This window comes from Pseudomonas maioricensis, assembly GCF_022790535.1.
GTDB lineage: Bacteria > Pseudomonadota > Gammaproteobacteria > Pseudomonadales > Pseudomonadaceae > Aquipseudomonas > Aquipseudomonas maioricensis.
This window is the reverse complement of the sequence record NZ_LOHG01000001.1, coordinates 96913-212255: the sequence shown is the minus strand read 5'-3', so window position 1 is coordinate 212255 and position 115343 is coordinate 96913. Positions and strand designations below refer to the sequence as shown.

Below are 115343 nucleotides of genomic sequence, written 5' to 3'. Positions count from 1 at the left end.
GGTTAGGGCTTGGCCCGGTTCTAGGCTACCTAATAGCCGGCTGCCTTATCGGCCCATGGGGTTTGAAGCTTGTGACCGATGTCGAGTCCATCCTGCACTTTGCTGAAATCGGCGTGGTGTTGATGCTGTTCATCATTGGCCTCGAACTCGACCCCAAACGCCTTTGGGCCATGCGCCGCATGGTGTTCGGCGGTGGCGCTTTGCAGATGCTGGCATGCGGTGCGGCCATCGCAATATTTTGCGCTGCACTTGGCTTGAACTGGACGGCTGCGCTGCTGGTAGGGCTGACGTTAAGCCTGTCCTCGACTGCTATCGCGATGCAGGCCATGACCGAGCGAAACATGAACTCCACCGCAGTGGGTCGCAGCAGTTTTGCCGTGTTGCTTTTGCAGGACATCGCGGCGATTCCCCTAGTGGCCATGATCCCACTGCTGGCCGCAAATGGTGGTACGCCCTCAGGTGCAGAGTTGGCCCTGTCCATCGCAAAAATCGTCGGGGCGATTGTCGCAGTGGTTCTCCTGGGCCAATACGTATCTCGCCCTGCCCTTCGCTTTGTAGCGCGCTCCGGCTTGAGGGAAATCTTCAGTGCCGTCGCACTGTTCCTGGTGTTCGGGTTCGGTCTCTTGTTGGAAGAGGCCGGCTTATCCATGGCCATGGGCGCCTTCCTGGCCGGTGTTCTCTTGGCCAGCTCGGAATATCGCCACGCTCTGGAAAGCGATATTGAACCCTTCAAAGGACTATTGCTGGGTCTGTTCTTCATCAGCGTAGGCATGTCGATTGACTTCGGAACGCTGATCGATTCGCCGCTGAAAGTCATCACTCTGACCTTGGGCTTTATCCTGATCAAGCTGCTCGTGATCAAGCTCCTGGGGCGCTTCCTGAATGTCCCAAGTGATCAGCGCTCATGGCAGGCGGTGTTCCTTGGACAGGGAAGTGAGTTTGCCTTTGTAGTATTTGGCGCAGCGACCGTCGCCGGCATCTTGGTCGACCCTTGGGGTAAGAGTCTAACGCTAGCGGTGGCGTTGTCGATGTGTGTGACGCCTTTGTTGATCCTTTTGCTCAATCACCTGGAGTCGTCGAGCAAACAGGGCAGCAATGAAGCTGACACCATTGATCAGAGCAACCCTCGGGTCATCATTGCTGGCTTCGGTCGATTCGGGCAGATCGCTGGGCGACTGCTGATGTCTTGTGGTTTTGAAGTCGTGGTATTGGATCATGATCCCGACCACATCGAGACACTGCGAAAGTTCGGGGTGAAGGTGTTCTACGGGGATGCCACCCGCCTCGACTTACTGCACGCAGCGGGCGCTGCTCAAGCCGTGGTGCTGATCAACGCCATCGATAATCAGGACGATAACCTGGCACTGACCAAGTTGGCCCAGGAGCATTTTCCATCCCTAAAACTGGTGGTACGCGCTCGAGATATGGGGCACATCATTACCCTACGTCAGATGGGAGTGGAAGAAGTCGAGCGAGAGACATTTGAAAGCGCATTGTCCCTGGGGCGCAGGGCTTTGGAGCAACTCGGGATAGGACGCTACGAAGCTCGTGAGCGTGCGGATCAATTCCGTCGCCTGAACTTGGAAATGCTAGAAGAGATGGCCGCTCAGCCCGAGGACGATACCGAATTCAAGTACGACGCTTACAAACGAGCCAACGCTTTACTAACGGAAATATTCAATGAAGATCGCGCTCATCCAATTGACGTAGGCCCAGGAAAGGTGAGCCTTCCACGCAGCGAGCCAGATAGCTGACTGACTTACCGGTTGAGGAGGATGCTTGTTTAGCTAGCGTCCTCCAACTCAGTGACGATTGCTTTTTTCAAGGCTGAAACTGATTTAGACCCGGCGAAGACTTTCAACAATCGGCCTTCGTGGAACACTGCCAAGGACGGCACAGTGCGAATGCCATACATCTGCGCAATCGTCGGCGATACCGCAATATCAATTTTTCCAAACACTGCCAGAGCATGGAGCTTTGCTTCCAAGTCCACGAAGACTGGCTTCATCTCTTTACAAGGTTTGCACCAAGATGCTGAGAACAGTACGACACTGCTGCCTTTGGCAACAAAGCGGGCAAATTGGGGAGCGCTCAACTCAACGATACGGCTCATTTGGGTCTCACGTGTTGTGTTAAGGAAAAGGGGGGCACCTTGTGAGTGCCACGTTCCGTTGCCGATCAAACTTTGCAGCCATCGATGCCGCAGACTTGGCCCATCAATGGGCTATCGACGACTTTCGCGCTTTCTACCATTTGATTGAGCGCTTCAAGAAAAGCAGCTTCAGGTTGTGCACCGGAAACAGAGAATTCATTGTTGAAGACGAAGAGAGGCACGCCAGAACCCAACTGGGCGGCAAAATGCTCATCCGCTTCCATCTCTACGCGCAGTTCTACAGATGACCACGCCAATTGAATTGCCGCATCCGACACACCTGCATCTTTCGCAATCACCGCCAAGCTGGCGCGATCAAAAAGTGACTTACCGTGGCTGGTGCTTTGTTCGTACAGCGCTTCCACAAGGCGCTTTTTCACTGTCCCGTCTTCAACCGCTTTCACCAAGACATGAGCATCAGCAGTATCGCCGAACATCATAGTGTCGAAGCGGTAATCCAGCCCGTCGGCCTGGCCATATTTACTCACAGTGTTCATCATCGCTGCTGCGGAATCTGGGTTGCCGAGCTTACGTTTCAGTGCTGCGACCATCGGTTCAGGGGCGTGATTTGCAGCCAGTCGATAGGCCCGAACGTTGACCTGTACATCGTCTTTCTGCGGGAAGTTTTCGAGCGCTTTTTCAAAACGACGCTTGGCAATCCAGCACCAAGGACACACATAATCAGACCAGATATCGACAACGAATTTTTTCGAAGGGGTTTGCATAATTTATCCTGCACGAAGAAATGAAGACTGAATTGCCGCCATTTCAAGCAAATGGTTAAAACCTGCCAAAGGGTCGATTGATCGACCGAGCGTCCAATCAATGAGGCTTGCGCCCTCCAACATACTCAGCAGCATGAAGGCGAAGTTCTCAGCAGTTGTTCCCAGTGACCAGTTGTGCTGCCGGACTGCGTCACCAAGGGTGCTTTGGAGCCAGGCGAGTTGCGAATTAAAGAAGTCCCTGGTGAGCCCTTGAAGCGACAAAGGCAATGCAGCCATTTCCGCCGCCAAGGCGCCGCATAACGGCAGCAGCCCCTCATTCGCGCTGATCACGAAAAGTCGGGAAAAATCCTGTAAGCGCTGCAGTGGATCGCGATGCCTAATCTCGATTGACACCAACGTCTCGTTGAACCGAGCGATGTAGTCGTTGATCAGCTCCGCGCCCAAGCACTCCTTAGTAGGAAAGTGATGGTGAATGCTGGCTTTTCTAATGCCGACTTTCGCTGCGAGATCCGCGTAACTGAACGCTGAGTAACCCTTTGAACGCATCTGGGTTTCCGCGTAGCTCAGCAGCGCGGCTTTTGTCGTGATGGACATTTGAACTCCTGCAGCCAGCAGCCTTATAACCGGAGCAGCGTGCTGGGAAGCGCCCCAATGAGAGGCGCTACACGCAGCGCTTGCATCGGTGTTTAGGCACGTACCGCCATCACCCCTGCATCAACGTCCCAGATAGCACCGGTCACCCAGGAAGTTTTATCGGACAGCAAGAACAGGATGGTATTGGCGACGTCTTCGGGAACACCCACTCGACCCAGTGGGTGGAAATTGTTCAGTGACTTCATCGCTTCCGGGATCGCGTCCTTGTCCATGAAGCCTTCATAGATCGAGGTGTGAACGATGCCAGGCGAAACGGCATTGACTCGGATACCTGAGTGAGCCAATTCAATTGCAAGGTTACGGGTGACTGCGTGCAGACCCGCCTTAGCCATCGAATACGCAGTTGCTGGAGAGCCGGCCAGCGCGGCCTGTGCGCCAATCGAACCGACGTTGACAATGGAGCCTTCGCGCTTGGCAGCAAGCATATTTTTGACTACTGCCTGCGTGATAAAGAATGTGGCGCGGTTCAAATCCAGGTACATGTCGTAATCCGCCTCATCGTGCTCGATGAAAGGCTTCGGAATGAATATGCCTGCAGAGTTCACCATGAAGCCGATGTCACTGTGATTGGCATTGATTTCGTTGCGTACATGATTCATCCCTTCCTCGGTCATGAGGTCGGCAACGATCACTGATACGTTCCCCAGCGGACTCAGCTCGGCACGCACAGCATCGGCTTTATCCTGTTTGCTGCCGGTGAGAACCACGCTGCCACCCGCTTTCAAAAACTGACGCGCTGTTTCCAAGCCCATGCCGCTCGTGCCGCCGACGACCAACAGTTTTTTGCCTTTAAAAAAATCGTTCATTACAGACTCCGGTATCAGATAAGTGAGAGGTCGCCAGCGGCAAGGTGCCGTGCTGACCTGTAGCCAGGACGGCTAGCCTTCGATGACTTCGAGCTTAGGGAGCATGCGGATGGCTTTAGAGAAGTTTGCGTAGTTGACCGAAGTCTTGAGCACCACGTTGTGCAGCTCCTCTACACGCTCACGCGAAGCATCTGTGTGCAGGCGAATCACGACACTCACCTCGTCGTAGCCTGGGTTAACGCTTTCGTCGATCCCCAGGAAGCCACGCAGGTCGAGAGTGCCGTCGGTCTCAATTTCCAGGCTGTGAATCTTGATGCCCATCATTGCGGCATTGGCGGCATAGCCGACCGACATGCAGGCGTTTAGAGCAGCCATCAGCAACTCCTGAGGGTTGGGCGCGGTGTTCTCGCCCAGCAATTCATTCGGCTCATCGGCTGCAATTTCAAAATCGCGGGAATAGGTCTCACCGGCCAAGCTGTAACGGCTGACTTTGGCTACAGAACGGGTCTGACCCTTCCAAGCGGTTTTAACGTTGAAGCTTGCGTGGCGCTTGGTCGCATCACCAGCAACGCCTTCGGCGAAATTCTGGAGTGCGGCGACATCGATACCATTCAGGTTGCTGCTCATGTGGACGTTCCTCTTCAGATAAGCCGGACGATTAGACCGGAAGAGAAATAAGCCTACCAAGTAGTAGGTTTGCTTGCAATAGAGATGACGACACCAATAGTTTTGTAAATTTAGGCTGCATAGAGGAATTGGGAATATTGATGGCAACACAGTGAGTGTCGTGACCAACAGAGTCACTTCGAAAGCGACGCCATGAAACGATCTTCCACACCTCTATGCATCGGGTGAAATTTGTGTAATCGTACGAATTGATGGCATAAGGCCGTCACCACATAGATAAAAATCAGGGAGGTTTTATGGCTGTTTATGCACCAGGGCACGTGTTGGGGCGAGATGGAGGTTCGTTTCAAGAAGTCACTTTGAACGCAGCCAAGAGCGCGGTCGTCGCTAAGCATGGACGGTACTGTACAATTCGCGATCACGAAAAAGCGCCGCCTACAAGCCAACCTTCCCGTCATTGGATGCAAATCTACCGCACACCAGATAATACCGAGTGATCTATCCGGTGGATTTTAGTTTGCACTAATTGATACAAGCATAGATCGGCTCGCGGCCCTGAATCAAATGACTCAAGGCCGCCTGCTCTTGGCAGGCGACCAAATCGAGAAGCTATTGAAAGATGTACTAAAGATACAGCGATGAAAGATGCCCCCTGAAAAGGGAATGCAGCGGTGGAGTCGATAAATGTGCTTGCTAGAGTTTTCAGTGACGAAGGGTCGATAAAATCAAATCAAATCCCGAAGATTTCTCGTAATCATCGCTCATCGCCCAAGAAACAAAGCTCGCACCTTCCAAAGTATTCAATATGTACCTTGAAACTCTGATTACATCCAGGTCGGCTTTAAGCTCTCCTCGATCTTGACCCTGCTTAATATTTGCCTGAAGCCAAGTGAGATGGATCTCAAAGAAATCCTTCGTCATTTCTTTGAGACTTTCAGGCAGGGCCAGAAGCTCTGCGGCCAAGGCTCCACAGAGTGGAAGCATCCCGTTTAGACTGCTTTGTGCGAACATCAAGGCGAACGCATTCAGCCGGTCGACGACACTGACGTGTTTATCATTGATAGCCTCCAGCTGCTTTTTAAACCGGAACAGGTAGCTCTCGACGATGGCAATCGCCAAGCCTTCCTTGGTGGGGAAGTGATGGTGAATACTCGCCTTCTTGATGCCGATGTCGTCCGCAAGGTCGGCATAGCTGAAGGCCGCGTAGCCTTTAGTGCGCAGCAGAACTTCGGCGCTAGTCAAAAGGTCTGAACGTGTACTCATGATGCCGAATCCGAATTTGTCATCTGGGCATCATAAATTAGTCACTCATCATAAGACAGCGTTTGCCTTACTAGGCTTCACCCTTGAGTCGAGTTGGCCAGTGCGCCACAACCTCAACACATTGGGTCTGCGTCAGCAGGCACACGCGCAAAATCTTGGAGTGCTGGGTAAAACTCACTGAAATCTGCGCTCAGCAGCTCATAATTGCCTTCGAGATGTTCGAACAATCCATCAAGCACCTCTGGTCTGGAAAGGCGCATCGAGATTATGCCCAGGCCATATCCAATCATTTCAAAGTCTCTATAGGCGCACAGCCAATCCTCCGAGATCATCAAAGGCACGACCTGCGCCAGTGACGGAGGAAGGTTAGGCTCTGCCTCCAAAATCCCATAGATCTGCTGCGCGAAATCATCCAGCGGGACGTTAGAGTATTGCTCCCAATCACGCGCGAGGCAGTGGTCAAAGAACATGTCGAGAGCGATCCCAGCGTAGCGTCTTTTCTCGTTGGGAAATCGTGACAGCGCTCGCTTGACCAACCCGTGGGCATCAGTGAAGGCATCAATCGTGCGATGCAGCTGAATCGCAGTCTCAGTTTTAGGAGAAAAGCGCCCTGCGAGTGGGCCTTTAACAAAGTCCCCGTACAGGCTCCCCAGGAGCTCGTCAGACGATTGCCCCCCAAGGTGTAGATGAGCCAAATAATTCATCCCATGCACCCTCATGCAAGTAGCGGTCGACGGTCAAGATAGCAGAGTCGCAAATGTCCTATCTACTAGATGGGTTCGTTCCTGAGCCTTACCAACTTTGAACTTATTCTGAAGCTCATCCCCCTAAAGCTGTGCACATGGCCGCTAGCTCAGCTGAATCTGAGCTGCTCACTCACGAAGGTATTGAAATCATGAAAAGCGAACAGGTTGAGGGCGTTGTAGAGAAGGTTGCCGGCAAACCTCAAAGCGCAGTGGGAAAACTACTGGGTGATTCGAAGATTGAAGCCGAAGGTGCGGGACGCCAAGCTGCTGGCCGGATGACTCAAACCTATGGCGATGCACTGGACAGTGTGTCTACGTTCGTCAAAGAGAAGCCGGTTGCTGCACTTGCAATTGGTGCAGTAGCCCTGCTGGTACTAGACCGTCTCCTGCGCCGCTGAAGGTTGGAGGAAAAGCCTTGAGTTGCTTCTCCCTAAATCGTCTCTCGTACGTAACCGTCCGGGCAACACACCTTCCTGACACCGTCGCTTGAGGCGATGGTGTCCACCCAAATATAGGTGGACACCATTTTTAGCCTTTTTAAGCGGACGCCCATGCCACAAGAACGCCGTTCCTATTCCAAGTCCTTCAAGGCCCAGGTCATTGCTGAGTGCGCCCAACCTGACACTTCAATTGCCAATGTCGCCTTGACCCACAACCTCAATGCAAACCTCGTCCATAAATGGATTCGGGTGCATGCACAGAAAAACCTGACACTTCAAACCGCCTTCATCCCGGTCAAGACATCGCCGCCGGTGCCGATGCATCAGGCCCTTCCTGCCACGATCCGAATCGAAGTGCCGCATTCAAAAGGCGTAGTCGTGGTGAGTTGGCCGGCAGAAAATGCAGCGGCGTGTTCTGCTTTCCTGCGAGACCTGCTGCGATGATCCGCATCGACTCCATCTGGCTTGCCACCGAGCCCATGGACATGCGCGCAGGCACTGAAACTGCGCTGGCGCGGGTCGTGGCGGTGTTCGGTGCGGCGAAGCCGCACTGTGCTTATCTGTTTGCCAACCGTCGTGCCAATCGCATGAAAGTGCTGGTGCATGATGGCTTGGGGATTTGGCTTGCTGCCCGGCGCTTGAATCAAGGACGTTTTTTTTGGCCGGGCGTGCGGCACGGCTCTGAAGTCGAGTTGGATGCAGAGCAACTTCAAGCCTTGGTGCTCGGCTTGCCTTGGCAACGCGTCGGTTCCGGAGCAGCCATCACGGTGCTCTAATTCGCCTGCCATGGCCTGCTTGCCAGCGCAATTGGCCCATCAGTCTATCGCCGCCACTAGCCCTCTCTGGCAAAATCGGCGGCATGACTTCGCATCCGAATCTCGATCAATTAAACCCTGAAGAACTGCGTGCCTTGGCGGCGCAGTTGATCCAGCGCGTCGAGACGATGGACAAGCAAATCACTCATCACAAATCGGTCAACGAGAAGCTGGCCCACGAGATCGCGCTGCTCAAACGCTTCAAGTTTGCCAAGCGCAGCGAGCAGTTGAGCCCGGATCAAGCCAGCCTGCTCGACGACTTGATCGATACGGATATCGCCGCTATCGAAGCCGAGTTTGAGGCGCTGCAACCGGCACCTGTCGAAGCCAAAGTGCGCCAGCAACCCAAGCGCGCACCGCTGCCACCGCAGTTTCCTCGCACACTGATCCATCACGAACCGGACAACAGCCACTGCCAGTGCGGCTGCGCACTCAAGCGCATCGGCGAAGACGCCAGCGAAAAGCTCGACTACACGCCCGGCGTGTTCACAGTCGAACGCCACATCCGTGGAAAGTGGGCCTGCGAACAGTGCGAAACACTGATCCAGGCGCCGGTACCGGCGCACGTCATCGACAAAGGCGTCCCGACCGCAGGCCTGCTGGCCCACATCATGGTGGCCAAGTTTGCCGACCATCTGCCGCTGTATCGCCAAGAGAAAATCTTCGGCCGCGCCGGGCTGCCCATCGCCCGTTCGACCTTGGCGCAGTGGGTGGGCAACTGCGGCGTGCAATTACAGCCGCTGGTTGATGCGCTGCGCGAAGCCGTGCTGACGCACGACGTCGTTCACGCCGACGAGACGCCGGTACAAATGCTGACGCCTGGTGCGAAAAAAACTCATCGCGCTTACGTCTGGGCCTATGCCACCAGTCAGTTCTCCAACCTGGCGGCGGTCGTTTACGACTTCAGCCCGAGCCGCGCTGGCGAACATGCCCGAGCCTTCTTGGGCAGTTGGAACGGCAAGCTGGTCTGCGATGACTTTGCCGGCTACAAGGCAGGCTTTGAACTGGGCGTTACGGAGATCGGCTGCATGGCCCATGCCCGCCGGAAGTTCTTCGACTTGCACGTGACCAACAAGAGCCAGGTCGCCGAAAAAGCGCTGAACTACATCGCGGCCTTGTACGAAGCTGAACGAGAAGTCCGAGAGCTGGAGCCGGGTGATCGGCAGCGAATACGGCAGGAAAAAGCAGCGCCAATCGCCGACGCACTTCATACCTGGATGATCGCCCAAAGACAGCTTGTGCCTGAGGGTTCGGCCATCGCCAAGGCGCTGGATTACAGTCTCAAACGCTGGATAGCGCTGACGCGCTATCTCGATGACGGTGCCGTGCCCATCGATAATAACTGGTGCGAGAATCAAATCCGGCCGTGGGCTCTTGGGCGTTCGAACTGGCTGTTCGCGGGATCGTTACGCAGCGGTAAACGTGCAGCGGCGATCATGAGTTTGATCCAATCGGCGCGACTCAACGGCCATGATCCGTATGCTTATTTGAAGGACGTCCTCACGCGCCTGCCGACGCAGCGGGCAAGTGAGATTGCGGAGCTACTACCGCATAGGTGGCGACCGGTTTAGTTGCGCAAGACGGGATGCCCGGACGCACCTCCAACTGGTGCCATTACCGGTCTACTTAGCCTTTATGCTGGTTATCCATGCATTCCTCCCTACAGCTTCGCCCGGTTCAGCCGATAGTTTTCGTACCAAGAGAAGCGCGGCAATTCGATCCTGTAACAAAGGAGAGTAAGCGGCTTTTGAGGAAGATCTCTTGGAATGCTTTCATTACCTCATAACCATAAATGAGAGATGGGCACTTTTTAACGCCTAAGAAAGCACTCACAGACCTTGAGTGATCGAGAACCCGATGAATTTATTAGCGCCTGCCCTGTTCGTTACCAACCGTGTTCGATTCCCCATGAAATTCGCAATTTTGGGATTTATTGTCCTGATTCCTCTGCTCCTGCTAGGCACCCGGGCGATGCTTTCACTGAACACGAGCATCACGGGCATCAAGCATGAACAGGTGGGTCAACAATACTTGTTGGACGTCACCCCTATCCTGCGTCTAACCATGATTCAGAGGGCGCTGACACACGGCATGCTCAGCGGTGACACCAACGCAGTAGCCAATGCAGCACGCAATGCTGAAAAGCTTAACGATGCCTATGCGACTCTTGCTGCGCAGGACGCAAAATTTAGCACCCAACTGGCAACGACAGACCGAGTTCAGACGTTGCGTACCGCTAGTGTGCAGCTGGTTGAACGCGCCAAAGCAGGCGAAGCACCTTTGGTGATCTTTTCCGCGTGGAACGACCAGTTAACCGACCTAATGAATTTCGTTTACTACATTACGGCCACTTCCGGCATGATTTTGGACGAAGATGCAGGTTCGTTGTACCTCATCGATCTAAGCTCTATACGTCTGCCTCGGCAAATAAATCTGGTCGGACAGATTCGCGGTCTGGCCAGCGGTTTTAGCGCTGACCGTCCTCTGGACGACACCACTCGTATTTTTGCCCAGACTTTGTTGAAACAGGAGCTGCTAATGCGTCAAGAGTTGCAGCAGAGCCTTTCCCTGCTTCGCCGAGAAGAGCCGAAATTATCTGGTGTAGTTCAGCCGTCTGTAACAACAGCCATTACCGACCTGGAAAATCTGCGTAAAGACCTGGTGGACTACCTTGATCCGAGCAAGCGCTCAAACGTGAATGCCAACACCTTGGGCGAGCGTGGAAACGCCGTCGTTGCTCAGTTTTACAAAGCTCAGGATCAGATGCAGGAATCGCTGCGAATTCGAATTGATGAGCGTCTGAATACACTGAGTAATGAGCGTACTTTCGGCACTGAGCTATTTATCGCCATTGCGATACTGCTGCTCTATGCGTTCGTCGGCATCTACAAGGCTCTGCGGATTGGGGTTGATGAGCTCCTAGCTGTGACGGCACGTATTGCTCAAGGCGATCTGAGCGCGCGCGTCCGAATCAACAGCCACGATGAAATCGGTGATGTAGGCGAGGGACTTAACCGCATGGTAACTGCCTTCTCTGGCTCACTGAGCCAGGTGGAGCGTAGCTCGCATTCAGTCTCAGATGCGGCAAAGCGACTAGAGATCTCCATAGGCCAAGCCAAAGCCTCAATGAACTCACAACAGGCTGAAACCGAGCAGGTTGCTACTGCCATCAACGAAATGACCGCGAGCGTTGCCGACGTGGCCCAGAATACCGAGGGCGCAGCACGTGCCGCTGAATCTGCAAGCAGTGCGTCTAACGACGGCTTGAAAGTTATGATTGAAACAAGTGCCGCTATTGAGGCGTTGGCCAACGAAGTGGAGCTCAGTGCAAGCAAAGTCGAAGCGTTAGCGACACACAGCAAAGAAATCGGTGGTGTCATCGAGGTCATCAGTACCATCGCGGATCAGACTAACCTGCTGGCCCTCAACGCGGCCATCGAGGCGGCGCGAGCTGGCGAGCAAGGCCGTGGTTTCGCGGTCGTGGCTGACGAAGTGCGGACTCTGGCCTCGCGCACACAAAACTCCACAGAAGAAATTCGACGGATCATCCAACAGTTGCAAGGCGCTACTGATGCCGCTGTTCAACAGATGAAAGCTGGGCAAACCCGAGCTAGGGAATGCATTCAGGCAGCGAGCCAAGCGTCTGGCAGCCTGAACCAGATCAATGAAGCAGTAGACGGAATTGTGGGCATGAACACTCAGATTGCAAGTGCGGCGGTGCAGCAACATTCGGTCTCAGAGGATATCAATCGCAACGTCATCGGCATTCGAAACAGCAGCTTAATCGTCATGGAAGGCGTAGAGGACAACGCCGTAACGGCTGACGAGCTTTCATTGCTCGCTAATGAACTTCGCAGCGTAGTCGGCAAGTTTAAGTTATCCAGCAACGCTTGAAAGGAATCTCAAGCGTTTCAATTGTTGATAGCACGAGAAAGTGCTTTGATCGGGTCTGACTGGGGTGATGATGCCCGGCAGTCCCTGATCGACATTGAGGGCTGAGCTTCATCGTTGCGCAATCTCGTAAAACAATAGAGCCAGCTACGCTAGATGACTTGCCCGGACGGTTACCACAAACCTGCGTATAGCCTGGGAAGACTATCACCTGAAGCACGCACAGCTGAGGATCATCTCGAAGACCGGTAACCTCAAGCTGCCCAAGCCATCCATCCCTTGGGCGGAGGTATGTAGCCCTTGTGAGGGGCCGGTAGTGGAGGTGCGAGCAGTTCGAACTCAAGTTGCAGGGCGTTCTTAGACAGGGCTGTGCGTGACCGTTTGCTCAGCTCTTGAATAGGATCTCTCGTGCCTCGAAGTCAATGCGAAAGGCGAAAGGTGATTTCTCCAGTTTGTCGAACGCAGCACTGGTAGCGGGCTTGCCGTTAATTGTTAGTCTCCAGAAAAATGGGTCGAACCACTCCAGATTCTGTCCTTCGTCCTCAGACTCTCGGCGTCGAAGCACCTTCTCTCCAGAGTCGATGTCAACGAAGATGATAGAGAGAGCCGTTTCGGACTCACGAGTGACCTCTATTCGTATTGCTCCCTGGTCAGGGAGAACAATGGTTTCGCCTACCTTAAGCTTCTCTGCTGATTCTTCAATGTCGACAACGGGAGCGGTGGCACTCTCCCTAGGCTTCTCGGGGAGCAAGCCTCTGAAGAGCTCATGCAGTTCATCTCGAGCGCCCACCAAGAGGCTCATGGAAAAAGATAGGAAAAGGCACGTGTAGCTTTCTTCGGTTGGGCTAGGTAGGCCACGACCTCGTTCCTCAGCACCTTCACCTATGCGGTAGAACGACATTGGAAGGCCATGGACATGGCTGGACAGCAAAACGTAGAGCCAGCGGAATGTTTGCTTGTCGACACCCACTCGCTCTGCGATCTCCTCAAGAGGCATTAAGTATGCTGTTTGCCCATGGAGGAGATTCTTTTGACTCTTAGCTGGCAGGGACTGGAAGAAAGGATTGGCGCGAAGCCGATCACGCAATTCTTCCGCTTGAGCTGTGAAACCCTCGACCTGCTCAGCTCCACCCTCTGTCGCCTCGAACATCCGGCGACGAGAAGTGCAGTCATGTAGATTGAAAATGTTCCAGCGGCAATCCCATTCATCTTGGCTGCACGCTTCAGCACATAGGTAGTGGAACGCTAATCGGAGCTCCAGAATCGTTCTGGTAATTCCAGCGACCGAAGCGTAGTCCCAGTGCTCAATCAGCTTTGATGCCCAAGGGGTGTGAGGCACCAGGGTCAGGAGTGAAACAGCTCTTGTGCAAAGCGCCGTGAATAGGACTGACGCATAGAAATGCTTACCAGAGGGGGATTCGATCCCGGCATAGTCTTGGGAGATGTGCATGCACTCCCGCACAACGTTGTCTAAGCTCTTCACTCTCTCTTGATATGTTTCTGATGGTTCTGCGCCAAGTGAGCCTTGATCGACCAAGGCCTGACGATCTTCATTCTCGTCATCATGCTCCATGAAACACTCCTATAGCCGTGGCCGTCGTCCGATTTTGCATTGACTTGATGCCCTAAGGAAACCTAGCCAGCAACGCAGTCTTTAGGCGCACAACTTCTCCTGTTGGGCTTTGATTCTAAATGGTTACTGATTGTCAGCTGAGTCCTTTGGGCTTTGGATGTAGCTCAGTGTGACCGGTCAAACCGAAAGTAGGTGAGCAGACGGCTGAGTAGTCATGGCAAGCGGAGCGCGCAGGCGTGAGGGATGGAAGCCCGAAGGGCCGAGACGCAGACTCGGTTCACGACAGACCATCCCCTAAGGGGCACGCCCCAACGCTAGGCCGGATAAGCCAGAAGCCGAGACCATGCTACGAGGATTTTTCGATGGGATTAACGGATGATGACAACACCGTATATTGCGACGTTCAAATGCCTTTGGCTCAGGGCCGGGAACTGCTGCAACTGATAACAGCACTAAGGGAGTCCCAAGCACATCCAGCGCTCGACAGAGTCTTTGAACGCATGCAGGACGAGCTCAGCACATCCATCGATATCATGGAAAATCCTCCATCTTGGGGCCCTTGGTGCCAGTAAACCTGCACGACCTTCAGAGCTCTGCATCCCAAGCGTCCATCGCCTCGTTAATAGTCACGCACCAATGAAACTCACCACCTTGCAAGGCGCAAGCAACCTGCCCGCTGGTGTTGCCGTCGATCCACGTAGGGAGGCTCTCCGAGGCTCCTGAGATCATGCTGGCTGTCGCGACAGCGTACCTACCAGTGTGTGTGGACTGAAGGCAAACGTAGCGCATAGCAGCGCCACCAGAAAGCCGACGCCAAGCCACCACCTCAATACAGTCCTGCAGCTCCTCAGCAGACGGATCAGCCTCTTGGGCCACCTCTACCGCTGCAACTTCTTGGCAAGGCCCGCTATGCGTTCCTGGGTCGTGCACAAGGTGCTTCAACTGCTCGCGTGCGGAGACAATTTGTTCACGGAGCTCTTCTGGATCGATGGACATGCCACCCCGGTCAGTAACAGAGAGGGTCTTCAAGGAGTTCGCCGCCAGGATGAACTCGCGTTCCCGCGCTTTCTCCCACTCGGGGCGGCGGTCAGGGCTGATAAGGTTCCAGAGGCGTGAAAGCAGCAGCAAAACGTTCTCCTGACATAAAGCCTGGGGGCTGAATCCATTGGTAATGAATGATGGTATCTCAACACTGCTGTGTGAATGATAGACCCGTCTAAGGATTCACCGAATCATTCGTGACCAGGTAGAATTGGAGCGATTCCCTTCACCGTTTTCTCTCTCGCAAGCTCACGTGCAAAATCATCATCTCTCAAAGCCTCAAGTTTCTGCATCTCTACGTTATACTCTTGAATTGTAAGGGTAGAGCCGAGCTGGGCCCTGAGGTTACGAGAATATTTGTCGAACTGCTCCATGGCTCGCATTAGGAAAACATTGCTAACTGTAGTGCTATATCCCTCAATCTGCTTGAATGCTGCATGCACATAGCCCATGATGGTCGCAATTGATTTTTGACCGGTATACATCTTAACTTCATCAAGATAGCTCTCATCAGAAAGCAACCTGACTTCAAAATCTCCGGCACGCCTATATCTATCCCGTTGTACGAACTCCATGACTAAATTCGTTATAAACGAGTGACGAAACATGTGTGAGCAGGCCTGCTCCTCGATGCCAGCAAACCTGCGCACTGAACCAATCTCGTTACCAAGCGAGGTTTCTGAAAGCGGAGTTCCGGTTGATGACGACACAAAGACGAAACCATGATCCTTAAGACTGGAGAATTTATTTCTTACAATTTTATCCCTTTGAAACTCAATGTATGATACCAGCTCATTGAGAAACATCTTATTTACGGGTACTTCCCTCTCCTCATTGTCGTCACCCTTCAGCGTGATGAACCTTAGCATTGGATGTTTCATTTTATACGCCGCTAAGACATCTACGACTTTAAGACCCGCCACCTCCGATAGCCTAGCCCCAGAGTTTTCCAATGTAGAGATAAATGCGTGCCGCCGAATCTTGATGAAACGTGAGCCTCCCATTTCATCAACAGCTTTCCTGAGCTGGTCTATATGAACAGCCGGTATCGCATTCCGCTCATGCCTCCTACCGCCAGGTGGAAACGCGTGATGCCACACGCTGTGCACAGCATAATCACGACCACGCTTATCTTTCTTAACCGTAACGTTTTCAGTAATCTTTATTCGCCCTCCAACCGCGACAAAATTGGGTTGCTCATAAAGTCCTCCAATATACTTGAGGAGGTCTAAACATACAGTCCCAACATCTACCACTGTGAGTGTGGCTTTCTTTTTCTCACGAAGATTCTTGGGATCTACTTCCGTACCTAAATGATGAATAAAGCGCGTAAAATCGTTATCTGATAGATCTATGAAATCAATATTTGAAGCATAACAGAATCTCACTAACTGGCTGATTTTCTGCGCGTATTCGCCAATCGTCCCACCTTTTCTGCCCGCACGGGATAATCCCTTACGCTTCATCCTATTGGGGCGAACCGTAAGGGAAAGCATGTATAGATTCGCGCTAAAACAGGGCGACCCGTTTGGCCAATTGATGAATGTCAGGTTGCTCGCATCCCTAGTCACGAGCTTCCCTAGTGCGTTGTGGTCAAACAACTCAAGCTCAGGAACCACTGAATAAAGTTTACGCTCAGGGAAATCATTCACCCCGCACCACCCGCAAAGACTGGATATTCTCGTGATACGGAATCACGTCAAAAGGAGACTCATTTAGCGAGACTATTGCCAACAGTGCATTTACAGCCTCGCTAGCGCTTTTATTCCGAACATCCTCACTAGAACCATCCCTGGTTTCTTTGATTCCCGAGATAGCGGTGGAAAGCCCTTGGAGCAGTCTAAAATTAGAGCGGCGCAGTGCAACCACTGTGCGTTCCAACTCGCTATTAATCTGCTCCAGCCCGTGTTTGGTCTTCTTGGTGGGCTTGTTGTCGCTTCCGCCATAAGCAGCAATTGCATCCTTAGCCACGCCCCTAAGACGCTCTAGCCCTGCAAAACCGTGATGACCAAGCAATTCATCAGACTTCTTCTTGAGGGTGTTCAGACTTGTAGAGTCAATAGTGTAATGCTTTCCAGACAAGTCGAATTTGTAAGAAAGGGAAGCCAAAGCCCCCTGATTTTTTAGAGCAGCAGTGACAACCTCATTTGAGATGTATTTTTGTATATTGGCAAGTACGTCTTCTAACAGAACCTGCCGCGCCTTAATTGATTCATTATGAACTTGAATTTCTGATCTAGGCTTACCCATGACTATGCACCCTTTACGTGGACAAGAACCTGCATTTCTTTGCCATTAGTTCCGAGAACAAATACAGGCTCGAATTTGACAACACCTTTACTCATCAAGTAATCCAGATGTTCTGCAAAGGATTCTTGATCTACAAGGCGAAGATCATCCGTTCCAAAATGCTCCTTCATCAACGCACGTAATGATTTATAGTTATGCACATCACCAGTAAAGAATTTCTCAGCAATGATTTGAGCCTCCGCCCCACGGAGGGATGCGCCATCTGTAGCATCGGTGATGTACCTCCATGCGTGCTCAATATCGTTATGCCCGAGAATCCAACGCAGTGTATCTATGTGGCCTTTCCCATACGCGTGAAAAAACAATAAAGCCGCCACGCGGCGCAACTGGTGTTGCCTGATATAATACCGGAGACCAACCTCATTAACTTCACTCTCGAAGTAGTCACAAAGGAAGTCGAAGCAGGTATTCATGCTTGTTTTCGTGGCAGAATATAGTACCTTTCTTCCATGGAGAGAAGGAACAGAGAAAATAGTAGGAGCTTCAGCCGAGAAACCCGCATCAATCAACCCCTCTTGGAGCCGCACTAATTGCGCAAGCATCTGTACCGCAAGTGGATCTATAGGCCTAGCATCATACTTACGGAGACCATACGTATTTGTTGTGCTCTTTTCTCTCCTAAACATCAGCCAGGTGCTCGTGGAGTCGAATGCTTGTGCTGAGGGGATCTGCAAAAGCTCGTCGATTCGCCGCGCCATAAGCAATCCAGCAACGAACTGAATAACACCAATATAAACATAGACAAGTTCAAGCAAGCCTACATTGGATCTTAGCCGCTCAAAATAGTCCTCTTTCGCTCCTTTGCGATTTTCAAGACCACTACTATCAACATCACTTGTATTTCTGCAACCAAGCCCCAGCTTCGTTATGCCGTGACGCTCCAAATCACTGCCAACAATTGAAACAACCTGTTCATCTGTTAGGCTTGTAAGCGACTTGTCATGTTCATCACAGTATCGAGCTAACCTGCAAAATCCCTCAACTACGAGAGGGCCTAGGTCGTAATGAAACTCGACAGCACCTTTGAATAACTTAAAAATAGTGCCGGACGGCACTGTCACAAAACGACCAGGCTTGGCTAACTCGGGCGTGTAACCTTTGATTCGATCCAAGACTCGCTCACTAGGCCCCGGCATACCAAGTTCTCTAAGCAGCCCCATTCCGTATAAGAAATTGTAAAACAGCCTGTACTGGGATTCAGCCATAAGACTACCCGAACTAGAAGTAACCCTAACCCCCTCCATCTCACGTTTATAGGATTCTCCAAGCGGATAGAAACTGAGGATTTCATGCCTCGGTTTGGCCATGCTGCCACGGATCGTATTTTTGTAAATCTCGTTTGAGACACGTACGGAGTTTACCGTATAGCCAGACCCTCTATGTCCGTCGTAGTGGCCTTTATAGTATAAAGCGGCCCGAATACGCGGAATATTATCAACCGCAACATCAAGCTCGTTAGACTCGAGCTGAGTAGAACTTATCTCTGACATCGACGGATTCTCTTCCAATATGGAAGCTATCGTCGCACCTGGAATTTCATTCAACAGGGCTAGAGCATATTCACACAATTTCCCCGACCAATCATACAGCGCTTCGGCCACCGAGGATTCTGAAGATAGCTTATTAAGTATCCATTTCATATCGCCTTCAGACAAACCTGCTAACCCTGCACTTGAAAGTTTAAGCGCACGTGCGTGAATTAGCAGATAGTCAATAACACCTACGGCTGCGTGAAACTTCCTTCTTAATGTCTCAACACTTTGGGAATTAGCCATTTCAACCAGGCTATTTCGCGTGGCGCCGATTAGGGAGTATTTGAGGCCGTTAAGTAGATCTAGGTTTTCGTCATCAGTCAGGTATGAATTGTTGTCAAGGGCGACCTTCCAATTGAGCAGGAAGGGATCACCATTGAAATTCACGCTCCAGACGGGGGCATTAAAATCATTGGCTAGCCAGGAAGCTTTGCGGAAAGCTTCCGCCGGTGCCAAGCGAGGCTCGTTCAGGAACCCAAGTTTAGATGGAGCATTCATAAACGAACCTCTCCATTGATCCTGCGCTTGCTGTTAGTGATGCCTTGTGTAGATCGCTCCGATAAGTGACATCTCGATGCTTACTAATCTCTCCCTCAAGAAAGCCTGCGTAATTCGCCCAGTAGACTGCCTTCGCATTAATTTTTTGATTGGATGGCGCCTGTTCAACCGCCAGCTTTATCGAGAGCAGCACGCTTAAAATATCGGCAGACACTAACGCATATACAGTCCCGTCGTTCTCAAGCTTTTCATGACGGCCCTCTGGATCTTGAAGATATGCCGGGATATCTCCAAAAGCATGATTCACTAGAAAAGTATCTAATTCAGCCACGCTTGGAAAACTGCTGGCCCGAAATAAAAACGGGCTATCCTGTAGACTATGGCAAATTATGACTTTATTGAATACTCGCATCCGCCTCTCATGCAGGAAATCGATAATCACTTTGGGGAGGTAATGATCCATGAGATTAGGATCGTAGCTCTCATGGCCTAAAGCCTGAGAGGTAGTTTGAGCGCTGTGCGTCTCAATGAATATCTCGGTTACTCTGGATGCGCGTACTGAAGACGCACTCACCATCTCCAAAAACCTAACGAGGTCATCTTCAGGCATGTCAGTATGAGGGCGAAACTGAGCTACAAGGTTATCTCTCAAATATGTACCAGGTTTGAGTGATGACCTCGACCACGGGGTTAGGGTGCTTTTGGTGGGCGGGGAGAATGCGTTACCGCATGTAATAAACAGCTTTCTCCATGCAGGATCACCCTCTGACTTCAGATACTCGCGAAGGGGAGCAGTGATCTCAATAACTTGGTCGACCAAAGCTTTAGTTTCTGGGGTCAGCGTGATTTTTTGCTCAGACCTTCCTGCCCCCTTACGATCTTTGTACCCCACCAGCTTATATACCGTCCCATCCAATACATATCCAGACCTATGCCCCAGTTTATTCCATAAATCGAAATCACCCAAAAACTCTGATGTAACTATCGGATGCCTTAGAATAAGCAGGAGCTTAAATGGCATGAGACTCCCCGCCATCGGCATCCCAATATATCTTGCCAAATCAGAAGCGGGTGTCTGAGAATCTTTTGTATCCACTGATAAAGAGGCGTAATGACTGTAAGGCTCTCCGTAACCATAAGTCTCGAAAATACAGCAAATATTGGGGATTATTAGCAGATGTCCCTTCTTGCGCTTAGTTGTGTCTACCAGCTCTCCCTGCGCAGCAAGCTGTTTTCGACGGAGAACCCGACTATATAAATCTGCCACCTGCGCTTTGGCCCACCGCTCAATAATTTCCAGCCTCTTAGATATAGAAACAAATAAAATTTCAATAGCTTCAGATTCAGTCAAATGTAATGGTATTTCCATCACGAGCTTTACCTTCACCTCAGCACCATCATCATTCGTTCTAATGTTAGTCGACTGACCATCAATTCGCTTCGCAGGAGACAAAGGCAGCTTCCCGCCCAAAGGCTTAGCCCATAAGCCTGGAAGAATGAAGATCTTCTCGACGAACCCAATATATTTATTCCAGGTTTTCATTTGTGCGTCGATATCCAGCCCCAAGGCCTCGCCACTCATGAAAAAATTCTTTCTGAAATCCCAGAAGAAATTGTAAATCATTGTCGAATCGTTAAACGTGCACGCAGGCCAGGAATCGCTATTCTCACTCAGAAAGCCAGCCATCTTATTAGGCAAAGTTAACTGTGTTGTACCATACCCTGAAATATGGAGCCGCAGCTGCTCATACAGACCATGTGTGAAATCATAACCATGACTGTTATACATATTGGCAAAGTGACAATACAACGTGGTGCCTTTACGGTTTTCTACAGGCCAACCCATCCAGTATTTGACTTTACTCTGATCAACCCTAGGAAGGATTTTCTTCCACTTCGCATTATATTTTTTTCTTAGTCCGCTTCCACATTCTGTCGGCGGCATGGAAGGGACATAATTACGTGCTTCGAGCAGAATGTCTTGCAGATAAACGGAAACCTTCCCGCGCGTCACATCAGACGTACCAACCAAATCCTGTTCGAACAGCGCCCCTTGAAAACCCGCAACGATGTCGGTCAGCGCTGACGATGAAAGCTTCAGGAAAGATAAGGTCTGGTTGGTGATGTCACAAAAGCATTCGAGAAGCTTCAATGTCGTCGCCGACGGCACCTTCCTACGCTCCGCGCAACGCTGAAACAACTCCACCACATCAGGCGCCAGAGCTCGGAAGGGATAGTTTTCGATGGGCGACCCTTTTTTGACGATTGTCACTTACAAAATCCGTGCTCTGCTGGCTAAGATGCCCATTCTACAGGCAAAAGGTACAACTGACAAAAAAATGCGATTGGCAAAATTTGGGAATTGCTCGATGACATGCTCAACGCCCTGCTCTTCGCGCTGATCGGCATGGAGTTGCTGCTGTTGCCGTTTTCCTGGTCGCACATGCTCGCGGCGGGCTTGCTGGCGGTGGCGATCCTGCTGTCGCGTTTTGTGACCGTGGCACCGGCCATCCTGCTACTGCGCCGCTGGCGTACAGTGCCTCAAGGCACAATCCGCATTCTGACCTGGGGCGGTCTGCGTGGCGGTGTTTCGGTGGCACTGGCGCTGGCCTTGCCGTTGGGGCCGGAACGCGACTTGCTGCTGAGCATCACTTACATCGTGGTGCTGTCGTCGATCCTGTTGCAGGGGTTGAGCATTGGCAAGCTGGTGAAGGCGGTTACTCGCGATCAGCCGACCGGGCAAAATACCGGTCACTGAGTCGCGACTGCTGTCATGCGTGCCTCGATTGGCTAAGATGCCACGACCGCCAGCCCGTACTGGCGGTTTTACCGGGGCTCAGGAGCACGCATGTCCAGCAAAGAGGAGATCGCCGTCGTTGGCGGCACACCGATGATTCCCGATCAACGTCGGGAGTTAATGCTGCGTCAGTTGCGCAAGCATCAGGTGCTTAGCGTGCACCAGTTGGTGGAGATGTTCGATTGCTCGCACATGACCATCCGACGTGACATCGCCCTTTTGGAACAGGAAGGTCGCGCCTACTCGGTGACCGGTGGCGTACGCATCGCCAGTCAATTGCACAGCGAGCCCAGCCATCAATCCAAAGCCGTGGTCGAGCTGCCGCAGAAGCAAGGCATGGCGCGATTGGCTGCCGGTCTTCTGCACGACGACATGACCATCTACCTGGATGCAGGCACCAGCACCCTGGAAATAGTCCCGCACATTGCGGCGTTGTCAGGCATGACCGTGGTCACCAACGACTTCGGCATCGTCAACGCGCTGGCGGACGCCACGCATGTCGATGTGATCCATACCGGCGGTTTGCTCGACCACCCTAACCGTTCGTGTGTCGGCGGTCTTGCTGCCGCGACCTTGCGCCAACTCGCGACTGACATCGCTTTCATGTCCACCAGTTCCTGGGATTTGCAACGCGGCACGACCACGCCTTCCGCGTTGAAGGTCGAGGTCAAGCAAGCCGCCATGCAGTCGGCCTCGCAAACCGTGCTGGTAGCTACCAGTTCCAAGTACGGCACCTTCGGCATGTACAAGATTGCCGCGCTGGAACAGTTCGACATCATCATTAGCGATGCCGCCCTGGCTGAAGCCGCCGCCGATGGCATTCGCAAGCATCGGGTCGAGTTGCTGCTGGCGCCCGTAGCGGGCCAACGCTGACCATGGCAATTCGCGCACTGCTGGTCGCCCTGGCCCTGCTGAGCGCAAACGCCCACGCATCGATGCGCTGCAATAGCACGTTGATCAATGAAGGCGACCTGGCTGTTGAAGTGCTGCGCAAATGCGGCCCGCCCGCCGATCGCCAGATTATCCCGCCCGCAATGGCTGCCAATGGCCAGCTGAAACACGGCGCCGTCACCGTTGAAACCTGGGTCTATGGGCCAGAGAACGGCATGTACCGCACCCTGCGGTTCATTGATGGCCAGCTCGTTCAGATCAAAAGCAGTAAGTAAGAGCCCCACCTTATCCTGTAGGAGCTGCCGAAGGCTGCGAAGCGGTTTTCCATGTGAAATCGCTTTCGCAGCCTTCGGCAGCTCCTACAAGTCGTGAATGCTCAACCAATGTGAATCCATGTGAACAAGAAATAATACTTCACATTATCTGCTCACTGATTCACTATCGGATTCACAGATCAGAACAATTCCGACCGATTGCTGGCAGTGACGAGCATCGGCAACCATCCGAGGAAAACAGCATGACTAACAAGAATGTCGGCGTTATTGGCTTGGGTGCGATGGGTTTGGGCATTGCCCGCTCGTTGCTGCGCAGTGGTTTCAATGTGCATGCGTGTGATGTCCGCAGCGCCGTGACCGAGCAGTTCGCCACCGAAGGCGGCGTTGCTTGTGCATCCCCTGCTGCCATGGCAGCCGCCTGTGATGTGATCATCACTGTCGTGGTCAACGCTGAGCAGACCGAAACCGTATTGTTTGGTGAGAACGGCGCCATCGCAGCACTGCGCCCTGGCAGCCTGGTCATCGGCTGCGCCACCGTCGCGCCGACCTTTGCCGTCGAGCTGGGTCAACGTCTGGTCGATAAAGGCCTGCTGTACCTTGATGCACCGATCTCCGGCGGCGCCGCTAAAGCAGCCGCAGGTCAGATGACCATGATGACCTCCGGCCCGGCTGAATCCTACGCCAAGGCTCAGGCCATTCTCGACGGCATGGCGGGCAAGGTTTATCGCCTGGGCGACGTCCACGGCCTCGGTTCAAAAGTCAAAATCATCAACCAGTTACTGGCCGGTGTGCACATCGCCGCCAGTGCTGAAGCCATGGCCCTGGGCCTGCGTGAAGGCGTCGACGCCGACGCGCTTTACGAAGTGATCACCAACAGTGCCGGTAACTCGTGGATGTTCGAAAACCGTGTGCCGCACATCCTCAAAGCTGATTACACGCCGCTGTCGGCTGTGGATATCTTCGTCAAGGATCTGGGCCTGGTACTGGATACCGCTCGCACCAGCAAATTCCCGCTGCCGCTGTCGGCCACTGCACACCAGATGTTCATGCAGGCTTCCAGCGCCGGTTACGGTCGTGAGGATGACTCCGCCGTGATCAAGATTTTCCCGGGCATCGAATTGCCGAAAGCCAAGCCAGAACAAGCTTAAGGGGCGACCGATGAGTAATTCTCCTGTGCGCCCGTTGCTGGGCTGCATCGCCGACGATTTCACCGGCGCCACCGACCTGGCCAACATGCTGGTGCGTGGTGGCATGCGTACCGTGCAAAGCATCGGCATTCCGACCGCTGAAATGGCGGCCGATCTGGACGCTGACGCAATCGTCATTGCTTTGAAATCCCGCACCACGCCTGCCGCCGAAGCTGTCGAAGAATCCCTCGCTGCACTGGAATGGCTGCGCGAGCGTGGCTGCGAGCAGATCTTCTTCAAATACTGCTCGACGTTCGACTCCACGGCTGCGGGCAACATCGGCCAGGTCAGCGAAGCATTGCTGAAAAAGCTCGGCAGCGACTTCACGCTGGCGTGCCCGGCGTTCCCGGAAAACGGCCGCACAATCTTCCGTGGTCACCTGTTCGTTCAGGACCAGTTGCTCAGCGAATCCGGCATGCAGCATCACCCGCTGACGCCGATGACCGACGCCAATCTGGTACGTGTGCTGCAATCGCAAACGAAACAGAAAGTCGGCCTGCTGCGCTACGACAGCATCGCCAAAGGCGTTGAAGGGGTGCGCAGCAAGATTGCCGAATTGCGCGCCGAAGGTGTGAGCATGGCTATTGCCGATGCTCTGTCCGATGCCGATCTCTATACCTTGGGCGAGGCTTGTGCTGACCTGCCCCTGCTAACCGGTGGTTCGGGTCTGGCGTTGGGCTTGCCGGGCAACTTCCGCAAGGCTGGCAAATTGCGCGACATCGACGCCGCCAAACTTGACCCTGTTGCCGGTGGTGAAGTGGTGTTGGCAGGTAGCGCTTCGGTCGCCACCAATGGTCAGGTCGCGGCCTGGCTGGAAGCCAATCGCCCTGCCCTGCGTATCAACCCTCTGGAACTGGCGGCAGGCCGTCCGGTGGTTGAACAGGCGCTGGAGTTCGCTCGCAAAGCTGGTGAAACCGTATTGATCTACGCCACCAGCTCGCCAAACGAAGTCAAAGCCGTGCAGGAAAAACTGGGCGTTGAACGTGCGGGAGCTCTGGTTGAAGACGCACTGGGACAGATCGCCAAAGGCCTGCTTAATGCTGGCGTGCGCCGCTTTGTCGTAGCGGGCGGTGAAACGTCCGGTGCTGTTGTTCAGGCATTGGGCGTGCAACTGCTCAAAATCGGCGCGCAGATTGATCCGGGTGTCCCCGCAACCGTCAGCAGCGGCAACCAGTCCCTGGCCCTGGCGTTGAAATCCGGCAACTTCGGTGGTCGCGACTTCTTCAGCAAGGCCCTCAAGCAATTGGCGGGGGAGGCTGTATGAGTGCGGAAAACCAACGTACGGAAAACAGGCTTCGCGAAGAAATCTGCGACATCGGCAGGCTGTTATATGGCCGTGGCTACACCGTCGGCAGCGCCGGGAACATCAGCGCACGGCTGGATGACGGCTGGCTGATCACACCAACTGACGCGTGCCTGGGTCGCCTTGATCCGACCGAAATTGCCAAGGTCAATCTGGCCGGTGAATGGGTGTCGGGTAGCAAACCTTCGAAGACCCTCGCGCTGCATCGCGAAGTCTACGACCGCAATCCGGGTGTTGGCGGCGTGGTGCATACCCACTCCACGCATCTGGTTGCGTTGACCCTGGCGGGCGTCTGGCAGGAGGACAACATCCTGCCGCCACTGACGCCTTATCAGGTGATGAAAGTCGGGCAAATTCCGCTCATTGGTTATGAGCGTCCCGGCTCGCCGAAAGTCGCCCAGCGTGTCGCGCAACTGGCCAACAGTGTGCGCGGCGTGATGCTCGAACGGCTCGGTCCGGTTATCTGGGAAAGCTCGGTTGCCAAGGCCGCCTACGCCCTTGAAGAACTGGAAGAGACCGCTCGACTCTGGTTGATGAGCAACCCAAAACCCGCGCCACTCGACCAGGCTGCTCTGGACGAGTTGCGCGAGGTGTTTGGGGCCAAGTGGTAGTTCAAGGCATTTGATTGAGGGCCGTTCGAACGGCCTTCGACAAGACCCGGCCCCGCCGGAAAACAATAACAATGGGACTTTAAAGTATGACGCCACTAATGCTGATGTTGATCGCTGGCGCGGGCATCGCGCTGCTGCTGTTCCTGGTCCTCAAATACAAATTCCAGCCGTTCGTGGCGTTGATGCTGGTGAGCATCATTGTTGCGCTGGTCGCGGGTGTGAAGCCGGCTGATCTGGTTGCCACCATCGAAGGCGGCATGGGCAAAACCCTCGGTCACATTGCGATCATCATTGCCCTGGGCGCGATGATCGGGCGCATCATCGAGCTGTCCGGTGGTGCCGAGGCATTGGCCAAAACCCTGATCAAACGCTTCGGCAACCGGCGCACGCCGCTGGCACTGACCGTTGCCGGTTTCATCGTCGGTATTCCGGTGTTCTTCGAAGTGGGCGTGATCATTCTCATGCCGCTGGCCTACGGCGTCGCCCGTGCGGCACGTAAACCGCTGTTGCTGTTCGCCTTGCCAATGTGTGCGGCGTTGCTGGCGGTGCACGCCTTCCTGCCACCGCATCCGGGTGCTGTGGCCGCTGCCGGTCAATTGGGTGCCGACCTGGGTCGCGTACTGATGTTTGGTATCCCGATGGTCGCAGTCCTGAGCCTGATCGGTTACTTCATCGCTGGCCGCATGACCCGCAAGTTCTACCCGATGACGGATGATATTCGTGCCGAAGTCTACGGCCCGCATATGACCAACGCCGACCTGCAAGCCTGGCATAACGGCGACTACTCCAACACCAGCAGCGAAGCGACGCACTCGAACAAGCCAGGCATGGAAGAAAGCGCCAGCAGTCTTGCCGCATCGCTGCCGCCCGCTCCGGCGCCTGGCTTCGGCTTGATCATCGGCCTGATCCTGCTGCCGATCGTACTGATTCTGCTCGGTACGTTGGCCACCACCATGCTGCCTGTCGACTCGACGCTGCGCAGTGTGCTGACTGTATTGGGCGCGCCGCTGGTTGCGCTGCTGATCGACACTCTGCTGTGTGCCTGGTTGCTGGGTACTCGCCGTGGCTGGAGCCGCACTCAGGTGTCTGACGTGATCGGCTCGGCACTGCCGGGCGTGGCCATGGTTATCCTGATCGCCGGTGCCGGTGGCGTGTTCGGCAAAGTGCTGGTTGATACCGGTATCGGCGCTGTCGTCTCCGAAGCACTTCGCACTACCGGCCTGCCGGTTCTGGCGCTGGGCTTCCTGCTGACCCTGCTGTTGCGTGCCGTACAAGGTTCCACCACCGTGGCACTGGTGACCACTGCCGGTATTCTCAGCCCGCTGATCGCAACCCTGAACCTGACACCAAACCACCTGGCACTGCTGTGTCTGGCCATGGGCGGTGGCGGTCTGGCAATGTCGCACATCAACGATGCCGGTTACTGGATGTTCACCAAACTGGCTGGCCTTAATGTCGCCGACGGCCTGCGTACCTGGACCGTGCTGGTTACTATCCTTGGCACCCTGGGCTTCCTCGCGACCCTGGTGATCTGGCCATTCGTCTGATCTAACAAGACTGGAGTTCACATGCCTCGTTTCGCTGCCAATCTCAGCATGCTCTACCCGCAACATGACTTTCTCGAGCGCTTCAGTGCAGCGGCTGCCGATGGTTTCGGCGCCGTCGAGTACCTGTTTCCGTATGACTACAGCACTCAGGAACTCAAGCAGCGCCTGAGTGACAACGGACTGGTGCAAGCGCTGTTCAACGCACCGCCGGGTGACTGGGCAGCAGGCGAACGTGGCATTGCTTCGTTGCCAGGACGTGAAGAAGAGTTTCGTACCGGCATCGCCCGCGCACTGGAATACGCGAACGTGCTGGGCAACGACCGGATTCACGTCATGGCAGGTTTGCTGCCCAGCGAAGAGCTGCGGTCGCGCCATCAGGCGGTGTACCTGGAAAACCTCGCCTACGCCGCTGAACAAGCCGCCAAGGCGGGAATCACCGTGCTCATCGAGCCGATCAATACCCGTGACATGCCTGGGTTCTTCCTCAATCGTCAGGATCAGGCCCAGGCCATCTGCAAAGAAGTGGGCGCTGCCAACCTCAAGGTGCAGTTCGACTTCTATCATTGCCAGATCGTTGAAGGCGACGTGATCTCGAAGCTGCGTCGTGATTTCGCGGGCGTTGGCCATATCCAGATCGCTGGTGTGCCGGATCGTCACGAGCCGAATCTGGGCGAGCTGAACTACAACTGGCTGTTCGAAGAAATCGATCGTCTGGGTTACACCGGCTGGATTGGCTGCGAATATCGGCCCAAAGGCGACACCAGCACCGGCCTGCAATGGCTGCGCGATTGGCAGAGCCTCAAGCGCTGAGTACAGTCAGCCCTGGCAACAGCTACACCTCATAAAAACAAAAAGAGGAACTGAACATGCGAGGATTCAAAGGTGGCCTGTGCGCTGCGCTGCTGATCGTGGCGCAAACGGGAATAGCCTTCGCGGCAAGCGTTCCAGCATCAGTGGAAGGTGTATGGACAGCACCCAGCTTCACCTTCCACACCGGGGAAAAACTGGACAACCTGCGGATGAGTTACATCACCGTCGGCGATCCGAAGAACCCGGCCGTGCTGTACCTGCATGGCACCAACCGCCCTGCCAGCGACATGCTGGGCAAGGACTTCGGCGGTGAGCTGTTTGGTCCCGGGCAACCTCTGGACGCCAGCAAGTACTACATCATCGCGCCCGATGGCATCGGCGTCGGCAAGTCGAGCAAACCGTCTGACGGTTTGCGCATGAAATTCCCTGCCTATAACTACGACGATATGGTCGTGGCGCAACATCGTCTGTTGACTGAAGGGATGGGCATCAAGCATTTGCGGCTGGTCATGGGTAATTCCATGGGCGGCATGCAGACCTGGATGTGGGGTCAGAAATGGCCGGACATGATGGACGCTCTGGTACCGATGGCTTCGCAACCTACTGCGATGTCGGCCCGCAACTGGATCATGCGGCGAATGTTGATCGAATCCATCAAGCAGGACCCGGCCTGGAACGAGGGGAATTACACCAGCCAGCCACCTTCGTTGCGTCTGGCTAATGTGATGTTTGGCTTCGGTACCAGCGGTGGCACCCTTGCTTATCAGGCCTTGGCGCCTACACGGGCACAGGCAGACAAACTGGTTGATGAACGATTGGCGGCACCGCTGCCGGGCGACGCGAACGACTTCATTTACCAATGGCAGTCGTCGGCGGACTACGATGTGGCGCCGCATCTTTCAGCAATCAAAGCGCCGGTGCTGGCAATCAACAGTGCCGACGACGAGCGCAATCCACCTGAGACCGGGACTATGCAGAAATCACTCGCTCAGTTGAAAAACGCGCGGCTGGTGTTGATCCCTGCCAGCGCAGAAACCCGCGGGCACGGCACGACCAACATGGCGCGCTTCTATGCAGAACCGCTGGGTGAGTTCATGAAGGCGACTGCACGCCCTTAGCAAAACGGTCTTATGTAGGAGCCAACTTGTTGGCGAGGCGCAGGAACTGTGAAAACAGGAATATCGTCTCGCGAACAAGTTCGCTCCTACCGGTCTCGGGTCGCAGGAAGTCAGCCGTCTCTTCTTGGGTGAGTTCATGAAGGCTACAACGCGACCTTAGCAAAACGGTCTCAGGTAGGAGCCAACTTGTTGGCGAGGCATCGGCCCTGTGAAAACAGGAACATCGTCTCGCGAACAAGTTCGCCCCTACCGGATGTGGTTCGCAGGCAGTCAGCCGTCTACCGACTCTTCCTTGAACTGATCTTTCACATAGGTGATTTCGGTCTTGCCGTGCGGTGCGGGCAGGCCGTCTTCGCCGAGGTTGACGAACACCATCTTCTCGACCGTCAGGATGCTCTTGCGGGTGATCTTGTTGCGCACCTTGCATGTCAGGGTAATCGAGGTACGGCCGAACTCAGTGGCGGTGATACCCAGTTCGATGATGTCGCCCTGGCGTGAGGCGCTGACAAAGTTGATCTCGGAAATGTACTTGGTCACCACGCGCTGATTGCCTAACTGCACGATGGCGTAAATCGCCGCTTCCTCATCGATCCAGCGCAACAGGCTGCCACCGAACAAAGTGCCATTAGGATTGAGATCCTCAGGTTTCACCCACTTGCGAGTGTGGAAATTCATGCTTGCTCCTGACGTCTGCCGATTGATGCGGGTAATCATGGCAGACACAGCGGGTATCAGCACAGTCATCGCTTCCTATCGAATTCATAGAGTAGTGGCACCGTCCATCCGGTCCCCGGTATTTTTTCAGCCGCTGGACTGGAGTTGCCTCGGCAGCCGCCGATAGAAAACCTTGGGAAGATGAGCCAGCTTGGCTATAATCCCCACCGTTTCAAAACGGTCATCTTCACTTGATACCGTTCCCGCCACCTGTCCGAGGGGCGCTGCAGCAGGTTTTCCTGTCAGGCTCGGATGGGGCGTTGTTCGATCGGGTTGTCCCGTCGAACCTTAAACGCACAACGGCGCCCATTCGCACACTACGAATGGAGACTCTCTAATGAGTGCTGTACTTACGCCCGCAGATTTTTCCGACTACAAAGTAGCCGACATGTCCCTGGCTGCCTGGGGCCGTCGCGAAACCATCATCGCTGAATCCGAAATGCCTGCTCTGATGGGCCTGCGCCGCAAATACGCCGGCGAGCAACCGCTCAAGGGCGCGAAGATTCTCGGCTGCATCCACATGACCATTCAGACCGCCGTACTGATCGAAACCCTGGTTGCCCTGGGTGCCGAAGTTCGCTGGTCGTCCTGCAACATTTTCTCCACTCAAGACCAGGCCGCAGCTGCCATTGCTGCTGCCGGTATCCCTGTTTTCGCCTGGAAAGGCGAGACCGAAGAAGAATACGAGTGGTGCCTTGAGCAAACCATCCTGAAGGATGGCGCGCCTTGGGATGCCAACATGATCCTCGACGACGGCGGCGACCTGACCGAGCTGCTGCACAAGAAATACCCGGCCATCCTGGACCGCGTTCACGGCGTGACCGAAGAGACCACCACCGGCGTTCACCGCCTGCTGGACATGCTGGCCAAAGGCGAGCTGAAAATCCCGGCCATCAACGTCAACGACTCGGTGACCAAGAGCAAGAACGACAACAAGTACGGCTGCCGTCACAGCCTGAACGACGCCATCAAGCGTGGTACTGACCACCTGTTGTCGGGCAAGCAAGCGCTGGTTATCGGTTATGGCGACGTGGGCAAGGGTTCGGCTCAATCCCTGCGTCAGGAAGGCATGATCGTTAAAGTGACCGAAGTTGACCCGATCTGCGCCATGCAAGCCTGCATGGACGGTTTCGAGCTGGTTTCGCCGTTCATCGACGGTGAAAACGACGGCACCGAAGCCAGCATCGACAAAGCACTGCTGGGCAAGATCGACCTGATCGTGACCACCACTGGTAACGTCAACGTTTGCGACTCGAACATGCTCAAAGCGCTGAAAAAACGCGCTGTGGTCTGCAACATCGGTCACTTCGACAACGAAATCGACACCGCTTTCATGCGCAAGAACTGGGCATGGGAAGAAGTGAAGCCACAGGTACACAAGATTCACCGTACCGGCCCTGGCGCATTCGATGCCCAGAACGATGACTACCTGATCCTGCTGGCCGAAGGCCGTCTGGTTAACCTGGGCAACGCCACTGGTCACCCAAGCCGCATCATGGACGGTTCGTTCGCCAACCAGGTTCTGGCGCAGATCTTCCTGTTCGGCCAGAAGTACGCCGATCTGTCCCCGGCTCAAAAAGCCGAGCGTTTGACCGTTGAAGTACTGCCGAAGAAACTCGACGAAGAAGTAGCCCTGGAAATGGTTCGCGGCTTCGGTGGCGTTGTGACCAAACTGACCAAGACCCAGGCCGACTACATTGGCGTGGCTGTTGAAGGTCCGTTCAAGCCGCACGCTTACCGTTACTGATTGATCGAGTGGGCCTCGCTTCCTTGTGGGAGCGAGGCTTGCCCGCGAATGACCGCGAAGCGGTCACAGAATGCGAGCGCCCACTCACGTCGATACCACCGCGTCTCTGTAGGAGTGAGCTTGCTCGCGATAGCGTCAGATCAGTAGATACGTCCATCGACTGACCTGACGCTATCGCGAGCAAGCTCACTCCTACAGGGTGAAGTGTCAGGTTTTCGAATTCCCAAGGTTATTGACCATGTCCCAAGACCGCAGCTTCAGCTTCGAATTCTTCCCGACGAAGACCGAAGCTGGCCATGAAAAGCTTCTGAACGTTGCTCGTCAGATAGCTGGCTACAACCCCGCTTTCTTCTCCTGCACTTACGGTGCGGGCGGATCTACACGCGACGGTACGATCAATACCGTGCTGCAGTTACAAAATGAAATACAAGTGCCGTCAGCACCGCACCTGTCCTGCGTTGGCGACAGCAAGGACGACCTGCGCGGCCTGCTGAACCAATACAAAGAGGCCGGCATCAAGCGTATCGTCGCCCTGCGCGGCGACCTGCCATCAGGTATGGGTGTTGCCAGTGGTGAGCTGCGTTATGCCAGCGACCTGGTGTCCTTCATTCGTGAAGAGACCGGCGGGCACTTTCACATCGAAGTGGCTGCCTACCCTGAGATGCACCCTCAGGCGCGCAACTTTGACGATGACGTGAAGAACTTCGTGCACAAGGCCAAGGCCGGTGCCGACAGCGCAATCACCCAGTATTTCTTCAACGCCGACAGCTACTTCTACTTCCTGGAGCGCGTGCAGAAGAAGGGCGTAAGCCTGCCAATCGTGCCCGGTATCATGCCGATCACCAACTACAGCAAGCTCGCGCGCTTTTCCGATGCCTGCGGTGCGGAAATCCCGCGCTGGATTCGCAAGCAACTGGAAGCCTACGGCGACGATGTGCAGAGCATTCAGGCGTTTGGCGAACAGGTCATCACTGAAATGTGTGAGCGCCTGCTGGCAGGTGGAGCGCCAGGGCTGCACTTCTACACCCTGAATCAGGCAGAGCCGAGCCTGGCTATCTGGAACAACCTGAAGCTGCCGCGCTAAGATACGCATCCTTCTTACGGAGTAGGCCCTCACCTTCAGGGCCTACGATTAACTGGATGCATGTAGTTGACTTCTCCAGCCGACAAAGTCACTTCGACACCGCAGCTCATCTATCTGGTGTTCGGTGCTCGAACCTATCACCAGGAGGCGGTATTCAGTATCGCCAGTGCCTTGGCCTGCATGCGTCGGTCAGAACAAGCTCTTGATATCCAGGTCTTCACTGACGACCCGCTGCCCTATCAGGATTTGCCGGTACGCATTCGCGCGCTGGATCCAGAAACCCGCGAAGCCTGGAGCGCGCCGCACGGTTATCATTTCCGCACCAAACATGTGGTCCTGCGCCTGGTGCTGGAAGAGTCAGAACGTGCATTACTGATCGATACCGACACCATCTTCAATACCTCGCCACTCGCGCTCTTTGATCGGGTGAAGCCGGGCACGTTGCTGTGTAACGCGATCAACAAGCGCTATGGTACGAACCCGGATTCGAAACTGTATAAATCGCTTTCGTCGATTCTTCTGGCCAGAGGTCTGGCGGACGATGAAATGCCGATGCTCAATTCCGGCGTGATCGGCCTGATGAGAGAGGATGCGCATGTGCTCGACAGGTCCATCGCACTGATGGACGAACTGTTTCCACTGGCCCGAAACTCATACAGCCTGGAGGAATTCTGCCTGGCCATGGCTGCGTACAAGAGTATGCAGATCGCCCAGTGCCCGGATCTCATCCACCACTACTGGAGCCGCAAGCAACTGTTTCGGGCCAAGATCAACGCCTGGTTGCTAAAACATGCAGAAAACCCTGCCAGTGAAGACGCTCTGGACGATACGTCGCGCGTCAGCGCTGAGGTGCCGCGTCCACCCATCTGGCAGCGGCAGCTTTACAAGATGGCGACGCTGCTTGCCCCGGAACAGCAGCGCCAGTTCACCCGCGAAATTCTCTACGGCTGCTACGCCCACAGCAACGAGTTTGATCTGGCGTGCTGCACCGTATGGTGGGACAAGGCCCGGGAAAACGCCGAACAACGCCAAAACCAGCTATTTGATGCCCGTCAACTGGAAGAATGGTTGAATCATTGGGTACTTCGCGCCATGCTCGGGCAACGCCGAAAAGCCGTTCATGAGCATTTGATGCAACGTGAAACACGCTGATCTCGTGCGCACTCCAATCTGACATCAACTAATGACACCGTTGAGCAGCAGGAAAGGGGCGCTCGGCGTTTGCTCTGTTATACTCCGGCCTTCCCGCCAGGCTTACGCCCGGATGCTCGGTCTTGTTTCAGGCTCCTCGATCACGCCATTAGCGCATCTTTTTTATCGCGCAGCGTCACGAGATGCCCTGAAGGCCCAGCAGGACCGGACGGGACTGCGTTCTCCAGAGCTTGAACGAAAACACCGAGCCGCGATCACCCTGTTCATCGAACAGCATGGTCGACGCTCAGGCAGTTTCGACGAAGCCTGAACGCGATTCGCGCCAGGCAAGACTTCCCTTTGAGCATAAGCTCTAACTAAAAACAGGATTACTCATGTCCTTTGCTTCCCTCGGTCTCTCCGAGGCTCTAGTTCGCGCCATCGAGGCAGCGGGCTATACCCAGCCTACTCCGGTGCAACAGCGGGCCATTCCCGCCGTGTTGCAAGGTCGCGACCTGATGGTTGCCGCCCAGACAGGTACTGGTAAAACCGGTGGTTTCGCCCTTCCGATCCTGGAGCGGTTGTTTCCCAACGGTCATCCGGACAAATGCCAGCGTCATGGCCCGCGCCAACCGCGCGTATTGGTCCTGACCCCGACTCGTGAACTCGCCGCCCAGGTGCATGACAGCTTCAAGCTGTATGCCCGTGACCTGAAGTTCGTCAGCGCCTGCATCTTCGGCGGCGTTGGCATGAACCCACAGGTTCAAGCCATGGCCCGTGGCGTAGACGTTCTGGTTGCCTGCCCTGGTCGCCTGCTCGATCTGGCTGGTCAAGGCAGCGTCGATCTGTCCCACGTTGAAATCCTCGTGCTCGATGAAGCCGACCGGATGCTCGACATGGGCTTCGTGCATGACGTGAAGAAAGTCCTCGCACGTCTGCCAGCCAAACGTCAGAACCTGCTGTTCTCGGCCACGTTCTCCAACGACATCACGGCGTTGGCGGGCAAACTGCTGCACAACCCGGAACGCATCGAGGTCACCCCGCCGAACACCACGGTAGAGCGCATCGAACAGCGTGTATTCCGCCTGCCAGCCAACCACAAGCGTTCGTTGCTAGCGCACCTGATTACTCAGGGCGCATGGGAACAAGTGCTGGTATTCACTCGTACCAAACACGGTGCAAACCGCCTGGCAGAGTACCTGGACAAACACGGCCTTAGCGCTGTGGCGATCCACGGCAACAAGAGCCAGAACGCCCGCACCAAAGCACTGGCTGACTTCAAGGCTGGCGATGTGCGCATCATGGTTGCGACCGATATCGCCGCACGCGGCCTGGATATCGACCAACTGCCACATGTCGTCAACTTCGAGCTGCCAAACGTCGACGAAGACTATGTGCACCGCATCGGCCGTACCGGTCGTGCGGGCCGTACCGGCGAGGCTATTTCGCTGGTTGCGCCGGACGAAGAAAAGCTGCTGAAAAGTATCGAGCGCATGACCAAACAAAAGATCGCCGATGGCGACCTGATGGGCTTCGATATGTCTGCCGTTGAAGCTGAAAAGCCTGAAGTTCGCGAACGTCCGGATGTGCGTAACCCACGCAATCCGCGCGGTCCGCGTGGCGATGGCCCGAACGGCGGTGGCGGTGGTCGTAAAGACAAAGGCAAGGACAAGGGTAAAGAAAAACCGGCAGCTGCTGCTGGCGAACGCCCTGCCCGCAAGCCGCGCGAGCAGCAAAAGCCTCGTGACGGTTCGCCAGCCCGCGAACAGCGCTCTTCGACGCCACGTGCGGCAGCGGCCCCTCGCCCGGCCGCAGATCGTGCTCCGGATGAGTTTCTGGATGACGAAGTGGATAACTTCGGCAACCGCGCTGATTACGTCAGCCCGTACCAGAACAAGAATCAAGGCCGCGGTCGTCGTCCGGGCGCTCCGGCTACTGGCGCTGCACCTGGCGGCGCGGCACCTGCTGCACGCGGCCCTCGCCCAAGCGGCCCGCGCAGCGGCGGCGGTGCATCCACAGGCACACCGCCTGCCAAGCGTAATGGTCCACGTAACGGCGCTCCGCGCGATGGTCAGGCTCGCCGTGACGAGAACCCGCGCAATCGCCGCCCGGCACGCGATGATTCGGCCCGCCAGGAACCGGCAGTTCGCGGTCCTCGCGACAGTCAGAGCCAGCCACAACCGAAGATCATGCACAAAGAGTCGAAAAGCGATCGCTTCCCGTCCGCTGAACAACTCGATCAACTGCCAAGCCGCCCACGCGGTGAAAAACCTGCCTTGCTGACCCGCAACCGCGAAGGTTAAGAAAGGCTGGAACAAAAAAACGCCCCGACTGGTTCGGGGCGTTTTTTTTGCGCATGGTTTGCGCGACAAGTGCATATCCCTGTGGGAGCGGTGCTTGCCCGCGATAAGCGCTGGACGCGATCTAAAGTGAATCGCGTCCAGCATTATCGCGGGCAAGCACCGCTCCCACAGGATTGTGTGTTTGCCATTAAACAGCGCTGTGCCCTAAAGACGTTCACACACAAAAACGCCGACCCTGAGGTCGGCGTTTTTGATTAACCGGAACGCTTACTTGGCTTGAACGCCTTCGAAGCTGATTTCCAGGTTCAGAGTCTGCGAGGTAGGACCTGGGCCTTTGATGCCGAAGTCGTTCAGGTTAAGCGTCGAAGTACCGTTGAAGCCGGCACGGTAGCCGCCCCATGGATCCTTGCCTTCGCCGTTGAAAGTCGCCTTGATCACGATTGGCTTGGTCACGCCGTGCAGGGTCAGGTCGCCCGTCACGTCAGCAGTTTTCTCGCCAGTGGACTTAACAGCGGTGGAGACGAACTTGGCTTCCGGGAATTTGCCCGCGTCCAGGAAGTCTTTGCTCAGGATGTGCTTGTCGCGCTCAGCGTGGTTGGTGAACAGGCTGGCAGTTTTCAGCTCAACATCGATTTTGCTGGCTTCAGGCTTGGCAGCATCAAAACTGAACTTACCGCTCCAGTCTTTGAAAGTACCGTGAATGAAGCTGTAGCCCAAGTGGCTGATCTTGAAGTCAACGAAAGCGTGCTGACCTTCTTTGTCGATGACGTAATCAGCGGCCATCGCCTGACCGGCGGACAACAGTGCGGTACCAAGAGCCAGAGCGGCGAGAGTCTTCTTCAACATGCTTTTATTCCCGTTTTGGTTGAACAATTAAGCGCGACCCAGCATACGCTTGAGGGTCACATCGCGATCAATGAAATGGTGTTTCAGTGCAGCAAGACCGTGTAGCCCCGCGAAGACCACCAGCACCCAGGCCAGGTAGAGGTGAATCCAGCCTGCGGTTTCCGCCTGTTCAGGCAGGCCGCTGACCAACGCAGGTATTTCAAATAGACCAAATACCGGGATCCCCACGCCGTCGGCGGTGGAAATGAGGTAACCGGCGAACATCACAGCAAACAGACCGACATACAAAAACATGTGCCCGACGTGGGCGCCGATCCGTGTCCACTTGCCATAGCTGGCCAGAGACGGCGGCGGCGGGCTGAGCAATCGCCAGACGATGCGCAACAGCATGAAGGCGAACAGCGTGATGCCGATGCTCTTGTGCAGATCGGGTCCGGCTTTACGCCATGTGTCGTAATAATCCAGACCAACCATCCACAGCCCTAGCGCGAACAAACCAAACACTGCAACAGCGACGCCCCAGTGCAGCACCATGCTGACCAGACCATAGCGAGAGGATGAGTTGCGTAACTGCATTGCCATTACCCTGTAGGAATTGATGCCAGACTAGCTTTTTATCTATCGAATGAAAGCGCAAAATTTTGCTTTGAAGTATCGAAAAATACGATTGTTACGTTTTTCTCATATTCCATTTCGTCAGCGACAAGCGCTGCCAACTGCTCACGATAGTTTAAGAAACGCTATTTTCGAGTCTCTCCAACTCAGCATCCCCCAGAATCGCGCCGTAACAAAACCTTGTGATGACCATCGGCTGATCAGCCACGATGAGCGGCAATATGACCTTATCTCTCTGCGGTCTCACTCACGCCTTGCATGCGTCCCTTCGCGCTAAGCAATCGCATAAAAGCACAAAAAGTCAAAATAATGTCGTAATTTCTGTCAGAAAAAATGACACCCCTCAACGAAATATGAGCCAGTGACATTATTCCGACAGGTGGAGGCCCTAGGCCATTGTTAGAGCCTCAAATAAGCCTCAGCATCCTCCCAGGCCTACAAGGGATGAGCCTGTACTTCTCTTGCGCGAGCCCAATCAATCACTGCTACCAGTCTTCAGACAGTAACGAGCACCGGCGCAGGACGTTTAGGTCGTACTGATAAATGGAGCAACACCCGATGATGACTGTGTATTTTGTCGTGATGACGATGTGCAGTGGTATGGAAGGCTGTGTGGAGGAGCGAAGGCCGGGAGACGCCTACGCATCCAGAGAGGAATGCATGACGACGGTGAGCGCCATGACGCGGCGTAAAGGCGTGAAATACAAGTGCAAGAGCGAGCCGCAGTGGGTGCTCAAAGAAGACCGCCGTGTTGAAGGGAACAAGAGCTTCGTAACGAGCGGCGCCAAGTAAGCGGTTTCATTTTTTATAGACGTTGCCTCCTACCGCAAACGCCGCCCCGTAGGAGTGAACTTGTTCGCGAACGGCTGCGCAGCTGTCGTAAATCTGGCGACTCGATTCCAGCAAATGCACCGAGTCGCGGTCGTTGCTGCCGCTTCGCGCCAGATCGCGAACAAGTTCACTCCTACAAGGTATGTGTTTCAAGCCCATGATTGATGCGAGCTAATGCCCCGTTCTAACTGATCCGGGGCGTGAGGTTGCCAAATAAAAAAAGGGCGCGATCTCATCGATCAAGCCCTTTTCTTTGCTACTTCAGTCCGATCAGTTTTTAGCTTCAGCGGCTGCTTTGGCCTTCGCCTTGGCGGCAGCGGCTTTTTTGTCAGCCTCGATCTGGGCGGGTGTTTTGGCCGGTGCTTTTTTCGTAGCCTCTTTAACCGGTGCTTTCTTCGCAGGCTCGGTCTTCTTCACCGGCGCTTTTTTCGCAGGCTCGGCTTTGGCAGGTTCTGCCTTGACCGGCGCAACGACAGGCGCAACCACTGGAGCTACAGGCTCTGGTGCGGGTGCAGGCGCAGGCTCTGGAGCTTTCTCGACCGGCTTGGCGACAGGCTCTTCAGGGCAGCCAAACAAGCACGCGAAGAAACCTGGCTTCTCTTTAGCCTTGGTTTCGTCAGCTGCTTTGACTGGCTCCGGCTTCTTGGCTTCGGCCTTGTCGGACGAACCACCAAACAGGTTGCTGAAGAAACCGCCTTCGTCCTTCTTCGCCGCAGCAGGTGCTGGCGCAGGGGCGATTTTAACTGGCTCGAACGACTTGCCAGCAGCCAGATCCTGAACCTGGCTGGCAGCACGTTGACCGGTACGCAGAGCGCCTTCAACAGTGCCTGGGTAAAGTGCGTCAGTGTGCTCACCGGCAAAGGCTACACGCTGAATCGGCTTTTCCCACACACGCCAGAACTTGCTGATCTGACCTGGCCCAAAGGCCAGATAGGAACCGCCAGTGGACGGGTCAACACTGTAACGACGGATCTCGTAGCCGGTGTAAGCGCCGCGAGCCTGTGGATAGAACGTGTGCAGGCGAATCAGTACCTGATCCACCAACTGCTTGTCACCGAACGCTTGCATGATCCGCGCGTTATCGCCGGACAGGTTGATCACCACATTGGCGCCACCCTTGGTTGCAGGCTCGATCCACAGCATGCCCAGACCGGTATTACTGAAGATTTCACCAGACATGCGCGCCTTGCTTTCCCAAACAGGCGTCTTGAACTTGAGCATGATCTGGTCGCGCCAACCGTAGTTGGTGCTCTTGATGGCTGCCATGTGCTGGGCATCCAGCGCAGGCGTCATCTGGATCTTGCTCAATGCGCGGAGCGGCACGGCCAGCACCACGTAATCAGCGCTGTAACCGACTGCACCTGCCTTGACCGTTACGCCGTCCTTATCCTGAACGATGGCGGAAACCGGTGAGTTGGTCTTGATCGTTTTGATCTGTTTGGCAAACGCCTCTGCCAACACCGCGCTACCACCCGGCAGACGCGCAGCACGACGATCACGGTCGTCGACATTACGATAGACACGGGACTGTTGTGCGAAATACAGCAGCGACAAGCGCGAAGGCTCGTCGTAACGCGTACGAATTTCCTGATTGATCAACTGGCGAGCGGTGGCAGGCAGGGTCAGACGATCCAGCCAGTTAGCCACGTTGATCTGATCCAGCGCGAACAGCGTGCTGTTGGAGGCCGGGCTTTCCGGGTTATCGATGGAGCGTGCGAGGTTGTCGAGGGTTTCTTCGTAGCGCTTGATCGCCTCGGCGGTCGCCGGTTGCTTGAGCGCCAGATCAGCCTTGCTGAAATACACACCATCAATCAGGTAGCCAGGCGTGCGAACGAACTCCGGAGCGGGCACGGTAGCCAGCTTGAAGCGTTCCAGATACTGGTTCAGTGCTGGCTGAGCCTTGGTGTTGCCGATCCATTCGCTGGTGGCCAGGCCAGAACGGCCGCCCAGGCTTGGCTTGGCCTCCAGCAAGGTGACCTGCCAGCCTTTGGCTTGCAGCTCATAAGCAGCCGTTAGACCCGCAAGCCCACCGCCAACCACGATAGCGGTCTTTGGTTTTTCATTAGCGAGCGCCGAAACGCTGACCAGCCCAACTAAAACGAGCGCACAGGCGCGCAGCCAACCAGAAAGCATTCAGCAGACTCCGAAAAAAGCAGGGGAGGTTTCGGGATATGACGCTCGATACGTCACAGAGGCGCGAAGGATACGCCAGCCGCATCAGGGCTACCAGTAATGAAATGGTGCCCATTCTTGTAGGAGCGCACGAGCACCGCGAGGCCGCGATGGCGGTGCACCAGGCAGATCGCTATCGCGGCCTCGCGGTGCTCGTGCGCTCCTACAGGTGGCTCGGTTTATCACACTAAAGGTTGTCCCGTAGCCGGTCATTGCATAGGCTTGCGCGATTGCTCGTCCTCGCACCATGCGAGTCGTTACCCGGAGAAAACCAATGGGCCTGAATGATCAGTGGATGCAGCGTGACCTCAAGGTTTTGTGGCACCCCTGCACCCAAATGAAAGACCACGAAAGCCTGCCGCTGATCCCCATCAAGCGTGGCGAAGGTGTGTGGCTGGAAGACTTCGAAGGCAAACGCTATCTGGACGCCGTCAGCTCCTGGTGGGTCAATGTGTTTGGCCACGCCAACCCACGCATCAATCAACGCATCAAAGATCAGGTCGACCAACTGGAACATGTGATCCTTGCCGGTTTCAGCCACCAGCCAGTGATTGAGCTGTCCGAGCGACTGGTCAAACTCACGCCTGAAGGTCTGACCCGCTGTTTCTATGCCGACAATGGTTCGTCGTGCATCGAAGTCGCGCTGAAGATGAGCTTTCACTATTGGCTCAACCGCGGTCAGCCGGACAAGAAGCGCTTCGTCACCCTGACCAACAGCTATCACGGCGAAACCATGGCCGCGATGTCAGTGGGCGACGTGCCGTTGTTCACCGAAACCTATAAAGCGCTGCTGATGGATACCATCAAAGTGCCAAGCCCGGATTGCTACCACCGCCCCGAAGGAATGGGATGGGAAGAGCATTCGCGCAATATGTTCGCGGCTATGGAACAGACCCTGGCGGAAAACCACGCCACCGTGGCAGCCGTCATCGTCGAGCCGTTGATTCAGGGCGCAGGCGGCATGCGCATGTATCACCCGGTGTACCTCAAGCTGCTGCGCGAGGCTTGCGATCGCTACGGTGTGCATTTGATCCACGACGAAATTGCCGTAGGTTTCGGTCGTACCGGAACCATGTTTGCCTGCGAGCAGGCCGGTATTCGTCCGGACTTCCTGTGTCTGTCCAAAGCCCTGACCGGTGGATATCTGCCACTGGCGGCCGTGCTGACCACCGACGACGTGTACGACGCGTTTTACGACGACTATCCGACGCTGCGTGCCTTCCTGCATTCCCACAGCTACACCGGTAACCCGCTGGCGTGCGCGGCGGCATTGGCGACGCTGGATATTTTCGAGCAAGACAACGTCATCGAAAACAACAAGGCCCTGGCCCAGCGCATGGCGACCGCCACCGCGCATCTGGTCGATCACCCGCATGTGGCGGAAGTGCGTCAGACCGGCATGGCGCTGGCCATCGAGATGGTTCAGGACAAGGCCACCAAAACGGCCTACCCGTGGCAGGAGCGCCGTGGTTTGCAGGTGTTCCAGCATGCACTGGAGCGCGGAGCGCTATTGCGTCCGCTGGGCAGCGTGGTTTACTTCCTGCCGCCCTATGTGATCACGCCGGAGCAGATCGACTTCCTCGCCGAAGTCGCGACTGAAGGCATCGACATCGCCACGCGTAAAAGCATCAGCGTTGCCGTGAGAAAGAATTTCCACCCGGATTTTCGTGATCCGGGTTAGTAGCAAGCATTAGATGAAACGCGCGCCCTTGTGGGAGCGAGGCTTGCCCGCGATAAGGCTGGACGCAACGGACCTGATATCCGCGTCGCCCTTATCGCGGGCAAGCCTCGCTCCCACAAAGGGTCTGCGATTTACCAAAATTTCAGAGACCCACCATGAGATTGTCCCGCTTCTTCATCGACACCACCCTGAGCCTCGGTGAACATGAACTGCCTGAAGCCCAGGCGCATTACATCGGTCGCGTGCTGCGCATGGCCGAAGGCGATGCGTTGCAAGTGTTCGATGGCTCAGGCCAGGAGTATCGCGGCACCTTGCTGGAAGTCGGCAAGAAACGCGTACGCGTTCAGCTCGACGAAACCTTCCCCGGCCAGACCGAATCACCTCTGCGCATCCATCTCGGCCAAGGCCTGTCCCGTGGCGAGCGCATGGACTGGGCGATTCAGAAAGCTACCGAACTGGGCGTCACGGAGATCACCCCGATTGTCAGTGAGCGCTGTGAAGTGCGTCTCAAGGACGAACGCGCCGAGAAACGTCAGGCCCATTGGCAGCAGATCGCGATCAGCGCCTGCGAGCAATGCGGTCGCTCGGTGGTGCCGGTGATTCACCCGCCGATGCCTTTGGCTGAATGGCTAAAGCGCAGTGACGCAGACCTGAAGCTGGTATTGCACCCGGTTGCAGAGCCGCTGACCAGCCACAGCAAACCCACCACCCTCGCCTTCCTGATCGGTCCGGAAGGCGGTTTGAACGACGCCGAAGTCGATCAAGCCCAAGACGCTGGTTTCCACGCCGCCCGCCTCGGCCCACGAGTGCTGCGCACCGAAACCGCACCTGTCGTGGCACTCAGCGTGGCGCAGCAGTTGTGGGGGGATTTCTAACTTCCGAGACATGCTCTCCCTGTAGGGGGGACCGGGGTGGCGACCCACATTGCTCGCGATAGCGGTCTGTCAGTCGATGAATATATCGCCTGAGCTTACGCTATCGCGAGCAATGTGGATCGCCACCCCGGTCACTCCTACAGGTCCGTGTTGGCATCACGACGGCGTGGTGCCAAGGACAACGGGGCGATGCCTATAGCCGTCGATAAATCAAACCGGCAACTCGGTCTTCCTGCGCCGGGTCTTGGCCGGTTCCGGTCTTGCGCAAGGCAAGAACTGTCCGCGTCCCGGTTGACCCAATGCTGCGCCATCCCACACTACTTCGCCCCGTGAAAGAGTCAGCGCAGGCCAGGCCGTCAAGCGCATACCTGCGTACGGCGTGTAATCCACACGGTGGTGCAAGCGGTCGTTGTGCAACTCGAAATCCAGCCCTTCATCCCAGATCACCAGATCCGCATCAGCGCCAATCGCAATGCTGCCTTTGCGCGGATACAAGCCATACAGCCGTGCGGCATTGGTCGAAGTCAGCGCGACAAATTCCTGCGCAGTAATGCGCCCGGTGCAGACGCCTTCCGACCAAAGCAATGCCATGCGCGTTTCAATGCCAGGGATGCCATTGGCCACTTCCGAAAATGGCGCATGCTCGCCGTGAGCGCGTTTGCCGTCCGGACCTTCGTAACGAAACGGCGCATGGTCCGAGGAGAACACCTCAAACGAGCCGTTCTGCAGGCCATCCCAAATAACTTGCTGGTTTGCGGCGTCCCTTGGTGGTGGGCTGCAAATGCATTTGGCGCCTTGAAAACTGTCATCGCAGCCCAGCGAGTCAGCGGTCAAAAACAGATACTGCGGACAGGTTTCGCCATACACCTTCAAGCCATGATCCTGTGCCCAGCGAATCTGCTCGATGGCTTCTCGACCCGATACATGAACGATCAGGATTGGCACATCCACCAGTTCGGCCAGTGCTATAGCGCGGTGAGTCGCTTCGCGCTCTACCAGCATGGGCCGTGAGGTCGCGTGATAGCGCGGTGCGCTTAACCCCGCTGCCAAAAGACGCTCGGTCAGCCAGGCAATACAATCGCTGTTTTCAGCATGCAGCATGACCATCGCGCCTTCTGCCCGTGCGACAGACAATGTCTCCAGGATCTGCCGGTCGTCCAGCTTCAGCGCATCGTACGTCATGTAGATCTTGAACGAGGTGTAGCCTTCGGCGATCAGGTCGGGCAGCTCTCGGCGCAACACGTCCTCGGTGGGGTCCGTCACGATCAAGTGGAAAGCGTAATCGATCAGCGCCTTGCCATCCGCTCGCCGGTGATAATCATCGACAGCGGCACGCAGACTCTGCCCTTTCTGCTGGCAGGCAAACGGGATCACCGTCGTCGTACCGCCGCAGGCCGCGGAGCGCGTCCCGCTTTCGAAATCGTCCGCCATCACCGAGCCGTCACCGGTGGGCTGATCCAGATGCACATGACTGTCGATACCGCCGGGCGTCACCGAGCGACCGGCTGCATCGATCTCCCGGGCAGCACCTTCCAGGCCCAGACCCAGCGCGACGATCAGCCCGTCGCGAACGCCAATATCACTGACAAAACTGTCCGCCGCCGTGATGACTTTGGCGTTGCGAATGACTAAATCAAAAGCCTGCATGGCGCGGCGCTCCTCAAGGTGGGTTTAGCTACGGCTCATCCATGCCTTGGCAATCTGCTCGCGGGTCGCGAACCAGACGCCTTCGTGGGCCTGGGCATATTCGATGAAACGCTTGATCGCCCGCACGCGGCCCGGACGACCAACCATGCGCGGGTGCAAACCCACCGACATCATGCGCAAGCCATCGGCTGACTCTTCGTAAAGCACTTCGAAGCTTTCCTTCATGTACTCGAAAAAGTCCGACGCCTGAGACAGGCCGGGCGAGTTCCAGTAGCGGAAGTCATTAACGTCGCTGGTGTACGGCACCACCAGATGCTGTTTGCCTTCAACGTCGACGTAGTACGGCACGTCGTCGTTATAGGCATCGGAGTCGTAGAGAAAACCGCCCTCCTCGGCCACCAGACGCCGGGTCCGTACGCTTGCGCCATAGCGGCAATACCAGCCGACCGGACGCTTGCCGCAGGTGCGCTCGAACGATTCCACGGCAAGGCGAATGTGCTCGCGCTCCTCCTCTTCGGTCAGGCGGAAAACCTCTTCCCATCGATAGCCGTGACTGCAGACTTCATGACCCAACGCGACGGCCGCTTTAGCGACATCGGGGTTCTGTTCGAACGCAACGGCGCAGGCGTGAAAAGTCGACGGCACACCAGCTTTTTCGAGGATCTCCAGAATCCGCCATATACCGACCCGCGAGCCGTATTCATACATCGACTCCATGGCGAGGTTGCGCACGCCATCAGGGAATTGGTAGCTGCCCCATTCAGTCATGCTTTCCTGATCGGTATCGCCCATTGCCAGCGAACGCTCGGAGCCTTCTTCATAATTGATGACCAGACTGATTGCCAACCGCGCACCATTAGGCCAGGTGCCTTGAGGACGGTTTTGGCCGTAGCCGACCAGATCGCGAAGGGGTAAAGCCATATGAGCAATCTCCTGCACAGGCGCAGATGGTTGGGTTCGAACAGACCGCAAAGCCCGGGCTCAGCAGTCGATGTTTTTCAGCGCATCATGATCGGGGCCGCTGACGGACTGACCGTCGCGAAACGCCAGGCCCATCGCCAGGGTCTGGGCCACGCAGAACGCCGCCGTCAGAGAGCGAAAGCCCAGTAATTCCGCATCGTTGACTTCAATGATCACCGCCGCGTGCTGGCCGATCGGGCTGAGCAGGCTGTCGGTAATCGCCACAATGGGTGTACCTGTCGCGACTGCCTGCTGGCAGGCTTCGATGGTTTCCTGGGCATAAGGCGGGAAGCTCACGGCGACCAGAATGTCATCGCTGTGCAGCGCACCCACTTGCTCGCGCAACGAACCGCCGAGGCCACTGATGTGCACGGCGCGGCGACCGACGCGACTCAGCGCATAGCTCAGGTAACTGGCCATCGGGAACGACCGGCGCATGCCCACCACGAACGTGGTGCGCGCCCGTTGCAGCAGCGTAATCGCCTGCTCCAGCGCTTCGACCTGCTGCCCTTCGGCCAGGTGTTCAAGAGACACGATATTGGCCCGGCTAAACGCAGTCAGGATGGCACCGATATCGGTCGGATCTTCGAGTAGTTCTTCGCCCTGATAGTGACGAATCCGTTCGCTAAAGCTCGATGAACCCGCTTGCTGCAACGGTGCCTTGAACAATCGCTGCAAGTCGCTGAAGCCATTGAACCCCAGCGCCTTGGCCAGACGAATGAACGCCGATGAAGCAATCCCCGAGCGCTCCGCCAGCGCAGCGACTGTGTTGAGCGCCACGTCATGCGGATGCTCGGTGAGGTAACACGCCGCATCACGCATGCGCGCGGTCAAGCGATCCTGCTGCTCGACGATAGCCGCACGTAACTCGGCAAGGGTTTGAGGCACTGCTGACATGGAAGGTCGCTCGTAAAAATCAGGATGGACGCAAATCGTTGATCGCCTCGGCCAGATGCCGGACCAGACGCTGCATTTCGTCGACCGTGTTGTAGTGCGCAATCGAGACGCGTACCACACCGCCGAACCGGGCAAGGCCCAACTGTTCGATCAAGTGTCGCGCGTAGAAGTCACCGAAGCGAATCCCGATCCCGTGTTCATCAATGCGCCGCACGATGGCTTCCGATTGCACGCCCTCCACCACAAAACTGATGGTCGGCACCCGGTCGCCTGAGGTGACACGCGGTTTGCCGATAATACGCACGCCCTCGGTTTCACGGAGAAATGCCAACAGGGTTTCGGCCAGCAAGTCTTCCTGCACTTCGAAGGCGTCGAACGCTGCCTGCATGACCTCGCGCGGGCTACCGGTCGCTCCCAGACGCTGGCCGATGTCCAGCAGGTATTCGTTGATGCCCATGCAGCCGTACGACAGCTCGTAGTTGAGGTTGCCCGGTTGCAGCTTGTAAGGGATCACGTCCTGGCCGATGAAAAAGTGATTAAGGCTTGGCAGCTCAAGTAGCGCATCACGATGCCCCCAAAGCACCGCGAAGTGCGGGCCGAAAACCTTGTAAAAACTGAACACGTAATAATCGGCACCACTGGCCTGCACATCCACCAGACGATGGGGCGCATACGCCACGGCATCGACGCACAGCTTGCCGCCCACGGCGTGCACACGACGGGCGACTTCGGCCACCGGATTGACGCTACCCAGAATGTTCGACGCATGGGTCATGGCCACATAGCGGGTGCGCGAGCCAAGCAGTGCATCCAGATCGTCGAGCTCCAGTTCCAGGGTTTGCGGATCAACTGACCACACTCGCAACGTCGCACCACGCTCGTCGCACAGCCGCTGCCACGGGCCGATATTCGCCTCGTGATCGCTGTGGGTGACGATGATCTCATCGCCGCTGTTAATCGAGGGCGCAATGGCGCGGCAGAGGATTTGCAGCAAGTGCGTGGTCGAACCGCCCATCACGCATTCTTCGGGGTGATAGGCGTTGATCAGTTGCGCCACGGACTCCCGGGCTTGCAGCACCAGCGCCCCGGCTGAAGCCGATCCGTTGTAGGAAGCGCCCAATTGCACGCTGCTGTGAATCAGGTAGTCGCGGACTCGGTCAGCCACGCGCCCGAGCACCGCCGAACCACCGGCGTTGTCCAGATACGCAAAACCATCGGCCAGCATGGGGAACTGGCGGCGCACATAATCGATATCGAGGGCGTTCAATTGGGCAGTCTCCAAAAGGAATCAGTGGTGCAGGATGGCCTGCAGAAAGGCCTGAGTTCGCGGCTCTTGAGGCGCTGTGAAAAAAGCTTCGGGCTTGTTCTGTTCGATGATCCGGCCGCTCTCCATGAAAATCACACGGTCGGCGACTTTACGGGCGAAGCCCATTTCATGGGTGACCACGACCATGGTCACGCCTGAGCGCGCCAGGTTCTGCATGACGTCGAGCACCTCACCGACCATTTCCGGGTCCAGCGCCGAAGTCGGCTCATCAAACAGGATCACCCGTGGCTCCATGGCCATGGTTCGGGCAATGGCCACGCGTTGTTGTTGACCACCGGAAAGCTGGCCGGGGTATTTGTCGGCGTGTGCGCTCATGCCGACCTTTTCCAGCAATACCCGCGCTCGATCCTGCGCATCACGGCGCGATAAACCGCGCACCCGTACCGGTGCCAGCGCCACATTGGCCAGCACCGTCATGTGCGGGTAGAGATTGAAATTCTGGAAGACCATGCCGACTTCGCAGCGGATACCTGCCAGTTTCGGCCCGGTTTCGACCCGCTGATCAGCTACCCGGATCTCGCCTTCCTGGTACTCCTCCAGCAGATTGATGCAGCGGATCAGCGTGGACTTTCCTGAGCCTGACGGCCCGAGAATCACCACCACTTCGCCCTGCTCCACTGACAGGTTGATATCCGCCAGGGCCTGAAATCTGCCATAGAACTTGGCAACGCCTTCGATCTGGATGACTGCGCTCATCAGCTCTTCCTCCCCGCGCCGTTGCGCCGTTCGACCCAACTGACCAGTTGCACCAGAGGCAGTAACAACAACAAGTACATGATTGCAGCGCCCACCAGCGGTGTCGGGTTGGCTGCAAGGGCTTGTGCCTGCGTGGCTTGTTTGAGCAGATCAGGCATCGCAACGACAGAAGCCAGTGCAGTGTCCTTCATGACGTTGATGCAGTTACTGGTCATGGGCGGCAAAACAATGCGCATGGCCTGCGGCAGGATTACATCGCGCATCGTGTTGAAGAAGCTCATGCCCTGCGACGCCGCCGCTTCGAACTGACCACGCGGAATGGCTTCGATGCCGGAGCGAAATATCTCGGCCGAATATGCACAGGACACCAGCGATAACGCTGCCACCGCTGCGGCGAACGAAGAAAGACGAATCCCCACAAACGGCAGCGCGTAATAAATCAGCACCAGAAACACCAACAGCGGGATCGAGCGCATCACATCGATGTAAATCCGCGCCAGCAACCGAATCGGTGCATAGCCGTACAGACGTAGCATGGCCAGCAGCAAGCCGCCCACCAGACCAAGAATGATGCTGACTACGCCAAGCAACACCGTCACCCCGAGGCCCCGCAGCATCTGCGGCAGTGCGTCGACAAACACACCCCAGTTGAAGAAAGTCTGGACCAGCTCCATCAGGACTCCTTGGTGACAGCGCCGGGCGCCGGGTTTGAACAGTCAGTGGTTATTTGCCGCGCTTATTTGAGAACGTCGACAACCTTGACGGTGCTGGACTCTGGATCAGCGTCTGCACCAAACCACTTCTTGTGCAGATCGGCGATCACGCCTTCTTTTTTCATGGCGGTGATGATGTCGTTGACCTGAGTCGCCGACGCCCAGCCTTTAGCGTGCATCAACGAGTACTTCTCGCCGGTAGGGATGCGTGCGACCACCCGATATTGCGGCTTGTCTTTGATGTAATAGAGCACCGCCGGAATATCGCTGACGTAGCCGTCCATACGCCCGGAAGCCAGGTCGAGCATCGCCGGGGAAAGCCCTTCGTAACGGGACACATCGCCAAATTTGTACTCGGCCTGATGCGCCGTCACCCACATGTCGCCAGTCGAGCCGGTGTCTACGCCGACCACTTTGCCCTGCATGCCTTTGAGGCCATCAATGCCCGATTTGGTCAGCACCGACAGTGACTGATCGCTATCGTAGTACGGCTGAGCAAAACCTACTGACTCAAGACGTTTGGGGGTAATCGTGATCGACGAAATGGCGATGTCTGCACGCTTGGACTGCACGGCACTGAACAGGCCGTTGAAAGGAATATTCACAAACTCGACCGTCTTCCCGGCCCGCTTGGCGACTTCTTTGACCACATCGACTTCAAAGCCGACGATCTCGCCTTTGGCGTCCTGAAACTCCCAGGGCACGTTGCCCACGTTGGCACCCACCGTCCAGTCCGCCGCCCAGGTAGAGGCCGAAAACGCAGTGGCCACCGCCATACTCAAGAGTACTTTCACGTTCATCAATTGCTCCCGAACTCAGTCGTTTCAAGAAGTCGCCAGCAGGCGGGTCGAGGAACAGACTAGGAGCAAGAATCAAATAATTCAACATTTTTAAATAATGAATTAAATGCTTCAATGCAGTGCAAAAGCCTGCCGATTTGGTGCGGCCAGACGGTGCGGTGCGCTACGGGGAGGCTTGGGTGAAAATCAGCTGAAGGGTTGCGTGGTGTGCACTGATGCGGGGCAGGCCGATGATGTGATTACAGAAATATCCGATGCTTTTGTAGGAACGCTCTCGAACGCTCCGCGCCCCGAATTTACCCTGAGCTCTGGTAATACGTTTCGCCTCTTGCCATGAGGGGACAATAATGCAAATTCCGGAAGCGCCCGAAAACGTATCAATTCTTGAGAACATGCACGTAGCCCGCCGCAAAAGACACTCCTTACAGGACGGCTCGGCGTTTCTCTACTCCTGGTTTTATAAGCAGGTCCGCAATAGAGGTCCTTGGGATTACAAACAGCGATCTGCGCGCTATGAGGCACTTGGAAATTTCAACTACGGAGCCGCAGGCACGGCAGCCGGTATACCATCTTCGCGGCTGTTGCGGGCGGCAGGAATGGCACAGACTGCTTCGGGAACCTCTAGACCACAATTCGGTGTCTGGTGGCGAGATGCACCATACGGAGATGATCCCAATGACCAATTCTGGATCAAACAAGGAATAGCTTATGCTCGCTCCAGAGGCTTCTAGATTGATGATCCGATGTATCGCCTACATGACTCTTGCTGCTTGCCTGCTACATACAGGCTGGACTTGGCTCAATCAACCTGGCAACCCAGAATTGGATCAGGTTGTACTCAAATACTCACTGGCAAATGGCGGCTTCATCTATGGGGTCAGAGACAATCGCGGCGGTGCCACGGTGGGGTTTAGCTATCGCTTTTACGCGCATAACGCACTTGTCGACGATGAAGACATCAAACGGGTTCTCATAGAAGAGCACCCGTTTCTTGTCACTAAAGATCCAAACGTCAGCATCGTCGGGCAGGACAAGAAAATCTTGGTATCCGTGAAAGGTCAGGTCTATTCATTCTCGAGCAGAACATTCTTCAAAAACTCTGACGGCTCGGGCGTCACTCCCATTGATGTCGACCTGGTCGTCCAGACACCTGAATAGCGTCGGGTTACGGATCACCAGTTCAGGAGACTTCCGAAGGCGGACACAACTCTATGTAGGAGTGAGCTTGCTCGCGATTTCGATTTTTCTGTCGATAAGTCATCGCCTGACCTGACGCTATCGCGAGCAAGCTCACTCCTACAGGACCCTATGCTTGCCTCGATACAGCGCCGGCGCACCCGCTACTCACAACACATAAAAACAAATCGCCACGAAGTGCAGCAGGCTCCCGGCCATCACGAACAAATGCCAGATGCCGTGCCAGTGGCGAAAGCGGGTGTCGTAGGCGAAGAAGATGATGCCGATGGTGTAGAGCGCGCCACCCGCGGCCAGCCAGGTAAAGCCCGCAGTGCCCAGTGCGGCGATCAGAGGATTGACGGCCACCAGCACAATCCAGCCCATCACGGCGTAGATCACGATAGACATGATCCGCGCTTCGGAACGGGGTTTGATTTCCTGCAGGATGCCGATCACTGCCAGGCCCCAGACCACGCCGAATAACGTCCAGCCCCATGGGCCGCGCAAGGTCACCAGACAGAACGGCGTATAGCTGCCTGCAATCAACAAATAGATCGAGAAATGATCAACCTTCTGCATGATCACTTTCGCTCGCCCGCGTACGCTGTGGTACACGGTCGATGCGCTGTACAGCGCCACTAGCGTTACGCCGTAGATCGCGACGCTGACGATCTTCCAGATATCGCCCTGCAAACTGGCAATCGCCAGCAACCAGACCGCGCCGACCAAAGCCAGCACCGCACCGACCAGATGCGACCAGGCGTTAAATTTTTCTCCGTAATACATCCGCACACTACCTCATCATTCTGAACCGCAGCGCAAGGCTCTAGCTTAAGGACGTAAAGCGCAAGCAGTGCGTTAGCCAAACAGTTTTTTATTACAACCGCTGGCTGTCGAAATGTGCACAATCGGGGCACTCAAACAAGAAGCCTCACGACATGCAAATCGACGATGAGTTGACCCTCAAGAAGCTGGAAATATTCCTGGCCTTCATGCGCACCGGCAACCTGACCAAGGCGGCCGCTGACCTGAACACCAGTAACGTCAGCGTGCACCGCGCTATTCACTCGCTGGAAAGCGCATTGCGTTGCCCGCTGTTCAAGCATGAAGGGCGCAACCTGACTCCGCTTGAAAGTGCCTACGTGCTGGAGGAACGTGCTCAGAAGCTGATTCAGGACGTGCTTGCCACGGTTGAGCTGACACGTCAGGCCGCCGGGTTTTCAGCAGCACGCTTCAAGCTGGGCTCGCTGTATTCGCTGACAGTGAAGACCGTGCCGCAATTGATCATGGGGCTGAAAATTCGCCGCAGCGAACTCAATATCGACCTGATCATGGGCTCCAACATTGACCTGTTCTACAAGCTGAAGAACATGGAAGTGGACGCGATTCTGGTGTCACTGGATGAAAGCGTCAATGACCCGGACTGCGAGCATCTGCCGCTGTTTTCCGACGACATCTTTCTCGCCGCCCCCGCCGACTCGCCGTTTTCACAGCATAGCGAGGTAGACCTGAGCGACCTGCGCGAAGCGACGTTCATCACCCTGACCCAAGGTTTCGCCACGCATCGCGATGGCATACGTGTATTCCAGCAGGCAGGGTTCGAACCGAAAGTGGCGATGCAGGTGAACGACATCTTCACCTTGCTGAGCATGGTCAGCTCTGGCGTAGGGTATGCGCTGTTGCCGGGGCGTATTGCAGCGGTTTACGAGAACCGGGTGAAGCTGATCCCGCTGCAAGAGCGCTATCGCATGCAGCAGCACATCGGCATGGTGTTTCTGAAATCAAAGGAGCGCGATCCGAATCTGTTGGCGTTGATTGCCGAGGGTAGGATGTATGCCAATCGACTGACATCCGCATAGGACCCGCATGAATGCAATTTCCTGTGGGAGCAGAGCTTGCTCGCGATAAGGCTGGACGCGATCTACAGTGAACCGCGTCATCGTTCATCGCGAGCAAGCTCAGCTACCACAAGGGACAAAGTGGGAACGGTAATCAGCCAACAAGCCCGCGCATGATGAGGTACAGCAACGAAGGCCCGAGCAGGCAACCCAGCGCTGTGTAAAACGCCGCGGTCAGGCATCCGTAAGGCACCAGTTTCGGATCAGTCGCTGCCAACCCACCTGCAACGCCACTGGAAGTCCCCATCAAACCTCCGAAAATAACCGCGCTACGCGGATTGTTCAGGCCGATTAGAGGCGCCACAAACGGCGTCATGACCATCACCAGAATTGCCTTGATCAAGCCTGCAGCAATCGACAGCGCCATGACTTCCGAGCTTGCGCCGATGGCAGCACCAGTGACCGGTCCAACGATATAGGTCACCGCGCCAGCGCCGATGGTCGTCAGGCTGACCGCGTCGGTGTAACCGAAGGCCATCGCCACGCCGACACCCGCTATGAACGACGTCCCGACCCCGACGAATAGCGAAAACACCCCGACATATCCGGCACGCTTCAACTCCTCGACACTGACTCCGAAAGCGGTGGCAACGATGGCGAAATCTCGCAGCATCGCCCCGCCCAGCAAGCCAATGCCCGCCAACAGCGGAATATCGACAATGCCCTTGCTACCGCCGGTGAAGGCACCACCGACATAGGACAGCACCAGCCCCAGCAAAATGGCGATTGCCGAGCCGTGCAGGCGTCCTTTTGTGAAGGTATTGGAAATCCAGTAAGCAACCCACATGGTGATGCCGACAATGGCAAAACCGCTGACCAGACCGTAACCGGTGATGGTTTTTATCATCGCGTCGTACATGGCATTCACCCTGCAGTTTTGGTCGGAGTGACGGCCTGATTTTCCGGATCTTTATTGCCCATGCGGGTCAAGACCGGTACCAGTGCGAACGCGATCACCACTGCGAGGGTGCCGGCGATAATTGCCATTGGCCCGCCCTTGAGCGCGCCGTAGACGTTTTGCTGCGCGGCCATGGCGACCACGATAGGAATGTAAACCGCGCTCCAGAATTCGACGCCCTTGGCAGAAGTAGTGTCGAAAAGCCCACGTTTACTGAGATAGCTGCCCAGCCCGATCAGCAGCAGCATGGCAATGCCCACCCCGCCGACGTTGGCTGGCACGCCTATCAACTTGCCTAGCAGCTCACCGATAAACACACCGGTCAGAGTACAAAACGCCAGAAACGCTACACCGTAGATAATCATTATTGTTATTCCTCAGTTTGCCTTACGAAGTTGTTGTTTTTGTTCTTCGAAACGGTCCACTTGCGTGCGCTCTATAGGTGGCGGCTGCCCTCCTCACGCGACAGCGCGACCAGACTGTCCAGGCGAGCGCCTTGAAACGCGACTGCCGTTCCTTGTTCAAATACCTTGCGCGCCAGCCCGGTCAACACCGTGCCCGGCGGGAATTCAATCTGCAGACGTGCGCCGCGCTCGTAAGCGGTTTGCACCGTACTGCGCCAGTCGATGATGCGGCACATGTTGAAGGCCAGATCGTCACGCAGCTTGTCCGCAGTCAACATTGGTCGTGCCGTGCTACCGCTCAGATAGCGAACCACAGGAGCTTTGACCGTCACGTTGGCGAAAGCCTCAGCCAAGGCCTGCGCAGGTTGCTCAAGCAGCGCGCAATGAGACGGCACGCTTACCGCCAGACGCTTGACCGTAGCTGCTCCACTGGCTTTCGCCAAATGCGCAACGTCAGCCATCGCTTCGATACTTCCGGCGATGACAAACTGGTTATCAGCGTTGATGTTGGCCAGATACACCGGACTTTCAGGACCGTGAACATCAGCCACCAGCGCCTCAACTGCGGGCTGATCCAGGCCGATAATCGCCGTCATGCCATAGCCTTGGGGATAGGCGTTCTGCATCAGTTCACCGCGCAACGCCACCAGCCGCACGGCGTCAGCAAATGCCAACGAACCGGCAATGACTGCGGCCGGATAGGCACCGATGGACAGTCCCGCAACGGTGTCCGGCGCACAGCCTTGGTTGTGTAAAAGACGCGCACTGGCGACCCCGGCAATTAATAAACACAGCTGAACGGCGCGAGTGGATTGCAGCGCTTGCTCAGAATCCAGCAGCAATACGTCTTCGTCCAACGCGTCGCTGGCTTCGCTCAGGCAATCACGTATCAACAGCTCATCCGGCAACTGATGCAACATGCCCGGCTGCTGCGCGCCCTGGCCGGGGAACACCCAAAAGCTGCTCATGCGCAGGCCTCGCTCGGCTGCCAGGGTTGAGTGACCAACCAGGCACCGAGTTCGCTCTTGAGCAACACCTGACGCGAAGTCCCCGCCCACTCGCGTAATGCCAGCGCGCCAAAGGGTGTCTGCAATTGCACATCGATGCGGCACACGGAACGGTCCAGAACCTTCACCAACTCAGCGGCCCAGTCACGGCTGACAAAGCGAGGAGTGCGCACAATCAAATCCAGATCACTGTTCTGATGCAGTGCCGCCACGCCGCAGGCCAATTCAAAACCAGCGCTGCCGCTCACACCCCAAGGCAGCGCCAGCAAATCCATCAACGGGCCAATCTGATCCAGTGCTTGCAGCGCAGGCCAATCGTGCGCTCCTTGAACATGCGTCAACTGCTCAGGACGAACACAACGCTCAATAGCATCTCGTGGCATCAGTGCTGCAAACCGTTGTTCACGACGCGGACCACGAATACCCACCGCGACAAGCGCTCGCGGCGCCAATGAACGACGCACCACCACCGGATGCTCAAGGCGTACGGCCTCAAGCACCCAGCCCGGCGCATCGGCAGGCAAGGCAGACACAGGCATCCCCCACAAAAGATCATGGGGCAGCACTGCCAGATCAGCGTTCATTTACCACTGCGCCCGCAGCAGCTCGCGCACTTTCGACGAGGCTTGGCGATTGCTCGCGCCAAGTCGGCTGCTCAGGTCATTCCCAGAGGCCTTCACGTCTTTGATCGCACTGTTCAGCACATGCTGAACGTGGCTGATATCTGCGCCGGAGGGCTGTTCGATCTGGCTGACCGACAAGGTTTCCCAGAGCAAGCCAAGGCTGGCGTAGTTTTCGATGTCGTACGCCATGGGCGGGATGCTGGAAGCGAGTTTTTCCAGTTCGTCGACGCTGCGCAAGGTCACCCGCGCTGCTGACTCTTTGCCCATGGCATGCACCATGACGCCTGGATCACGCAGGGCAATCAATCGATTGGCCTGATAGCCGTGAGCCAGGAATGCACCAGACATGGCCTTGCCGACGAGCAACGCAATCACGGGGTGACCTGCCAGCCGCGCACGAGCATAACTGTCTACCGCACCGGCCAGGGCTTGATGAATTCCCAGCGCTTCTTCGCGCCGCCCATAGGCCTGACTCGGCACATCGACGATAGCGATTAGTGCTCGCTTATGTTCATTGTCGCGATCCAGTTCGATGGCAGAATCCACGGCCTTGGCCAGGCCCCAACCTTCCAATAAGCCGACCTCGCCACTGCGCGCACGGGGGAAACGGTTGTCAGCATCGGCGACCACCGCCAGAAAACGCACCGGCTGATCGCCCAATATTCCATCGGCAGCCTTGATTGAATGAGGCAAACCCACCACTTCGGCCGCGTTGGCGCTGAGCGCTTTGAACCAGTTCAAACCTCGTTGGGAAGCGCTCATGGCTTGGCTCCTTTAGATTGCGGCTCTGTATAGAGATCGCGCACGGTTTGCGGATCGATTTGCGAAGCGGTGTCGAGACGCGCCAGACGATGCAGAAAGGTTTCGTACTGGCTGCTGCGCTCCTGAGCCGGAACACCGAGGCTGATCCAGCCAGTCACTTGCTCACGAATCGCCTGCACGTCGTCAGCGGCAAAACCGTCCACCAGATGGCTGGCGTAACGCTGCTCGCCACCGGTCAGGCTCCAGATGAAAGGCCGATCACGGGAGTCATATTCTTCGATGCCCGCTTCTTGCTCGATCACTTGCGGGCCGTTCAATCCGAGTCGCGCCTCTTGGGTTACCAGCAGATAACTGCACAAGCCCGCTGCGATGGACATGCCGCCAAAGCATCCGACGCTGCCCGCCACCACGCCGATCACCGGCTGGTACTGACGCAGGTCGACAATTGCGGCATGAATCTCGGCAATCGCCGCCAGCCCAAGGTTGGCTTCCTGCAAGCGCACACCGCCGGTTTCCAACAGCAGAATCGCAGCAGTGGGAATGCCGTTGCGGTTGTCTTCAGCGGCCAGTTCCAGTGCACCAGCCATTTTTGCGCCGCCCACTTCGCCCATGCTGCCGCCCTGAAACGCACCTTCGATGGCGGCGATAACCACGGGTAAACCACCGACCGTACCTTTGGCGACAATAACCCCATCGTCCGCCTGAGCGACGATGCCTTGCTTGATCAGCCAAGGCGACATGACGCGGTCAAACGGGTCGATCAACTCACGAAAACTGCCTTCGTCGAGCAGCGCTTTTGCCCGTTGCCGAGCACCTAATTCGACGAAGCTGTGTTGCTGGAGCAAACGGGCGGTATCAGTCATGGCCGATCTCCTCGAAGCCTTGCTCCAGACGCAAACGGACTACGCCTGGTGTAGCGCCGAAGTCGTGAATATCGATGGCCAGTGCAGGTGGCATCTGGCCGTCGAACATGCGCTCGAACAAATGCTGCCAGCGGGCAGACGCACCGTTCACCGAAGTGACCACGTTGATCGACAATTTGCCGGGCACACCGGGTTCAAGCAGTACTTCCAGATCGCCGGAACCGACACACCCTACCAGCGCACGGCCTAGTGGCGGCTGCCCGGCAGGGAATTCAAAAGACAGGGTTTCCATGGTCAGACACTCCTCGATTCAAAGCCGAGCACAGGCTCAAGGCTATCGATGAACAGGCATGCGGCGAGCAAGTCGGCAGCGCCACCGGGGGATGCATTGAGCTGCAACAACTGCTGATCCAGCGCATGCAAACAACGGCGACCGGCGAGGCTCGCGCTGCCGCCCGCATCCAGCACCCGTTGTGCGCCGTGCTGCATGGCGTGCAAACCTTCAAGGCCAGAGCGATACAGCACGCAGGTGTCCGCCAGGGTAGTCATGATCGCCAGCAAGGCATCGAGTCGTGCGTTCTGCTCGCCACTGGCGTTGGCGCGACTGCGGCGCAGTTGCGGCAGGCCTTTTTGCATCACGGCCGGGAAGCCCAACTGCGCCTGTTCTTTCGCACCCATGGCGCCATAACGCTGGGCCACTTGTGCGCCGTGGCTAAGTTGCGCGACCACGTTGCGGTCTTCGATCAAAGCCAGCTTTGCGGCACGCAAGGTCAACTGCGCTGCGCTGCAGTTATTCGGTTCAAGCGCGGCAGCGGTGACCAACAGGCCCAAGGCCCAGATCGCGCCACGGTGGGTGTTCACACCGTTGGTGGTGCGCAGCATCGCCGCTTCCCCTTCACGACCAATGCGGCCCAAAGCCTCGCGCAGCGGTTGGCCGATTTCTGCGAACTGTTCGGCGGCTTCGGCCATGTCTTTGAACATCGGCCACAGCGACAACGCCGAAGCGTGCATCAGGCCCAGATGCAGATCGCTGTGCGCGCCACTGCCGCGCCGATCCACCAGTGCAGGTTTAGGTGACAGGTCCGCTTCATCGATCAGCGCTTCAACGGCGAGGTCGGCCAGTTGTTCGGCAAACAGCAGGCTGTCGGATTTGGTTTTGTGTGCGAGTGCGCTCATTACCAACTCCTGAATTTGGCAGGTGGGTTGTACAAGCCGCCTGACCACTGAACCAGATCACCAATGCTTTTGGCGGCAAGCAATTCGCGGCTGGCGTCGGTGCGGCGGATCCCCAGGTCTTCCGGCAGCGCAATCAAGCCTTCACGGCGCATGCGCGCGGTGTCTTTGGGGTTATGGCGCATGCCAATCACGGTCACGCCTGCCACCGCAGCAATCATCGCCTGACGCTCTTCCAGGCTGCGCGCCTTGTAGAGATAGGCGATGCCTTCTTCGGTGAGCAAATGGGTGACGTCATCGCCGTAGATCATGATCGGTGCGAGGGGCATGCCGCTTTTCTTCGCCACTTCGACCGCATCAAGTGTTTCCACGAAAGTCGGTTTGCCACCCTCCTGGAACGTCTCGACCATCTGCACGACGAGCTTTTTACCGCGCTCCAGATAAGCATCCGGGCCGTCGCCGCTCTGTTGACGCATGTCCAGCCAGGCGGGGGTTGGATGGCGACGCCCGTGAGGGTCATGGCCCATGTTTGGCGCACCGCCAAAACCGGCAAGGCGACCACGGGTGACGGTTGATGAGTGACCATCGCCATCGACCTGTAACGTCGCGCCGATGAACAGATCCACCGCGTATTGCCCGGCCAGTTGGCAGACCATCCGGTTGGAGCGCAGCGAGCCGTCGCGCCCTGTGAAGAACACATCCGGCCGGGCCGCAATGTAGTTTTCCATGCCCAGTTCGGTGCCAAAGCAATGCACGCTCTCGACCCAGCCGCTTTCGATAGCGGGGATCAACGTCGGGTGCGGATTGAGCGTCCAGTTGCGGCAGATCTTGCCCTTCAGGCCGAGGGATTCGCCGTAGGTCGGCAGGATCAATTCGATGGCGGCGGTGTTGAAACCGATGCCGTGGTTAAGCGACTGCACGTTATGTTTTTCGTAGATGCCGCGAATCGCCATCATCGCCATCAACACGTGCACCGGTTTGATATGGCGTGGGTCGCGGGTGAACAGCGGCTCGATGTAAAACGGCTTGTCGGCGACCACAACGAAGTCGACCCACGATGCCGGAATATCAACGCGAGGCAGGTCACTGACGTCGTCCACCAACTGGTTAACCTGGACGATCACGATGCCGTCGCTGAAGGCCGCAGGTTCGATCAATGCGGGGGTGTCTTCGGTGCTTGGCCCGGTGTAGATATTGCCCGCCCGGTCGGCCATGAAACCGGCGGAAAGCACAACATTGGGAATCAGATCGACGACAAGCCGCGAGTACAGCTCGATGTAGGTATGAATCGCGCCGATTTCCAGCAGACCGTCTTCCAGCAGTTGGCTGATGCGCAGGCTTTGCGTGCCGGCAAAAGAGAAATCGAGCTTGCGGGCGATGCCGCGTTCGAACAGATCCAGATGCTCCGAGCGTCCGACACTGGGCATGATCATGTGCAGGTCGTGCAGCTTGGCCGGGTCGACTTTGGCCAGGGCACGGGAAAGAAAGTCCGCCTGCTTCTGGTTGTTGCCCTCAAGCACCACGCGATCACCGGGCACCATCAAGGCTTCCAGCGCTGCGACGATGTTGTCGGTCGGCAACACCACACCATCGGCAAGATGCCGCACCTGCTCGAGCCGCCGCTGTTTTTCACTGCGACGACGCGACCAGCGCGCGTCGGGGGTCGTTATTGTTGTCATGTCCACTCCACGATTTCGCTGTCGTGGGCCACCTTAGGAGCTAAGGGTGCGGGGTATCAATCAAGCAGAGCGTGGGATCGTTACGGTTGGAGTAATGATGCAGTTGATGGCGGCTAATGCTCGCCCAAAACCTGTAGTGCGAAGCTACTTCCTTCTGTGGGAGCCGGGCTTGGTCTGGGCGGCATTCCGACGATTTAGGCGCTGCGGTTCATCAGGCCAACCGTGTCATCGTTCATCGCGAGCAAGCTCAGCTCCCACAGAAGAAAGTAGCTTCGCAGTAATTATCGAAGCGACCGCTCAACCATCGCTTTGGCCATTTCAACCAGATGCACAACGGAAAACGCCAGGTCGCGTTTTGAACCGGTAAGGCTGTCGCCGCATTCGTAAGCAGTGGCCATGGCGCAGCGCAGTAACTCTGAGGCGTGAGTCAGGGATTGCTCCTGGGTCAGGGCGTGATTGGCGAGGAAGGGTATGTGGGGTGATGTTTCGGGCATTTGATTTAATTCCTGTATGAATTTAGGAGCCACCCATTCGCTACCAAACGATGGGTGGCAGCCGTACGCAAGTTGGTAGAACCGGTTACAGGAACCCGGCGCGTCCGAAGACACCATGCGCACGGCCACCATAAACACAGGCCGTAAAAAAGCGCCTCGCAGAAGGTGGCGCCTTGCGCCTGTAACTCTAGGTCTACCAAACCTGATCGCTGATTTTGCAGCGACGGCAGGAGGTTAGAGACCCCAATCACAGGACGCAATAGGCCAGGATTTTCTCGGAAATGTCACTCAAGGGAAAGGGCGATGTCTGGCTGTAGAGCGGGGAAGTTGTGGCTCAATATCTCGGCGGGTAACAAACACCTAACTCATCACCCCATAGGGAGCCCGCTATGGCATCGGTCACATTGCTTATCACTGTCGAAGACGAATTGCTTACCCGACTTGACGCACTGGTTCTGGCTACGGGCCACGATCGCCAACACCATATTCAGCGTGCACTGGAACAATATCTGGCAAAGGCCATGGATGAGTTGCAAGCGATAGACGAGGGTATTGCAGACGCCGAAGCCGGACGCCTCACCGATCTCGAAACCGTCCGGGCTCAATGGCGTGCAAGCGAGATGTGAACGCGAACCCTGTAGGAGCGCACGAGCAACGCGAGGCCGCGATGGCGGTGTATCAGGCAAGACGCTATCGCTGCCTCGCGTTGCTCGTGAGCTCCTAGAGATGCGGTAACTACTATTCGACAACACCCCCTCAATCCAAAGCCAACCGATACCGCGTACTGCGCCCTCCCTCCGGTAGCCAGAATGCTGCCAGATCCAGTTCAAGGGTAAGTTCATGGTGACGGCCGTTTTGCACATGAGCCGAATAGCCGATTTAATCGGCTCACGTATCTAACTGGGTACGCATTTTTCGGTAGGAGCGAACTTGTTCGCGAACGGCTGCGCAGCAGTCGTGCATCTGGCGACTCGGTTCCAGCAAATGTACTGAGGCGCGACCGTTGCTGCCGCTTCGCGCCAGATCGCGAACAAGTTCACTCCTACAGGTGGCTCGTTTCTGACGACTCGGCCAACCCCGCATCCACCAACCACTGCTCCAACCCCACCAGATCAGGGATTTTCGCGACAGTCTCGCCGACTTGCACAGCCGCCAGCTCAAGCGCATCGAGGGGGACGTCGACATAGCTGAGCTGGTTATCAACCTTGCAGGAGCGCGGAATACCCTGCGTCAGTAGCGCGATGAATTTCAATTCATCACGATCACCCAATGCGTTGAGCACGACAATACGTGCCCGGCCACCCACAAGGGTTCGGCCGCCGCATGCGGCTTCGAAGCTGAGCAGCGGCAAGGTGCGCTGGCGCCAGTTGATGGACCCCAGGTACCAGTCCGGCGCGTCGCTGGGCGCGCTGCAATCCTGGTAGTCGATCAGCTCAGCCACGGCGACGTTGGGCACCAGCAGGTTGCGATCGCTCAGAGGCAGGATCAACCCGGTCAGTTGTGTAGCACTGGCGGCGTTAGGCATTGACCTGACTCCAGTAGGCGATACTTTCGAGCAGCGCTGATTCCTGATACGGCTTACTCAGGTATTCGTTGACGCCCAGCCCCATGGCACGGTCGCGGTGCTTCTGCCCGGAACGGGAGGTGATCATGATGATTGGCAACTCCTTGAGCTGCTCATCGGCGCGAACATGACTGAGGACTTCGAAGCCGTCCATACGCGGCATTTCAATGTCCAGCAACATGACATCCGGCACACGATCCTTGAGCAACGCCATGGCGTCGACGCCATCTTTGGCCGTTAGCACGTTCATGCCGTGACGCTCCAACAGACGACTGGTGACCTTTCGCACGGTGACCGAATCGTCCACCACCAAGACCAGCAGCGGTCGGCCCTGTTCGATGTCACGCCATGCAGGGACACTGCGCCCCGCCGCCTGTTCTGCCTGCAAGCGGCTGTGCAAGCGGCGGATGTGGGCCAGCAGATCCAGAATCAACACCACTCGGCCGTCGCCCAGAATGGTCGCGCCGGAAACACCCTGCACACGGGCGAACTGCGGACCGAGGCTCTTGACGACGATTTCCCGCGAGCCTGCCAACGCATCCACCTGCACCGCTACCCATTGATCCTGAACATGCACCAGCAACACGGGTAGCGGTTGGGTCTGACCTATCAGTGAAGGCGGCAGGCTGTTGTTGAGCAGCTCGCCCAGGTAACGCAGCTCATAAACCCGCTCGCCGTATTGGTATCGCGGTGGCGTCGACTGGTAGCAGCTTTCCAGCTCGGCGGGCATCACTCGCACAATGCCCTCAACGGTATTGAGCGGCACAGCGTACTGCTCTTCGCCACACTGCACCATCAAGGCACGATTGACCGAAACAGAAAACGGCAGACGAATCCGGAACAGCGCGCCCTGCCCTGGCACAGACTCGATGAGCATGCTGCCGCCCAGTTGTTTGACCTCGGCATGCACCACGTCCATACCAACGCCACGCCCGGAAATCTGCGTGACGGTTTCTGCCGTGGAAAATCCTGGCTCAAGAATGAACTGCAACGTTTCGTGGTCACCCGGCTGCGCATGGGCCGGAATCATGCCGCGCTTGATCGCCTTTTTCCGCACCGCATCCAGATCAACACCGGCACCGTCGTCGCTCATCTCGAAGACGATATCGCCGCCTTCGTGTTTCAGATCCAGGATGATCGTGCCGTACTCGGGCTTGCCTTGGGCAAGACGCTCTTCGGTGCTTTCAAGGCCATGATCGATGGCATTGCGCAGCATGTGCTCCAACGGGGCGACCATGCGCTCAAGCACGCTGCGATCCATTTCACCTTCGGTATTGCCGACCTCAAACCGGACCTTCTTGTGCAACTCGGCGGACACCTGACGCACGATGCGCTTGAGGCGCGGCACCATACGTTCGAACGGCACCATGCGCGTGCGCATCAGGCCTTCCTGAAGCTCGGTATTGACCCGCGCCTGTTGCAGCAACAGGGTTTGCGCATCGCTGGCCCGGGCGTCCAGCGTTTCCTTGAGGTCCATCAAGTCGGACGCCGACTCGAACAGAGCACGGGACAGTTGCTGCAGTTGGGAATGGCGATCCATTTCCAGCGGGTCAAAATCCTCATAACCCAAGCGTTCGGCCTGTACCTGTTCGCGGCTGAGGATACTGCCCTGGGTCTCCATGTCGAGGCGTCGCAGTTGGTCGCGCATACGCTCAATGGTCGTGGCCATTTCCGCGAGAGTGCCTTCGGCGTCGATCACCTGCTGTTCGATGCGACCACGGAAGATAGACGTTTCACCCGCCAGATTGACCAGCGTTTCCAGCTCTTGCGCGGGGACTTTGACCATCTCTCCGGCAGACCGCTCGCCCTCTGCATCGGAGGCAGGGCCTGGCTCGGGAGGCAACGCCAGCGGCTCAGGTACTGGCGGGGCCTGCATTGGCTGTTCTGAGTGATCAGCAGCGGCGTGCTTGCGGATGCTTTCGATCAGCAGCGCAGCACCCTGCAGTGGCTTGTCGGAACGCACGGCATCAAGCATGTCGGCCAGCAGATCATGACCACTTTGCAGCAGGCTGATGGTGATCGGGTCAGGCCTTAACGTTCCCGCCGAAAGCCCTTCATAGAGTGTTTCCAGCTCATGGGCCAGATCGCCAACAGGCGCGATTTCCGCCATGCGAGCGCCACCTTTGAGGGTGTGCAGGTCACGCAGCAGGTTTTCCACTTCCAGCAAGTTTTCGGGGTCGGCCTGCCATCTCGTCAGCGCCGCGCCAGAGCTTTCAAGCAGGTCGAAGCCTTCTTCAAGAAAGATTTCCAGTAGTTCGGTATCGCGCTCAGGCGGCGCATTGACTCCGGCCTCGGGCTGCGCAGGCCTGGCGTTGAGATCGGCTGTTGATGCGCGGGTGGTGCCCAGACGCAAATCCCGAATAGCCTCGATCAAACCCACCGGGTCGCTCAACACCTGATGCTTTTGCAGTTGCTCGAGCATCAACGCCAACTGGTCATGGCTTTGGATCAGCAGCTCGGCGAGCGCCGGGGAATAGTTGTAGCGACGATCAATCAGGCCTTCGTACACACTTTCCAGCTCATGCCCAAGATCCCCGATAGCACCGATTTCGGCCATGCGCGCGCCACCTTTGAGGGTGTGCAGGTCGCGCTGCAAAGCTGACAGCGGCATCGGATTTTCCGGGTCATCCAGCCAGCGCTGCAGGGCTTGCCCGGCGCTGTCGAGAATATCCACCGCCTCTTCGAGGAATATCTCGACGATCTCGTCGTCCAGAGTCAGCGGGTCGTCGTAAATCGGCGCATGACCGGCCAACTGTTCGGTGGCTGCGTTCAGCTCGGTGATGCTCAGTGTCTGGCTGCCGTCGCTTTTGATCAGGCCGGTCGCCGATGGGTCCAGCGCCTGGTCAAGCAGGTCACGCAAGGCCTGGATACGGGCCGGGCAGGCTTCGACGTCTTGTCCGGCGGCCAACTGATCAAGCATGCAGATCAGCGCTTCATGAGCCTGTTCGGCCTCGTCGAAAAACCGTTCGCTGACCGCCAGACTGCTTTCTTCCACTGCGCCATAAAGGTCGAGCAAGGCTTCGCAGAGCTCGTCCACTTGCGGGAGATCAGCGAGGTGCGCGCCGTGCCCGAGCGTGGTCAGTTCTTCCAGCAGCGCCGAGAGCTCCTGCCGCTCGCCGGGGTGCTCACGCCAACGCTGCAAGAGGTTCTCCGCGTCCAGCAGAATGTCCATGCCTTCAGCGAGGAAGCTTTCAATCAGTTGCGGATTACGCTTGATCCGCAAGCCGTTGTTCGACGCATTTACCGCCGCAGCCAAGCGCTCTTCCAGCAAGGCCTGCGCCGCTTCGATCAACTGAGCCGCACCGGGAATAGGCCCCAGCGGCGTGCTCGACAGCTGCGCCAGGCCTTGAAGAAACAGCGGCTCGGCGCTGCGCAGCAACTCAAGCTCGGCGTGCCCAAGGGCAATCATGTGCGCCCTGTACTCACGCACGAGTTGATCGAGCGGGCTGGTCAGCTCGGCGATCGGCAACACGCCCGCCATGGAGGCGCTGCCTTTGAGGGTATGCAGCGCACGCAGTAAGTCGTCGCTGATGGCTGGCTCGAGGTCGTCGGCGCTGCCATCGAGAAAACGCTTGAGGCTGTCCAGATGACTCAAGGCTTCCTGACGGAAAATCTCCAGTAATTGCGGGTCGAGCTCGTCGTGTTCGTCGTCATCGGGAGCCGTGTCGAAGGTCAGCAGGCCTTGGCCTTTTGCCAAGGCATGAGCACGGGCGGCCAGACGGTCGACATCATCACGCTGACGCTGCGCACCCAGGGCGAAGTCCTTGATGACTTCCGGCAACAACGCCAGCACTTCGTTGAGCAACTGCTGAACGTGCACGTCAGGTTTGACGCTGTTTTCCAGCACCCGATTGAGCAGGTTTTCCACCGCCCATGCGAGTTCGCCCAGGATCAACGCCCGCACCATCCGCCCGCTGCCTTTGAGGGTATGGAAAGCGCGGCGTACTTCAGTCAGCGCGGTGGTGTTACTGCGCGCATCGTTGAGCGAGCCAATCCACTGCGGCAAGTATTCACGCAGGGCTGCGAGGACTTCATCGGTCTCTTCAAGAAACACTTCCAGCAATTCGTCATCCACGGCCTCTTCATCGACCGGTGGCGGCAACAGGCTGGCGGGTGTGTGAAGAGCAGGCGGGTTGACTGCGCTCACCGGGCTGGCCAGCACATCGGCAATGGTCTGTGTCGGGCTGACCAATGCGTTGCGGGCTTCCAGCTCCAGAATCTCGTCCTGGCTGATAACCTCGTCCAGCACCGGCACGTCCAGCGTATCCGAAGCCGGGGTGTAGCCCAGTCTCGCCAGGCTTTCCTGTGCCATGTCCAGCACCTGCTCACCCGGTGCTTCATGGTCTTCGCCCATGCGTTCCAGGTAGTACTCGATGCCGGTAATGGTGTCAGCCAGACTGTCGAGTTGGGTCCAGGCCGGGCGGGTTTCATCGACCAGCAGGTGTTCAAGAATGTAATCGTTGCAGGCCGCCAGCAAACTCGCGGCACGGGCCAGCGGGATCATTGCCAGCGCGCCGCGCACCTGCACCAGCAGCGCCGATAACGGCTCAAGACGCTGACGATCCCACTCGCCGTCGATGTAATCGATGATCACGTCTTTGGCTTGCTGCAACACAACACGTGCTTCACGGATCACCAACTGATGAATCTGCGTGAGGTCCGTGGTCGGCAGGCGGCTGTCTTCGCGATTAGCGGCTTGCTCTACTGGCCCGACCATACCGGCCAGTGTCGCTTCCACGTAAAGCAGCGCACCGGCCACGTCCATCAAGGCTGCGTCGCTGGGTTCACGCTGGCCCTGAGCCAAACCCTGCACCACGGCTAACTGATCAATGATGACTTTGCGCGGTTGGCCGAAGCCCAGCACCGCCAGCGTGTCGGCAATCTGCCGTAGCGGCGGTAACAGGCTGTTGAGCTCGCTGACCGACTTGCGATCACCGCGCACGAATACATCCAGCCGTTCCTTGACTCGTACCAGTTCTTCGCACAATGCGCTGATCACCGAGCGCATCGCATCGCGGTCGGGGCCCAGGCTCGTCCGCTGCTGACTCGGTGGCGTGGTGTCGGGCAGTGCTTCGTCCAGACCGTACTGATCCTTCAGATCAACCATTCGCTGCGCCTGACTGTCCGACTTGGCGATGTAGAACAGCAGGCTTTTGAGCAACTCATCCGGGGCAGGCTGGTTGATGCCCGCGATGCCCTGCTCCAGCAGCCGTTTGAGTTCTTTGTCAGCGTCCTTGAACAGGCTGCGCAGTGCCGGGCTGTTGGTGAAGTTGCCATTGAGCATGGTTTCGACCAGCGCCGAGGCTATCTGCCAAAGCGGACCCAGTGGCGCGTTATCGCAGAGCTGTTCGAGGCGCGCGAAGACTTTGCCCATGTAGCCAAGTTGAATCTGCACGTCCTGCTCACGCAACAGGCCGACCAATGCGGTTTGCAGGGTCTGGCGCAATTTACGCAGCAGCGCGGGCAACTCGGGGCTGTCGCGCTGCTCAAGGGTTTGCGCGTCTAGCGGTGCCACGCTGACCAATTGCGGGGCGAACAGACTGGTTTCCGAGAGCAGGCTTTCACCACGGGCGCTGCGCAAGTCGTTAAGCAGCGGCAGCACCACCAACGGCAAGTCGCGTCTGGCTGAATGAATGCGGTCCAGGTAGGCAGGCAGCTGCGTCATGGCCTGAGTCAGCAATTGCTCGGCCTCGGCCCGCTCCGCAACGCGGTCCTGCTGCAATGCCAGCGCCAGTTGCTCGACTTCTTCGGCCAGCAGCGCTGCACCGTAGAACTCGATCATTTGCAGGCTGCCATGCACCTGGTGCACGCAATCCAGACACTCGTCCATCGCAGCCGTCTGGCCGGGATCGACAATGAATGTTTCGAGGGCGTGGCGGGCCTGCTTGAGGGTTTCGGCGATTTCGCCCTTCACCCATTCCAGCGCCACATAGTCGTGCCGATCAGCCATGACGACTCCAATACCCAACAACATGTGTTGGAGCGAGGCTTGCCCGCGAATCAGGCAATGCGGCCAGACAAGCGCTCCGAGTTATCTTTCTTCGCGGGCAAGCCTCGCTCCAACGGAATCCATATATACCGTGCGCCAACGTCTCTGAACCACGCGCACCCTGTAGGAGTGAGCTTGCTCGCGATTGCGTCAGCACAGGCGATATATTCATCGAACAGGAGACCGAATCGCGAGCAAGCTCACTCCTACAGGTCATGTATTTCCAGGTTCCATGACCTTGCTGAGCTGTACGTTTTTTGAACATCACCCGCGGTCCTTCGACGATGGCAAGGTGAAGCCCGAAACCGAACGACGCATCGCGCTGGCCATCTTCGCCAGGTTGCCCATGCTACGTGCCGTGGCTGCGGTGCCCGAGGTGGTCTGCGAGGTGGTTTGCTGAATAACGGTCATGGTCTGGGATATCTGCAGACCCAGTTCAGCCTGTTGCTGAGCGGCGTTGGTAATGCTCTGAATCAGCGCCGCGAGGATTTTTGAAACGCCTTCGATCTCCTCCAGCGCCACCCCGGCGTCCTGTGCCAGGCGTGCGCCACGCACCACTTCGGTGGTGGTCTGCTCCATGGAGATGACCGCTTCGTTGGTGTCGTTCTGAATGGCTCGGACCAAGGTTTCAATCTGCTTGGTAGCAGAGGAAGAACGCTCGGCCAGCCGCTGCACCTCGTCGGCTACCACCGCAAAGCCGCGTCCGGCATCCCCGGCCATGGACGCCTGAATTGCTGCGTTCAATGCCAGAATGTTGGTTTGATCGGCAATATCGTCGATCAGGCTGACGATGTCGCCGATCTCCTGAGAGGACTCACCAAGGCGCTTGATCCGTTTGGACGTGTCCTGAATCTGCTCGCGAATGTTGTCCATGCCGTTGATGGTGTTGTGCACCACCTCGTTACCCTTATTGGCAATTGCCACCGACCGCTCGGCCACCGACCAGGACTCGTGGGCGTTGGCCGATACCAGATCGATGGAGCCCGTCATGCGGTTGATCGCGTTGGACGCCGCAGCAATCTGCAATGCCTGATGCTCTGATGCAGCAGCCAGTTGCGTTGCAGTGCCCTGAGTGTCCTTGACCGCACCGAACACCTGTTCGGCGGTGAGGTTGATGGTCGCTACCAGCTCGCGTAACTGGTCGATGGAGTAGTTGATCGAGTCGGCGATTGCCCCGGTGAAATCTTCCGTCACAGAGGCGGCCACCGTGAGGTCACCGTCCGCGAGGTTTTCGATCTCATCAAGCAGACGCATGATCGCGTTCTGGTTGCGTTCACTCTTCTCGGCCGTTTCGCGAAGCTGGCGGTTGGTTTCACGGACCATGACCAGACCAATGAGAATGATTGACATCAGGGCCAGCAGCCCCAGCACGTAACCACCAATGGTATTGGACGACCGCGCACTGGCCAGATGCTCAAGCCGGTTGGCGAGCACCGATGTTTCGTCGAGCAGCGTTTGCGAGCTATTGAAGATATTGCCTGCAGATTCGCGGACCTCGAACAACTCAGGCGAGGTTTCAAGGATTTCATCTACGGAGCCGGAAACGAACTGGAACAACTCGGCAATCTCGGCCAGACGCGCCCGGGCGTCCGGGTCATCGACCTGGGCAATGCGCAGGGTCACGTTGCCGTCGAGCATCCCGCTGAGCACCCGTCCAAATTGACTGGCGTCACGGCCAAAGGCGTCGGCAGCCTGCACAGCGGTGTCATCACCCGCCAGCACCTTGTTGACCGAACCGAGAATCCGCTCCGCCAGTAACGACTGGCGCTGTGCGACGGCCACCTGACTGGCAGGGGCGCGGTTTTGCAGCAGAATATCGACGACTTTTTCGTACTCGACCTGTAATTGCGGAATGGTTTCGGCCAGCGTCGCCGCCACCTGATGCAGCGACAGCACGGTCTGCTCGTTGGCCAGAATGACGTCGGTACTTTTGCGCAGGGCCTCCCAGTCGGTCTGCACCGTCTGCAACTCGTCACGCACGCCCTGAGGCGCTGGCGGCAGGCCGGTGGCTTTATCACCCTTGCGCAGGAAACCCCAGCGCATATCAAAGTCATTACGCGCATCGGCGAGCAACTTGAATGCCTGGGGTTTGCCAGCAGCGGCTTCGGTGGCGTTCTTGGCGATACGCTGGGAGAGCACGCGCAATTCACCAGCGTGCCCGATGTATTGCTTGTCGTAGGTCGATTGCGTATTGAGGTAAGCGAAATTGACGAACAGCAATACGATGAAAATGATCAGCGCAACGAACAGCACGACGATTTGCGAGCGGCTGCGCAAGCCTTCCAATGATCTGCCTGTCTTACTCATGTCCCACCTGGACCGAATGCGATATTCATCGCGCAAGCAAAAAAGGCCAGCATCGCTGACCTGCCCAATAGTCTTACAGTGCTACGTCCATAAAGCCCGGTGACTGCGCCAGCGCCCATGGGCTGAACACCAGCCAGGCCTGCTCGCGCAGAAACTGTCCGCGAATGAACGGTGTGATGGCGTCTTCCATCTCGGCCCCTTGCCGTGGCATCAGGCTGATCTGACTGAAATGCTGCAGGCCAAGAACCTCATCGACCAGCAAACCGGCAAAGACGTCATGATGTTCGACAACCAGCACCCGTCGTTCTTTGCGCAGGGGTGACAGCTCATGACCGAAAAAGCTGCACAGGTCCATGATGGGCAACAGCTTGCCGCGCAGATTCGCCACACCGCGAACCCAGGGTTTCACGCCCGGCAACGCGGCATAACGCGGCTCATGAAGAATTTCGCTGACTTCGCCCATCGGCGCGACGTAGCAGCGGCCGCCCATACGAAAACCGATACCGCTCCAGTCCTGCTGGCGGGTTTCCTGAAACGGTAGACCCGCCGCCAGTGTTCGACAGCGTTGGTCGATGTCGAACAACAGCTGGAAGGCGGTTTGAGACTCAGCCATGACGAACCGGCGGTCAGCCGGCGAGTACCGCGTTCAGGGTTTTCATCAGGGTCTCTTCGTCCACCGGCTTGGTCAGGTAATCCCGGGCGCCCTGACGCTTGCCCCAGACCTTGTCGGTTTCCTGATCCTTGGTGGTGATCATGATCACCGGGATCATGCTGGTGTCGGCATCCTTGGTCAGTTGGCGGGTAGCCTGAAAACCGTTGAGACCAGGCATGACGATGTCCATCAACACGGCATCGGGTTTTTCCTGACGCGCCAGCGCAACACCGTCGGCGCCATTTTCGGCCTTGAGGACTTCATGACCGTGCTTTTCCAGCATGCCGGTCAATTTGTACATTTCGGTCGGCGAGTCATCGACGATCAGAATTCGAGCCATGGTGTTCCCCATAAGGATGAATGCCCGCAGCCCTTGAGGGCGGCAGACGTCACGATACTTGTTGTTCCACTGCAACGAATCCCGGCACATGCGCCTTGATCGCGCTGAGCAGTTCTTCCTTGCTAAACGGTTTGGTCAAAAACTGATCGGAACCTACGATTCGCCCTTTGGCCTTGTCGAACAGGCCATCCTTGGACGAGAGCATGATCACCGGCGTTGACTTGAACGCCCGGTTGTTCTTGATCAGCGCGCAGGTCTGATAGCCGTCCAGGCGCGGCATCATGATGTCGACAAAGATGATGCGCGGATGATTGTCGGCGATTTTAGCCAGCGCATCGAACCCGTCGACAGCCGTGATGACTTCACAACCGACATTCCTGAGCAGCGTTTCGGCGGTGCGACGAATCGTCTTCGAATCATCGATGACCATGACTTTCAGTGCTGATGAATGCTGTTCCATGTCTGCTCTTCCATCGCCGCGGCGTGATTATGCGTGTTCTGCCCGGCACGGGAAGCCTGATAGTACTGCCAGCTCCTGATTTTCAGGGGCTGAAGGGCCAAATGCCAAATTCAGGCGCGAAGCCTTTTTAGCACACTCTCCAGACTCAATCCATAAAGCCGGGCGCCGCATGCTTGCCTCTTGACCCGGAGCAAGCGGAGCGCCACCCTGACGCCTATTTCAAGGCCGACGCGGCCGTTATCGATCAGAGGATATTTGCCCATGAGCGTTCGCCTAGGGATTGTCATGGACCCGATTGAGCGCATCTCCTATAAAAAGGACAGCTCACTGGCCATGCTGCTTGCAGCTCAGGAACGCGGCTGGTCGCTGTTCTATATGGAGCAGCAGGACCTGTATCAGAATGCTGGCCAGGCACGCGCCCGCATGAAACCGCTGAAAGTCTTCGCCGACCCGGCCAAATGGTTCGAGCTGGGTACCGAAGTGGACAGCGGTCTGGACGATCTGGACGTGATCCTGATGCGCAAGGATCCGCCGTTCGACATGGAATTTGTCTACGCCACGTACTTGCTGGAACAAGCCGAGCGCGCGGGTGTACTGATCGTCAACAAGCCGCAGAGCCTGCGTGACTGCAACGAAAAACTGTTTGCCACCCAATTCCCGCACCTGACGCCGCCGACCCTGGTCAGCCGTCGTGCCGACATCCTGCGTGAGTTCGCCGCCGAGCATGGCGATGTGATCCTCAAGCCGCTGGACGGCATGGGCGGTGCTTCGATCTTCCGCCATCGTGTGGGCGATCCAAACCTTTCGGTGATTCTGGAAACACTGACTGCACATGGCACTCAGCAGATCATGGCGCAGGGTTACCTGCCCGCCATCAAAGACGGCGACAAGCGCATCCTGATGGTTGACGGAGAACCTGTGCCGTATTGCCTGGCACGTATTCCGGCGGCCGGTGAAACCCGTGGCAACCTGGCGGCCGGTGGCCGTGGCGAAGCGCGGCCACTGACTGATAAAGACCGTTATATCGCCGAACAGATTGGCCCGACCTTGCGCGAAAAAGGCCTGATCTTCGTCGGTCTGGATGTGATCGGTGAGCATCTGACTGAAATCAACGTCACCAGCCCGACCTGCATCCGTGAAATCGACAATGCGTTTGGTACTAACATCGGCGGCATGTTGATGGATGTGATTGAGAAGAAGCTGCAGGCCAGATAAATCTTTGGGAGCGCAATTTCTGTAGGAGTGAGCTTGCTCGCGATTCGATTTAACAGGCGATCAGGTCATTGACTGATATGACGCTATCGCGAGCAAGCTCACTCCTACAGGGTTCGCGCCCGGTCTTGAGTTATGATGCGCGGCCTGAAGAATTCCGCCCCAAGAGACGCTAACCCGCTGATGACTGCTGTCGATCTCCCATACGAACTTTCCCAAGCAGGCGTGCGCCCGGCTGATCGTCTGGGCTTTACCCTGTTGATTGCGGCGCTGATTCACGTGGCGATCATCCTTGGCGTGGGTTTTACCTACGTCAAACCGGAGCAGATCAGCCAGACGCTGGAAATCACCCTCGCCACCTTCAAAAGCGAAACCAGGCCCAAGCAGGCGGACTTTCTGGCGCAAGAAAATCAGGAAGGCAGCGGCACCCTGGACAAGGCAGAAATCCCCAAGACCACCGAGCTTGCGCCCTTTCAGGACACCAAGATCAACAAAGTGACCCCACCGCCTGCGGCCAAGCCTGTGCAAAAGCAGGAATCGACGAAAACCGTGGTCGCCACCAAGGCCAAGACACCTGAAAAGACCGTGGCCAAACGTGAAGAGGTCAAACCTGACCCAACCCCCAAAGCCGCGCCAGAATTTGACAGCTCGCAACTCAGCAGCGAAATCGCCAGCCTTGAAGCCGAACTGTCCAACGAACAACAGCTTTACGCCAAGCGGCCCAAGATCCACCGCCTCAACGCGGCGTCGACGATGCGCGACAAGGGCGCCTGGTATAAAGACGACTGGCGCAAGAAAGTCGAGCGCGTCGGCAACCTGAACTACCCGGAAGAGGCACGCCGCAAGCAGATTTACGGCAATTTACGCCTGATGGTTTCGATCAATCGTGACGGCTCACTGTACGAAGTACTGGTGCTGGAGTCTTCCGGCCAACCGTTGCTGGATCAGGCTGCGCAGCGAATCGTACGGCTAGCGGCGCCATTTGCGCCGTTCACCGGCGATCTGGCTGACATCGACCGGCTCGAAATCATCCGTACCTGGAAATTTGCCCGAGGCGACAAGCTTTCCAGTAACTGACGGCTCTTTCACAAACCTGCGAGCCTGTCAGAACTGCCAGTTGTCAGGCCCGCCGCGCAGCGCCACACTAGGGCTCATGAAAAACGTATCTGCGAGTTATCTCAAGCATCAATTCCTGATCGCCATGCCACACATGGTGGACCCGAACTTTGCGCAGACGCTGACTTATATCGTCGAGCACAATGCCAATGGAGCCATGGGGCTGGTCATCAATCGACCGCAAAGCCTCACCCTGGCAGATGTTCTTGAGCAATTGCGCCCCGAACTGCCCCCTCCCACGCACTGCCAGGATATCCAGATTCATACTGGCGGCCCCGTGCAAACCGACCGCGGCTTCGTTCTGCACCCTAGAGGGCAGATTTTCCAGGCAACCGTCGAACTCGGGGATTTGGCGCTTTCAACCTCGCAGGACGTGCTGTTTTCCATCGCTGACGGCTATGGCCCTGATCAAAATGTGATCACCCTCGGTTACGCCGGTTGGGATGCAGGCCAGCTTGAAGCCGAACTGGCCGCCAATGCCTGGCTGAACTGCCCGTTCGACCCGGCCATCCTCTTCGACGTCGACAGTGACCAGCGGCTCAATGCGGCGGCCGCGCGCCTTGGCGTCAATCTGAGCTTGCTCACCAGCCAGGCAGGCCACGCCTGATGGCCGCACTGCGTTTACTCCTGGGTTTCGATTACGGCACTAAACAGATCGGTGTTGCGGTGGGCCAGGTCATCACCGGTCAGGCCCGCGAGCTGTGCACCCTCAAGGCTCAGCAAGGCGTGCCGGACTGGAACCAGATCGAAGCGCTGATCCGCGAGTGGAAACCTGACGCCATCGTCGTCGGCCTGCCCCTGAACATGGACGGCACGCCGAGCGAGATGAGCGTCAAGGCAGAGAAATTTTCGCGTCGGATCAACGGCCGCTTCAACCTGCCGGTCTACACCCACGACGAACGCCTGACCACCTTCGAGGCCAAGGGCGAACGCATGAGCCGAGGCGGGCAACGCGGCAGCAGCTATAAAGACAACCCGGTTGATGCCATCGCCGCCATGCTGTTATTGCAAGGCTGGCTTGATGCCAACTCCGAACTGTTCAATGCCTGACGCATTGAGCCTGTACAAACGCCAAGCAGTAACACCTTGAATTCTCGTTTCCGCCTGAGCCTGGCCTCGACCCGGCTCGAGTACTTTCAGGAGCAACGTCATGACCCTGCCCAACCCCGCCGAACTGATTCGTCAGATGGCCACTGATCTGAACGCGCACCTCAACAAGCGCGGCGTCAGCGATCCTCGCTTCATCGGCATTCGCACCGGCGGCGTCTGGGTCGCGCAGGAACTGCTCAGGACGCTCGGTCGCGATGACCCGCTGGGCACACTGGACGTCTCGTTCTACCGGGATGACTTCAGCCAGAACGGCCTGCACCCGCAAGTGCGCCCTTCTGACCTGCCATTCGAAATCGAAGGCCAGCACCTGGTGCTGATCGATGACGTATTGATGAGTGGCCGCACTATTCGCGCGGCCCTCAACGAGCTGTTCGACTATGGCCGCCCAGCCAGCGTGACTTTGGTGTGCCTGCTAGACCTGGACGCGGGCGAGTTGCCGATCAGCCCGGACGTGGTCGGCGCAACCCTGTCGCTGGCCGCCAACGAGCGCGTCAAGCTGAGCGGCCCAGCGCCGCTGGCCCTCGAAATCCAAGACCTGTCCACCGCCTCCGCCGCCCTTTAACCGCCCTTGAAAGAGTCCTTTGCGATGACGCCCCTCGACGCCAAGCGCCCGCTGCAGCTCAACCATCAAGGTCAGCTGCGCCATTTTCTGTCCCTCGACGGCTTGCCTCGCGAGCTGCTCACCGAAATTCTCGACACCGCTGACTCCTTTCTGGAAGTCGGTGCCCGGGCGGTGAAGAAAGTCCCGCTGCTGCGCGGCAAGACTGTGTGCAACGTGTTCTTCGAGAACTCCACGCGCACCCGCACGACCTTTGAGCTGGCGGCACAGCGGCTGTCGGCGGACGTGATCACGCTTAACGTGTCCACGTCCTCGACCAGCAAGGGCGAAACTCTGTTCGACACCCTGCGTAACCTGGAAGCGATGGCTGCCGACATGTTTGTCGTGCGGCACGGCGATTCGGGCGCGGCGCACTTCATCGCCGAGCATGTCTGCCCGGAAGTGGCGATCATCAATGGCGGCGACGGCCGTCACGCTCACCCGACACAGGGCATGCTCGACATGCTGACGATTCGTCGGCACAAAGGCGGCTTCGAAAACCTTTCAGTGGCCATCGTCGGCGACATCCTGCACTCGCGGGTGGCGCGCTCGAACATGATCGCCCTCAAAGCACTGGGCTGCCCGGACATCCGCGTGATCGGCCCGAAAACCTTGCTGCCGGTCGGCGTCGAGCAATACGGAGTGAAGGTCTACACCGACCTGAACGAAGGCCTGAAAGATGTCGACGTGGTGATCATGCTGCGCCTGCAACGCGAACGCATGCAGGGCGGCCTGTTGCCGAGCGAGGGTGAGTTCTATCGCCTGTTCGGCCTGACCACTGCGCGGCTGGCCGGTGCCAAGCCGGACTGCATCGTCATGCACCCCGGCCCGATCAACCGGGGCGTGGAAATCGAGTCAGCCGTGGCCGATGGCGCTCACTCGGTGATCCTCAATCAAGTGACATACGGCATCGCCGTGCGCATGGCCGTGCTGTCCATGGCCATGAGCGGACAAACCGCGCAACGACAATTCGAACAGGAGAACGCCCAGTGAAGCTCAGCATCCTCGGCGCTCGCGTCATCGACCCCAACAGCGGTCTGGACCAAATTACCGACCTGCACCTGGAAGCCTGCAAGATTCTCGCAATCGGCGAGGCGCCAGCCGGTTTCGAACCTGTGCAAACCATCGACGCCACCGGCCTGATCGCCGCTCCCGGCCTTGTTGACCTGAACGTCGCCCTGCGCGAGCCGGGTTACAGCCGCAAAGGCACGATTGCCAGCGAGACCCGCGCCGCCGCAGCCGGTGGCGTGACCAGTCTGTGCTGCCCGCCTCGCACCAAGCCGATTCTGGACACTTCGGCCGTCGCCGAGTTGATCCTTGATCGCGCTCGCGAAGCCGGGCACAGCAAGGTGTTCCCGATTGGCGCCCTCAGCAAGGGCCTGGAAGGCGAGCAACTGGCTGAACTGGTCGCGTTGCGCGATGTGGGCTGCGTCGCCTTCGGCAACGGTCTGGAGAGCTTTCGCAACACTCGCACGCTGTGCCGTGCGCTGGAATACGCGGCGACGTTCGACCTGACGGTAATTTTCAACTCTCAGGACCGTGATCTGGCTGACGGTGGCCTGGCTCACGAAGGCCCGACTGCGAGTTTCCTTGGCCTGGCAGGCATTCCTGAAACCGCTGAAACCGTGGCTCTCGCACGCGATCTGCTGCTGGTCGAGCAAAGCGGTGTACGCGCGCACTTCAGCCAGTTAACCAGCGCTCGCGGCGCAGCTCTGATCGCTCAGGCACAGGCACGCGGCCTGAAGGTTACGGCTGACGTGGCGTTGTATCAGTTGATCCTGACGGATGAAGCGTTGATCGATTTCTCCAGCCTGTATCACGTGCAACCACCACTGCGCACTCGCGCCGATCGCGACGGCCTGCGTGAAGCGGTCAAATCCGGGGTAATCAGCGCGATCTCCAGCCATCACCAGCCCCACGAGCGTGACGCCAAGCTGGCACCGTTTGGCGCGACCGAGCCAGGCATCAGCAGCGTCGAATTGCTGCTGCCATTGGCAATGACGCTGGTTGAGGATGGCCTGCTGGACCTGCCAACCCTGATCGCCCGCTTGAGCAGCGGCCCGGCAGCGGCATTGCGCCTGCCTGCTGGGCAACTGAGCGCCGGTTCGCCAGCCGACATCGTGCTGTTTGACCCTGCAGCCTCAACCGTCGCCGGAGAAACCTGGCTGTCCAAAGGTGAAAACTGCCCGTTCCTCGGTCACTGCCTGCCGAGCGCAGTGCGCTACACACTGGTGGATGGACGGATTACGCACACGGGTTGATGCTCATGGTAGGAGCGAACTTGTTCGCGAGGCGGTGTGTCAGGCGAATCGCTTCGCGAACAAGTTCGCTCCTACCGGAGACCGCAAACCTTTGTGGGAGCGGTGCTTGCCCGCGATTCAGATGTCTCGGTTTACCTGCATAACCGAGTAATCGTTCATCGCGGGCAAGCACCGCTCCCACAGGAACCACTGATGACGAACTGCACCCCAATCAGGTCGCGTTAACCGCGCTGGGCATTCTTGATCGAGATCTGATCATTCAGCGTCCACAGGTCATACAGCACGCCCACCAGAAACAGCCCGCCCGTGAACAGGTAGATGATCCCGGTGATCCACTTGCCCTGATACATGCGATGCACACCGAAAACGCCGAGGAATGCCAGCAGCAACCAGGCCACGTTGTAGTCGGTAGAGCCTGCTGTGAAGCGAAAATCAGCTTCGCGATCCATGCCGGGGATCAGGAACAAGTCGATCAGCCAGCCAATGCCCAGCAAGCCCAAGGTGCAGAACCAGATCGTGCCGGTGACTGGCTTGCCGTAATAGAAGCGATGAGCGCCGGTGAAACCGACAATCCACAGCAGGTAACCGAGCAATTTGCTATGGGTGTCCTGACGCTGTGAATCCAGTTGATAGGTGTTCATTAGGACCTCTTTTGCCGTAATAGAAAAAAATATCTGTAAAGCATGTGACTTTTTTGTATCTGTCCGACGTATGGCAGGAACCTCTGACGCTTATAACAAACCCTTGTAACACAAGGGATTCACCCATGTTTTGAGAGAGTTTGTCGCAGATTTTGAAACGATCGTACCGTAATCGTTCTGTCATCAAGGGTCTGAAAGCCGCAAAAAGCTGTTATAAAGTTGCGCGCTAACCCACAAGAGCCCTGCCGAATGCGTCCTTTTTTCAAGTCATGGCTAACCATCTGCCTACTTATGCCACTGGCCGCCCACGCCACCAATCGTGAGCAACAACTACCCGCGAGCTTCACCGGCTACACCGCGAAAACTCATTCTTCGCCAGCCATCGCGACTACTCAAACCACCGAGCCTGCGCCTGTCATCTCTCCACGTGGCCACAGCTCCCGGACCGTTATTTACCGCGCCCCGGCAAAGAATTCCAAGGCCGTTGCCAACGTGCAAACGTTGCCGACGCCAGGCGTCCCAAACATCAAGCAGAGCAACTCGGTCGTCAGCCGTGCTCTGAAAGCGGTCGGTACTCCTTATCGTTGGGGCGGCAACACCCCAGGTAAAGGGCTGGACTGCAGCGGTTTGGTGAAATATGCATTCAACGACGTGGCTGAAGTCGATTTGCCGCGCACTTCCAATGCCATGGCTGAAGGGCATGGCGTAAAGGTTGATCGCAAAGATTTGAAGCCCGGCGACCTGCTGTTCTTCAACATCAAAAGCCGCAAGGTCAACCACGTCGCCATTTATCTGGGCAATGACCGCTTCGTTCATGCCCCGCGTCGCGGCAAGAAAGTCAGCGTCGATACATTGAAGAAGCCGTACTGGAACAGCCATTACATGGTCGCCAAGCGCGTACTGCCAAAGCAGAGCGCGCCGCTGCGGGTCGTGCAGCGCTGATCTAGACAGTCTTTGTAGGAGCTGCCGAAGGCTGCGAAGCGGTGTGTCAGACACAATGCTTTCGCAGCCTTCGGCAGCTCCTACAAATATTCGTATGCTCAGAAATTATCCGGCACCTTGGCCTTTTCCTTCGCCGCGTCGCGGGTGATGACGCCTTTGGCGAGCAGGTCTTTCAGGCACATGTCCAGCGTCTGCATGCCCAACGACCCGCCGGTCTGAATCGCTGAATACATCTGCGCGACCTTGTCCTCGCGGATCAGGTTACGAATCGCTGGCGTGCCCATCATGATTTCGTGGGCCGCTACCCGACCGCCGCCGACCTTCTTGAGCAACGCCTGAGACACCACCGCATGCAGTGACTCGGACAGCATCGAGCGGATCATGGATTTTTCCTGAGCAGGAAACACATCCACGATCCGGTCGATGGTTTTCGCCGCCGATGTCGTGTGCAGCGTGCCGAACACCAGGTGCCCGGTCTCTGCAGCGGTCAGCGCCAGGCGAATGGTTTCCAGGTCACGCATCTCCCCGACCAGAATCACATCCGGGTCTTCGCGCAATGCCGAACGCAACGCTTCGGAAAAGCCCAGCGTGTCGCGGTGCACTTCACGCTGGTTGACCAGACACTTCTTGGACTCGTGGACGAATTCAATCGGGTCTTCAATGGTCAGGATGTGGTGATGACGATTGACGTTCAGATAATCAATCATCGCCGCCAGGGTCGTCGACTTGCCCGAACCGGTCGGCCCGGTGATCAACACAAGCCCGCGAGGCACGTCGGTAATCTTGCGAAACACTTCTCCCATGCCCAACTCTTCGAGCGTGAGAATCTTCGCGGGAATGGTCCGGAATACCGCTCCCGCGCCGCGATTCTGGTTGAACACGTTGACCCGGAAGCGCGCAACGCCCGGCACTTCGAACGAGAAATCCGTCTCCAGATACTCTTCAAAATCCTGCCGTTGCTTGTCGTTCATGATGTCGTAGATCAGCGCCTGCACGTCCTTGGCATTCAGTGCGGGCAGGTTGATCCGACGCACATCGCCATCCACACGAATCATCGGCGGCAGCCCAGCCGAGAGGTGCAAGTCCGATGCGCCTTGCTTGGCACTGAAAGCCAGCAGCTCGGTAATATCCATACAGCTCCTCAATCACATAGAATGCCGCAGACTTTAGCCCTGCTGGCGCAAATCAATGTCCATGATAGCAGCGAACATTTCAACGCTCGGCGAGCGAATTAGCGCAGCGGCTCAATCGGCGCAGCGTGACCCCGCGTCCATCGGCCTGCTGGCGGTGAGCAAAACCAAACCGGCCCAGGCCCTGCGCGAAGCCTACGCAGCGGGTTTACGGGATTTTGGCGAAAACTATTTGCAGGAAGCGCTGGGCAAACAGCTCGAATTGGCCGACCTGCCCTTGTGCTGGCACTTCATCGGCCCCATTCAGTCGAACAAGACTCGTGCTATCGCCGAGAACTTCGCCTGGGTACATTCAGTGGATCGCCTGAAAATCGCGCAACGCCTGTCCGAGCAACGCCCTGCTGAGCTGCCGCCGCTGAATATCTGCATTCAGGTCAACGTGAGTGGCGAAGCCAGCAAGTCCGGCTGTACGCCCGCCGACCTGCCTGCGCTGGCCGAAGCCATCAGTGCCTTGCCTCGCTTGAAGCTGCGTGGCTTGATGGCCATCCCGGAACCCACTGAAGACAGCGCGGAACAGAACGCTGCATTCGCCGCTGTCAGCTCGTTGCAGGCGCAACTGAACCTGCCGCTGGACACCCTTTCCATGGGCATGAGCCACGACCTGGAGGCCGCCATTGCACAAGGCGCCACTTGGGTGCGGATTGGCACTGCCCTTTTTGGCGCCCGTGATTACGGCCAGCCATGACCTCTGACGCAAGGAACCCGACATGAGCAAAACCCGCATCGCCTTTATCGGCGCCGGTAACATGGCCGCCAGCCTGATCGGCGGGCTTCGCGCCCAAGGCGTTGAAGCCGACTCTATCCGCGCCAGCGACCCGGGCGCCGAAACACGCGGCAAGATCAGCGCCGAGCATGGCATCCAGGTATTCGCTGATAACGCCGAAGCCGTGGAAGGCGTGGATGTGGTGCTGATCGCCGTCAAGCCGCAAGCCATGAAAGCCGTTTGCGAAGCCCTGCGCCCGAGCCTCAAACCTCATCAGCTAGTCGTCTCCATCGCGGCCGGTATCACCTGCGCGAGCATGAAAAACTGGCTCGGCGAACAGCCCATCGTACGCTGCATGCCCAACACCCCGGCGCTGCTGCGTCAGGGCGTCAGTGGACTGTACGCCACCGAGCAAGTCAACGAAGCGCAACGCGCCCAGGCCGAGCAACTGCTGTCGGCTGTCGGCCTCGCGCTGTGGCTTGAAGAAGAGCAGCAACTGGACGCAGTCACCGCCGTTTCCGGTAGCGGCCCGGCGTATTTCTTCCTGTTGATCGAAGCCATGACCGCCGCCGGCGTGAAACTTGGCCTGCCACAGGACGTGGCCGCGCAGCTGACAATGCAAACCGCGCTGGGCGCTGCGCTGATGGCCACCGGCAGCGATGTAGATGCTGCCGAGCTGCGCCGCCGCGTAACGTCGCCGGCGGGCACCACGGAAGCCGCAATCAAATCATTCCAGGCCGGAGGCTTCGAAGCGTTGGTAGACACCGCGCTGACCGCCGCCGCACACCGTTCGGCAGAAATGGCCGAACAGCTGGGCAAGTAATCTTTTTAGGCCATTGAGGAGCAGACCGATGATCGGACTGAACACCGCTGCAATCTACGTGCTGCAAACCATCGGCAGTATGTATCTGCTGATCATCCTGTTGCGCTTCGTGCTGCAACTGGTACGCGCTGACTTTTACAACCCGCTGAGCCAGTTCGCGGTCAAAGCCACCCAGCCACTGCTCAAGCCACTGCGCCGGATCATCCCGAGCCTGTTCGGCCTGGACATGTCCTCGCTGATCCTGGCGATCATTGTGCAGATGATCCTGATGGCACTGACCTTGCTGCTGGCCTACGGCACAACCGGCGATCCGCTGCACCTGCTGCTCTGGGCAATCATCGGCGTGACCGGTCTGTTCCTGAACATCTTCTTCTATGCCCTGATCATCAGCGTGATCCTGTCGTGGGTCGCCCCTGGCAGCCACAACCCTGGCGCACAGCTCGTCAACCAGATCACCGAACCGTTGCTGGCACCGCTGCGCCGTATCCTGCCAAACCTCGGCGGCCTGGATATCTCGCCGATCCTGGCGTTCATGGTTCTCAAACTGCTGGACATGCTGGTCATCAACAACCTCGCCGCCATGACCCAAATGCCGAGCGTACTGCGTTTGCTGATGTAATCAACTGGCCCTATGTGGGAGCCGGGCTTGCCCGCGATAAGATCGAGTCGGTGTCTGAGACCTGATTGACTTCATCGCGGACAAGCAATGATCACGGGGTGGTTGAGGCCTCAAGCTCAGGATGTACTGGTGGGACCGAATTTATTCGGGAATCGGTATTTCAAGCGACACATAAGCGGCAAATGTAATGGGCCCTTCGCGAATGAATTCGCTCCCACAGGATTTTCGCTTACAGGCCAATACCGAAAATGACACAAGCCTGGCACCAGCCCTCCCTTAAAACTCCTCACTCCTGACATTCGAAAACTGCGAATTACGATTCTGCAGCTTGCGCAGCGTCAGCTTGTAAACACTCGACTTGATCCGGTCCCCGACCAGCGTCTCCTCCAGCCGAATCCGGCTCGACGCATAAGCACACCCGGTATCGAGCATCTTGTACTTGAGCTGGTAATACCCCACGTCCATGCGCCCAAACGTAAAGCGACTGCGCGCCGGAATATACGCGTGCCGGAAATCACGCTTGCCCGTCGCATCGGTAATCTTCGCGTACACCGCCTGCTCGCCCGCAGTGTTATCCACCGTGATCTCCGACCAGCCACCGTCGCGCATCATCGGCATGCCCGCGATATAACCCGCAGCGATCGGCCACGGCGCCCCCATAGGATCAACCAAGGGCGGCACACAGTCCGGCTGCCCCGGCTCGACAATCTTCACCGGCGTATTAACAGGCACCGCAGCAGCAACCCTTGCCGCTTCAGCAACCGCCTCAGCCTTGGCCTGCGCCTCAGCAAGGATCGCCATATCGTCCACCACCGGCGGTGATGGCGGAATAGACGCCTTGCCTGCGTCCCGGTCATAACCCATCCATGCGCCCGCGCCACAAGCGACCACAAACACCGCCACCCAACGCAAACGACCGCCGCGCCGCGCTGGCTTTGCTTGTTTAGTTGATTTGCCTTGAGGGTTTACGGAGGGACGAGCCTGCGGCCTTGCGGCGGCTTGCGGCGCATTTCGCGGCCCGGCCTGACGCCGTTGAGTGGCCGCTTGACGGGCCACCTGCGCATCACGAACCAGGCTGGCGTCATACGCAGCGCGCTTGGCGGGGTCGGCCAACACATCATGAGCGGCGTTGACCACCGCCATAAGATCGGACGAATTGGCGGCATGATTACGATCCGGATGCAGCTGCTGCGCCAGCTTCCGGAAGGCGTGCTTGATCTCCTCTGGCGAGGCATCCCGAGCAACATTGAGCTCGTCGTAATAAGTACGTGTTCTGGGCATTGAGCTTGCTATCCATTGCGACGCGACATCTTAGCAAGCTTTCCCCCACCGCAACCGCCCCACACCCCAAGCTGAAGGCCAGCGCACAAACCAAAACAAAACCCGGCCCCACCTGACGAATCGCCCTTCAGCCCCACGCCAGAACGCCGATAAAGGCTCACTCCCTCAACGCTTTGACCCGATGCCTGCGCGCAGCCAACCGCTCAAGAAATTTTTAAACGAAATCAGTGAGCTAAGGTTTACAGCCAAAAAAAACTCTATATACTCAGCGCCCATCACGCCGGTATAGCTCAGTTGGTAGAGCAACTGACTTGTAATCAGTAGGTCCCGGGTTCGACTCCTGGTGCCGGCACCATACGCTACATCGAAAGAGGCTCACCGAAAGGTGGGCCTTTTTTGTGCGCGTGTGTTTTCTGTAGGAGCTGCCGAAGTCTGCGAAGGCGTTATCCAACACAACGAAAAAGCCAGCGCTGCCTCACCCTGTAGGAGCCGAGCTTGCTCGCGATAGCGATCTCAAGACCAATCGAGCAACAACAGGCATGAACGTCCGTTGCAGCATTCAATCAGATTCGCTTGAGAGCAACGACGCCTCACCCAAACAGCATGCGCTGCCAATGACTCTCACCGACAATGGCTATCGGCGCTCCCGCTTCGCGAAGCTCCACTGCCTTCATGATCTTGGTGCCGTAAGTGCTGTGACGCCATTGCTCGTTGCCGACGCTGCCAACGACCAAATAATGCACTTTCTTACTCACGCCTCCACCAATCAGCGCCCCGCGCGCCTCAATCAACGCCTGGCAATCCTTGCGAGGCCCATAAGCCATGATCCCTGTAAAAACGAACATCTTGCCATCCCAGATCAGATCAGGCGCAGGAGCGTTGAAAGGCAAATCGTTAGGCGCGACAAAACCCAGATCAGCACCCTTCGGTTTTTCAACCGGCAGGCCAGAGAAACTGTGCAAAAGACTAAGTAGCTCTTGGGATTCGTCAGCGTCCAAAACATTGTCTTGAAGCATTCTCGATAGCCGGGAGTACAGAAGATTTATCACCGGATCATCAAGATGGACCAAGTTGGTGTCCAGCCACTGCTTTAGAAACACGGCCTCGCCAGTGGTTACCGCACCGTCAGCCGTCAAACCGGCGGCCAAGCCGACCAGAGCATCGGCGGAGCGGCGATCAATGCGAGCACTATGGAAGAATTTACTTTTTCCGAACTCGTTGTGTAGATCCATTACTACCTTTCCTTTTGAGCGTTATACAACCTCATGCCCAATCGATAGTAGCCTGAAGACATCAGTGCTGAAAGGCAGGTGTACCCCACTACCTCGGCTGGTCACACAAACCGTATCACCGCTCTTCGCGGTCAAGCCTCGCCCCAACAGACACAATGCGCTCATTGCTACGTCATTGGCCTCGCGCTTTTGCACGGCGAACGTAGATTCTGAGCTACTCCGCGATGCGAGGAATAGGGGTCTGACCCCGGTTTTCCCGAGCTTGGACACAGTCGGATCGACGTGGCTGCTGCCTATATTGGAGGACGGACATGAGCAAGCCATTCAATATGGAGATGTTCTTGGCTGGCGTGCTAACCGGGTCGCACGCGACACGGCAACGCCATTTGCGGCAGGCGATGCTTATCCAAGCTGAAATTGCAGATCGCTGGCAGCGAGAGACGCCTTGGGCCTGGCAGAGGAAACATTTGGCGTGGTTTCTCGCACATCGCGCAGTGAGGCTACGAGATATTACTACGTGCTGACGGCCCGGCTGCTCGCTAGACGTCTAGCAACGTCGTGGGTTTCCAATCTCTGATCGCGTTTGATAATGATAATACCGACGGAAAGCATAGCTTTAGTGCCCAGCAGACTTCTGCCGAACACTAACTTAATCGCAACTATATACCCAGGTAGTTCGTATATAGATATGCAAAGCCATAACGAGTCTTGCTTCCAACCATATATGGAGTAATGATTTTGTTTGCAATAAGAGTTTGTTTAAACTCTTCCAAAGTACTATTTTTAATTGCCAGCTCGTCATTGTTGTTATTTTTTATATCCTCTAGCAGCCTATCGAAATCATCCCCATTGAGAACGTTCCGCTTATAGCGAGCATCGATTTTGTTGTTAGCAAAATCCGAACAAAATATTTTCACAAACTCATTACCTTTTTCATTCCACAAGTCCTCAAGATAATTAACTACAGCATCCTTTCGAACTTGACTGCTAGTGCAGTACGCTAGACCAAGAATAGAGTTTTTACGATAATTCTTCTCGCTATCCTGCTCTTCCTGCTCCCTTATAGCATTTGTGATCAAGTCTATGAATGGGCGAAGGTTAACTGTTTTATCGGCGCTTTGAATATTACGATAGAGGTCTTCATATGCAGTGCTGGACGTACCATTTCGCTTAGGTTTTGGCGCGCCAAAAAAAGCATTAATTACTGGCTGGATCAAATGCTTATCCAGCGGCAATTGGTTATGTTCGTGATCTCGGGTTTTTAATTTTTTACGTATCTGACTAATCAGATTAGGATTTGCAAGCGACAGATTCAAGAACTCAAAGAAATCATCTTTAGAGTAACTAAAAACAATTTTCAAGAAATATGAAAATATTTCGTTCTGTGACCATTCAAGATTAATAGTACGCGGACTGAACGAGTTTTTGTTCGTTAGGTTTCCGAGGCGATCATATAGATCACGACGGAGGAATAATTTAGGATGAATATAATCGTATGAAAATCGCATTACGATTTTAACGAGAGGAGCAATGACGTCGTTCCAGAGGAAGGGCTTCACGATATTATCTAACTGATCGAAAGTTACTATCAGTCGTTTATCCTGCCTCTTAAGATCGGTATTTATTTGAGTTAAATCTTCCTCAATCCTACTATAGGCATCAGCATTATTTAAAAGAGCCTTGATTTTCTCTTGAGCCGCAAAATTATCAAGATCAATTAATAAATCCTTATTGCTTCCACCGTAATCACCTTTGGAGCAAATTGAGTTCCAGATATAAAACATCCAGAATCTTTTGATCGAGAGTTCATCCTTAATAAGCTCGTCTAGACCGAGAAATTCAAAGTTATCATTATCAAAATTAGTGATATTTAGAACATGGTAATCCAGATGCTTTTTCTGCGCCTTGGAAATAAGCATTTGAAAGAAACTGTCGATTTGTAGAGCTTTGTAAAATGCTGTTTTACCGGTACCCTTGTCCCCTAGCAGAATACACTTCTCGGGAATAAGTAAATCTTCCATACAGGGCCGGAAATAAAAGAAATTCCGGATATACTCAGCAGAGTATTCAATATTTTCAGCGTATAGGTTAGGCAACCTTCCTTTGATATCATTCAGGACTTTGTCTTGAATAGGAGTTTCGCAATCTACCGTGCTGTCCCCATCAATGGCTTCTACGTCGTATAATGGCTCAACTACATCCGCAACCGAGACACCGAGCCCTTCAGGCTTCGCGTCCTGGCTGGCTTCTTCCGTAGGAGTAGTTACTTCATATATATATTTGAAAAATTTCTGGTACTGCGTTGAACCGTTTTCACCATTGATAAAATCGTTCAGATCATCCTGTTCTTCAAGCGAGGTGCCGATGAGTTCCAGAGTATTCTGCCGATCAAAATAAAACACCTCAGCATCGAAAGATGATAGCCCCTGAATCTGGTTGCAAAAATTACTATAACGCTTACTAAAATTAGCGCTGAGAATGGAAAGAACATAACATGCGGTGATGTTCATTTCGTTAAGTGCCTTGGTTACATACTCTAATCCTGGCTGGTTTTGAGCATCATCGCCCGCAAGCACAACGACAGAATTAGACAGCTGAGCTAAGGCACCAAAGGTGTTATTGAATCCAGTCCGAGAATCAATGAGTATGACATCAGGATTGTATTTAACATTGATGTCATCAACAAGATCGGCCAAGACCTTTACCAAACCTTCACCTTGCAGGTCGATTTTGGCTAAGCCCTCAAGATAGGAAATCAAATCCTCATTGCTTTCCATTATATTTCCGGCTGGCATTAGATTGATGCTACCAATGCCGGAGTAACTTTTTTCAATCTCGTAGACATAGTCTTCGATATTGCAACCGCCCAAGAAGCCTCTATCATTTAGATATTCTACTAGGCCGCTTTTGCAACTATCAACTTGCGAAGTATTGAAAAAATTAATAAGTCCAGGTGCTTCGAAGTCGCAATCAATAACAAAAACCTTCTTCCCTTTCCGGGATAGATAAGCTGCCGTTAGTGCAAGAGACGTAGTACGCCCCACGCCACCTTTATAGCTAAAAAAAGTCACTACATTGCTTTTCTCGCATCGCCTATGTTCGTCCATAGCCAATAATGCACCAAGCGAGCGGCGTAATCCTACGGAAGTTTTCGAGCCAGAAAACAGGTGACTATAATCTTCTTCCTGGGACTTTCTTTCACTTATAAAAATGCACTCAATGTTAGAATTTTTCAGTTCTTCTATAGCAACCGATTTAGTATAAAGCTCGCCGAGGCCTTTAGCTATATCACTAACGATGTATACTTCAATGTTTTGATTGACTCGCAACTCAATGTAAAAGTCAACAATGTTATTTTGAATGACATTCTCCCGAAGGTCATCCTCCAGCCTATTAATGAAACCAATCGACTTCAGCATAATGAGCCCTCACATCTTCCTTAAATATTGATTTGAATGAGCATAAAACTCTTTGATTTGGCTATACTCCAAATCAATATGCGAGTAACGAACCTCTGGATTCCATTCATTTAACAACTTATTGATCTCGCCCTTATTGCTGGTATGGTGTAGCCCACCCACCAATGAATCAAGAAGATTTTGCAGCGAACTGAAATTATGGGTTTTTATTCTCTTTTTATAATTTATACCCACAGCAGCACAGTTCTCCTCGTTCACTTCAAGGACTGGATCATATTGTTTAAGTTCAAAGATTTTGAATTTTAGTGCACACTCTATTATATATCCAGACAGATAATACATACTTAGAACGAGAAACTTAAACTCCTCGTTATTTAAATCGCCCTCGTCGAACGCTTCCAGTTTAGCCTGTAAAACACGACAAGCATGATTATGTCGCTTGGCAGATCTTAAATACTCTTTATATTTCACAGGCCATTCCCTTGAGCTCGAGTGATGGCACTATACCACCACCCTAGCCGGAAATGAAGTAGCGTTTGAACGACTACCGGGACTATGGATTATCATCACCCTTTCCAGTGGGTTTGTATTTCTTCTAAATACTTCAGAGGAAGAGTGCCGTTATATTACGCAAACGCGAGCCACCGCTATATACCGAGGACAACCGCTCCTCATTAATAATTTTCTGAAGTGTGTCGACGATCGAGCAAAGGGATAAAGGATACTTAAAGAGATAGTTTTTGTCGCATGCGCTGAGAAGGCAAGAAAAATCATATAGTTGGCATTTCAACTCTTGGTGCCGCCATATGCCCCGCGCCAACCAACAACCTCACCCGATCACCCGAACCGCATCACCATTCTTCGCGGGCAAGCCTCGCTCCAACAGCCCCATAGCGCTCACTGCTACGTCACCGGTCTTGCGCTTTTGCGCTACAAACGTCGATCCTGAGCTATTCCGCAGATTGGGAGCTAACGTCCCCCCGGTGAATTCATAACCTCGATACAGCGCTAAGAGTCGCATCAGCCATGGACACTTCAACCGCCCAAAGCATCAAGCTCGCCATTGTGTCGGCAACGGGGTTGTCGAAAGATGCGCTGCACATCTATGTGGGCACGGCGGTCTATTTAACGTTGCTCGTTATTGTCCGGCGATTCAGGCCATACGTTGGCTGGGTGGCGGTCTTAATCGTTGCGTGTGCGGGTGAGTGGGTAGACCGGCGAGACGATATTGCGAGCCTCGGCTACTGGCGCTGGCAGGCAAGCGGTCATGACATTCTCAACACGTTGTTTTGGCCGACGTTGTTAACGGCGCTTTGGCTTTTCAAGTGTCGCAGGAGAAAAAATATACGGCCTTAGGGTTTCCGCTGGGTCTAGCCATGACCCTGACGACGGCCCGCTAGCGGAGTTCAGCCACTTAACCTCTCGGCTGCTTTCCGATAAACCTGCTCTCGTTCCCTCTTGTCGACAGCTACCACGAACACCACAACCTCCTGGTAAATCACCTGATATACCAATCGATAACCACTACTTCGCAGTTTGATCTTGTAGCAGTCAGGTAGGGCATGCAGTCGATTTGCTTCAATGCGCGGGTTGACCAAAATCGTAGCGAGCTTCTTCTTGAGTTGCTCCCTTACGGTAGATCCCAATTTGTCCCATTCCTTTAAAGCACGAGCATCGAACTCGGCCTATAGGTCATCCACTGGAACCTTTACCCGCTGCGGAGCGGCAAGCCGTTCGCGTACCGTTGCGAGCAAGGCTTCATCGTCCTCAGCGGGTTTGAAGGGAAGTTGACCTCGCTCAGCCACGCGCTGCAGAGCTTGGCGCTCCAGCTCTGATGGAGCGACGCCGAGTTTTTCAAGCTCACGATAGGCACGCGCTTTCAGGTCATCGTCGACAGGGATATTGATGGACGCCATGGATATGACTCTCGCTGTAATGACCTGAGCATTACATTGAAGCAAAACCTTATTTGAGCAGGCTTGGAAATGATTCAGCCCCAACAATCAGAAACAACCTTCAGCCCCAAAACCCGAGCTCTGTAGGACCCTTCTGAAAATTCAGGATATGCTCTGCATCCGCTTGTAGATGCCTGATGCGGCGACTACCTTCCTGCCTGTCGTTGATTTCAACGATCGGGTTTAGTCGCCCGCCTAATGTCTGGTCGCAGTGCGGTCCACCTTCATTGCCCGTGTCCCACGACACGGGTGATGGCGCTTTATGGTGGCTGTGCAAGGGGCACCTTCGGGTGCGCCGGGCTGCCTGACTCCCGGTCGACTAACCCGCGCACAGCCGCCACCCTTTGTTTAGTCGCAAAGAGTGATGGCTCAACTATGTCGGGAGAGTCACCATGATCAGATCCACGCCACATCCCCCTGCTACGCCCATCAAGCAAAACCTTGTCAGCAATACCAACCTGGGCAACCTCAGCCTGTTCACCGTAAAACCAGATATCAAGATCGAAGACGCACTGGTTCTGGCATCGGAATACCTGCGCTGCGGCTACGGCGTATGAAACGGCAGATAACAGCACGCTGGAATTTCGCCCGCTGGCGAGGTCGGTTGTGCATCAGATTGAAGCGGCCAGAGCGCTGGTTGAGGCTTCGGTGGCGGGGTTGGAGGAGAAGCAACGACCGAAGTAACGTAGGTGATCTGTGCAGTTAGTCGGTTCGCGGGCAAGCCTCGCTCCAACAGGGGCGGGGCTTGAGCGTTTTCAGCTTCAACACAGCGTGTCAGATACATCGCTTCGCGAACAAGTTCGCTCCTACAGGGGCGGTGTTCGCTGTTGGGCTTCAGCGTTTACTTAGCTCATGCCCCACAAGCCACTCATCAATCATCCCCAGCAACACCGCCCCCGAGAAACTCGCGAAATGGCCAGAACGTGCGACTCAAGTGCGAGCAGTATCCGGCCCGGAAGGAAACCTGCAAAAACTAGGGCCAATGAAAACCTGATCCAGCCCATCAAGGCGCACCAAACATCATGGTCCAGTACACCCCCGCTTTGCTGTTCGGGTTAGTCCCGTAAGCAGCCCCCATCTGGGTGAACATCGGGTTCATGAGGTTGGCGCAATGGCCGGGGCTGGCTAGCCAGCCTTGCATGGCTTTTTCGGGCGAGCCTTGGCCGCTGGCGATGTTTTCGCCGACTTGTCGCCCGTCGTAACCCGCCGCTCGGGCGCGGTCTTTGGCAATGTCGCCGTTGGGGTCTTGATGGGAGAAATAGCCGCCGCTGGCCATCGACTGGCTGTGCCGCAGGGCGGCGTTTTCCAGGGTGGTATTCCATGTCAGGGGCCGCGCAGCTGCGTAGGGTTGGCTGCCACACATGCGCGGTTTGGCACGCGCCGCGTTGACCTGCGCCAACAGGGTTTTGCCCGCCGACTGTTGATCACCCAGATGACCGTCGAGCAACGGTTTGGCCAATACCAATCGCCAGTCCCGGCCTGACTGAGTGATACCAATGTCGGCGTATTGGTTATCCAGCAATGCGCCACAGTAACGGCTCTGCAGCATGGCGAAGGCACCCCTCGCATCCTGGGCACCCACCAGGCGAATGCTGCGCACCGCTACCGCTCGATAGCCGGAAGCCTTCAAGGTGTTGCGCATGTCGCCAGCAAACCCGATGGGCAACGTCAGGTCCTGCCTCAACTCCAGTGGCGATAACCCACGCACCGCACGCCCCTCGCAGCGGGAGGGCTGAGCGCGATAGTCGTTGATGGCCGATACCAATTGTTGCGCCTCGCTGGCATGAGCCTGGCTGGCGAGCAGTGGGAGCAAGGCGATGAAGCAGAGCGAGGTGAAGCGAGAAGTCAGGCGCATGGGACGGGGCTGCTCTGATGATCGAAATCGGGCGCTGATCTGACTGGGGAATCGGGAACTAGTTGCACGATGCAAAACGGTAAATGTTTGACTGTCGGCACAGCCCTGAGTCAGCGCGCTTTTCTATTTAGATGACTGCTCACGCGCTGCCGTCCCGTATCGTGAAACTAACCACATATAAAGCGCGCGATACCCGGTGAATAACAGACCTGATGCGCATCCAAAGCAAACAAAAACGAGCATTCTCGGACCGATCTGATCCACCAGATAACTCATGTACTGTCCGGTCGGAAGAGGCAGCAAACCGGGCGCCCCCAAGAACAGCCAGATTAAAAACCCACTCACTGTCCCGCCCACGATGTAACGCAAGCGATGAGTGAGAAGGCGATCGGTCAGCCACAGAACGGGCCAGCCGACGAGCATGGCAATACCGGCACCCACCAGAAAGCTGATGATGACAAGAGGCACTATTTCAGAGGGAGAGGCAAAGGCCCACATGGCGGCAACGGCCAACGATGCACCTCCACACAATGGAATGCCAAACACGTAAACCTTGCTCATTTGCGGCACCGGGCTGCGCGCGGCGTATCTCACTAGATATCTATCAAAGGCGGTATAGAGCAGACCAAATACCACGCCAATCGCTATGGCAGCTATCCATAATTGTGGTTTGAATCCGCTGTAAAGAACGTAGGTGAACAAGATCTGCAACACACTGCTAAACACATGGCGAGCTTTGAAACCGGGGAAACACCGATCACCTATCAGCAGGAACGGAATACCCAACAGCATGGAGCCGATGAACCCGAGTAGCAGGCCAACGTTGAAAAGATCCAGGCCACTGATAAAAGGCATGAAGAACCCGAAACCCAACGCGCCGCCAATAGGCACGCCCAGGATTCTGAATGCGCTGAGTATATTCATCAGGGACGACCGTCAGGGTTGTTGGCATTCTCGGTAATCAGGTATCGCTCCAGAGCAATGTTCTTCTGTATCAAAAGCTCGTTCAAAAACTCCGGATCTACCGCGTGCAGGAGGGTGACCACATCACGAATCTTCCAGTGATAGTCATCCGGGTGATCAATGATGCTTGCCAGATGGGTTCTCAACGCAGGCAGGTATTCGGTCATTCCGCGCTCGCTAACCAGCCAGAACATACCGGAGATTTGAAAGGGTTGGGTATTGGACAGCGCAATGACTTTTGAGATCAGGGGATAAATATCCTTCCTCGCCTGCTCACCCTTTCCCTCGTCTGACTGGATCGCCCAGTATCGGGTTAATGCAGCGAGGTTATGTTTTTGGGTGTTATCAAAACCATGAAGCTGGTGATCAATGTATCCACCCTTGAGGTCATCGATAAACACCGCAAGATGCTGCAGGGCATGTTGAAAGCCCCAATTGACGAGCAGTTTCGCGGCCTCGTATCGGACGCTTTCATCCTCGCTATTCAATAGCGCGTTGACCTTCTCAATGCGTTCTTTAGGTATGTCCTCGGGATCAAGATCCGTGGCATCCACGGCGTAATCAGCACTGGCTGGCACAGCATGCAAGGTTTCATATACCTCACTGTTCGTGTCTACGTGTCTGGCTGGGGGTGTTGCCTTGGATGGCGCGTTATCATTAACCGGTATCTGGTTTACGACAATGGTAGAAGCAGCCATATCGCCGATCCGCTTTTGCGAATCAAAGAATATGAAAATCCAGTCAAGGAACAGCAAAAGCAACTTCATCAGGTTGCGCACAAACGCTTGAAGGTAGCCGCACGGGACGAGGTTCTGTTCGTCCATCACGACAATTTTCATCACCTTTTTTCCGAGGCTTTGACCGTTCCATATGGCGTCGGCGAAAAGAAGATAGGCGTATGCCATCGGCATCAGGAGAGCGCCGAACGCAGGCGAGATAAAGAGAAGTGGTACTGCGCATACCGCAACGATCAAAACGGCCGCGATCAAGTCGATCGTCTGCGCGGCCAGACGACGCCAAGGGCTGGCCAATGCATACGTGGTTGCGCCATGGGTAAACTGGCGAGGTTCCAACATCGGTTTACCCCTTGCCTGCGGCGTAGAGATGGTAGCGATCTGTTTTTTGGCTAATCACCCGTGTGTGACAACCCGTTAATGTGTCAGCCTGAAAACTACCGTGGGTACTTCACGGTCAACTTGGCCGGACAAATTGGTCACTCGTTGGGACGGGGATCCGCTGCTCCGGCTGAGTGATGTCATACACATGCTGCTCGCAACCATCTACCCGAACGACAAACTCAACCAGATAAACCTTCTGCTTTTCAGGTGTAAAAACCGAACGAAGAGGGCCACACATTCTTCGGACATTGTTGTCACTGACATCGTATCCGCCGCTGATTTCCATAGCGCGATCAGGATCAGCCTGTAGCTCTAATTGGGGAAAGTGCTTCAGCGCCGCACTGTGCGTGACCTCGTTCATCTTTGCTATCCAGCCGAACACCTTGCCGCGACCGGTGTAAGCAGCGGTGCCAAGAGACTCCGGACGCTGATCGGGGTCGCCATCACGTCGCACAGAAAACTGCACCGGATAAATATACCCGGTGGGTTTCATGATGACTTTGGCGTGATCGGCATCAACAACGACGCTTTTCTGCTTCAGAAGAATGCCGTCTTTAAACAGGCTGGGCGCGGAGCTTCGGCCACTGGATTGGCAAGCGGCCAATGCCAACATCGTAAACAGCAGCGTGAGTATTTTCATGATATTGCCTCCTTGCACTTCTATTTTATCGACTCCACTTCAGAGCCCGGACATTAATCAGAGAACCCGCCGACCGCGCTAGATGCTCGTCCAATCGTCGGTCACGGTTCAGCCGCACACCGTCTCTGCACTCAGGCTCCAGAGAACTAATCGAATATCAGAAATGATGAGGGGAGCCGCGAGAAACAAGACGTACCCTGTCTTTGAGTGCCCGGATAGAAATGAGACTCGCGGTTATTAAAATAAGCCCCATCCGCCTTTATCTGATCGGGGCTGGTTTTTTGAGCAGCCCCGCCATCAGGTTCCGGCACTGTCAGCCCAGTAAAAAATCTTGAGTTTCCACCGCTTCAACAAGACCATTAGTGACGAGAACCCCAACACCCAGCTCTGGATCGAACGTAGCGTCAAATACAAAACCAATCTGGCGTGCGCCGTCTTCGAAGGCAAACATAACTTTTACGTTTATCAACGTAACCAAGTCCCGCAACCCGTCAATCGAGTCGATTATTGGAGCCTTTACATCGACTTCCTCGCTATCAAAACATTCACGATAGCTTTCGACGTTTGCAGTATAAAAATCGAAAACGGCTTGCTCTACCTGCTGACAAATAGCTTTTTTGCTTGATTCGAATTCCCGGTACGCAGCCCGTTGATCTTCCGAAATCGGATCATCATCAAACGTCTGGACGATGAGCTCGACCTCAAGCACCTCGCCAAACAGTGCTACCTCACACTGCCCTGTCCAGATTTCATCGAACTGCAGCTCACCAAAATCGGGATCCGAAATCTTGCTCATCTTTTTGTCGCCTCCAACAAATTCCGCTCTGCAATGCCACCCAGATGGCCATACTTTACGCCAAAGCCCATCGGCCCCACGCTCCCGGTATGAATAAAGGAGGGGACTAATTGCAGTGTCCGCATGTCCTCAACTTCATGCCAAGTATATTTCTGTTCCTTCATAAAGCGCACGACATCTGACGTTTTAACGTCAAGCTTCTCCGCCAACATCTTATTCGCCTGGCGGAAATTCAGATTTCGATTTGTTGAAATCAGGCCAGGGAGGCGTACTTCCTGTACGGCAATCGGTGAGAAGTCCGGGTAAGCATTCTTGTAGGCAATGCCATCAGGTAATATTTTCGCAAGCTCCGGATTGTCGAATATAAAGTTAGACTCGCCTCTGGCGCCGGTCCACAAGCCACCGTTGACAGGAGTTACCTTTATCCGGTCCTCATACCGACTGAGTTGAGGAACAAAAGGCCCCATCTCTTCATAGGGCAGCTTCGGAGCAACTACCTCTGCCGCATCGCCTACCGCTTGCACGGTAGCTTTCTCGCCGAAGCCACGAACAACCGATACGCCAGCAGTTACACCGCCAGCCACGCCTGCCGCAGAACCTATTCCATACGCGACCCGCTCAGCAGTGGACAACGGTTGACCCGTGATCGGGTGCAGACCGCTGAGGGCCATATATGCCTGACACCCCGTCGCGGAAGGACCGATCCCACCACAACCACTGTCGAAGAAATCAGCGGCTATTTTTTCCAGGCTGGCCTTGGACGATGCCTCGCTAGCCGCCTGCCGCTCCCGACCAATAACGGCCTGAGCCGCCGTTGCGGGAACGAGCTCCCACTCTGCGTTCTGGCCTGTAGTGATGACTTTATCCGTCACCACACACATGTTATTTCCGGAAATAGCGCACGGTATTATTTCACCCGGAACGGTGGTGAATACCCGGTCGCGCCCCATATCCTCGGCGAGATAAATAGTTTCCTCTTTGAGGACGCTCTTTGCTTTCTCTTCAAGCGCGATGATTTGCTTATTCTTGCTGTCACATGAGTCGCTTTTCGCGCCGCCCGCGCACTTCTCTGCGTACTCTTTTCTCAAGCTCCGGAGCGTCACATCCTCAATAGCACTGAGGTGATTGTTCTCTACGGCATTTTTAGCTGCCAATGCCCCGGCAATAGCGCTGACATCACTGTCGGACGTAAGCACGCCAGCCAAACCACCCGCCAGGGTAGACAACGCGGAAACGGTCTGGCGCTCGGATTCGGTCAGTTGATCGCTACGCTTGTCCGGGTAGAGTTGTCGAGCAACCAACTCCCCCAAACCTGCGCCGGTGCCACCGGCAAGCGCCGAATTACCCTGAGCCTGGGCAACCACGGCCCCCAACACCACGTGCGCGAACAGGTTGGCGTTGTCATCTCCAGCCGTCATTTCCTTGATGCTGTGAGCGAGGTAGGGGGCTGCACCGCCAGCCAGTGCGCCGGCGAAGTTGCCACTCAATACGCCTTGAACGACACCACTGGCTGCTTGTGCTGCCCGCTGGAAGCTACTGCCAGTCCCATAATTGCGCTGAACCTGATCACTGATTTCTATATCGGATGGATCGGTATTACCCGCAGCGGCGAGCTGTTGGCGTGCCTGCTTTGCTTCTTCGCTGTTAGGATCTTTGGCTGCCTTGGTTCGGGCGGCCGCTATCGTGCTTGAAAGGTCCTTGACCAGCGTAACGGAGCTGCGCACCAACTCCATACGCTCTTCGATTGCCTCGCGATCGGGCTTGTCGAGCGCACCATTGGCATGAGCAGTATCACGATTCAGACCAACCAGATCACCGCCACCCTGGGCGCTTCGGACTTCAATTTCACCAGCGCTGACCGCGCTGCGAGTGACGCTTTTATCGGCGTCGTCGAGCTTCAGTCCAAACACCATGCCCGGAGATAGACTATTACCTGCAGTCGATACGCTCGCGCTGACCGCATGGCTATCGATTTCGCTGATGTTTTTGATGTCACTGGTGATGAGGCGATCGGTACTGAGGCGGTTTCTGCTGGCCGCTGCGTCGCTGGCAATGACCGCGCCTTGCAGCACCGTATTCTTGCCCACCTGAATGTCATAGCCGCCTTGGCCTGCATAAAGTCCCGACTGCTCGGCGACCGCACGGTAATCGCTGTTAAGGCCACTCAGTGCGACGTTGGCGGATGCGGTGACCGGCGTACCTACGCAGAATGGTGGTACACAGATACTTGCACCCACACCACCGCTGCTTTGCTTGTTGCGCTGCGTTTCGGAGTCTTGCAGGGAGGCAATTTCCAGATTGCCGCCAATGTTGGCCTTGATCCTGTCGGCACGAACCTGAGCACCGATAAGGCGAGTGTCGTTGCCGCTTTCAAGCATCAGCGAACCGGTGTCCAGAGTGCTGTTGACCTGCGTTACAGAGCCACCAGTCCCCTTCCCTTTAGCGTTCTGGGCACCAAGGTCGAGGGTGAAACCGTTTTGCGCGCCAATATTGAAGCTCGCGCCAATGCTGGTTTTGTTGTTGCTGCTGTCGTTTGCCCAATCGGCACGGTTCTGCGCACTGAGCAACAGGATGTTGCCCTTGGCCTTGAGATCGGTGTTGGCCGCCTTGATAGTGCTGCCGACAACCGTGATGTTTCCTTCGGTGCCAGCAACCGAACCATTAGCCGCAACGGCCAGATTACCGCCGACGTTGACGGTGCTCTGCCTGGCGGTCTCGCTGCTGTATTCGCTGGTGCTTTTACTACGTGTGTTGGCTAGCTCGGTGCCAATCTTGATAACCGAACCGTTACTCAGGGTATCGTCCCTTACTTCCTGCGAATCCGACATGAGATCGGATGCCGTACTGCCCAATTGGTAAGCAGCCAACATACCTTGGGCAACCTTGACCGCCTTCAGACGTGGGTCGTCGCTTTCCTGTGCAGCCTTGACCGAGTCGCGCATGGTTCTGACTGCATCAACAGCCATGCCACCAATGACGCGACCCACCGCGAGGCTGCGAGACTTGTCTTCACTGCTCTGGCTGGCTGTTTGTGTTCCTGACGTAATGGTCACGTCAGAACCACTCAACGTCATATCCTTGATGCTGACCAGATCACTGGCGTTAACCCTGAGATCGCGCCCTGCAATCAACGCCACGTTGCCATTGCTGGAACCAATGGTGCTTCCACTGAGGGTGGTTTCTGCCGCCTTGCCATTGTGTTTCTGGCTGCTGATAGAAAGGTGTTGGTTGCCTGTGATGTCATCGATACCGAGCTTGTTGCCGGTGACGATCCCGGTTAGGTCGCGGTTCTTCTCCTTGTGCATGTCAGTGCGCGAGAAGGTGTTTTGCGCTGCATCCACTTTCAGGTCGCGAGCGGCTTCGACCAATAAGTCGTCGGTGCTGACCAGAGATGAACCCGTAATCGTCGCATCGCGTCCAGCAGATACGCTTACAGTTTCCCCCGCAACCATACTGCCCGCTGCGCTGGTCGTCGCCTCGTCAACCTTGGTCTGGACCTTGCTGGACTTCAAGCCGCCCCAGCTGCTTTTACTTTCTTTGCGCTCATGCCGCTCAGTGGCGGAATCAGTGACAGCTAGAATCTGTACATCCTGATCGGCGACCAGTTGTGTAGCGCCTTTTTCAGAGGTGACGGCACTGCCGGCCAAAAGCAGGTTTTGGCCCGCAACGACAGTGCTGTCGCCATTGGCACTGACCAGGCTGCCGACATTGGTAGTGCTACTGGTTTCATCCAGTCGGAATTTCTTCCCGGACGAGGTTTTCTTGGTCTTGCTGTAGAAGCTGTAGTCCTGATCTTCAGCCGCCTGCAAGGCAAGGTTATTGCCCGCCACGAGATAGGCTTCGTTGCCCGCGTTTACCTGACTGGCAGTCAACGTCATGTCCTGCCCGGCGGTCAGCGTCGCATCGCGACCCGCCGTAAGCACGCTCGACACCTGGCTGACATGGTCCTCCTGGGCGGTGACTTTTTTGCTCTTGCTGTAGGAGTGCTGCTCATCGGCCGCGGAGGCAACGTTGAGGTTTTCGGTAGCGCCCAATGCCAGGTCGCGCTGGGCGCTGATCTGGCTGGCAACGGCGCTGATGTTGCGGGCGGCAACGACCTGGAAGTCGCGACCGGCGTCTACAACGGAGCCGTATTGGGTGATGTTCTGATGGTTCGAACGCGTGCCGATTGCGCCGCTGCTGTCTTGCTGAGCCGCGACGATGTTGACGTCGCGTCCGGCCTGAACAGTGGTGTCGCCACCGCTCTTGATCACGCTGCCGATATTGTTGACGTCGCGCTTGGCTTGCATCGTCAGGGTGTCGGCGGCTTCGATGCGCGCGGCGTTGTTGACGAACTGTGTGCGCTCGGCGCGATAGCCGCTGTCGCTTTGGTGGGTGGTGACGCTGCGCTCGTTGAGCAGGTCGCCATTGACGGCAACGAGCTCGACATTACGCCCGGCAATCACACCGCCAGCAGTGTTGCTCAGGTTGTTGTTGGCACGCAGTTGCAGCTGGTTGCCCGCCTCGACCAGACCTGAGTTGGTCAGGTCACCGCCAGCGCGCACGCCGAGGTTATTGGTGGCGCGCAGGGTGCCGCTGTTATTGAGGTTCTGGCCGCTGATCAGGGAAACGTCATTGCCAGTAATCAGCGCGCCGTTGGGGGCCAGACGGTTATTGGCCTGGGCCATATAGAGCACCGGCACGAGTACTTTCTGGCCCGCGACTTCGTGCTGCTCCATCCACACGATGTCGTGGGTCAGCGCTGCGACTTGCTCGCCAGTCAGGCTCACACCCACCGACAGGTTGAGGGCGTCCTTGCTGGCGATGGCGTTATCCATCAGGTACTTGAACAGACCGGCATCGCTGGTTTGACCGTCAATGAAACGCTGGCCGGTGCGAGCGATAACCGCTTGCCGGATCAGCGTCTGTTCGTAGTAACCGTCGCCGAGACGTCGCTGGGCTTCGTCGGGGTTGTAGCCCAGTTTGGCGAGCATGTAATCCGAGCTCATGAACAGGCCCAGATTAGTGAACGCCGGGTCGCTTTCGATCAGGTACTTTTGCGGGTTAGACGCGAACTGGCTGGTGGGCAACTTGAAGCCCGGCAGGTCGATCGGGTTGACCGGTTGCTGGGTCTGATCCGGTGGCAGCTGCGGATTGAGCGCGACGACGGTGGAGTAACCCGGCTCGTTGGTATCCGTTTTTGCACCGCTGCCAACGTAGGTGTAGCCGCCGCGCACGACGCTGTTGTCGATGCCGTTTGTGGCCTGCACGTTAGCGGTGCCACCCGCCTGAATCACTGCGGAATAGCTTTGATCAGGTGCCGACAGCTGAGTAGTTTTTGCCTTGCTCGGTACTTCGTTTTGCGTGGTGCCGATGAACCGTGCCAAACCGGCTTCCAGGCCACCCAGCGCGTTTTTGTCATAAGAAGGACTTTGCTGCGAATACTTGCGCGTGAAGTCCGCAGCCATTTGGTTCCAACCGCCCGGATTGCGTGTACGCACGGTCGCAAATACACGGTCGGTCTGGGTGTCGTGGGTTTCAATCGCAGTGTTGGTGACTTGATCGAAAATAGCGGTAAGGTCGCCGCCCGCAGCAATGCTACTGCTGCTGTTATTCAGGCTGCCGCCGGTGAGCAGCATGCTGCCGCCCGAGGTGATACTCGAAGCAGCGCTGGCTTCGGTGACCGCCAGATGATCGCGCTGGCTGATCAGAAATACGCGGTTTTCTTTGCCGCCTCGGCAGTCGCCCCCGGTAACACCCTCAATGCACGCGGTAGGCGTGATAGAAGCGCTGTAGATCCCGGACTCAACAGTCAGGATGGTCCGGATATTCTCGATGGTGCTCGCCGCGAGGCTCACGGTGCCGTCAGCTTGCATATTCGACGAGCTATTGCTGATCAGACTCGCCAGCCCACCCAGACCGTCACGGTCGACGCTCAGGTTGCCCATGGCGTAGATATCCGCATAGCGGTTGTTCAACTGATCAACGCGCAAGCTGATATTGCCGCCGCTGAAAATCAGCGCATGGTCATTGAGCAGGCTACCAGTGCCGACCGCCAGCACCTGACCGGCTGCCAGCGTGCCCAGGTTGCTGACTCGCGGCGCATTGATGCCAAGGCTGGTCGCGGAGGTAATACGACCGCTGTTGGTGAGCTGATCGTTGAGGGTCAGGTCGACACCACCATCACTGGCGATGACGCCGTTGGTGTTCCAACTGAGGCCTTTACCGACAAAGCTGTTAGTGCCAAGCAGTTGGCCCGTGGCCGTCTGCTCGAAATTGTCGACGTCGAGGTTAAGGTTGCCAGCCTGAATTACGCTGCTGTTGGTCCAGGCGGCATTTTTGAAGGTCAGATCGCCTTGCGTAACGAGACTGCCGCCCGCGTTGTTGAGGTTCAGACCGTCAAGATCGAGCGCGCCGCTGCCGACATGCAACACGCTGCCGCCCAGGTTCTGGAAGCTGCTCGCAGCAAGGCTCAGGTCAGTGTTAGCCGTTTCCAGTTTGCCGTTGCTGTTGTTGAGCGAGCTACCGATGGCAAAGCTGGTTTTGCCTGTGCGACCCAGCGAGCGGATCTGCCCTTGGGTGTTGTCCAGGCTGTTCGCGATGACGGTGAGCGTGGTAGCCCCTTCGATCACGCCCAGACGGTTGTTGATCGCGCCTGCGTTGACCGTCAACGCACCACCGCTGCTGACGTAGCCATTGCTGGTGTTGAGCAGACTGTCGGCGGTCAGCTCCATGCGACCATCGCTGAGGATCTGGCCAACGTTCTGATTATCCAGCGTCGCGGCAGTCGCCTTCAGCGTCTGGCCGGCGGCGACAGTGCCGCCATTATTGACCAGCCCCTGCGTCGCTGTAGCCGTGAGATTACGGCTGGCGATGACATTGCCGGTGTTGTTGATCGCCTTCGCTTTGAGGGTGACGTCACCGTTGGCGTTGCGGGAGTTATCGGGATTGATGCCGGCCTGAATCGTGCCGCTGTTGTTCAGTTGCCCATCGCTGGTCAGGGTGATGCTGTCGCGCGCGGCCAGCACTTTCTGGTTTTTGAGCGTGCCACGGGTTTTGATGTCTGCGCTGGTTCCGGCGTAGATAGCGTCCTGTGCATCAAGGCTCTCGGCGTTGACCTTGACCGCGCCACTCGTCGCAACCTTGGCCATGGTCAGATGGCCATTGGCGTCGATCTGCATGTCTCCGCCACTGGCAGCCATATCGCCAGCGAGTTTGACGCCCACACCCTGTTCCGTGCCCACCAGCTTGATTGTGTTGGCGTACATGCCGCCCAGCGCTGAGGAGTCGATGGCCAAAGCAGGCTTGTCGGCATCGTTGCCCGCACGTGCAGTGGTGGCCAGCGTGTCGGCATTAACGTTGTTGGCGCCTGCTACGACGTTCAGTTGTTTGGCGTAGATCTTGGCGTTGATTTTCGCCGAGCGAGTGATGAGGTCGAACTGGTCAACGTTGCTGGCGTTGAGCCCGTCGCCTTCAATGTTGATGCTGCCGCCGTCGACGGCGAAGTGATCGAGCTTGCCGGTGCTGTCCAGGACTGGCTTACCGGTGCTGAGGGTCACACGCGGCGTATTGATAAAGCCGCAGCCATTACAGGTTACGCCGTAAGGGTTGGCGACGATGACACGCGCTGCTTGACCGGCAACCTCTGTGTAACCATTGAGCTGGCTGGCGCTACCGCCGTTGACTTCGTTGAGGATGATCCCCGCCGCTCGGCCACCCAACTGGCTATTGCCGTTGATATAGCCACCCAACTGAGTGCTCTGCACGGCATTGGTGGCGTTATTGAGGATCACGCCTTCCTTGCCGACGTTGTAATCCTTGAACTGGTTATGCGACAGACCCGAAGCGTTAGGCGCTGCGATATTGACGACGGGAACGCCATTGCCTGCCTGGCCCACCGTGGTGTTGGTGCCACCACTGACCACGATGCCAGCAGCCTGCGCCCAGATCGGTTGCCAGAACACGACGTTGATCATCAGCACTGCCAGCGCACGTCTGGACACGCCAAGGAAGCGCTTGCGCGGCTTCAACTCAGCGGAAGGTTGGCGGGCCAGAAGTGCAAACTGATGAACATCCATTTTCGAAGTCTCGCGGCAACAAACTTGATTAATTAGAGAAACAGGTCGACCTGGAAATAGATCGGTGCCTCACGCTCGGTGAGCACACTTGGGCGCTCCAGCGAATGGGCGAACGTCACACTGGCGCTGACGTGTTCACCCCGGGCAAACAGCTGTAATGAGTTGCTTGATACCCGGCCGTTGAACCCGCCGCTGTATCGATCGTTGCTGATCACACCCTGGTCATAACCGACGCTGGTGCCGTACTGACTAACGACCGGGCGCAACCAGTCGAGCGTCACCGGCCGCGTCCAGCGCAGTTCGTTACGCCAGTAGCCACCGCTGGAACCGGTCAAGAACTGATCCTTGTAGCCGCGCACCGAGGAGCTCCCGCCCACGCTGATGCGCTGCGAGCTGAACAACACGTCTTCACTGCGCTGCCCCGTGGCCAGGCTGCTGAAACTGAACGACTCACCGAGCCAGTTGAACGGCAGCAAATAGCTCGCGGTGGCGGTGTATTTGCGATAGCGCGGAGTGGGAGTCAGGTTGCCGAATTGGTCACGCTGCTGAGCTTCGCGTTGCGCATCCAGTGCGCCGATGCCCTGTTGCATGCCCAGATCAAGGTTAATGAAGGAGTTGCCTATACGCCGACCGTGGTTGATACCGAATTGGGCTTCAGTAATCCGGTTGCTGCTGCCTTCAAGCTTGCTGTCTTCGATGTAGTTGTTGGTTCGCAGATGAGCCAGCCCGGCGTTGACCGAAGTTTTGCTGACCGCGTCACGGTGGATCAGGCGCTCGGCCAGAAACTGATGATTCTGGCTTTCACCGTTTTGCTTGAAGCTGAAATCATCCGCTTTCACCTGCGAGCGGTATTCGCTCTGGCTGTAGCTGTAACTGAAGTTCCACCAGCCCCACGGCACGTTGTAATAAGCCATGGCGTTTTTCGAGGTGGCCTTGTGGTCGCTGAGCAAGTCGTGCCCGCCGCGCAAAACCAGCTGATCCGCGATACCCAACGGGCTGTCCCATTCCAGCCCGGCATTGACCTGCTGTTCACCGGTGCTCTTCTGCCCGTTGTTGTTACGCGACAAGTTCGCCCGCCAGGGCTTTTGTGGAATGTTGCGCACCACTACCTGACTGCCACCTACTTGCTCACCGGGCGTCAGTTCCATCTGCGCCTGCCTGGATGGCAAGCGGTTGAGCTGGTCCACCAACTGCTCGATTTCCCGCAGGTTCAAAACCTCACCGGTAGCGCCCGGAAAGGTCATCGCCAGTTCGCGATCAGACACGTTACTGCCCGGCGCACCTTTCAGGCTTTCGAGTTTGCCTTCCACCACCAGCACAATCAGATGCCCTTTGGACAGATCCTGTTGCGGCAGGTACGCACGGCTGGTGACCAGCCCCTGATCCAGGTAGTAAGCGGTAATGGCCTTGAGGAGTTCATTCAAATCCGCAACGGCCAGACAACGGTCGATGTACGGTTTGAGCAACCGATCACGATCAACGCCGCCCAGACGTTCGGCACCTTGCAGTTCGATGGTTTTGATCGGGAAGCAGCGCGCATCGTCAGGCGAGGCGGGTTTAGCCGGCTCTGCACTGGAGCCTGGCAGCTCTTTGAGTTCCTCAAGACGACGGCGCTGCTCTTCGATCAGGCGATTCTGTCGATCACGAATCAGGTCCTGATCACCTGGGGTGGGCAGAGTCGCACCAAACACAGGCGAGCAAAAAGCAAACATGAGGGCGCACGAAGGCAACCACGTCCGTGGGGCAGCAAACATAAACATTCCATCGATATGCCGGGGGCGTTTGAAGTGCGCCGACTAGAAGAAGAGCAGCAACCGCGAAGTGGAAGCTTTGATACCGGCTAGATGCCAGCAAATAGCAGCAAAGTGCCATCAAGAGATGACAAAGTTAAACAAAGTGTATCAACGCTGAAACAGACAGCTCATTCGAAGAAAGTTCCTACAAGGAAAAAATTTTGTGATGAGGTTCACTAAAAAAATGAAGTGAGCTGGCGGTAGCGAATGCAACAAATGCGATTGCACGCATTTTTGAACCGGGAATCGAGCGCACAAAAAAACGCCGTAAACATTACTGTTTACGGCGCTCGAATGATTCAGGATTCGTAGAGAGATAGCCCTGTAGCGTCTTCATTGCCTCCGAAGTTTCGGGGGCTCCATCAGTCAGGGGTCCGAAAAAAGCGTCACAGGATGCCCCCATACAAAACGCTGATCCGCACCTTCAGAACGCCCGGGTCAGGCCGATAGCAGGCCACCAGACAGCAAGTTGAGGGCCATCGGCGCGACATTTGATAAGCGCGTGACGCTATCTATACTCCCCACATCATTTGAGTGTGCATGCAGCCATCACGGAAGCTCTCAATACAGTGGCGATTCAACGCCAGACAGGAGCGCTTGCCGAAAAAAGCTTTTAACCTGTTGATTTAACAGTTTTTAACTCTTAACCCGAATTTCCTGTAGGTCAAACCCATTTGCTAGAAATGGATTTCACCGGTGCCTGAAGTTACTTCATACGGATGCTGAAGATGGCCAAACACATCACTCAAACCGAACAGACTTTCCCTGCCGAACAACGCCTGATTTCAGCGACTGATACCAAGGGCAAAATCACTTATTGCAACGATGAGTTCGCGAAAATTGCGGGCTACTCTCAAGCCGAGCTTATCGGCAGCCCACACAATCTGGTGCGCCATCCTGATATGCCTGCTGCGGTGTTCGGGCTGATGTGGAGCTACCTGAAAGCGGGTAAAAGCTGGATGGGCATCGTCAAGAACCGCTGCAAGAATGGCGACTATTACTGGGTGAGCGCTTACGTCACGCCCATCCTCGAAGACGGTCGGCTGATCGGTTACGAGTCGGTGCGGGTCAAGCCAACGCGGGAACAGGTCAGCCGGGCCGAATCGCTCTATGCCAGGCTGCGAGGCGGCAAAAAGGCTGTTGCCAGCTCACGTCACCTGACCGCGTTCCTGAGTGTCATGGCGGTGCCAGCCATTGCTGCCGTTCTGGGCGTAGGCGTCAACGTTTTCTTCCCCGGTATCGTCGCCCACGTGGCCACCGCCGTGTTGTTTCTGGCGCTGGGCGGCTGGGCGCACATGCGTTTCGAGCAGCAACTGTCGGGCATCATTCGCAGCGCACCAGGCGCGTTCACAGACCCGGTGAGCGCCCTGACTTACAGCGACGCCTACGGGACCAGCGCACGCCTTGAAATGGTATTGGTCAGTGAAGATGCTCGCTTGCGCACCGCGCTGACACGCTTGAGCGACCTTGCGGCACAAGTATCGGAAGCAGCCGGACATTCCTCGCACCTGTCCACGCAAAGTGAGCATGCCTTGCTGGAGCAGCGCGCGGAAACCGACCTGACCGCCGCAGCCATGACCGAAATGGCCGCGTCTATCAATGAAGTGGCCAAGCATGTGCAATACACCGCCGCAGAGGCAACCACCGCAAACGAGCTGGCAGAACAAGGCAACAGGGTTGCAGGCACCTCCCGCGAAGCCATTCAGCGCCTGGCAGGCACGGTGACCAGCATCAGTAACGCGGTCGACAATCTGGCCAACGAAACCCAGCAGATCATGTCAGCAGCCAGCGTCATTCAGGCCATTGCCGATCAAACCAATCTGCTCGCACTGAATGCGGCAATCGAAGCGGCTCGGGCTGGGGAACAAGGACGTGGGTTTGCCGTGGTAGCTGACGAGGTTCGCGCACTGGCAGGCAAGACTCGCGAGTCGACCCAACAGATTCAAGCGGTCATCGAGTCTTTGAAGAAAGGTGCAGACGAAGCGGTGAGTATTGCGCAGGTCGGTATTAGCGAAGCAGACAACGGTGTCGCGCAGGTTATCGAAGCACAAAACGCTTTGCAGGGCATCCGCGAGGCCATTGCACGCATCAGCAGCATGGGCCACCAGATGGCGACCGCCTCTGAGGAGCAAGCTCATGTGGCGGAAGATATTTCCCGGCAGATCAATAACGTCGCAGCGACGTTCGAGACCTCAGCCAGCAACGCCAATGCCGCAGTGGCGCGGGGTACGGAACTGGAAAACACCTCCCGTGGATTGCGGGCACTGGTAGAGCGGTTCAATCGCTAACAACATCGCCCCCATCAAACAAAATGCCAACCATTGAATGGGAATGGCATTTCTGTAGGAGTTGCCGCAGGCTGCGAAGCATTCATCCTGACACGCTGCTTTCGCAGCCTTCGGCAGCTCCTACAGATACTGTGCTTGCTTCGTGATGGCCTTACGGCAAAAGAATCACTTTTTCCCCCGCGCCCTGATTCACCTCATCGTATCGCGCCACGCCTTCGCTCAGCGGCGACTCGACCAGCCCGGTAGGCAGTTCCAGCGTGCCTTCGTCAAAGAAGCGGCCGAACTGATCAAGCATCTTCGCGCAGGCTTTGCAGTCGTAAAGCAATGAGTTGATCCCCACCACCGAGCCGCCTTTGCGGTACAGCGCTAATGACGGCAGTTGCACATGGCCGTCCGCCGGAGCAGCAATGATCGCGATTCGACCAAAGGTGGCCAAGGCAGGCACTGCTGCCGGAAGCCAGAAGCCGGTGGTGTCGAAGATCACATCGGCACCGCTCTGGAAGACGCCATTGACCTGCGCAGCCAATTCCTCTGGCTTACCCAACAGAATGCCTTCGAAGCCTTGCTCTTGCAGCACAGCAATATGTTCCGGACGACGCACTGCGCCGAGCACTCTGGCACCCAGAATTCTGCCCAATGCCAACGCCGCACTACCCACTGCGCCGTTGGCACCGATGACCAGCAGACGTGTCTCCGCAGTGACCAGGCTGCGCTGCAAAGCATCCCACGCGGTGGTGTAAGGCACGCCCAGACTCGCCGCCTGACTGAAGTTCAACGCCTTGGGCTTGAGCGCGACACCCTGGGCAGGAAGCGTCAGAAATTGCGCATGAGAACCGTCGCGAAAGAAACCTGGCTCTTTACCTGTGCCCCAGACCTCCTGTCCCACAAGCTCCTTGGGGCCTTCAATGACTACGCCCGCAAAATCCCGACCCGGCACGCGCGGCAAGGTGGTGTAAGGAAAACGACCGAGCACGTTTTTTACGTCACTGGGATTCAGTCCTGCCGCCTTGACCTCGATCAGGACTTCATCCTGAGCAGGCACAGGCATTGGCAGGTCGACGTATTGCAGCGCTTCAAGGTCGCCGGTTCTGGAAAATTGCAGGGCTTTCATGGAAGCCTCCCTTTAAGTGAGAAATGAATGATCAGGAGAGCCAGGTGGCAACAAGTTGCTTGCCCATTGGCCAAAGCTTTTCACCCAGCAGCATGCCGGTCAGACCCACCAGTGCGATGGCAGGCGGTGCGGGTGAACGGAAATCGAGAGCGCCGTAGAGCAGGCCGACGCCGATGCCAATGACGATGGAAATGAGGTAACTCATGATGAACCCCGTGCAGAATTTGCTAATGCACGCAGTTTAGGGGCGGGTAAGAAAAGCTATCGGCCAAGGACTTCTGATTATCGGCCAGGGTGAATACACGAAGGGGACTTGGCACCACGCTGTCCCACAGTAAACGGGACTTGCAGGAGCGCGCTTGCCCGCGATTCGGTCTGGCCGTCGATGAATATATTCCCTGTGCTGACGCGATCGCGGGCAAGCGCGCTCCTACAGAACAGAATACTGCGAAGGCGCGACGCCCAGCTCGCGCTTGAACATGTCGCTGAAACTGCTCGGGGAATAGCCCAGCGAGCGGGCGATCGTGCCGACAGGAACGCCCTGAATGATTTCGGCCACAGCAGTCGCCAGTTGCACCTGCCTGCGCCACTCTGCGAAGCCCATCCCTAGCGCGCCTTGAAACAGGCGCGCCAGCGTTCGCACGCTTGCACCCGCATTTTCAGCATGTTGCTCAAACGCAATGTCCAGAGAAGGCTCGCTCATGACCGCCTGACAAAGACTCAGCAGACGCCGGTCCGAGTTGTCCGGCATGGGGATTTTGAGAATCGAGCGCTTGGCACGCTGCAACTCCAGAAGCGCCAGAGTCACCAATGCATCGTAGTACTCAGTCTCCTGATCATCAACCTGAGTGACGAGCCCAAGAATCAACTCACGCAGCAATCGCCCGACTTCAAAAACCTGAACGGTTTTTTCCAGCGTGTCGGCAATGGCCGGGCGCAGGTAGATGTTGCGCATTTCCAAGTCAGTGACGACGCGAATCCCGTGCACTACGCCTGGCGGCAGCCACACGGCACGCTGCGGCGGTACAACCAGAGCCTCCATCGGCGTTTCAACCCACATCACCCCAGAGGTGGCGTACAGCACCTGCCCCCACACATGCTCATGAGGCTCGATATAACGTCCACGCGGGTAGGTACGCGCCAAGGGCTGAACAGGCACGGCGGTATCAGAAAGGTCGGGGGGTGCAGCAAGGGCCATGGGAAGTGACCGAGTCAGGCTAAGTTGAAGCACATAGTAGCCGGACCTGAGACGGGAAAATTGTATCCAGGCGCTGTAGGGTCGGCTTTAGCCTGGAGAAGATTTGTATATTCGCTGCACATACAGCTTCAGCAATAACGTCCTCCCGGCTAAAGCCAGTCCCACGGTGATGCGAGGTGTTGCTCGAGGACGTGCAGCGTCAGCAACGCGACACGCCCCCTACGCGATCATCAGAAAACGTTGATCGGGTAGTCAACGAAGATACGGGTTTCGTTGCCGCTAACGTTGTATTCGCTGGCGTTGTTGGACACACGCAGGAAGGAGTTGCGCAGACGCAGGGACAAGTCCTTGGCCGGGCCGCTTTGTACGACGTAAGTCAGCTGGCTGAAGATTTCACGCTCGGTGCCATTGCCACGAGTAGTGCCGTCATCAATGTTGCTACCGCGCACATAGGCCGTCTTGTAGCTCAGACCTGGAGTGACCAGACCGGACAGGTCAACGCCGTAGGCTGCTTGCCAAGAACGCTCGTCCTTGCCGTTGAAGTCGGACCAGTAGGAGTTCGCCAGGTAGATCGTGTTACCACCATCACCGAAACCGCCTGCGCTCTGGTAGCCGCTGTAGTTATAGCCGGTTTCGCCGGTGCTGCGCTGGTGCGCCAGGGTGAAGGAGTGAATACCCACAGCCCAGGTAGCCGCCAGGCTCCAGATCTTGTTGTCGCGGGCGCCAGCTTCAGTAGCGGCCGAGAAGTTTTTGTCCATCTTGGTCTTGTAGCCGTTGAAGTCGAACGTCAACGACTGATCAGGAGCCAGAGCAAAAACGTAGTTCAGGTTCACGTACTGCTTCTTGAACACGTCTTCGTTGTCGGAAGCGTAGAACGCACCAGTGAACTCATCGGTGAACTTGTAGCTGGCACCGTAAACGTTGATGCTTTTCAGGCGACCGCTGTCACGCGCTTCAGCAGACTTGCGGGCTTCCTGAGTGAAGCGACCCACGTTGATTTCCAGGCCATCGATCTCTTTGGAAGTGACCAAAGTACCGGTGAAGCTTTCTGGCAACAGACGACCGTTGTCATAGCTCAAGACTGGCAGAGCAGGCATTTGGTCGCCGTACTTGATGACAGTATTGGAGATACGTGCTTTGACGGCAGCGCCGGCACGAGCGAGATCATCAGCAGCTTCACCGCTGTCGCCCTTCTTGAAGAAGTCGATACCGCCAGCGCCGCTACGGCCTTTACCGCCGTCCAGACGAACAGCGTACAGACCGAAAGCGTCGACGCCCACGCCGATGGTGCCTTGGGTGAAACCGGATGCGAAGTTGGCGGTGAACGCCTGGCCCCACTCAGCGCGATCCGAGTTCGGCGCGACGTTTTTGTAATCACGATTGATATAAGCGTTGCGCAGTGCGAGATTCAGGTGGCTGTCTTCTACAAAGCCTTTGGAATCTGCCTGGCTGTCTGCCATGACCTGGCCAGCACTGATAAGGCCCAGTGCGAGCAAACTGATGCGTTTGTTAAGCATTTCTAGTCGTCCTTTTTCCGCGAATTGATCACGCGCTGTGGTGATAACCCTGGGGTTATCTGCGACTCCCGAATGTCATATTCGGGGAGTCCGCACGAAGTCATCGCAGTGGACTACTGATGCACGTACATGGCGCAGTGCCACAGGCGGAGGAGACGAATCCTAGCCGCCGGTCATAAAACTGTCAATTTACGAAACTTTCTATGCTTAGAACTGTCTGGCTCAGCACTTTGGGAAGCGCCGTACTCAGTCCTTGAGCACGCTTAAAAGTGCCTCAAGTTCGGCCTCATCAAAAAGGCCTGCCGGGTAACGCTGCAGCAACATCTGCCTTACATCCGGGCGCTGAGGTTTACGCATACTGGTCGTCCTTAACCAGTCAGCCATCATCTGGCGCGCTTCGCTACTAGCAGACAAACCACGAGCGCGGTGCTCTATACCTGCGTTCATAGGACAACCTCTTAAGTCGTGAGGGGCTCAATGTACTGACGCTTTGTGACAGAAAGGCTAAGAAGTGGACGTTTCAATACTGGCCGTCGACCTATCCGGAAGGTCGCACGTCAGAAGCGTCACCCACAAAAAAGCCCATCACCTGGATGGGCTTGATCACAGCAAGAACGGAGCCAACTGTGTAACGCGATTGTAACCGCGACCTGAAAATCAGGCCCGATGAGGCGCGGGCTGCTGCTGAGTCAGACAGTGGATGTTGCCACCGCCCAGCAACAATTCACGGCCTGGCACCATGACTACCTCATGCTCTGGAAACAGTTGCTGCAGGATTTCAAAGGCTTTTTCGTCCATCGGATCGTCAAAGCTGGGGGCAATGATGCCGCCGTTTACGATCAGAAAGTTCACATAGGAGCCTGCCAGACGCACCGAAGGGTTGCGTTCCTGGCTGCCGTGCACCTGATCGACGCCCGCGCATTCTTCTTCGGTAGCAAACAAAGGCCCAGGGATTGGCATCTTGTGAACGATGAATGCCCTGCCCTTTGCGTCGCGGGTGTTTTCCAAAATACTCAATGCGGCGTGACACCTTGGGTAGTTGGGGTCTTTGGGATCATCGGTCCAGGCCAGCAACACCTCACCAGGGTGCACGTAACAGCAGAAGTTATCGACATGCCCGTCGGTTTCGTCGTTGAACAGCCCGTCCGGCAACCAGATGATCTTGTCCACCGCCAGATTGGCACTGAGTACGGCTTCAATCTCTTCACGGGAAAGGTGCGGATTACGATTACGGTTGAGCAGACACTCTTCGGTCGTGATAAGCGTGCCTTCACCATCTACGTGGATCGAGCCGCCCTCCAGCACAAAGCCTGGAGTTTCGTAGCGTGGGCACCTTTCGATTTCCAGCACTTTGCTGGCCAGTTGTGAATCGAGATTCCACGGGGAATAAAGGCCGCCATCGAAACCGCCCCAGGCATTGAAATCCCAGTCGACGCCACGCACTTCGCCCTTATCGTTGATCACGAAAGTAGGACCAGTGTCACGCACCCAAGCATCATCGTTGCTGATTTCCACCACCCGGATGTTTGGCACATCAAGGCGCGCACGGGCGTTGTCGTATTGCGCAGCCGAAACCGCAACGGTCACTGGCTCGAAGCGCGCGATGGCCTTGGCGACAGCAACGTGGGCAGTCTGGACCGGCTTGCCACCCAGACGCCAGTTGTCAGGGCGCTCAGGCCAGACCATCCAGGTCTGGGTCTGCGGAGCCCATTCGGCGGGCATATGAAAACCGTCGGCGCGTGGCGTGCTGTTGAGAGTGGTCATGGGTGATCAGAGCTCCAGTGAGGCGTCGAATCGAACAATCGATAGTTGGCGCCTTTATAGACGATAAAAATCGGGTTTAAAAGCCAAGAAATGGAAAATACAGCTATATTTAAAAAACCAACACCGATATAAATCTGCAAATTATGTCTATAGGCGCGCCGCCGTCGCGCATCGAGCATAGAACCCTGTAGGAGCTGCCGA

General features: G+C 56.3%; 100 protein-coding genes, 1 tRNA gene, 8 pseudogenes and 1 riboswitch (1 of these 110 running past the window's edge). Of the genes and pseudogenes, 45 read left to right on the top strand and 64 right to left on the bottom strand.

Features of this window, described 5'->3' with window-relative positions:
- A protein-coding gene (gene kefC / locus AUC61_RS00970) for a glutathione-regulated potassium-efflux system protein KefC (protein ID WP_243244101.1) crosses the window boundary here: on the top strand, positions 1–1754 show its 3' portion. The gene continues 73 nt to the left of window position 1, outside the view; 1754 of the gene's 1827 nt are visible here — the last part of the coding sequence; the start codon falls outside the window, past its left edge; its stop codon occupies positions 1752–1754.
- A gap of 29 nt (positions 1755–1783) precedes the next feature.
- On the opposite strand, the gene AUC61_RS00965 is transcribed toward kefC, so the two are convergent.
- From AUC61_RS00965 to AUC61_RS00935, 7 genes are all read right to left on the bottom strand, one after another.
- Positions 1784–2113, bottom strand: a complete 330-nt coding sequence (locus AUC61_RS00965; protein WP_029290787.1) for a thioredoxin family protein — start codon at positions 2111–2113, stop codon at positions 1784–1786.
- Positions 2114–2178: 65 nt separating this feature from the next.
- Positions 2179–2877, bottom strand: coding sequence for a DsbA family oxidoreductase (locus tag AUC61_RS00960; RefSeq protein WP_054090580.1), 699 nt, complete (start codon positions 2875–2877; stop codon positions 2179–2181).
- 3 nt (positions 2878–2880) lie between these two features.
- Positions 2881–3471: a TetR/AcrR family transcriptional regulator gene (locus tag AUC61_RS00955; RefSeq protein ID WP_053481118.1), complete on the bottom strand. Its 591-nt coding sequence runs from the start codon at positions 3469–3471 to the stop codon at positions 2881–2883.
- Positions 3472–3563: 92 nt separating this feature from the next.
- Complete coding sequence (locus AUC61_RS00950) at positions 3564–4337, bottom strand: SDR family NAD(P)-dependent oxidoreductase (RefSeq protein WP_053481117.1); 774 nt, start codon at positions 4335–4337, stop codon at positions 3564–3566.
- 72 nt (positions 4338–4409) lie between these two features.
- Complete coding sequence (locus tag AUC61_RS00945; protein WP_029290780.1) at positions 4410–4964, bottom strand: OsmC family protein; 555 nt, start codon at positions 4962–4964, stop codon at positions 4410–4412.
- A gap of 702 nt (positions 4965–5666) precedes the next feature.
- A complete protein-coding gene (locus tag AUC61_RS00940; RefSeq protein WP_053481116.1) occupies positions 5667–6227 on the bottom strand; it encodes a TetR/AcrR family transcriptional regulator in 561 nt (186 codons plus the stop codon).
- A 113-nt stretch (positions 6228–6340) separates the two neighbouring features.
- Positions 6341–6931, bottom strand: coding sequence for an acyl carrier protein phosphodiesterase (locus AUC61_RS00935; RefSeq protein WP_053481115.1), 591 nt, complete (start codon positions 6929–6931; stop codon positions 6341–6343).
- Positions 6932–7122: 191 nt separating this feature from the next.
- Between AUC61_RS00935 and AUC61_RS00930 the strand changes: the two genes are divergently transcribed.
- The 6 genes and pseudogenes from AUC61_RS00930 (at position 7123) to AUC61_RS26525 (ending at position 12122) form a co-directional block, all read left to right on the top strand.
- The gene (locus AUC61_RS00930) at positions 7123–7371 is read left to right on the top strand and encodes a CsbD family protein (RefSeq protein ID WP_054090592.1); all 249 of its coding nucleotides are present in this window, start codon (positions 7123–7125) and stop codon (positions 7369–7371) included.
- Between the two features lie 117 nt (positions 7372–7488).
- Positions 7489–7857, top strand: a complete 369-nt coding sequence (tnpA, locus tag AUC61_RS00925; protein ID WP_080103374.1) for an IS66-like element accessory protein TnpA — start codon at positions 7489–7491, stop codon at positions 7855–7857.
- Positions 7854–8189, top strand: a complete 336-nt coding sequence (tnpB, locus tag AUC61_RS00920; protein ID WP_004409766.1) for an IS66 family insertion sequence element accessory protein TnpB — start codon at positions 7854–7856, stop codon at positions 8187–8189. Before tnpA ends, tnpB begins: the two co-directional genes overlap by 4 nt.
- 83 nt (positions 8190–8272) lie before the next feature.
- The gene (locus AUC61_RS00915; protein WP_003317542.1) at positions 8273–9799 is read left to right on the top strand and encodes an IS66-like element ISPsy43 family transposase; all 1527 of its coding nucleotides are present in this window, start codon (positions 8273–8275) and stop codon (positions 9797–9799) included.
- 286 nt (positions 9800–10085) lie between these two features.
- A pseudogene (locus AUC61_RS26530) lies at positions 10086–11246 on the top strand (HAMP domain-containing protein); the annotation flags it as partial.
- The gene (locus tag AUC61_RS26525) at positions 11247–12122 is read left to right on the top strand and encodes a methyl-accepting chemotaxis protein (RefSeq protein WP_370661146.1); all 876 of its coding nucleotides are present in this window, start codon (positions 11247–11249) and stop codon (positions 12120–12122) included.
- Positions 12123–12504: 382 nt separating this feature from the next.
- Here AUC61_RS26525 and AUC61_RS00905 read toward each other — a convergent pair whose 3' ends face one another.
- Complete coding sequence (locus tag AUC61_RS00905) at positions 12505–13692, bottom strand: DUF5677 domain-containing protein (protein ID WP_109512838.1); 1188 nt, start codon at positions 13690–13692, stop codon at positions 12505–12507.
- A 362-nt stretch (positions 13693–14054) separates the two neighbouring features.
- Between AUC61_RS00905 and AUC61_RS00900 the strand changes: the two genes are divergently transcribed.
- On the top strand, positions 14055–14264 hold the full coding sequence (locus AUC61_RS00900; protein WP_109512837.1) for a hypothetical protein: 210 nt from the start codon (positions 14055–14057) through the stop codon (positions 14262–14264).
- 13 nt (positions 14265–14277) lie between these two features.
- On the opposite strand, the gene AUC61_RS00895 is transcribed toward AUC61_RS00900, so the two are convergent.
- From AUC61_RS00895 to AUC61_RS00875, 5 genes are all read right to left on the bottom strand, one after another.
- Positions 14278–14820: a hypothetical protein gene (locus AUC61_RS00895; protein ID WP_109512836.1), complete on the bottom strand. Its 543-nt coding sequence runs from the start codon at positions 14818–14820 to the stop codon at positions 14278–14280.
- Between the two features lie 104 nt (positions 14821–14924).
- Positions 14925–16385, bottom strand: a complete 1461-nt coding sequence (locus AUC61_RS00890; RefSeq protein ID WP_152035031.1) for a tyrosine-type recombinase/integrase — start codon at positions 16383–16385, stop codon at positions 14925–14927.
- Positions 16378–16983 carry a hypothetical protein gene (locus AUC61_RS00885; protein ID WP_109512834.1) on the bottom strand — a complete coding sequence of 202 codons (606 nt, stop codon included), beginning with the start codon at positions 16981–16983 and terminating at the stop codon, positions 16378–16380. Before AUC61_RS00885 ends, AUC61_RS00890 begins: the two co-directional genes overlap by 8 nt.
- Before the next feature lie 2 nt (positions 16984–16985).
- Complete coding sequence (locus tag AUC61_RS00880) at positions 16986–19073, bottom strand: hypothetical protein (protein ID WP_109512833.1); 2088 nt, start codon at positions 19071–19073, stop codon at positions 16986–16988.
- Positions 19057–21345 (bottom strand): hypothetical protein, encoded by a 2289-nt coding sequence (locus tag AUC61_RS00875; protein ID WP_243244100.1) that lies wholly within the window; start codon positions 21343–21345, stop codon positions 19057–19059. The genes AUC61_RS00880 and AUC61_RS00875 overlap by 17 nt, the downstream gene beginning before the upstream one ends.
- 84 nt (positions 21346–21429) lie before the next feature.
- Between AUC61_RS00875 and AUC61_RS00870 the strand changes: the two are divergent.
- The 9 genes and pseudogenes from AUC61_RS00870 to AUC61_RS00830 form a co-directional block, all read left to right on the top strand.
- Positions 21430–21831 (top strand): annotated as a pseudogene (locus AUC61_RS00870) (cation:proton antiporter domain-containing protein); the annotation flags it as partial.
- A gap of 90 nt (positions 21832–21921) precedes the next feature.
- Entirely contained in the window at positions 21922–22743 is an 822-nt protein-coding gene (locus AUC61_RS00865; protein ID WP_122666940.1) for a DeoR/GlpR family DNA-binding transcription regulator, read from the top strand.
- Positions 22744–22745: 2 nt separating this feature from the next.
- Positions 22746–23036 (top strand): DUF2845 domain-containing protein, encoded by a 291-nt coding sequence (locus tag AUC61_RS00860; protein ID WP_243244099.1) that lies wholly within the window; start codon positions 22746–22748, stop codon positions 23034–23036.
- Positions 23037–23233: 197 nt separating this feature from the next.
- On the top strand, positions 23234–24184 hold the full coding sequence (gene ltnD, locus AUC61_RS00855; protein ID WP_255880163.1) for an L-threonate dehydrogenase: 951 nt from the start codon (positions 23234–23236) through the stop codon (positions 24182–24184).
- Between the two features lie 10 nt (positions 24185–24194).
- Positions 24195–25487: a 3-oxo-tetronate kinase gene (gene otnK / locus AUC61_RS00850; protein ID WP_243244098.1), complete on the top strand. Its 1293-nt coding sequence runs from the start codon at positions 24195–24197 to the stop codon at positions 25485–25487.
- A complete protein-coding gene (otnC, locus tag AUC61_RS00845; protein ID WP_243244097.1) occupies positions 25484–26137 on the top strand; it encodes a 3-oxo-tetronate 4-phosphate decarboxylase in 654 nt (217 codons plus the stop codon). Before otnK ends, otnC begins: the two co-directional genes overlap by 4 nt.
- A gap of 86 nt (positions 26138–26223) precedes the next feature.
- Positions 26224–27684 carry a GntT/GntP/DsdX family permease gene (locus AUC61_RS00840; RefSeq protein ID WP_243244096.1) on the top strand — a complete coding sequence of 487 codons (1461 nt, stop codon included), beginning with the start codon at positions 26224–26226 and terminating at the stop codon, positions 27682–27684.
- A gap of 21 nt (positions 27685–27705) precedes the next feature.
- The gene (gene otnI, locus AUC61_RS00835) at positions 27706–28494 is read left to right on the top strand and encodes a 2-oxo-tetronate isomerase (RefSeq protein WP_243244095.1); all 789 of its coding nucleotides are present in this window, start codon (positions 27706–27708) and stop codon (positions 28492–28494) included.
- A 56-nt stretch (positions 28495–28550) separates the two neighbouring features.
- Positions 28551–29612 (top strand): alpha/beta fold hydrolase, encoded by a 1062-nt coding sequence (locus AUC61_RS00830; protein WP_243244094.1) that lies wholly within the window; start codon positions 28551–28553, stop codon positions 29610–29612.
- Between the two features lie 270 nt (positions 29613–29882).
- Here AUC61_RS00830 and AUC61_RS00825 read toward each other — a convergent pair whose 3' ends face one another.
- A complete protein-coding gene (locus AUC61_RS00825; RefSeq protein ID WP_279290871.1) occupies positions 29883–30287 on the bottom strand; it encodes an acyl-CoA thioesterase in 405 nt (134 codons plus the stop codon).
- A gap of 249 nt (positions 30288–30536) precedes the next feature.
- Positions 30537–30641, top strand: a riboswitch (S-adenosyl-L-homocysteine riboswitch).
- Between the two features lie 22 nt (positions 30642–30663).
- Between AUC61_RS00825 and ahcY the strand changes: the two genes are divergently transcribed.
- The 4 genes from ahcY to AUC61_RS00805 all read left to right on the top strand — a co-directional run bounded on the left by ahcY (position 30664) and on the right by AUC61_RS00805 (position 36591).
- Positions 30664–32073, top strand: a complete 1410-nt coding sequence (gene ahcY / locus AUC61_RS00820) for an adenosylhomocysteinase (protein WP_095092741.1) — start codon at positions 30664–30666, stop codon at positions 32071–32073.
- A 238-nt stretch (positions 32074–32311) separates the two neighbouring features.
- Entirely contained in the window at positions 32312–33157 is an 846-nt protein-coding gene (gene metF, locus AUC61_RS00815; RefSeq protein ID WP_243244093.1) for a methylenetetrahydrofolate reductase [NAD(P)H], read from the top strand.
- A gap of 66 nt (positions 33158–33223) precedes the next feature.
- Positions 33224–34309: a hypothetical protein gene (locus AUC61_RS00810; RefSeq protein WP_243244092.1), complete on the top strand. Its 1086-nt coding sequence runs from the start codon at positions 33224–33226 to the stop codon at positions 34307–34309.
- A 374-nt stretch (positions 34310–34683) separates the two neighbouring features.
- Complete coding sequence (locus AUC61_RS00805) at positions 34684–36591, top strand: RNA helicase RhlE2 (protein ID WP_243244091.1); 1908 nt, start codon at positions 34684–34686, stop codon at positions 36589–36591.
- A 267-nt stretch (positions 36592–36858) separates the two neighbouring features.
- Here AUC61_RS00805 and AUC61_RS00800 read toward each other — a convergent pair whose 3' ends face one another.
- Entirely contained in the window at positions 36859–37437 is a 579-nt protein-coding gene (locus tag AUC61_RS00800; protein ID WP_122666951.1) for a YceI family protein, read from the bottom strand.
- 27 nt (positions 37438–37464) lie between these two features.
- The gene (locus AUC61_RS00795) at positions 37465–38013 is read right to left on the bottom strand and encodes a cytochrome b (RefSeq protein WP_243244090.1); all 549 of its coding nucleotides are present in this window, start codon (positions 38011–38013) and stop codon (positions 37465–37467) included.
- A gap of 597 nt (positions 38014–38610) precedes the next feature.
- Between AUC61_RS00795 and AUC61_RS00790 the strand changes: the two genes are divergently transcribed.
- The gene (locus AUC61_RS00790) at positions 38611–38844 is read left to right on the top strand and encodes a hypothetical protein (protein WP_243244089.1); all 234 of its coding nucleotides are present in this window, start codon (positions 38611–38613) and stop codon (positions 38842–38844) included.
- Between the two features lie 309 nt (positions 38845–39153).
- On the opposite strand, the gene AUC61_RS00785 is transcribed toward AUC61_RS00790, so the two are convergent.
- A complete protein-coding gene (locus AUC61_RS00785) occupies positions 39154–41016 on the bottom strand; it encodes a flavin monoamine oxidase family protein (protein ID WP_243244088.1) in 1863 nt (620 codons plus the stop codon).
- A gap of 313 nt (positions 41017–41329) precedes the next feature.
- Between AUC61_RS00785 and AUC61_RS00780 the strand changes: the two genes are divergently transcribed.
- Both AUC61_RS00780 and AUC61_RS00775 read left to right on the top strand, forming a co-directional pair.
- Complete coding sequence (locus AUC61_RS00780; RefSeq protein WP_243244087.1) at positions 41330–42736, top strand: adenosylmethionine--8-amino-7-oxononanoate transaminase; 1407 nt, start codon at positions 41330–41332, stop codon at positions 42734–42736.
- 155 nt (positions 42737–42891) lie between these two features.
- Positions 42892–43611: a 16S rRNA (uracil(1498)-N(3))-methyltransferase gene (locus AUC61_RS00775; protein WP_243244086.1), complete on the top strand. Its 720-nt coding sequence runs from the start codon at positions 42892–42894 to the stop codon at positions 43609–43611.
- A gap of 210 nt (positions 43612–43821) precedes the next feature.
- Here AUC61_RS00775 and hydA read toward each other — a convergent pair whose 3' ends face one another.
- The 7 genes from hydA to AUC61_RS00740 all read right to left on the bottom strand — a co-directional run bounded on the left by hydA (position 43822) and on the right by AUC61_RS00740 (position 50651).
- Positions 43822–45258: a dihydropyrimidinase gene (hydA, locus tag AUC61_RS00770; protein ID WP_243244085.1), complete on the bottom strand. Its 1437-nt coding sequence runs from the start codon at positions 45256–45258 to the stop codon at positions 43822–43824.
- Positions 45259–45282: 24 nt separating this feature from the next.
- Positions 45283–46179 (bottom strand): allantoinase PuuE, encoded by an 897-nt coding sequence (locus AUC61_RS00765; RefSeq protein ID WP_243244084.1) that lies wholly within the window; start codon positions 46177–46179, stop codon positions 45283–45285.
- A gap of 60 nt (positions 46180–46239) precedes the next feature.
- On the bottom strand, positions 46240–47115 hold the full coding sequence (locus tag AUC61_RS00760) for a MurR/RpiR family transcriptional regulator (protein ID WP_243244083.1): 876 nt from the start codon (positions 47113–47115) through the stop codon (positions 46240–46242).
- Between the two features lie 19 nt (positions 47116–47134).
- Positions 47135–48382: a cysteine desulfurase-like protein gene (locus tag AUC61_RS00755; protein ID WP_243244082.1), complete on the bottom strand. Its 1248-nt coding sequence runs from the start codon at positions 48380–48382 to the stop codon at positions 47135–47137.
- 21 nt (positions 48383–48403) lie between these two features.
- Complete coding sequence (locus AUC61_RS00750) at positions 48404–49138, bottom strand: amino acid ABC transporter ATP-binding protein (RefSeq protein ID WP_027902049.1); 735 nt, start codon at positions 49136–49138, stop codon at positions 48404–48406.
- A complete protein-coding gene (locus tag AUC61_RS00745) occupies positions 49138–49812 on the bottom strand; it encodes an amino acid ABC transporter permease (RefSeq protein WP_243244081.1) in 675 nt (224 codons plus the stop codon). The genes AUC61_RS00750 and AUC61_RS00745 overlap by 1 nt, the downstream gene beginning before the upstream one ends.
- 62 nt (positions 49813–49874) lie before the next feature.
- Positions 49875–50651: a transporter substrate-binding domain-containing protein gene (locus tag AUC61_RS00740; protein ID WP_243244080.1), complete on the bottom strand. Its 777-nt coding sequence runs from the start codon at positions 50649–50651 to the stop codon at positions 49875–49877.
- A 347-nt stretch (positions 50652–50998) separates the two neighbouring features.
- Here AUC61_RS00740 and AUC61_RS00735 point away from each other — a divergent pair, with 347 nt between their 5' ends.
- Together AUC61_RS00735 and AUC61_RS00730 are read left to right on the top strand one after the other, a co-directional pair.
- A complete protein-coding gene (locus AUC61_RS00735; RefSeq protein WP_340163282.1) occupies positions 50999–51382 on the top strand; it encodes a polymorphic toxin type 44 domain-containing protein in 384 nt (127 codons plus the stop codon).
- Positions 51360–51809, top strand: a complete 450-nt coding sequence (locus AUC61_RS00730; protein WP_243244079.1) for a hypothetical protein — start codon at positions 51360–51362, stop codon at positions 51807–51809. Before AUC61_RS00735 ends, AUC61_RS00730 begins: the two co-directional genes overlap by 23 nt.
- Positions 51810–51995: 186 nt before the next feature.
- Here AUC61_RS00730 and trhA read toward each other — a convergent pair whose 3' ends face one another.
- Positions 51996–52613 carry a PAQR family membrane homeostasis protein TrhA gene (gene trhA / locus AUC61_RS00725; RefSeq protein ID WP_243244078.1) on the bottom strand — a complete coding sequence of 206 codons (618 nt, stop codon included), beginning with the start codon at positions 52611–52613 and terminating at the stop codon, positions 51996–51998.
- Between the two features lie 152 nt (positions 52614–52765).
- On the opposite strand from trhA, the gene AUC61_RS00720 reads away from it, so the two are divergent.
- A complete protein-coding gene (locus tag AUC61_RS00720) occupies positions 52766–53686 on the top strand; it encodes a LysR family transcriptional regulator (RefSeq protein WP_243244077.1) in 921 nt (306 codons plus the stop codon).
- A gap of 133 nt (positions 53687–53819) precedes the next feature.
- Here the strand turns inward: AUC61_RS00720 and madM are convergent, their stop codons facing one another.
- The 10 genes from madM to AUC61_RS00670 all read right to left on the bottom strand — a co-directional run bounded on the left by madM (position 53820) and on the right by AUC61_RS00670 (position 61628).
- Positions 53820–54584, bottom strand: coding sequence for a malonate transporter subunit MadM (gene madM / locus AUC61_RS00715; RefSeq protein WP_243244076.1), 765 nt, complete (start codon positions 54582–54584; stop codon positions 53820–53822).
- A gap of 5 nt (positions 54585–54589) precedes the next feature.
- Positions 54590–54988, bottom strand: a complete 399-nt coding sequence (madL, locus tag AUC61_RS00710) for a malonate transporter subunit MadL (protein WP_243244075.1) — start codon at positions 54986–54988, stop codon at positions 54590–54592.
- Between the two features lie 71 nt (positions 54989–55059).
- Positions 55060–55995, bottom strand: coding sequence for a malonate decarboxylase subunit epsilon (gene mdcH / locus AUC61_RS00705; protein WP_243244074.1), 936 nt, complete (start codon positions 55993–55995; stop codon positions 55060–55062).
- The gene (locus AUC61_RS00700; RefSeq protein WP_243244073.1) at positions 55992–56618 is read right to left on the bottom strand and encodes a malonate decarboxylase holo-ACP synthase; all 627 of its coding nucleotides are present in this window, start codon (positions 56616–56618) and stop codon (positions 55992–55994) included. The genes mdcH and AUC61_RS00700 overlap by 4 nt, the downstream gene beginning before the upstream one ends.
- Positions 56619–57419: a biotin-independent malonate decarboxylase subunit gamma gene (gene mdcE, locus AUC61_RS00695; protein ID WP_243244072.1), complete on the bottom strand. Its 801-nt coding sequence runs from the start codon at positions 57417–57419 to the stop codon at positions 56619–56621.
- On the bottom strand, positions 57416–58282 hold the full coding sequence (locus AUC61_RS00690; RefSeq protein ID WP_243244071.1) for a biotin-independent malonate decarboxylase subunit beta: 867 nt from the start codon (positions 58280–58282) through the stop codon (positions 57416–57418). The genes mdcE and AUC61_RS00690 overlap by 4 nt, the downstream gene beginning before the upstream one ends.
- Positions 58275–58574 (bottom strand): malonate decarboxylase subunit delta, encoded by a 300-nt coding sequence (locus AUC61_RS00685; protein WP_243244070.1) that lies wholly within the window; start codon positions 58572–58574, stop codon positions 58275–58277. The genes AUC61_RS00690 and AUC61_RS00685 overlap by 8 nt, the downstream gene beginning before the upstream one ends.
- Before the next feature lie 2 nt (positions 58575–58576).
- Entirely contained in the window at positions 58577–59458 is an 882-nt protein-coding gene (locus AUC61_RS00680) for a triphosphoribosyl-dephospho-CoA synthase (protein ID WP_243244069.1), read from the bottom strand.
- Complete coding sequence (mdcA, locus tag AUC61_RS00675) at positions 59458–61134, bottom strand: malonate decarboxylase subunit alpha (protein ID WP_243244067.1); 1677 nt, start codon at positions 61132–61134, stop codon at positions 59458–59460. Before mdcA ends, AUC61_RS00680 begins: the two co-directional genes overlap by 1 nt.
- 281 nt (positions 61135–61415) lie before the next feature.
- Positions 61416–61628, bottom strand: a complete 213-nt coding sequence (locus AUC61_RS00670; protein ID WP_243244066.1) for a DUF6124 family protein — start codon at positions 61626–61628, stop codon at positions 61416–61418.
- Between the two features lie 389 nt (positions 61629–62017).
- Here AUC61_RS00670 and AUC61_RS00665 point away from each other — a divergent pair, with 389 nt between their 5' ends.
- Complete coding sequence (locus tag AUC61_RS00665) at positions 62018–62254, top strand: CopG family ribbon-helix-helix protein (protein WP_243244064.1); 237 nt, start codon at positions 62018–62020, stop codon at positions 62252–62254.
- A gap of 416 nt (positions 62255–62670) precedes the next feature.
- Here the strand turns inward: AUC61_RS00665 and AUC61_RS00660 are convergent, their stop codons facing one another.
- The 7 genes and pseudogenes from AUC61_RS00660 to pilG all read right to left on the bottom strand — a co-directional run bounded on the left by AUC61_RS00660 (position 62671) and on the right by pilG (position 72940).
- Positions 62671–63153, bottom strand: coding sequence for a chemotaxis protein CheW (locus tag AUC61_RS00660; RefSeq protein ID WP_243244062.1), 483 nt, complete (start codon positions 63151–63153; stop codon positions 62671–62673).
- Positions 63146–63532, bottom strand: a pseudogene (locus tag AUC61_RS26520) (response regulator); the annotation flags it as partial. The pseudogene AUC61_RS26520 and the gene AUC61_RS00660, both read right to left, overlap by 8 nt.
- A 68-nt stretch (positions 63533–63600) precedes the next feature.
- Positions 63601–69142: pseudogene (locus tag AUC61_RS00655) on the bottom strand (Hpt domain-containing protein); the annotation flags it as partial.
- A gap of 303 nt (positions 69143–69445) precedes the next feature.
- Positions 69446–71488 (bottom strand): methyl-accepting chemotaxis protein, encoded by a 2043-nt coding sequence (locus AUC61_RS00650; RefSeq protein WP_243244058.1) that lies wholly within the window; start codon positions 71486–71488, stop codon positions 69446–69448.
- A 73-nt stretch (positions 71489–71561) separates the two neighbouring features.
- Positions 71562–72101 carry a chemotaxis protein CheW gene (locus AUC61_RS00645; protein ID WP_122666972.1) on the bottom strand — a complete coding sequence of 180 codons (540 nt, stop codon included), beginning with the start codon at positions 72099–72101 and terminating at the stop codon, positions 71562–71564.
- A gap of 13 nt (positions 72102–72114) precedes the next feature.
- Entirely contained in the window at positions 72115–72480 is a 366-nt protein-coding gene (pilH, locus tag AUC61_RS00640) for a twitching motility response regulator PilH (protein ID WP_003316741.1), read from the bottom strand.
- 49 nt (positions 72481–72529) lie between these two features.
- The gene (pilG, locus tag AUC61_RS00635) at positions 72530–72940 is read right to left on the bottom strand and encodes a twitching motility response regulator PilG (protein ID WP_243244056.1); all 411 of its coding nucleotides are present in this window, start codon (positions 72938–72940) and stop codon (positions 72530–72532) included.
- A gap of 261 nt (positions 72941–73201) precedes the next feature.
- On the opposite strand from pilG, the gene gshB reads away from it, so the two are divergent.
- The 7 genes from gshB to AUC61_RS00600 all read left to right on the top strand — a co-directional run bounded on the left by gshB (position 73202) and on the right by AUC61_RS00600 (position 79237).
- Positions 73202–74155, top strand: a complete 954-nt coding sequence (gene gshB / locus AUC61_RS00630) for a glutathione synthase (protein WP_243244054.1) — start codon at positions 73202–73204, stop codon at positions 74153–74155.
- A 180-nt stretch (positions 74156–74335) separates the two neighbouring features.
- Positions 74336–75229 carry an energy transducer TonB gene (locus AUC61_RS00625; RefSeq protein ID WP_243244051.1) on the top strand — a complete coding sequence of 298 codons (894 nt, stop codon included), beginning with the start codon at positions 74336–74338 and terminating at the stop codon, positions 75227–75229.
- 76 nt (positions 75230–75305) lie between these two features.
- Positions 75306–75875: a YqgE/AlgH family protein gene (locus tag AUC61_RS00620; protein WP_243244050.1), complete on the top strand. Its 570-nt coding sequence runs from the start codon at positions 75306–75308 to the stop codon at positions 75873–75875.
- Positions 75875–76318 (top strand): Holliday junction resolvase RuvX, encoded by a 444-nt coding sequence (gene ruvX, locus AUC61_RS00615; protein ID WP_243244048.1) that lies wholly within the window; start codon positions 75875–75877, stop codon positions 76316–76318. Before AUC61_RS00620 ends, ruvX begins: the two co-directional genes overlap by 1 nt.
- A gap of 100 nt (positions 76319–76418) precedes the next feature.
- Complete coding sequence (gene pyrR, locus AUC61_RS00610) at positions 76419–76940, top strand: bifunctional pyr operon transcriptional regulator/uracil phosphoribosyltransferase PyrR (RefSeq protein ID WP_243244046.1); 522 nt, start codon at positions 76419–76421, stop codon at positions 76938–76940.
- A gap of 24 nt (positions 76941–76964) precedes the next feature.
- Positions 76965–77969, top strand: a complete 1005-nt coding sequence (locus tag AUC61_RS00605) for an aspartate carbamoyltransferase catalytic subunit (protein ID WP_027898382.1) — start codon at positions 76965–76967, stop codon at positions 77967–77969.
- Positions 77966–79237, top strand: coding sequence for a dihydroorotase (locus AUC61_RS00600; protein ID WP_243244044.1), 1272 nt, complete (start codon positions 77966–77968; stop codon positions 79235–79237). The genes AUC61_RS00605 and AUC61_RS00600 overlap by 4 nt, the downstream gene beginning before the upstream one ends.
- Before the next feature lie 221 nt (positions 79238–79458).
- Here the strand turns inward: AUC61_RS00600 and AUC61_RS00595 are convergent, their stop codons facing one another.
- The gene (locus tag AUC61_RS00595; RefSeq protein WP_122666979.1) at positions 79459–79878 is read right to left on the bottom strand and encodes an NINE protein; all 420 of its coding nucleotides are present in this window, start codon (positions 79876–79878) and stop codon (positions 79459–79461) included.
- A 249-nt stretch (positions 79879–80127) separates the two neighbouring features.
- Here AUC61_RS00595 and AUC61_RS00590 point away from each other — a divergent pair, with 249 nt between their 5' ends.
- The gene (locus AUC61_RS00590; RefSeq protein ID WP_243244042.1) at positions 80128–80820 is read left to right on the top strand and encodes a C40 family peptidase; all 693 of its coding nucleotides are present in this window, start codon (positions 80128–80130) and stop codon (positions 80818–80820) included.
- Positions 80821–80918: 98 nt separating this feature from the next.
- Here AUC61_RS00590 and AUC61_RS00585 read toward each other — a convergent pair whose 3' ends face one another.
- Positions 80919–81953 carry a type IV pilus twitching motility protein PilT gene (locus AUC61_RS00585; protein ID WP_243244041.1) on the bottom strand — a complete coding sequence of 345 codons (1035 nt, stop codon included), beginning with the start codon at positions 81951–81953 and terminating at the stop codon, positions 80919–80921.
- 55 nt (positions 81954–82008) lie between these two features.
- On the opposite strand from AUC61_RS00585, the gene AUC61_RS00580 reads away from it, so the two are divergent.
- From AUC61_RS00580 to AUC61_RS00570, 3 genes are read left to right on the top strand one after another with little or no spacing between them, the layout of a single operon-like run.
- Positions 82009–82695 carry a YggS family pyridoxal phosphate-dependent enzyme gene (locus AUC61_RS00580; RefSeq protein WP_243244039.1) on the top strand — a complete coding sequence of 229 codons (687 nt, stop codon included), beginning with the start codon at positions 82009–82011 and terminating at the stop codon, positions 82693–82695.
- A gap of 22 nt (positions 82696–82717) precedes the next feature.
- On the top strand, positions 82718–83536 hold the full coding sequence (gene proC, locus AUC61_RS00575) for a pyrroline-5-carboxylate reductase (protein ID WP_243244037.1): 819 nt from the start codon (positions 82718–82720) through the stop codon (positions 83534–83536).
- A gap of 28 nt (positions 83537–83564) precedes the next feature.
- A complete protein-coding gene (locus tag AUC61_RS00570; RefSeq protein ID WP_122666984.1) occupies positions 83565–84155 on the top strand; it encodes a YggT family protein in 591 nt (196 codons plus the stop codon).
- A 276-nt stretch (positions 84156–84431) separates the two neighbouring features.
- On the opposite strand, the gene AUC61_RS00565 is transcribed toward AUC61_RS00570, so the two are convergent.
- Positions 84432–85436 carry a J domain-containing protein gene (locus tag AUC61_RS00565; protein WP_243244035.1) on the bottom strand — a complete coding sequence of 335 codons (1005 nt, stop codon included), beginning with the start codon at positions 85434–85436 and terminating at the stop codon, positions 84432–84434.
- A gap of 279 nt (positions 85437–85715) precedes the next feature.
- Here AUC61_RS00565 and AUC61_RS00560 point away from each other — a divergent pair.
- Positions 85716–85791 (top strand) — tRNA-Thr (locus AUC61_RS00560).
- Between the two features lie 235 nt (positions 85792–86026).
- Here the strand turns inward: AUC61_RS00560 and AUC61_RS00555 are convergent.
- Positions 86027–86668 (bottom strand): BRCT domain-containing protein, encoded by a 642-nt coding sequence (locus tag AUC61_RS00555; RefSeq protein WP_243244033.1) that lies wholly within the window; start codon positions 86666–86668, stop codon positions 86027–86029.
- 311 nt (positions 86669–86979) lie between these two features.
- Here AUC61_RS00555 and AUC61_RS00550 point away from each other — a divergent pair.
- Positions 86980–87245: pseudogene (locus tag AUC61_RS00550) on the top strand (hypothetical protein).
- A gap of 82 nt (positions 87246–87327) precedes the next feature.
- Here the strand turns inward: AUC61_RS00550 and AUC61_RS00545 are convergent.
- Positions 87328–90087 carry a tyrosine-protein kinase family protein gene (locus AUC61_RS00545; RefSeq protein WP_243244032.1) on the bottom strand — a complete coding sequence of 920 codons (2760 nt, stop codon included), beginning with the start codon at positions 90085–90087 and terminating at the stop codon, positions 87328–87330.
- 9 nt (positions 90088–90096) lie between these two features.
- Entirely contained in the window at positions 90097–90558 is a 462-nt protein-coding gene (locus tag AUC61_RS00540; RefSeq protein WP_243244029.1) for a hypothetical protein, read from the bottom strand.
- A gap of 555 nt (positions 90559–91113) precedes the next feature.
- Between AUC61_RS00540 and AUC61_RS00535 the strand changes: the two genes are divergently transcribed.
- Positions 91114–91443, top strand: coding sequence for a hypothetical protein (locus AUC61_RS00535; protein ID WP_243244028.1), 330 nt, complete (start codon positions 91114–91116; stop codon positions 91441–91443).
- A gap of 50 nt (positions 91444–91493) precedes the next feature.
- Here the strand turns inward: AUC61_RS00535 and AUC61_RS00530 are convergent.
- Both AUC61_RS00530 and AUC61_RS00525 read right to left on the bottom strand, forming a co-directional pair.
- A pseudogene (locus AUC61_RS00530) lies at positions 91494–91769 on the bottom strand (type II toxin-antitoxin system RelE family toxin); the annotation flags it as partial.
- 3 nt (positions 91770–91772) lie between these two features.
- The gene (locus tag AUC61_RS00525) at positions 91773–92003 is read right to left on the bottom strand and encodes a type II toxin-antitoxin system RelB/DinJ family antitoxin (protein ID WP_243244024.1); all 231 of its coding nucleotides are present in this window, start codon (positions 92001–92003) and stop codon (positions 91773–91775) included.
- Between the two features lie 431 nt (positions 92004–92434).
- On the opposite strand from AUC61_RS00525, the gene AUC61_RS00520 reads away from it, so the two are divergent.
- Entirely contained in the window at positions 92435–92599 is a 165-nt protein-coding gene (locus tag AUC61_RS00520) for a hypothetical protein (protein ID WP_243244023.1), read from the top strand.
- A gap of 446 nt (positions 92600–93045) precedes the next feature.
- Here the strand turns inward: AUC61_RS00520 and AUC61_RS00515 are convergent, their stop codons facing one another.
- The 7 genes from AUC61_RS00515 to AUC61_RS00485 form a co-directional block, all read right to left on the bottom strand.
- Positions 93046–93897 carry a CAP domain-containing protein gene (locus AUC61_RS00515; RefSeq protein WP_243244021.1) on the bottom strand — a complete coding sequence of 284 codons (852 nt, stop codon included), beginning with the start codon at positions 93895–93897 and terminating at the stop codon, positions 93046–93048.
- A 123-nt stretch (positions 93898–94020) separates the two neighbouring features.
- Positions 94021–94821 carry a DUF4407 domain-containing protein gene (locus AUC61_RS00510; protein WP_243244019.1) on the bottom strand — a complete coding sequence of 267 codons (801 nt, stop codon included), beginning with the start codon at positions 94819–94821 and terminating at the stop codon, positions 94021–94023.
- Positions 94821–95936: an RDD family protein gene (locus AUC61_RS00505; protein ID WP_243244018.1), complete on the bottom strand. Its 1116-nt coding sequence runs from the start codon at positions 95934–95936 to the stop codon at positions 94821–94823. Before AUC61_RS00505 ends, AUC61_RS00510 begins: the two co-directional genes overlap by 1 nt.
- A 115-nt stretch (positions 95937–96051) precedes the next feature.
- A complete protein-coding gene (locus AUC61_RS00500) occupies positions 96052–96618 on the bottom strand; it encodes a hypothetical protein (protein ID WP_243244016.1) in 567 nt (188 codons plus the stop codon).
- A 313-nt stretch (positions 96619–96931) separates the two neighbouring features.
- The gene (locus AUC61_RS00495) at positions 96932–97414 is read right to left on the bottom strand and encodes a DUF6985 domain-containing protein (RefSeq protein ID WP_243244014.1); all 483 of its coding nucleotides are present in this window, start codon (positions 97412–97414) and stop codon (positions 96932–96934) included.
- Positions 97411–105471: a hemagglutinin repeat-containing protein gene (locus tag AUC61_RS00490; RefSeq protein ID WP_243244013.1), complete on the bottom strand. Its 8061-nt coding sequence runs from the start codon at positions 105469–105471 to the stop codon at positions 97411–97413. Before AUC61_RS00490 ends, AUC61_RS00495 begins: the two co-directional genes overlap by 4 nt.
- Before the next feature lie 32 nt (positions 105472–105503).
- Positions 105504–107183: a ShlB/FhaC/HecB family hemolysin secretion/activation protein gene (locus tag AUC61_RS00485; RefSeq protein WP_243244011.1), complete on the bottom strand. Its 1680-nt coding sequence runs from the start codon at positions 107181–107183 to the stop codon at positions 105504–105506.
- A gap of 800 nt (positions 107184–107983) precedes the next feature.
- On the opposite strand from AUC61_RS00485, the pseudogene AUC61_RS26515 reads away from it, so the two are divergent.
- Together AUC61_RS26515 and AUC61_RS26510 are read left to right on the top strand one after the other, a co-directional pair.
- Positions 107984–108268, top strand: a pseudogene (locus tag AUC61_RS26515) (PAS domain-containing protein); the annotation flags it as partial.
- A 792-nt stretch (positions 108269–109060) separates the two neighbouring features.
- Positions 109061–109552: pseudogene (locus AUC61_RS26510) on the top strand (methyl-accepting chemotaxis protein); the annotation flags it as partial.
- A gap of 151 nt (positions 109553–109703) precedes the next feature.
- Here AUC61_RS26510 and AUC61_RS00475 read toward each other — a convergent pair.
- From AUC61_RS00475 to AUC61_RS00445, 7 genes are all read right to left on the bottom strand, one after another.
- Positions 109704–110663, bottom strand: coding sequence for a quinone oxidoreductase family protein (locus AUC61_RS00475; RefSeq protein ID WP_243244008.1), 960 nt, complete (start codon positions 110661–110663; stop codon positions 109704–109706).
- A gap of 31 nt (positions 110664–110694) precedes the next feature.
- The gene (locus AUC61_RS00470; RefSeq protein ID WP_122667007.1) at positions 110695–110868 is read right to left on the bottom strand and encodes a DUF1427 family protein; all 174 of its coding nucleotides are present in this window, start codon (positions 110866–110868) and stop codon (positions 110695–110697) included.
- 225 nt (positions 110869–111093) lie between these two features.
- Complete coding sequence (locus AUC61_RS00465; protein ID WP_243244007.1) at positions 111094–111861, bottom strand: AraC family transcriptional regulator; 768 nt, start codon at positions 111859–111861, stop codon at positions 111094–111096.
- Between the two features lie 230 nt (positions 111862–112091).
- Positions 112092–113378: an OprD family porin gene (locus AUC61_RS00460; protein WP_243244006.1), complete on the bottom strand. Its 1287-nt coding sequence runs from the start codon at positions 113376–113378 to the stop codon at positions 112092–112094.
- A gap of 246 nt (positions 113379–113624) precedes the next feature.
- Positions 113625–113825 carry a hypothetical protein gene (locus AUC61_RS00455; RefSeq protein WP_122667010.1) on the bottom strand — a complete coding sequence of 67 codons (201 nt, stop codon included), beginning with the start codon at positions 113823–113825 and terminating at the stop codon, positions 113625–113627.
- Between the two features lie 210 nt (positions 113826–114035).
- Complete coding sequence (gene aguA / locus AUC61_RS00450; RefSeq protein WP_243244004.1) at positions 114036–115142, bottom strand: agmatine deiminase; 1107 nt, start codon at positions 115140–115142, stop codon at positions 114036–114038.
- The coding region (locus AUC61_RS00445; protein WP_243244002.1) for a hypothetical protein at positions 115139–115343 on the bottom strand (205 nt) is incomplete at its 5' end. The genes AUC61_RS00445 and aguA, both read right to left, overlap by 4 nt.

Bases quoted from the DNA above. Each gene is read 5' to 3' on its own strand.
- AUC61_RS00935 (WP_053481115.1), bottom strand. From the start codon at position 6,931: ATGAATTATTTGGCTCATCTACACCTTGGGGGGCAATCGTCTGACGAG.
- AUC61_RS26525 (WP_370661146.1), top strand. From the start codon at position 11,247: ATGGTAACTGCCTTCTCTGGCTCACTGAGCCAGGTGGAGCGTAGCTCG.
- AUC61_RS00700 (WP_243244073.1), bottom strand. From the start codon at position 56,618: ATGAACGCTGATCTGGCAGTGCTGCCCCATGATCTTTTGTGGGGGATG.
- AUC61_RS00775 (WP_243244086.1), top strand. From the start codon at position 42,892: ATGAGATTGTCCCGCTTCTTCATCGACACCACCCTGAGCCTCGGTGAA.
- AUC61_RS00545 (WP_243244032.1), bottom strand. From the start codon at position 90,087: ATGCTGAAGTCGATTGGTTTCATTAATAGGCTGGAGGATGACCTTCGG.
- AUC61_RS00520 (WP_243244023.1), top strand. From the start codon at position 92,435: ATGATCAGATCCACGCCACATCCCCCTGCTACGCCCATCAAGCAAAAC.
- otnC (WP_243244097.1), top strand. From the start codon at position 25,484: ATGAGTGCGGAAAACCAACGTACGGAAAACAGGCTTCGCGAAGAAATC.
- AUC61_RS00790 (WP_243244089.1), top strand. From the start codon at position 38,611: ATGATGACTGTGTATTTTGTCGTGATGACGATGTGCAGTGGTATGGAA.
- tnpB (WP_004409766.1), top strand. From the start codon at position 7,854: ATGATCCGCATCGACTCCATCTGGCTTGCCACCGAGCCCATGGACATG.
- AUC61_RS00765 (WP_243244084.1), bottom strand. From the start codon at position 46,179: ATGGCTTTACCCCTTCGCGATCTGGTCGGCTACGGCCAAAACCGTCCT.
- AUC61_RS00830 (WP_243244094.1), top strand. From the start codon at position 28,551: ATGCGAGGATTCAAAGGTGGCCTGTGCGCTGCGCTGCTGATCGTGGCG.
- AUC61_RS00915 (WP_003317542.1), top strand. From the start codon at position 8,273: ATGACTTCGCATCCGAATCTCGATCAATTAAACCCTGAAGAACTGCGT.
- AUC61_RS00905 (WP_109512838.1), bottom strand. From the start codon at position 13,692: ATGGAGCATGATGACGAGAATGAAGATCGTCAGGCCTTGGTCGATCAA.
- AUC61_RS00650 (WP_243244058.1), bottom strand. From the start codon at position 71,488: ATGAGTAAGACAGGCAGATCATTGGAAGGCTTGCGCAGCCGCTCGCAA.
- AUC61_RS00840 (WP_243244096.1), top strand. From the start codon at position 26,224: ATGACGCCACTAATGCTGATGTTGATCGCTGGCGCGGGCATCGCGCTG.
- madM (WP_243244076.1), bottom strand. From the start codon at position 54,584: ATGTACGACGCGATGATAAAAACCATCACCGGTTACGGTCTGGTCAGC.
- AUC61_RS00665 (WP_243244064.1), top strand. From the start codon at position 62,018: ATGGCATCGGTCACATTGCTTATCACTGTCGAAGACGAATTGCTTACC.
- AUC61_RS00495 (WP_243244014.1), bottom strand. From the start codon at position 97,414: ATGAGCAAGATTTCGGATCCCGATTTTGGTGAGCTGCAGTTCGATGAA.
- AUC61_RS00510 (WP_243244019.1), bottom strand. From the start codon at position 94,821: ATGAATATACTCAGCGCATTCAGAATCCTGGGCGTGCCTATTGGCGGC.
- AUC61_RS00485 (WP_243244011.1), bottom strand. From the start codon at position 107,183: ATGTTTGCTTTTTGCTCGCCTGTGTTTGGTGCGACTCTGCCCACCCCA.
- AUC61_RS00965 (WP_029290787.1), bottom strand. From the start codon at position 2,113: ATGAGCCGTATCGTTGAGTTGAGCGCTCCCCAATTTGCCCGCTTTGTT.
- AUC61_RS00800 (WP_122666951.1), bottom strand. From the start codon at position 37,437: ATGTTGAAGAAGACTCTCGCCGCTCTGGCTCTTGGTACCGCACTGTTG.
- AUC61_RS00900 (WP_109512837.1), top strand. From the start codon at position 14,055: ATGGGATTAACGGATGATGACAACACCGTATATTGCGACGTTCAAATG.
- AUC61_RS00930 (WP_054090592.1), top strand. From the start codon at position 7,123: ATGAAAAGCGAACAGGTTGAGGGCGTTGTAGAGAAGGTTGCCGGCAAA.
- AUC61_RS00555 (WP_243244033.1), bottom strand. From the start codon at position 86,668: ATGGATCTACACAACGAGTTCGGAAAAAGTAAATTCTTCCATAGTGCT.
- AUC61_RS00470 (WP_122667007.1), bottom strand. From the start codon at position 110,868: ATGAGTTACCTCATTTCCATCGTCATTGGCATCGGCGTCGGCCTGCTC.
- AUC61_RS00950 (WP_053481117.1), bottom strand. From the start codon at position 4,337: ATGAACGATTTTTTTAAAGGCAAAAAACTGTTGGTCGTCGGCGGCACG.
- hydA (WP_243244085.1), bottom strand. From the start codon at position 45,258: ATGCAGGCTTTTGATTTAGTCATTCGCAACGCCAAAGTCATCACGGCG.
- AUC61_RS00505 (WP_243244018.1), bottom strand. From the start codon at position 95,936: ATGTTGGAACCTCGCCAGTTTACCCATGGCGCAACCACGTATGCATTG.
- pilH (WP_003316741.1), bottom strand. From the start codon at position 72,480: ATGGCTCGAATTCTGATCGTCGATGACTCGCCGACCGAAATGTACAAA.
- AUC61_RS00535 (WP_243244028.1), top strand. From the start codon at position 91,114: ATGGACACTTCAACCGCCCAAAGCATCAAGCTCGCCATTGTGTCGGCA.
- AUC61_RS00760 (WP_243244083.1), bottom strand. From the start codon at position 47,115: ATGTCAGCAGTGCCTCAAACCCTTGCCGAGTTACGTGCGGCTATCGTC.
- AUC61_RS00880 (WP_109512833.1), bottom strand. From the start codon at position 19,073: ATGAATGCTCCATCTAAACTTGGGTTCCTGAACGAGCCTCGCTTGGCA.
- AUC61_RS00960 (WP_054090580.1), bottom strand. From the start codon at position 2,877: ATGCAAACCCCTTCGAAAAAATTCGTTGTCGATATCTGGTCTGATTAT.
- mdcA (WP_243244067.1), bottom strand. From the start codon at position 61,134: ATGACAACAATAACGACCCCCGACGCGCGCTGGTCGCGTCGTCGCAGT.
- AUC61_RS00740 (WP_243244080.1), bottom strand. From the start codon at position 50,651: ATGAACGTGAAAGTACTCTTGAGTATGGCGGTGGCCACTGCGTTTTCG.
- AUC61_RS00475 (WP_243244008.1), bottom strand. From the start codon at position 110,663: ATGAAAGCCCTGCAATTTTCCAGAACCGGCGACCTTGAAGCGCTGCAA.
- AUC61_RS00580 (WP_243244039.1), top strand. From the start codon at position 82,009: ATGTCCATGATAGCAGCGAACATTTCAACGCTCGGCGAGCGAATTAGC.
- aguA (WP_243244004.1), bottom strand. From the start codon at position 115,142: ATGACCACTCTCAACAGCACGCCACGCGCCGACGGTTTTCATATGCCC.
- AUC61_RS00465 (WP_243244007.1), bottom strand. From the start codon at position 111,861: ATGGCCCTTGCTGCACCCCCCGACCTTTCTGATACCGCCGTGCCTGTT.
- mdcE (WP_243244072.1), bottom strand. From the start codon at position 57,419: ATGAGCGCTTCCCAACGAGGTTTGAACTGGTTCAAAGCGCTCAGCGCC.
- proC (WP_243244037.1), top strand. From the start codon at position 82,718: ATGAGCAAAACCCGCATCGCCTTTATCGGCGCCGGTAACATGGCCGCC.
- AUC61_RS00605 (WP_027898382.1), top strand. From the start codon at position 76,965: ATGACGCCCCTCGACGCCAAGCGCCCGCTGCAGCTCAACCATCAAGGT.
- AUC61_RS00805 (WP_243244091.1), top strand. From the start codon at position 34,684: ATGTCCTTTGCTTCCCTCGGTCTCTCCGAGGCTCTAGTTCGCGCCATC.
- AUC61_RS00745 (WP_243244081.1), bottom strand. From the start codon at position 49,812: ATGGAGCTGGTCCAGACTTTCTTCAACTGGGGTGTGTTTGTCGACGCA.
- AUC61_RS00785 (WP_243244088.1), bottom strand. From the start codon at position 41,016: ATGCTTTCTGGTTGGCTGCGCGCCTGTGCGCTCGTTTTAGTTGGGCTG.
- otnI (WP_243244095.1), top strand. From the start codon at position 27,706: ATGCCTCGTTTCGCTGCCAATCTCAGCATGCTCTACCCGCAACATGAC.
- AUC61_RS00620 (WP_243244050.1), top strand. From the start codon at position 75,306: ATGAAAAACGTATCTGCGAGTTATCTCAAGCATCAATTCCTGATCGCC.
- AUC61_RS00955 (WP_053481118.1), bottom strand. From the start codon at position 3,471: ATGTCCATCACGACAAAAGCCGCGCTGCTGAGCTACGCGGAAACCCAG.
- AUC61_RS00730 (WP_243244079.1), top strand. From the start codon at position 51,360: ATGCTCGCTCCAGAGGCTTCTAGATTGATGATCCGATGTATCGCCTAC.
- AUC61_RS00660 (WP_243244062.1), bottom strand. From the start codon at position 63,153: ATGCCTAACGCCGCCAGTGCTACACAACTGACCGGGTTGATCCTGCCT.
- AUC61_RS00685 (WP_243244070.1), bottom strand. From the start codon at position 58,574: ATGGAAACCCTGTCTTTTGAATTCCCTGCCGGGCAGCCGCCACTAGGC.
- pyrR (WP_243244046.1), top strand. From the start codon at position 76,419: ATGACCCTGCCCAACCCCGCCGAACTGATTCGTCAGATGGCCACTGAT.
- AUC61_RS00590 (WP_243244042.1), top strand. From the start codon at position 80,128: ATGCGTCCTTTTTTCAAGTCATGGCTAACCATCTGCCTACTTATGCCA.
- AUC61_RS00460 (WP_243244006.1), bottom strand. From the start codon at position 113,378: ATGCTTAACAAACGCATCAGTTTGCTCGCACTGGGCCTTATCAGTGCT.
- AUC61_RS00720 (WP_243244077.1), top strand. From the start codon at position 52,766: ATGCAAATCGACGATGAGTTGACCCTCAAGAAGCTGGAAATATTCCTG.
- AUC61_RS00795 (WP_243244090.1), bottom strand. From the start codon at position 38,013: ATGCAGTTACGCAACTCATCCTCTCGCTATGGTCTGGTCAGCATGGTG.
- AUC61_RS00735 (WP_340163282.1), top strand. From the start codon at position 50,999: ATGCAAATTCCGGAAGCGCCCGAAAACGTATCAATTCTTGAGAACATG.
- AUC61_RS00645 (WP_122666972.1), bottom strand. From the start codon at position 72,101: ATGGCTGAGTCTCAAACCGCCTTCCAGCTGTTGTTCGACATCGACCAA.
- AUC61_RS00690 (WP_243244071.1), bottom strand. From the start codon at position 58,282: ATGACTGATACCGCCCGTTTGCTCCAGCAACACAGCTTCGTCGAATTA.
- AUC61_RS00680 (WP_243244069.1), bottom strand. From the start codon at position 59,458: ATGAGCGCACTCGCACACAAAACCAAATCCGACAGCCTGCTGTTTGCC.
- AUC61_RS00780 (WP_243244087.1), top strand. From the start codon at position 41,330: ATGGGCCTGAATGATCAGTGGATGCAGCGTGACCTCAAGGTTTTGTGG.
- AUC61_RS00865 (WP_122666940.1), top strand. From the start codon at position 21,922: ATGTCCAGCAAAGAGGAGATCGCCGTCGTTGGCGGCACACCGATGATT.
- AUC61_RS00625 (WP_243244051.1), top strand. From the start codon at position 74,336: ATGACTGCTGTCGATCTCCCATACGAACTTTCCCAAGCAGGCGTGCGC.
- AUC61_RS00515 (WP_243244021.1), bottom strand. From the start codon at position 93,897: ATGCGCCTGACTTCTCGCTTCACCTCGCTCTGCTTCATCGCCTTGCTC.
- mdcH (WP_243244074.1), bottom strand. From the start codon at position 55,995: ATGAGCAGCTTTTGGGTGTTCCCCGGCCAGGGCGCGCAGCAGCCGGGC.
- ahcY (WP_095092741.1), top strand. From the start codon at position 30,664: ATGAGTGCTGTACTTACGCCCGCAGATTTTTCCGACTACAAAGTAGCC.
- pilG (WP_243244056.1), bottom strand. From the start codon at position 72,940: ATGGAACAGCATTCATCAGCACTGAAAGTCATGGTCATCGATGATTCG.
- madL (WP_243244075.1), bottom strand. From the start codon at position 54,988: ATGATTATCTACGGTGTAGCGTTTCTGGCGTTTTGTACTCTGACCGGT.
- AUC61_RS00945 (WP_029290780.1), bottom strand. From the start codon at position 4,964: ATGAGCAGCAACCTGAATGGTATCGATGTCGCCGCACTCCAGAATTTC.
- trhA (WP_243244078.1), bottom strand. From the start codon at position 52,613: ATGTATTACGGAGAAAAATTTAACGCCTGGTCGCATCTGGTCGGTGCG.
- AUC61_RS00565 (WP_243244035.1), bottom strand. From the start codon at position 85,436: ATGCCCAGAACACGTACTTATTACGACGAGCTCAATGTTGCTCGGGAT.
- AUC61_RS00750 (WP_027902049.1), bottom strand. From the start codon at position 49,138: ATGAGCGCAGTCATCCAGATCGAAGGCGTTGCCAAGTTCTATGGCAGA.
- AUC61_RS00455 (WP_122667010.1), bottom strand. From the start codon at position 113,825: ATGAACGCAGGTATAGAGCACCGCGCTCGTGGTTTGTCTGCTAGTAGC.
- AUC61_RS00570 (WP_122666984.1), top strand. From the start codon at position 83,565: ATGATCGGACTGAACACCGCTGCAATCTACGTGCTGCAAACCATCGGC.
- AUC61_RS00860 (WP_243244099.1), top strand. From the start codon at position 22,746: ATGGCAATTCGCGCACTGCTGGTCGCCCTGGCCCTGCTGAGCGCAAAC.
- AUC61_RS00500 (WP_243244016.1), bottom strand. From the start codon at position 96,618: ATGAAAATACTCACGCTGCTGTTTACGATGTTGGCATTGGCCGCTTGC.
- ruvX (WP_243244048.1), top strand. From the start codon at position 75,875: ATGGCCGCACTGCGTTTACTCCTGGGTTTCGATTACGGCACTAAACAG.
- otnK (WP_243244098.1), top strand. From the start codon at position 24,195: ATGAGTAATTCTCCTGTGCGCCCGTTGCTGGGCTGCATCGCCGACGAT.
- AUC61_RS00885 (WP_109512834.1), bottom strand. From the start codon at position 16,983: ATGGGTAAGCCTAGATCAGAAATTCAAGTTCATAATGAATCAATTAAG.
- AUC61_RS00585 (WP_243244041.1), bottom strand. From the start codon at position 81,953: ATGGATATTACCGAGCTGCTGGCTTTCAGTGCCAAGCAAGGCGCATCG.
- AUC61_RS00490 (WP_243244013.1), bottom strand. From the start codon at position 105,471: ATGGATGTTCATCAGTTTGCACTTCTGGCCCGCCAACCTTCCGCTGAG.
- metF (WP_243244093.1), top strand. From the start codon at position 32,312: ATGTCCCAAGACCGCAGCTTCAGCTTCGAATTCTTCCCGACGAAGACC.
- AUC61_RS00525 (WP_243244024.1), bottom strand. From the start codon at position 92,003: ATGGCGTCCATCAATATCCCTGTCGACGATGACCTGAAAGCGCGTGCC.
- AUC61_RS00670 (WP_243244066.1), bottom strand. From the start codon at position 61,628: ATGCCCGAAACATCACCCCACATACCCTTCCTCGCCAATCACGCCCTG.
- AUC61_RS00825 (WP_279290871.1), bottom strand. From the start codon at position 30,287: ATGAATTTCCACACTCGCAAGTGGGTGAAACCTGAGGATCTCAATCCT.
- AUC61_RS00940 (WP_053481116.1), bottom strand. From the start codon at position 6,227: ATGAGTACACGTTCAGACCTTTTGACTAGCGCCGAAGTTCTGCTGCGC.
- gshB (WP_243244054.1), top strand. From the start codon at position 73,202: ATGAGCGTTCGCCTAGGGATTGTCATGGACCCGATTGAGCGCATCTCC.
- AUC61_RS00595 (WP_122666979.1), bottom strand. From the start codon at position 79,878: ATGAACACCTATCAACTGGATTCACAGCGTCAGGACACCCATAGCAAA.